86 protein-coding genes, 2 tRNA genes and 1 riboswitch (1 of these 89 running past the window's edge) are annotated in these 115,343 nt (G+C 37.2%); of the genes, 46 read left to right on the top strand and 42 right to left on the bottom strand.

Annotated features, from left to right (window positions below; translation table 11 throughout):
* The 4 genes in view from H4J39_RS15360 to H4J39_RS15345 are tightly spaced (at most 4 nt apart) and all read left to right on the top strand, a layout consistent with a single transcriptional unit that may run on beyond the window.
* A protein-coding gene (locus tag H4J39_RS15360) for an XrtA system polysaccharide chain length determinant (protein ID WP_182229269.1) crosses the window boundary here: on the top strand, positions 1 to 664 show its 3' end. It extends 935 nt beyond the left edge of the window; only the last 664 of its 1,599 coding nucleotides appear in the window; its start codon lies beyond the left edge, outside the window; its stop codon occupies positions 662 to 664.
* On the top strand, positions 661 to 1,524 hold the full coding sequence (locus tag H4J39_RS15355; protein WP_182229268.1) for an XrtA-associated tyrosine autokinase: 864 nt from the start codon (positions 661 to 663) through the stop codon (positions 1,522 to 1,524). Before H4J39_RS15360 ends, H4J39_RS15355 begins: the two co-directional genes overlap by 4 nt.
* Entirely contained in the window at positions 1,490 to 3,088 is a 1,599-nt protein-coding gene (locus H4J39_RS15350; RefSeq protein WP_182229267.1) for a TIGR03016 family PEP-CTERM system-associated outer membrane protein, read from the top strand. Before H4J39_RS15355 ends, H4J39_RS15350 begins: the two co-directional genes overlap by 35 nt.
* A 4-nt stretch (positions 3,089 to 3,092) precedes the next feature.
* On the top strand, positions 3,093 to 4,163 hold the full coding sequence (locus H4J39_RS15345) for an XrtA/PEP-CTERM system-associated ATPase (RefSeq protein WP_182229266.1): 1,071 nt from the start codon (positions 3,093 to 3,095) through the stop codon (positions 4,161 to 4,163).
* Between the two features lie 73 nt (positions 4,164 to 4,236).
* Here the strand turns inward: H4J39_RS15345 and prsR are convergent, their stop codons facing one another.
* From prsR to H4J39_RS15325, 4 genes are read right to left on the bottom strand one after another with little or no spacing between them, the layout of a single operon-like run.
* Positions 4,237 to 5,589, bottom strand: a complete 1,353-nt coding sequence (gene prsR / locus H4J39_RS15340; protein WP_182229265.1) for a PEP-CTERM-box response regulator transcription factor — start codon at positions 5,587 to 5,589, stop codon at positions 4,237 to 4,239.
* A gap of 44 nt (positions 5,590 to 5,633) precedes the next feature.
* Positions 5,634 to 7,670, bottom strand: a complete 2,037-nt coding sequence (gene prsK, locus H4J39_RS15335) for an XrtA/PEP-CTERM system histidine kinase PrsK (RefSeq protein ID WP_182229264.1) — start codon at positions 7,668 to 7,670, stop codon at positions 5,634 to 5,636.
* Between the two features lie 27 nt (positions 7,671 to 7,697).
* On the bottom strand, positions 7,698 to 10,748 hold the full coding sequence (locus tag H4J39_RS15330) for an efflux RND transporter permease subunit (protein WP_182229263.1): 3,051 nt from the start codon (positions 10,746 to 10,748) through the stop codon (positions 7,698 to 7,700).
* A 5-nt stretch (positions 10,749 to 10,753) separates the two neighbouring features.
* Positions 10,754 to 11,755, bottom strand: a complete 1,002-nt coding sequence (locus H4J39_RS15325; RefSeq protein ID WP_182229262.1) for an efflux RND transporter periplasmic adaptor subunit — start codon at positions 11,753 to 11,755, stop codon at positions 10,754 to 10,756.
* A gap of 205 nt (positions 11,756 to 11,960) precedes the next feature.
* Here H4J39_RS15325 and H4J39_RS15320 point away from each other — a divergent pair.
* A tRNA-Arg gene (locus H4J39_RS15320) sits at positions 11,961 to 12,037 on the top strand.
* Positions 12,038 to 12,052: 15 nt separating this feature from the next.
* On the opposite strand, the gene H4J39_RS15315 is transcribed toward H4J39_RS15320, so the two are convergent.
* The 3 genes from H4J39_RS15315 to H4J39_RS15305 form a co-directional block, all read right to left on the bottom strand.
* Positions 12,053 to 13,195 (bottom strand): lipopolysaccharide assembly protein LapB, encoded by a 1,143-nt coding sequence (locus H4J39_RS15315; RefSeq protein WP_182229261.1) that lies wholly within the window; start codon positions 13,193 to 13,195, stop codon positions 12,053 to 12,055.
* 347 nt (positions 13,196 to 13,542) lie between these two features.
* Entirely contained in the window at positions 13,543 to 14,010 is a 468-nt protein-coding gene (locus H4J39_RS15310) for a hypothetical protein (RefSeq protein WP_182229260.1), read from the bottom strand.
* Entirely contained in the window at positions 14,010 to 18,767 is a 4,758-nt protein-coding gene (locus H4J39_RS15305; RefSeq protein ID WP_182229259.1) for an RHS repeat domain-containing protein, read from the bottom strand. Before H4J39_RS15305 ends, H4J39_RS15310 begins: the two co-directional genes overlap by 1 nt.
* Before the next feature lie 200 nt (positions 18,768 to 18,967).
* Here H4J39_RS15305 and H4J39_RS15300 point away from each other — a divergent pair, with 200 nt between their 5' ends.
* Both H4J39_RS15300 and H4J39_RS15295 read left to right on the top strand, forming a co-directional pair.
* Positions 18,968 to 19,279 carry an NTP transferase domain-containing protein gene (locus tag H4J39_RS15300; RefSeq protein ID WP_182229258.1) on the top strand — a complete coding sequence of 104 codons (312 nt, stop codon included), beginning with the start codon at positions 18,968 to 18,970 and terminating at the stop codon, positions 19,277 to 19,279.
* Positions 19,280 to 19,396: 117 nt separating this feature from the next.
* Positions 19,397 to 19,891 (top strand): hypothetical protein, encoded by a 495-nt coding sequence (locus tag H4J39_RS15295; protein WP_182229257.1) that lies wholly within the window; start codon positions 19,397 to 19,399, stop codon positions 19,889 to 19,891.
* On the opposite strand, the gene H4J39_RS15290 is transcribed toward H4J39_RS15295, so the two are convergent.
* From H4J39_RS15290 to H4J39_RS15275, 4 genes are all read right to left on the bottom strand, one after another.
* The gene (locus tag H4J39_RS15290; RefSeq protein ID WP_182229256.1) at positions 19,880 to 20,824 is read right to left on the bottom strand and encodes a phosphotransferase; all 945 of its coding nucleotides are present in this window, start codon (positions 20,822 to 20,824) and stop codon (positions 19,880 to 19,882) included. The two genes, H4J39_RS15295 and H4J39_RS15290, sit on opposite strands and share 12 nt — an antisense overlap.
* Before the next feature lie 16 nt (positions 20,825 to 20,840).
* Positions 20,841 to 21,512: a nicotinamide riboside transporter PnuC gene (gene pnuC, locus H4J39_RS15285; RefSeq protein ID WP_182229255.1), complete on the bottom strand. Its 672-nt coding sequence runs from the start codon at positions 21,510 to 21,512 to the stop codon at positions 20,841 to 20,843.
* The gene (locus tag H4J39_RS15280; RefSeq protein WP_182229254.1) at positions 21,512 to 21,778 is read right to left on the bottom strand and encodes a hypothetical protein; all 267 of its coding nucleotides are present in this window, start codon (positions 21,776 to 21,778) and stop codon (positions 21,512 to 21,514) included. The genes pnuC and H4J39_RS15280 overlap by 1 nt, the downstream gene beginning before the upstream one ends.
* A gap of 230 nt (positions 21,779 to 22,008) precedes the next feature.
* Positions 22,009 to 24,159: a TonB-dependent receptor gene (locus H4J39_RS15275; RefSeq protein WP_182229253.1), complete on the bottom strand. Its 2,151-nt coding sequence runs from the start codon at positions 24,157 to 24,159 to the stop codon at positions 22,009 to 22,011.
* Between the two features lie 89 nt (positions 24,160 to 24,248).
* Positions 24,249 to 24,367, bottom strand: a riboswitch (TPP riboswitch).
* A 118-nt stretch (positions 24,368 to 24,485) separates the two neighbouring features.
* On the opposite strand from H4J39_RS15275, the gene H4J39_RS15270 reads away from it, so the two are divergent.
* Genes H4J39_RS15270 through H4J39_RS15260 form a run of 3 tightly spaced genes read left to right on the top strand, consistent with a single transcriptional unit; the run spans position 24,486 to position 27,963 of the window.
* A complete protein-coding gene (locus H4J39_RS15270) occupies positions 24,486 to 25,136 on the top strand; it encodes a single-stranded DNA-binding protein (protein ID WP_182229252.1) in 651 nt (216 codons plus the stop codon).
* A gap of 46 nt (positions 25,137 to 25,182) precedes the next feature.
* On the top strand, positions 25,183 to 27,294 hold the full coding sequence (locus H4J39_RS15265) for an SHOCT domain-containing protein (RefSeq protein WP_182229251.1): 2,112 nt from the start codon (positions 25,183 to 25,185) through the stop codon (positions 27,292 to 27,294).
* The gene (locus H4J39_RS15260) at positions 27,295 to 27,963 is read left to right on the top strand and encodes a TVP38/TMEM64 family protein (RefSeq protein ID WP_182229250.1); all 669 of its coding nucleotides are present in this window, start codon (positions 27,295 to 27,297) and stop codon (positions 27,961 to 27,963) included.
* Positions 27,964 to 27,992: 29 nt separating this feature from the next.
* Here the strand turns inward: H4J39_RS15260 and H4J39_RS15255 are convergent, their stop codons facing one another.
* From H4J39_RS15255 to ccoG, 3 genes are read right to left on the bottom strand one after another with little or no spacing between them, the layout of a single operon-like run.
* Positions 27,993 to 28,625, bottom strand: a complete 633-nt coding sequence (locus H4J39_RS15255; RefSeq protein ID WP_182229249.1) for a thiol:disulfide interchange protein DsbA/DsbL — start codon at positions 28,623 to 28,625, stop codon at positions 27,993 to 27,995.
* 48 nt (positions 28,626 to 28,673) lie between these two features.
* Positions 28,674 to 29,651 carry a serine/threonine protein kinase gene (locus H4J39_RS15250; RefSeq protein ID WP_182229248.1) on the bottom strand — a complete coding sequence of 326 codons (978 nt, stop codon included), beginning with the start codon at positions 29,649 to 29,651 and terminating at the stop codon, positions 28,674 to 28,676.
* Positions 29,651 to 31,084: a cytochrome c oxidase accessory protein CcoG gene (gene ccoG, locus H4J39_RS15245; RefSeq protein WP_182229247.1), complete on the bottom strand. Its 1,434-nt coding sequence runs from the start codon at positions 31,082 to 31,084 to the stop codon at positions 29,651 to 29,653. The genes H4J39_RS15250 and ccoG overlap by 1 nt, the downstream gene beginning before the upstream one ends.
* A 134-nt stretch (positions 31,085 to 31,218) precedes the next feature.
* Here ccoG and H4J39_RS15240 point away from each other — a divergent pair, with 134 nt between their 5' ends.
* On the top strand, positions 31,219 to 31,575 hold the full coding sequence (locus tag H4J39_RS15240; RefSeq protein WP_182229246.1) for a hypothetical protein: 357 nt from the start codon (positions 31,219 to 31,221) through the stop codon (positions 31,573 to 31,575).
* Positions 31,576 to 31,663: 88 nt separating this feature from the next.
* On the opposite strand, the gene H4J39_RS15235 is transcribed toward H4J39_RS15240, so the two are convergent.
* Positions 31,664 to 33,025 carry a formimidoylglutamate deiminase gene (locus H4J39_RS15235; RefSeq protein WP_220462225.1) on the bottom strand — a complete coding sequence of 454 codons (1,362 nt, stop codon included), beginning with the start codon at positions 33,023 to 33,025 and terminating at the stop codon, positions 31,664 to 31,666.
* A gap of 14 nt (positions 33,026 to 33,039) precedes the next feature.
* Positions 33,040 to 33,831 (bottom strand): N-formylglutamate deformylase, encoded by a 792-nt coding sequence (hutG, locus tag H4J39_RS15230; protein WP_182229244.1) that lies wholly within the window; start codon positions 33,829 to 33,831, stop codon positions 33,040 to 33,042.
* A gap of 354 nt (positions 33,832 to 34,185) precedes the next feature.
* Here hutG and H4J39_RS15225 point away from each other — a divergent pair, with 354 nt between their 5' ends.
* The 3 genes from H4J39_RS15225 to H4J39_RS15215 all read left to right on the top strand — a co-directional run bounded on the left by H4J39_RS15225 (position 34,186) and on the right by H4J39_RS15215 (position 40,093).
* Positions 34,186 to 37,452, top strand: a complete 3,267-nt coding sequence (locus H4J39_RS15225; RefSeq protein WP_182229243.1) for an ATP-binding protein — start codon at positions 34,186 to 34,188, stop codon at positions 37,450 to 37,452.
* A 141-nt stretch (positions 37,453 to 37,593) separates the two neighbouring features.
* The gene (locus H4J39_RS15220; protein WP_182229242.1) at positions 37,594 to 38,322 is read left to right on the top strand and encodes a glutathione peroxidase; all 729 of its coding nucleotides are present in this window, start codon (positions 37,594 to 37,596) and stop codon (positions 38,320 to 38,322) included.
* Positions 38,323 to 38,431: 109 nt separating this feature from the next.
* Positions 38,432 to 40,093: a methyl-accepting chemotaxis protein gene (locus tag H4J39_RS15215; RefSeq protein ID WP_310649767.1), complete on the top strand. Its 1,662-nt coding sequence runs from the start codon at positions 38,432 to 38,434 to the stop codon at positions 40,091 to 40,093.
* 46 nt (positions 40,094 to 40,139) lie between these two features.
* Here H4J39_RS15215 and H4J39_RS15210 read toward each other — a convergent pair whose 3' ends face one another.
* On the bottom strand, positions 40,140 to 42,020 hold the full coding sequence (locus tag H4J39_RS15210) for a methyl-accepting chemotaxis protein (protein ID WP_182229240.1): 1,881 nt from the start codon (positions 42,018 to 42,020) through the stop codon (positions 40,140 to 40,142).
* Between the two features lie 160 nt (positions 42,021 to 42,180).
* Here H4J39_RS15210 and H4J39_RS15205 point away from each other — a divergent pair, with 160 nt between their 5' ends.
* The 7 genes from H4J39_RS15205 to hemN all read left to right on the top strand — a co-directional run bounded on the left by H4J39_RS15205 (position 42,181) and on the right by hemN (position 49,391).
* Entirely contained in the window at positions 42,181 to 42,435 is a 255-nt protein-coding gene (locus tag H4J39_RS15205) for a VF530 family DNA-binding protein (protein ID WP_182229239.1), read from the top strand.
* A gap of 112 nt (positions 42,436 to 42,547) precedes the next feature.
* Positions 42,548 to 43,408 carry a formyltetrahydrofolate deformylase gene (gene purU / locus H4J39_RS15200; RefSeq protein WP_182229238.1) on the top strand — a complete coding sequence of 287 codons (861 nt, stop codon included), beginning with the start codon at positions 42,548 to 42,550 and terminating at the stop codon, positions 43,406 to 43,408.
* Between the two features lie 160 nt (positions 43,409 to 43,568).
* On the top strand, positions 43,569 to 45,386 hold the full coding sequence (locus H4J39_RS15195; protein WP_182229237.1) for a M61 family metallopeptidase: 1,818 nt from the start codon (positions 43,569 to 43,571) through the stop codon (positions 45,384 to 45,386).
* Between the two features lie 126 nt (positions 45,387 to 45,512).
* Entirely contained in the window at positions 45,513 to 46,043 is a 531-nt protein-coding gene (locus H4J39_RS15190) for a VOC family protein (protein ID WP_182180450.1), read from the top strand.
* A gap of 783 nt (positions 46,044 to 46,826) precedes the next feature.
* Positions 46,827 to 47,411: a Der GTPase-activating protein YihI gene (yihI, locus tag H4J39_RS15185; RefSeq protein ID WP_182229236.1), complete on the top strand. Its 585-nt coding sequence runs from the start codon at positions 46,827 to 46,829 to the stop codon at positions 47,409 to 47,411.
* 9 nt (positions 47,412 to 47,420) lie between these two features.
* Positions 47,421 to 47,912 carry a DUF2489 domain-containing protein gene (locus H4J39_RS15180; protein ID WP_182229235.1) on the top strand — a complete coding sequence of 164 codons (492 nt, stop codon included), beginning with the start codon at positions 47,421 to 47,423 and terminating at the stop codon, positions 47,910 to 47,912.
* A gap of 108 nt (positions 47,913 to 48,020) precedes the next feature.
* The gene (gene hemN, locus H4J39_RS15175) at positions 48,021 to 49,391 is read left to right on the top strand and encodes an oxygen-independent coproporphyrinogen III oxidase (protein ID WP_182229234.1); all 1,371 of its coding nucleotides are present in this window, start codon (positions 48,021 to 48,023) and stop codon (positions 49,389 to 49,391) included.
* 40 nt (positions 49,392 to 49,431) lie between these two features.
* Here hemN and H4J39_RS15170 read toward each other — a convergent pair whose 3' ends face one another.
* The gene (locus H4J39_RS15170) at positions 49,432 to 49,989 is read right to left on the bottom strand and encodes a DUF1285 domain-containing protein (protein WP_182229233.1); all 558 of its coding nucleotides are present in this window, start codon (positions 49,987 to 49,989) and stop codon (positions 49,432 to 49,434) included.
* Between the two features lie 235 nt (positions 49,990 to 50,224).
* On the opposite strand from H4J39_RS15170, the gene H4J39_RS15165 reads away from it, so the two are divergent.
* Positions 50,225 to 50,300 (top strand) — tRNA-His (locus H4J39_RS15165).
* A gap of 54 nt (positions 50,301 to 50,354) precedes the next feature.
* Here the strand turns inward: H4J39_RS15165 and H4J39_RS15160 are convergent.
* The gene (locus H4J39_RS15160) at positions 50,355 to 51,257 is read right to left on the bottom strand and encodes a hypothetical protein (RefSeq protein WP_182229232.1); all 903 of its coding nucleotides are present in this window, start codon (positions 51,255 to 51,257) and stop codon (positions 50,355 to 50,357) included.
* Between the two features lie 203 nt (positions 51,258 to 51,460).
* Here H4J39_RS15160 and H4J39_RS15155 point away from each other — a divergent pair, with 203 nt between their 5' ends.
* Together H4J39_RS15155 and H4J39_RS15150 are read left to right on the top strand one after the other, a co-directional pair.
* On the top strand, positions 51,461 to 54,385 hold the full coding sequence (locus H4J39_RS15155; protein ID WP_182229231.1) for a TonB-dependent receptor: 2,925 nt from the start codon (positions 51,461 to 51,463) through the stop codon (positions 54,383 to 54,385).
* 138 nt (positions 54,386 to 54,523) lie between these two features.
* Positions 54,524 to 55,027: a MarR family winged helix-turn-helix transcriptional regulator gene (locus H4J39_RS15150; protein WP_182229230.1), complete on the top strand. Its 504-nt coding sequence runs from the start codon at positions 54,524 to 54,526 to the stop codon at positions 55,025 to 55,027.
* 32 nt (positions 55,028 to 55,059) lie between these two features.
* On the opposite strand, the gene H4J39_RS15145 is transcribed toward H4J39_RS15150, so the two are convergent.
* Positions 55,060 to 57,015: a choline BCCT transporter BetT gene (locus H4J39_RS15145; protein WP_182229229.1), complete on the bottom strand. Its 1,956-nt coding sequence runs from the start codon at positions 57,013 to 57,015 to the stop codon at positions 55,060 to 55,062.
* Between the two features lie 243 nt (positions 57,016 to 57,258).
* Here H4J39_RS15145 and H4J39_RS15140 point away from each other — a divergent pair, with 243 nt between their 5' ends.
* From H4J39_RS15140 to H4J39_RS15105, 8 genes are all read left to right on the top strand, one after another.
* Positions 57,259 to 59,913 (top strand): TonB-dependent receptor, encoded by a 2,655-nt coding sequence (locus tag H4J39_RS15140; RefSeq protein WP_182229228.1) that lies wholly within the window; start codon positions 57,259 to 57,261, stop codon positions 59,911 to 59,913.
* A 131-nt stretch (positions 59,914 to 60,044) separates the two neighbouring features.
* Positions 60,045 to 62,051 (top strand): tetratricopeptide repeat-containing sulfotransferase family protein, encoded by a 2,007-nt coding sequence (locus H4J39_RS15135; protein WP_182229227.1) that lies wholly within the window; start codon positions 60,045 to 60,047, stop codon positions 62,049 to 62,051.
* Positions 62,052 to 62,289: 238 nt separating this feature from the next.
* Entirely contained in the window at positions 62,290 to 63,345 is a 1,056-nt protein-coding gene (locus tag H4J39_RS15130; protein WP_259368857.1) for a GGDEF domain-containing protein, read from the top strand.
* A 203-nt stretch (positions 63,346 to 63,548) separates the two neighbouring features.
* A complete protein-coding gene (locus tag H4J39_RS15125) occupies positions 63,549 to 64,016 on the top strand; it encodes a (2Fe-2S)-binding protein (RefSeq protein ID WP_182229226.1) in 468 nt (155 codons plus the stop codon).
* A 1-nt stretch (position 64,017) separates the two neighbouring features.
* A complete protein-coding gene (locus H4J39_RS15120) occupies positions 64,018 to 66,195 on the top strand; it encodes a xanthine dehydrogenase family protein molybdopterin-binding subunit (RefSeq protein WP_182229225.1) in 2,178 nt (725 codons plus the stop codon).
* A gap of 90 nt (positions 66,196 to 66,285) precedes the next feature.
* Positions 66,286 to 67,359 carry an XdhC family protein gene (locus tag H4J39_RS15115; RefSeq protein WP_182229224.1) on the top strand — a complete coding sequence of 358 codons (1,074 nt, stop codon included), beginning with the start codon at positions 66,286 to 66,288 and terminating at the stop codon, positions 67,357 to 67,359.
* Positions 67,352 to 67,984 (top strand): NTP transferase domain-containing protein, encoded by a 633-nt coding sequence (locus H4J39_RS15110; RefSeq protein ID WP_182229223.1) that lies wholly within the window; start codon positions 67,352 to 67,354, stop codon positions 67,982 to 67,984. Before H4J39_RS15115 ends, H4J39_RS15110 begins: the two co-directional genes overlap by 8 nt.
* Positions 67,985 to 68,035: 51 nt before the next feature.
* Positions 68,036 to 68,779 carry a S9 family peptidase gene (locus H4J39_RS15105; RefSeq protein ID WP_182229222.1) on the top strand — a complete coding sequence of 248 codons (744 nt, stop codon included), beginning with the start codon at positions 68,036 to 68,038 and terminating at the stop codon, positions 68,777 to 68,779.
* A 71-nt stretch (positions 68,780 to 68,850) separates the two neighbouring features.
* Here H4J39_RS15105 and H4J39_RS15100 read toward each other — a convergent pair whose 3' ends face one another.
* A complete protein-coding gene (locus tag H4J39_RS15100; protein WP_182229352.1) occupies positions 68,851 to 69,258 on the bottom strand; it encodes a GFA family protein in 408 nt (135 codons plus the stop codon).
* Positions 69,259 to 69,534: 276 nt separating this feature from the next.
* Here H4J39_RS15100 and H4J39_RS15095 point away from each other — a divergent pair, with 276 nt between their 5' ends.
* From H4J39_RS15095 to H4J39_RS15085, 3 genes are all read left to right on the top strand, one after another.
* Positions 69,535 to 71,868 carry a fatty acid cis/trans isomerase gene (locus tag H4J39_RS15095; RefSeq protein WP_182229221.1) on the top strand — a complete coding sequence of 778 codons (2,334 nt, stop codon included), beginning with the start codon at positions 69,535 to 69,537 and terminating at the stop codon, positions 71,866 to 71,868.
* A gap of 535 nt (positions 71,869 to 72,403) precedes the next feature.
* Positions 72,404 to 73,852 carry a response regulator gene (locus tag H4J39_RS15090; protein ID WP_182229220.1) on the top strand — a complete coding sequence of 483 codons (1,449 nt, stop codon included), beginning with the start codon at positions 72,404 to 72,406 and terminating at the stop codon, positions 73,850 to 73,852.
* A gap of 126 nt (positions 73,853 to 73,978) precedes the next feature.
* A complete protein-coding gene (locus H4J39_RS15085) occupies positions 73,979 to 74,497 on the top strand; it encodes a type II secretion system protein (RefSeq protein WP_182229219.1) in 519 nt (172 codons plus the stop codon).
* A 65-nt stretch (positions 74,498 to 74,562) separates the two neighbouring features.
* On the opposite strand, the gene H4J39_RS15080 is transcribed toward H4J39_RS15085, so the two are convergent.
* From H4J39_RS15080 to H4J39_RS15070, 3 genes are all read right to left on the bottom strand, one after another.
* Positions 74,563 to 75,204 (bottom strand): hypothetical protein, encoded by a 642-nt coding sequence (locus H4J39_RS15080; protein WP_182229218.1) that lies wholly within the window; start codon positions 75,202 to 75,204, stop codon positions 74,563 to 74,565.
* 3 nt (positions 75,205 to 75,207) lie between these two features.
* Complete coding sequence (locus tag H4J39_RS15075; protein ID WP_182229217.1) at positions 75,208 to 75,696, bottom strand: RNA polymerase sigma factor; 489 nt, start codon at positions 75,694 to 75,696, stop codon at positions 75,208 to 75,210.
* Between the two features lie 302 nt (positions 75,697 to 75,998).
* Positions 75,999 to 76,484, bottom strand: coding sequence for an NYN domain-containing protein (locus H4J39_RS15070; RefSeq protein WP_182229216.1), 486 nt, complete (start codon positions 76,482 to 76,484; stop codon positions 75,999 to 76,001).
* Between the two features lie 124 nt (positions 76,485 to 76,608).
* Between H4J39_RS15070 and plsB the strand changes: the two genes are divergently transcribed.
* Positions 76,609 to 79,050 carry a glycerol-3-phosphate 1-O-acyltransferase PlsB gene (gene plsB, locus H4J39_RS15065; protein ID WP_182229215.1) on the top strand — a complete coding sequence of 814 codons (2,442 nt, stop codon included), beginning with the start codon at positions 76,609 to 76,611 and terminating at the stop codon, positions 79,048 to 79,050.
* Between the two features lie 94 nt (positions 79,051 to 79,144).
* On the opposite strand, the gene ubiA is transcribed toward plsB, so the two are convergent.
* Positions 79,145 to 80,008 carry a 4-hydroxybenzoate octaprenyltransferase gene (gene ubiA / locus H4J39_RS15060; protein ID WP_182229214.1) on the bottom strand — a complete coding sequence of 288 codons (864 nt, stop codon included), beginning with the start codon at positions 80,006 to 80,008 and terminating at the stop codon, positions 79,145 to 79,147.
* A gap of 145 nt (positions 80,009 to 80,153) precedes the next feature.
* Positions 80,154 to 80,756 (bottom strand): chorismate lyase, encoded by a 603-nt coding sequence (locus H4J39_RS15055; RefSeq protein ID WP_182229213.1) that lies wholly within the window; start codon positions 80,754 to 80,756, stop codon positions 80,154 to 80,156.
* 237 nt (positions 80,757 to 80,993) lie between these two features.
* Here H4J39_RS15055 and H4J39_RS15050 point away from each other — a divergent pair, with 237 nt between their 5' ends.
* Positions 80,994 to 81,386, top strand: a complete 393-nt coding sequence (locus H4J39_RS15050) for a flagellar basal body-associated FliL family protein (RefSeq protein ID WP_182180397.1) — start codon at positions 80,994 to 80,996, stop codon at positions 81,384 to 81,386.
* Positions 81,387 to 81,438: 52 nt separating this feature from the next.
* Here H4J39_RS15050 and glpG read toward each other — a convergent pair whose 3' ends face one another.
* The gene (glpG, locus tag H4J39_RS15045; protein ID WP_220462224.1) at positions 81,439 to 82,311 is read right to left on the bottom strand and encodes a rhomboid family intramembrane serine protease GlpG; all 873 of its coding nucleotides are present in this window, start codon (positions 82,309 to 82,311) and stop codon (positions 81,439 to 81,441) included.
* A gap of 13 nt (positions 82,312 to 82,324) precedes the next feature.
* Positions 82,325 to 82,654, bottom strand: a complete 330-nt coding sequence (glpE, locus tag H4J39_RS15040) for a thiosulfate sulfurtransferase GlpE (RefSeq protein ID WP_404842695.1) — start codon at positions 82,652 to 82,654, stop codon at positions 82,325 to 82,327.
* Between the two features lie 219 nt (positions 82,655 to 82,873).
* On the opposite strand from glpE, the gene H4J39_RS15035 reads away from it, so the two are divergent.
* Positions 82,874 to 83,485 (top strand): DUF952 domain-containing protein, encoded by a 612-nt coding sequence (locus H4J39_RS15035; RefSeq protein WP_182229212.1) that lies wholly within the window; start codon positions 82,874 to 82,876, stop codon positions 83,483 to 83,485.
* Positions 83,486 to 83,625: 140 nt separating this feature from the next.
* On the opposite strand, the gene H4J39_RS15030 is transcribed toward H4J39_RS15035, so the two are convergent.
* Positions 83,626 to 84,813 (bottom strand): amino acid aminotransferase, encoded by a 1,188-nt coding sequence (locus H4J39_RS15030; RefSeq protein WP_182229211.1) that lies wholly within the window; start codon positions 84,811 to 84,813, stop codon positions 83,626 to 83,628.
* Positions 84,814 to 85,069: 256 nt separating this feature from the next.
* The gene (locus tag H4J39_RS15025; RefSeq protein WP_182229210.1) at positions 85,070 to 85,780 is read right to left on the bottom strand and encodes a DUF445 domain-containing protein; all 711 of its coding nucleotides are present in this window, start codon (positions 85,778 to 85,780) and stop codon (positions 85,070 to 85,072) included.
* Between the two features lie 115 nt (positions 85,781 to 85,895).
* Here H4J39_RS15025 and H4J39_RS15020 point away from each other — a divergent pair, with 115 nt between their 5' ends.
* Positions 85,896 to 86,753 carry a peptidylprolyl isomerase gene (locus tag H4J39_RS15020; RefSeq protein ID WP_182229209.1) on the top strand — a complete coding sequence of 286 codons (858 nt, stop codon included), beginning with the start codon at positions 85,896 to 85,898 and terminating at the stop codon, positions 86,751 to 86,753.
* Positions 86,754 to 86,941: 188 nt separating this feature from the next.
* Here the strand turns inward: H4J39_RS15020 and H4J39_RS15015 are convergent, their stop codons facing one another.
* Positions 86,942 to 88,477 carry a PAS domain-containing methyl-accepting chemotaxis protein gene (locus tag H4J39_RS15015; RefSeq protein WP_182229208.1) on the bottom strand — a complete coding sequence of 512 codons (1,536 nt, stop codon included), beginning with the start codon at positions 88,475 to 88,477 and terminating at the stop codon, positions 86,942 to 86,944.
* Positions 88,478 to 88,692: 215 nt separating this feature from the next.
* On the opposite strand from H4J39_RS15015, the gene H4J39_RS15010 reads away from it, so the two are divergent.
* Positions 88,693 to 89,271, top strand: coding sequence for a response regulator (locus H4J39_RS15010; protein WP_182229207.1), 579 nt, complete (start codon positions 88,693 to 88,695; stop codon positions 89,269 to 89,271).
* Between the two features lie 24 nt (positions 89,272 to 89,295).
* Here H4J39_RS15010 and greB read toward each other — a convergent pair whose 3' ends face one another.
* Together greB and H4J39_RS15000 are read right to left on the bottom strand one after the other, a co-directional pair.
* Positions 89,296 to 89,769, bottom strand: coding sequence for a transcription elongation factor GreB (greB, locus tag H4J39_RS15005; RefSeq protein ID WP_182229206.1), 474 nt, complete (start codon positions 89,767 to 89,769; stop codon positions 89,296 to 89,298).
* Between the two features lie 223 nt (positions 89,770 to 89,992).
* Complete coding sequence (locus H4J39_RS15000; RefSeq protein WP_259368856.1) at positions 89,993 to 92,842, bottom strand: pitrilysin family protein; 2,850 nt, start codon at positions 92,840 to 92,842, stop codon at positions 89,993 to 89,995.
* 210 nt (positions 92,843 to 93,052) lie between these two features.
* On the opposite strand from H4J39_RS15000, the gene H4J39_RS14995 reads away from it, so the two are divergent.
* Both H4J39_RS14995 and H4J39_RS14990 read left to right on the top strand, forming a co-directional pair.
* Positions 93,053 to 93,919: an SPFH domain-containing protein gene (locus H4J39_RS14995; RefSeq protein ID WP_182229205.1), complete on the top strand. Its 867-nt coding sequence runs from the start codon at positions 93,053 to 93,055 to the stop codon at positions 93,917 to 93,919.
* A 22-nt stretch (positions 93,920 to 93,941) separates the two neighbouring features.
* Positions 93,942 to 94,124: a hypothetical protein gene (locus H4J39_RS14990; RefSeq protein WP_220460066.1), complete on the top strand. Its 183-nt coding sequence runs from the start codon at positions 93,942 to 93,944 to the stop codon at positions 94,122 to 94,124.
* 242 nt (positions 94,125 to 94,366) lie between these two features.
* Here H4J39_RS14990 and polA read toward each other — a convergent pair whose 3' ends face one another.
* Positions 94,367 to 97,120: a DNA polymerase I gene (gene polA, locus H4J39_RS14985; protein WP_182229204.1), complete on the bottom strand. Its 2,754-nt coding sequence runs from the start codon at positions 97,118 to 97,120 to the stop codon at positions 94,367 to 94,369.
* An 827-nt stretch (positions 97,121 to 97,947) separates the two neighbouring features.
* Here polA and H4J39_RS14980 point away from each other — a divergent pair.
* Positions 97,948 to 99,975 (top strand): methyl-accepting chemotaxis protein, encoded by a 2,028-nt coding sequence (locus tag H4J39_RS14980; RefSeq protein ID WP_182229203.1) that lies wholly within the window; start codon positions 97,948 to 97,950, stop codon positions 99,973 to 99,975.
* Positions 99,976 to 100,066: 91 nt separating this feature from the next.
* Here the strand turns inward: H4J39_RS14980 and gorA are convergent, their stop codons facing one another.
* Together gorA and H4J39_RS14970 are read right to left on the bottom strand one after the other, a co-directional pair.
* Positions 100,067 to 101,422: a glutathione-disulfide reductase gene (gorA, locus tag H4J39_RS14975; RefSeq protein WP_182229202.1), complete on the bottom strand. Its 1,356-nt coding sequence runs from the start codon at positions 101,420 to 101,422 to the stop codon at positions 100,067 to 100,069.
* 69 nt (positions 101,423 to 101,491) lie between these two features.
* Entirely contained in the window at positions 101,492 to 106,018 is a 4,527-nt protein-coding gene (locus tag H4J39_RS14970; RefSeq protein ID WP_182229201.1) for an EAL domain-containing protein, read from the bottom strand.
* 322 nt (positions 106,019 to 106,340) lie between these two features.
* On the opposite strand from H4J39_RS14970, the gene prlC reads away from it, so the two are divergent.
* Positions 106,341 to 108,386, top strand: coding sequence for an oligopeptidase A (gene prlC, locus H4J39_RS14965; protein WP_182229200.1), 2,046 nt, complete (start codon positions 106,341 to 106,343; stop codon positions 108,384 to 108,386).
* Between the two features lie 47 nt (positions 108,387 to 108,433).
* Here prlC and H4J39_RS14960 read toward each other — a convergent pair whose 3' ends face one another.
* The 3 genes from H4J39_RS14960 to H4J39_RS14950 are packed head-to-tail and all read right to left on the bottom strand — an operon-like array spanning position 108,434 to position 109,366.
* Positions 108,434 to 108,688 (bottom strand): S24/S26 family peptidase, encoded by a 255-nt coding sequence (locus H4J39_RS14960; RefSeq protein WP_182229199.1) that lies wholly within the window; start codon positions 108,686 to 108,688, stop codon positions 108,434 to 108,436.
* 41 nt (positions 108,689 to 108,729) lie between these two features.
* Positions 108,730 to 108,897, bottom strand: coding sequence for a hypothetical protein (locus H4J39_RS14955; protein WP_182229198.1), 168 nt, complete (start codon positions 108,895 to 108,897; stop codon positions 108,730 to 108,732).
* Positions 108,898 to 108,937: 40 nt separating this feature from the next.
* Positions 108,938 to 109,366, bottom strand: a complete 429-nt coding sequence (locus H4J39_RS14950; RefSeq protein WP_182229197.1) for a hypothetical protein — start codon at positions 109,364 to 109,366, stop codon at positions 108,938 to 108,940.
* 256 nt (positions 109,367 to 109,622) lie between these two features.
* Here H4J39_RS14950 and H4J39_RS14945 point away from each other — a divergent pair, with 256 nt between their 5' ends.
* Positions 109,623 to 110,336: a DNA-3-methyladenine glycosylase I gene (locus tag H4J39_RS14945; RefSeq protein WP_182229196.1), complete on the top strand. Its 714-nt coding sequence runs from the start codon at positions 109,623 to 109,625 to the stop codon at positions 110,334 to 110,336.
* Positions 110,336 to 111,130 (top strand): class I SAM-dependent methyltransferase, encoded by a 795-nt coding sequence (locus H4J39_RS14940; protein WP_182229195.1) that lies wholly within the window; start codon positions 110,336 to 110,338, stop codon positions 111,128 to 111,130. Before H4J39_RS14945 ends, H4J39_RS14940 begins: the two co-directional genes overlap by 1 nt.
* A gap of 328 nt (positions 111,131 to 111,458) precedes the next feature.
* On the opposite strand, the gene H4J39_RS14935 is transcribed toward H4J39_RS14940, so the two are convergent.
* The 3 genes from H4J39_RS14935 to H4J39_RS14925 all read right to left on the bottom strand — a co-directional run.
* Positions 111,459 to 113,072, bottom strand: coding sequence for a cyclic peptide export ABC transporter (locus H4J39_RS14935; protein ID WP_182229194.1), 1,614 nt, complete (start codon positions 113,070 to 113,072; stop codon positions 111,459 to 111,461).
* A 45-nt stretch (positions 113,073 to 113,117) separates the two neighbouring features.
* Positions 113,118 to 114,158 (bottom strand): TauD/TfdA family dioxygenase, encoded by a 1,041-nt coding sequence (locus H4J39_RS14930; RefSeq protein WP_259368855.1) that lies wholly within the window; start codon positions 114,156 to 114,158, stop codon positions 113,118 to 113,120.
* Between the two features lie 42 nt (positions 114,159 to 114,200).
* A partial coding sequence (locus H4J39_RS14925; RefSeq protein ID WP_182229193.1) for a thioesterase domain-containing protein occupies positions 114,201 to 115,343 on the bottom strand: 1,143 nt, incomplete at its 5' end.

Here is a 115,343-nt window from a genome sequence, read left to right as displayed (position 1 = left end):
GTCAAACAGTAATGACGCGGGTAGTGAGTATGCGCCAATTAGCCAAAACCCCGTAATTCAAGATATTCAAATTCAAGTTAATCAGCTTGAAGGTCAAGTTGCTTCAATGGAAGTAAGAGCCAATAACTACAGAAATACGGTTAAAGAACTGGAAAACAAAATTCATACTTTGCCTGAAATTGAAGCCGAATTAGTGGCGCTCAATCGTGGTTATGATATTACTAAAAAGCAATATGAAGACTTGCTGGAACGTAAAGAAAAAGCACAAATAGGTCAGTCTGCTAATGAAACGACTAGTAAAATAAATTTCAAGGTTATTGACCCTCCTCGTGCACCTTTACAACCCGCGGGTCCCAAACGATTCCTGTTTTATGTGGTTGTTACCTTTTTAGGCGTTGGCGTTGGTTTGGGGTTATCTTTTTTATTCAGTCAAATAAACCCTGTTGTGACTTCAAGTAGCCAAGTTGCTCGCGCAACCGGCATTCCTATCTTTGGTATTGTTTCAGCTACTGAAAATTTAGGTCTACAAAGTAAAGACAAACGTAAAACGATTCTATTTTTTGTATCTAATAGCTTGTTGATTTTAATATTAGGCTTTTTCATTGCCTATTCGCTATTTCCAGACGCAATACAGGCGCCAATACATAGGATTTTTAATTTATGAGTACTATAGAGAAAGCACTCGCAAAGCAAAAAATGGCTCAACAACAAAATGCATCGTCGGTTACCGAAGAGATCATTGTTGATACATCGCCCAAAATAAACAAAGCTGCAGAAAACTACGGTAATAATGAGGTTTTGATACTCGATAAACAAGATCTTGAAAACCGGGGTTTTCTCATTGATAACGGCACAAGAAAAAGCATTAAAGATGAGTTTCGTCAAATTAAACGTAAACTATTAAATAATGCTTTCGGGGCTAGTGCTAAAACGCTCAACAATAGTAACTTGGTGATGGTGAGCAGCTCTAAACCTAATGAAGGTAAAACCTTTATTTCAATCAACCTCGCGTTAAGTATCGCTTTAGAGCAAGATAAAACGGTACTATTGATTGATGCTGATGTTTTGCGCCCAAGCATAAATAGAGAATTAGGTTTTAAACAGGTTCCTGGTTTGATTGAATATTTACTGGGTCAAAAAAACGACATTTCAGAAATAATGTACAGCACCAATATTGATAAGCTTAAAGTTATTCCTGCTGGCGAACCACATCATCTTTCTAATGAGCTATTAGCCAGTGACCGAATGGAGTCTTTAGCTAAAGAATTAGCAGAGCGATACCCAGACAGAATTGTCATTTTTGATTGTCCTCCTTTAATTGGTGTTACTGAAACTTTAGTCTTAGCGAACTTAATGGGCCAAGCTTTAGTGGTGGTTGAAGAATCAAAAACACTGTTAGCTGACATTGAAAAAGCAACAGAAAATCTCAATGAAGATTTAGCACTAGGTTTAGTGTTAAATAAAGCAATCAGATCTCACAAGGATATGTATGGCTATTACGGTTATGGATACGGCACTAAATAAAAAAGTATTAGCCACAGCAATATTTGCCATTTTATCTGCAAGTATATCTGCAGGGGAATGGCAATTTCAGCCACAGCTAATTCTTGATGAAACCTATTCAGATAATGTTAATTTGACGAGTAATGATAAAACATCAAGTTTGGTCAGCCAGCCAGGTCTTGAGTTAAGTACACTCTTTTCATCAAAGAAATTAACCTTCAACTTTGATTCAAAAAGTATCTATGCTCTATACAGCCATGACCATGATACCGATGATGACTTTCATACCTTAGACAGCTCTTTACGCCTAAAGTTAGGGCCTAAAGGCTTAGTATTTATGACGAGTGCTACGATAACGAATCAAACAAGAAACTCTTCCCGTAATGCACTTGCTGATATTGTTTCTGGTGATACCACTCGAGTTGAGAATTATTCCGGTGGTTTAGCCTATTCAGTTAACAATAGTGCTTTCATTATAAATACTGGCATTCTATACCAAACAACTAAAACACAAGACGGCATAGGCGAGCGAGAAGGTTATGCGGCCAACTTTATGACGAATAATGGCTCTTCTGCCCGTAATATTTACTGGGATGGAACAGCTGAGTATGCTGACTATAGTAATCAAGGTCGAGACGGCCAGCTATTTAAAGGTGAAGTGAAAGTAGGCTTGATTACCAACTACAATATTACTCCTTTTCTACGTTACTATGATGAAACCAATGAAGGTGATCTTGCTAATAACAGTTCATTACTTGAATCAGACTCTTACGGTGGTGGTTTACGTTGGCTAATAACCCCTAGGCTAGTGCTAGACCTCTCTTATAATACACCTACAGGTACTCAATTAGATCTCGACGGTAATGAACAAGAAGACTATACAGCAGCCAGCATTCTCTGGGAGCCTACTCAAAGAACAAAATTAAAAGTTGATTATGGTCAGCGATTTTATGGTGAAAGTTATGGCCTTGATTTCACTCATAAGAACAAGCGTTTAACCAATAGCATTACTTATGTTGAAGAGGTTAGAACATTTACTCGTAATAATTATGAAAGCGTTGCTTTAGGTACATTCTTGTGTCCTGAAAGTGCGATTTCTGACGCGTCGGCCTGTTTTGTTAACAATGATGATAATATTAATGTTGACGATTATCAGTTGGTAAATTTAACTGACTTTGTTTTGGTCGAAGATATTGGTTTATCATTAAACAAAGAATTGAAGTGGTTGTCGGAATTAGCATTGCCACGAACTACCTTCAATATTTCAATCTCTAGCTTAACCCGTGAAAATTTAAATACACGTGTTGAAAATGAAGATCAAGGTGCCTCATTTTCAGTTAAACGTAAAGTCAGTGGTAAATCAAATATAAAGCTAGCCCTTGAATATACCGATACCCATTTTTTACTTGGACAAGATAATGAACGCCAAGATCGCTACCGACGTTATAGCCTTGAATACGACAAATCGCTAAACAGTAAACTCTCCATTAAATTAGGTGTAAGTCACCTTAACCGTAGTTCAACTACCCAATCGTTCAATTATGAGGAAGACAGAGTCTACTTCAATTTCAGTAAAGGTTTTTAGCAGTATGTACGAAAATTATTATGGTTTTAAAGAACGTCCTTTTCAGTTAAGTCCCGATCCACGTTTCTTTTTCGCATCAAGTAATCACCAAAGAGCGATGTCTTATTTACAATATGGTTTAGACCAAGGTGAAGGTTTTATCGTAGTAACGGGTCCTATTGGTACGGGTAAAACGACCATCGCTCGTAACCTGCTTAATAATATTGCTGACGATTCAATTATTGCCGCTCAACTTGTTACCACAAAACTTGACCCGCAAGAATTACTTGAACTTGTTGCCTTTGAATTTAAAATTTCGGTTAAAGGTAAAAGTAAAGCTGAGCTATTACAGTCAATTGAACAGTTTCTTATTGATTTGAATCGCCAAGGTAAGCGCGCTTTGTTGATTGTTGATGAAGCACAAAATTTACCAATAGAAACGGTTGAAGAACTTCGCATGTTATCTAACTTTCAACTTGATAATAAGCCATTGATACAAAGCTTTCTTCTCGGACAAGAAGAACTTAAAGATATTATTCAAGCGCCTAATATGGAGCAATTTCGTCAACGTATTATTGCTTCAGCACATTTAAAGCCACTGACAAGTGAAGAAGTAAAAGAGTATATTAACCATAGATTACATCAAGCGGGTTGTAATAAAGAAACTCTTTTTTCGGATGATGGCTTCGCTATTATTCATGAAAAAACCTTAGGTGTGCCCAGAAAAATCAATATTTTTGTTGACCGCTTATTACTCTTCGGCTTTTTAGAAGAGCTAACCTGTATTGATGTTGATGCTATTAATGAAGTTGCCCTAGAAATGCAGGTAGAGCTAACAGGTTCACTGCACAAAACTCAATTAATGAGTAACGAACCCACCCAAGCAAACGCGCAACTTATTGTAAATTCAACTGAGAATGTTGAAAACATGAAAGAAATATTAAGAGAAGTCGAAGATATATTAGAGTCATCAATTAAGCAAAAAATTAAAATGGCTCGCTATGTTGATAAACTGCTTAAGCAAAAAAGCCGTTTGTATGCAGAAGCTAATATCGACTTAACGGCTAACAAAGGTACTGAACAAGATAAAGGTTAATAAATTTAAGTAAAATAGAAGGTTTTGCTACGGCCAAAACCTTCTACGTATTTTCTACTTACCTGCCAACACCCTAAGTTTCATTAATGGTTAGACCATATTTTTCAATTAATGAATATAAAGTAGGTCGAGTTACACCGAGTAATTCTGCTGCTTTTGACATATTTCCTTCGGCTAGCGCATAAGCTTTTTGAATAGCGAGTGATTCAGCTTTTTCACGTACAGAACGTAAGTTCAAAGATAATTCAAATTCAGTATTAGTGTGGTCAAAAAAGCCTAAGTCAAACGCCGTTACTTGTGTACCTGTAGTCATAATTACCGAACTTTTAACTTTGTTCTGAAGTTCACGAATATTACCTGGCCACTTATGCGCTTTAATTGCACTTAAACCGTCTTCTGAAAAGCTTTTTACATTACGTTTATACTCAAGTGCGTACATCTGTAAAAAATACTGGGCAAGTATCAATACATCTTCATCTCGGTCGCGTAAAGGTGGAATATTTAAGGTGATTTCACTAACGCGGTAAAATAAGTCTTCACGGAAAGTTTTATCTTTAACCATTTGTTCTAAGTTTTGATTGGTTGCACAAACCACTCGAACATCTACATTGATTTCTTGTCGTCCACCAAGGCGCTCAATCGTTTTTTCTTGGAGAAATCGTAATAGTTTTGCTTGTAAACTAAAGGGCATGTCTCCAATTTCATCTAAAAATAAAGTGCCACCTTCTGCACATTCTATTTTTCCTTTGGTTGCACGGTGTGCTCCTGTGAAGGCACCTTTTTCGAAACCAAATAACTCACTTTCTAATAGATTTTCAGGAATTGAGGCACAATTAATCGCAACAAAAGGCTTTTTACTGCGGTCGCTGGCAATATGAACAGCATTAGCGGTAACTTCTTTACCGGTACCGCTTTCCCCTAACAGTAATGCTGTTATTTGTGTTGGCGCAATACGTTTGACCATCATGCGTAAACGGTCAATCGCTTCACTGTTACCGATAATGCCAATATCGCTACCCGCAACTTCGCGCAATTTTCGATTTTCTTCTTCGATAGCGGCGACACTAAAGGCGCGCGCAATGATGACATTGATAACGTCAGGGTCTATCGGTTTTTGGTAAAAGTCGTATGCCCCCGCTGAAATCGCTTTTAATGCATTTGTGCGATCGTCATTGCCAGTAATAACAATAACTTTTGTATGAGGCGCTATCGTTAGAATTTCTTGAAGTGCCGCTAAACCTTCAGTAGCATTAGCTTCATCAGGCGGCAAGCCTAAATCAAGCGTGACAACCTTGGGTTCATGGCGACGTACTGCCGCAATAGCACTATCGCGGTCTGAAGCTAATACAGCTTCATAATCTGATAAGCTCCATTTGAGTTGTTTTTGTATTCCTTTATCATCATCAATGATCAGTAACTTTTCCATACTGCTAAAACCCTTTTCTTATCACAACGTTAGCTTTCAATAATTCACTCATAAACAGGGTTTATGGGTAGGTCAATAATAAATGTAGTCCCTTTCCCTTCAATACTTTCAACCTTAATAAGCCCTGCAATACCCTCAATAAACTGCTTCGCTTCAAAAACACCAATACCCATACCCGCATTACCTTTGGTGGTATCAAAAGGCTTAAACAGTCGGTTATTAATAAAATGCTTCGACATACCACAACCGTTATCTGAAATTTTTATTCCTATATGGTTGTCTTGCTGAGTAAGCTGTACTTTAACCCAACCTTGCTTATTTGTCGCTTCTTGTGCATTTTGTATCAAGTGGTTGAGTACTGAATGAAATGTTTCGCTATGAATGGCCATTTCACAGCTATTAATTTTTTCAAATGTCACAAGCGGTAAACTAATATTTCGCTGCTCTACTACACTGCTAATCAACTTTGCCATATCAACTAACTGGCTTTCAGACTGCGCCATTTGTTTATTGCGTAATTGCGATAAAACTTTTGATAAGCGCTCAGTGGCTGACTCAACCGTTTCAAAAACATCAGCAATAAACTCTGGGTTATCACGGTGCTTTTTAGCGTTAGTGCTGATTAAGGCTAACTGTGCTTGCACATTTTTCAAATCATGTACTAAAAAAGCGGACATACGATTAAAAGCGTCAAATTGTTTCGATTCGGCGAGTTTATCGTTAGCTTCATGTAAGGATATAAAGTTTCCTAGTTGTTTTGATATCGCAAAAAGTAAATCTCTGTCTTCCCAATTTAATTGCTTAACTTCGTTTTTACCTGCTAAAAAGAACATGCCATAAAAAGCTTTACCAATAAAAATAGGTACAACAATTCTTATATTATTTGCATCAATTAGCGGTAAATTTAACGACAGGTTAGGATAAATAGTTGGGGTATGCTTATATTCGTCAATATCAATGATCCAACCTTGCTGCTGACAAAAAGTGCTGCATTGGATTAGTTGGTCATTGAAAGAATCATCAAAAGTAATATTCTCACAGTATTGCACGCTAAATCGTTGATCAGTCACTTTTTTTAGAATAGCGCCGCCATGAGCATCAACTTTAGACATCATAATTTGTGTCGCCATTTGATAATAGCTTTCTGCGTTAGTGGTTTCTATTTTGCCAATTAAATTTAACCATTCATCTCGGTATTCGTACTTATTGGCAAAAAAGTTTTTCGCGATAAATACCTTTAGTTTTCGGCGTAAAGATTCTGTGATCAATAAAGCGACAAGCACCAAGCTACCAAGCATTAGAAAACCAATACTAACGACACTTCCCCACTCACCACCGATGTAATTAATGACATAACCTGCCAGTGCCATAACCAGTAAATAAATACCCGCAATCATCAACATCGAGCTATAAAAAACCACATGTCGAGACACAAAAATGCGCACAGAGCCATTACGAATTCGACGTGTGCTGATGAGCAATAACGGAACAATTATTAGAGAAATATAGCCTCGGCTGAACCAAAAATTAAAATCGACACCATCAACCATGGTCGCTTGCGCATATAAAATGAAGTCAAAAATAGCCACACTCGCCAACGCAATAACCATAGGCCAAATAGCCCAACGCACTTGCGAATTTGCACTGCGATAAAGTTGTTCAAGCAGTACTAAGCTCCATAAATTGAGCACAATAAAAAGGAGAAATATATATTCGTAAGAATAGTTGAGTAGAGAGCTGGTTAACCAACACACCAACATTAACATCCCCCAAATACTCACGTATTGACGAATATAATAATTAGCGATAATAGCTTTAAAGGAGCGATGTTCTGTATTGCAAAGTACAATTAATAACGACCAACAGGCTATTTTAAAAGCATCAGCAAACATTGCCCACTGCAAACTAAAACCGAGTTTGATTTGCAATGCTGCCACAACATTTGCAATAACCGTTACCAGCGTAGAAATTAGCACCCAGCGAGCAAGAGTTGTATTGTTGCGCGCTGCAAAAATAAGTAATGCAAAAACAAAATAAGCGGCGCTAGCTAACGAATAACCGAAGAGTCCTAATGAGTCCATAATATAAACTTCTTATTGAGTTTTTGTTTAATTGTTTTGTTGTACTTTTTCTTTAGTAAATATTTGCGTTAATACCGGTACCAGTAAAAAACTAGCAATCGCTGACACACATAACCCAGAAATAATAACCGTACCTAGCGGTTGCCATAAACCGCCACCAAAAAGTGTTAATGGCAATAAGCCACCAATGGTTGTTAACGTTGTTAATAATATTGGCGTAAAGCGGGTGGCACTTGCATCGAGTATTGCTTGCTGTAAATTATTTGATTCAGCCATATTACGGTTCGTTGTATCGATCAATATGATGGCGTTATTCACCACAATACCGAACAAACTAATTAAGCCGATAAACGCCATCATCGAGAATGACTGCCCGGTAATATAGAGACCTATTACTGAACCCGCTATCGCAAAAGGGATAGAAGTAAATATAATTAATGGCTGTAAAAATGACTTAAACTGTAATACCAGTACCGCAAAAATACCAATCGCCGTAACTAACATTATTTGCGCAAGGCCCGAAAAATTCTCTTGTCTTGATTCTTCTTCACCCCCTAATGTATAGCTAACGCCCTTGGGCATTTTATATTGTGCTAAATAGTTAATAACCTTTGTGGTCATTTCACTCACCGTATGACTTTTATCAACATCGGCAGAAACCTTCGCCATGCGTAACTTTTGATAATGGTAAAACTCAGTACGGCCTTTTTGCAATTTGGTGGTAATAAATTGATTGAGTGGAATAGCTTCGCCTAAACGGTTAGTAACATTAATATCTTCTAAGCCGTCGATATCAGGATTTTTACGGCGAACAACAATAGGATAATTTTCACCGTTATCATCGTTAAAACGACCGACTGCGGTACCAGAAAGGATTGTCTGCAGAGTTGTATCGAGCGTATTAATATCGATATTAGTTAAACCTGCTTTTTCATAATTTATATCAAGCAATAGCTCTGTATTAGCAATTCCGATAGGGTTATCAATATTAATAATGCCTTCAGTACTTGCCATCATCGTTGAAAGGTCGTTAGCAACCTGTTCTAGGTCGGTAAGTGACTCGCCCATTAATCGTACACTAATGGGTAAATCGGTGACCGGACCTTGAGTAAATTCACTGACGGTAATTTTAGCTTGTTGCCATTGCCCAAACTCCTCACGAAGCTCGGTAACAAAACGAGAGACTCTTTCTGCATCGTATTCATGCAAAACCACAATCACCTGACCGTATGTTGCCACACCTCGTTTAGGTATTTGATTATAGTAAATACGAGGGTTTGCATTACCGACATTTAAAGCAACTTTATCGACTAACGCATTTTTTTCAATGACCTCAGTCATTTGTTGCATAACTTGATCGGTAAAAGCTAGCGATGAGTTTGGTGGTGTTTCAACATCAAGCATGATCATCGGCTTTTCTGCTTTAGGAAACAGACTGACGCCTACTTTGCCAAACAATGACAACATGCCGACCAAACAAAGTACTGCGATGGCGATAACGATCCAGCGAGAAAGTATGAGTCGAGCAAGCCATTTTGCATAAACACGCTCTGCAAAGATATTGACGTAATGCTGTAGTGTTTTTATTTTTGACTTACTTGGTGCTGTATTCTTGGCAAAAAATCGACTTGCTAATAATGGCGTTAATGTAAGCGCAATTAATAGAGAAGCTAACAAGACTAAAACAACCGTAACCGGCATTGAACGAACAAAGTCACCGGTATTACTTGCTAACATTAGCATGGGTAAAAACGCTAACATTGTAGTGACTGTTCCACTGGTTATTGCCCAACCAACTTTTGCGGTACCTGATGCTGCGGCTTCGGCCAGATTCACTGCTGTTTTTTTCTCTCGGTGAATGCTTTCAGTAACCACTATGGCATTATCAACAAGCAAACCTAATGCGATAATCAACCCAACAATTGACATTTGTTGTAAGCCAAAGCCACTAAAATCTAACCAACCAATAGCGACTAAAAACGACAATGGGATAACAGCAATGACAACTAAAGATTCACGCAATCCTAAAAACACCAAAGACAGCAAACCAACCAAGACAAGACCTTGCCAAAGGTTGTCAAAAAAGCCGTTTACTCTCAATTCAACACTGTCTGCTTGCTTGAATAAAACATCAACTTTTATGTTGCTGGGTAAACTTTCTGTAAAGCGCGAAATTTCATTATCAATACTTTCAGTTAAACCAAAAATATTCGTATTAGGTCGTTGCTCTATCGTAAGAAATATAACGGGTTTATTATCATAATAAGCTAAATAGTTAGGTTCTAATCCTGAAAATTCAACAGTAGCGACATCTTTTAAACGCAAGACAAAGCTGTCATCAGAACGAATAACGGTTTCACCTAATTGAGCCAACTGTTCAAAGTTACCACTGGCTTTTACATTAAAGCGCCTTGAACTTGCATCAACGTAACCGGGTGTAATATTTTTTGCGCGTCCTTGCAAAATAAAATTAATATCGGTAACCGATAAGCCGTAATGTTTTAACAGCGCTAAATTTACGTCAATTGCGACAATTTGCTGAGGGTATCCCCAAACATCGGCTTTGCGAACATCGTTAATCGCTTCCAGACGCTTTTCTAACTGCTTAGCGTAAAACTCCATTGATTTATAGTCTGTAGGCTCACTCCAAAGTGCAAGTTGCATAATAGCAACACTCGTAGGCGTGGCTTTTAACACAAGTAAGTCGTGAACGCCTTCAGGTAAGGTAGGTTTTACCGTTGAAACCGCTTGTTTTACTTTGTTATAAGAAGCCTCAGGGTCTGTACCGTAGAGAAAAGTAATTTCAATGCGAGCACCACCATTTTTTACTTGAGATTCAATTTTCTGAATATTTTCAATATCTGAAAACTCTTCTTCAAGTGGGTTAACCACTAAAGTTTCAATGTCTGTTGGCGAGGCTCCAGGGTAAATCACTTCAATTAACGTAATAGGCATGTCAAATTGAGGGTCTTCTGAGCGTGGCATTTGAAAATAAGAAACAATACCGACTAGCACCAATAATACGACTATCGTCAAAGTAAATTGGGCGTTCTTTATGGCGAGTTTAGGTAAAAGCATAGTGGCTATTTACCTAATTTAATATGTTGCCAGCCACTGGTAACTATTTGTATAGGCTGATCGTCAACTGACGCAAACAAATATAAGAATTGATTGTCTAAACGATAAATATCGTAGTGCTGATAAGTGAGTTCTTGATCGTTTTTCGTAATAACAATAGCTTGACCATTGTCGTCAACAGAAATTAAGGCAGAAATAGGTAAACGGTAAACAAAATTGTCACTGGTAAAATCGATCGTGATTTCGGCAATTTGTCCTGCGACAATACCACTTTTTAACGTAAGGTTTGGTAGTAAGACTTCAATAATAAACATATTACCGTCAGTGTTAGCAATAGCCGGTATTTTACTAACTTCACCAATAACAACACCTAACGCTTGTAAGCTAACATTTACTTTTTGACCTAAACGAACCTGGCTTACTTCACTACCCGTTAATGCAACTTTTACTACCCAGTTTTTATCCAGCGCCGCTATTTTTAGTATTTCATGCCCGGGTGACTGTAACTCGCCTAATTCAGTATAACGATTTAAGACCACCCCAGAAAATGGTGCTATGACTTGCGCTTTTTCGAAATTATAAAAGGCAATTTGATATGCCGCTCTCGTTGTTTCAACTTGGGTGAGTGCAATATCAAGATCTTGTTCTGAATTCAATGCATTTTCAAGCAACTTTTTCTGACGGTTAACTTCACGTTTTGCTTGTAGTAGTTGTGCAAACGTCGCATTTTTATTTTGAAGTAATTCTGTAGTGTCTAAAGAAGCAAGCAACTGATCTTTTTCAAAATACTGCCCTTCATCAACGGATAGTTCGGTTAAATAGCCGCTACTTTTGAAAGATAAATTCAACGTTCGTTTAAAATCGAGTTTCCCCGTTCGTTTGATCGTATCTGCGTAAGGCTCAACAATGACTTGTTCGAGATCGTAACTTTGCGACAATACTGAAAATGATGCAGAAATGATTATTCCTGCGATTAAAAACCTAACAAAACTATTCCATGATTTCATATGCAATTCTATAACGCGTTAAATTAACTAATTTTATTATAGCCAATACTTTAGGGGTGTTGCTAAATAAAGTACATCTTTTTCCATTATTTTTGCTCTGCTTGATTCAGATTTATAAAATTCGCACATCAACTGAAAATAAAGACGACAAAGCTAGACAATTTTCACGATTAATTATAGTATTTGCCGCGCTTAGAACAGCAAACCACCCGTAGCTCAGCTGGATAGAGTTCACGCCTCCGAAGCGTGAGGTCACAGGTTCAAATCCTGTCGGGTGGACCACTTTTTATTCAAGTATCAAGCAGCACTTAAAATAGATAGTTTCATTTTATATAACTGTTGTTCTTCTTTTTTGTAGCTCCACTTCAACGCATTTTCCAACATCTTTTTAGCCAATTTCATCTCACTTCTTTTAAAGTATATTTTAGCTAAACCTATGTAAGCTTCTTTTAGATAAGGCGCATTTTTTAAGGCTTTTTTGAAATAAATTTCAGCTTGTTCACTATCTTTATGTGATTTATAGGCTTGTTCGAGCCAAACATATGGATTTGGGTTTTCCAAAGTATTCAATTTTTTTTGATAAAAATCGACTTCCGCCATTCTATTTTCTGTTAACAATAAAATCATATAATTACGTATTATAGGAATGTTTTTTTCATCCAAAGATATACCTAATTGATATAATTTTTCAGAGGTTAACTTATCATTTTCAGTTTTATGCAATAAAGCCATAAAGTTAAGGGCTTCAACGCTCGACGGTAAAATTCTCAACGCCTCTTTTCCATAGACAAAAGCTAAATCTGGTTTGTTATGTATAAGGGCATCGCCAGCAATATTTCGATAGTACATAGACAAAAATTTATTAAAGGAGAATTCTGGTCCTTTTTCACTGTTTTTCACTGGGAAATAATCAATCACGATGCCTGGTTTAGTCAGATATATCAGACCTTTTTCTGGAACAAAGCTAGGATCATAGATAATAGTTTGCACATGTGAAGACGATGATAAAAACTGATTGTTTTTTTGGAAAATAGGCGCCGAAGTCACTTCACGATAAGAGGTTTTCAACCCCACTAGTCTAGTTAAAGCCGTCGTCAGAATAGATAAGCTTAAGCAATTCCCTTTTTTTTCACTTAAAGACTTTTGAGCAACATTGGTTTCACCGTAAAAGGTAAAGTTATTTTTAAAGCGTTGCAGATAAGTCGCTAAGGCAACATGCGGCTCAAGCCCTTCCTTTTTAAGCTTGTTATACTCTTCAAAAAAATCAGCTTCTTGTTCCTTGGAAAGAGAGAAAATATCTTGTTCACTTATGACCGCCTCCGTAAACGTGAATAAACTGTTATTTAGCGGAATATCAATCTTTGCTTCAGGGTCGACGATAGTGTTAGAACAGGCACTTAATAGCGAGATAAATAAAATAATAGCGGTGAGTTTTAACATAACAATTCCTTTGCTCCATTCGTTTGACAGACTTTATCTCCATCAAAGTATACGATTAGTTGAACTGTGTCATTAAACCTAGCTTATCAGTCTGCTATTTTATTAAAGCTAAGATGCGAATAAGCCTTTAATGTTTTGCTCATTATCTGATTAAGTATCAGATGAAAATGGTATTTAGGAGAAATATTTCAGTCCATTCAATTTAAAACCAATAAAAAGCCTCGCAAGTGCGAGGCTGATTTTCAATCCCTTTGTCTTCAAAAGCAGCCAAAAATAAAGCCCCTTGTGAACACTTCATAAGGAGCTTAATATTTAATGTTAAGACTTTATCTTACCTTAACGTTAATTTATTCTTCTTCGAATATTTGGCACATTTTTATCAAATTACCTTCGGGGACCCTTAACTCAGAAAAGTCAGCAACAAGTCCTAACTTTCGATATAAAACCATATATCTAATTAGTTTCTCTGATTGAATTAAATTCTCATATATTTCACATTTATTATCAGTTTCATATAGTTTATTTATAGCTTTTTTCTGCACAGCTTTTTCTATAGTAAAACTTAAATCAGAATATTTAGTAATCATAATATCATTATCGAAATCACTAATATTTTTTAATGAATATCTATTATTTCTAAATAGCGAAATCGCATAATCTGAATTTAATTTAATCATAGTTTTTTCATAGGTAATTGAATCACCGTTTTTAATTTTATATATATAAAATTGGCGAGTACTACTTTCTATTGAAAAGTAAAAGACTAACCACAAACATGAGCCAAAAATTAAAAATTTCAATATTTTATTTTTCATTATTTACTCGTTTTAGATTTTACAGCTTTTTCAACAATTGTTTTAGTCGAATTGATAACAGGGGCTATAAGCTCCACCCCTTTCCCCGGAATCGCTGTAGTAGAAATGGGTGCTGCTGCTGTTGCAAACTCTCCTGTCTGCTCCAAGCTCTCTGCATCAGCTTCGACTGCACTATCAAATGTCTCTGTCATTTTGTCAAAAGTACCATCTGCACCTTTTGAATTAACATAATCAGCTAAAGCCCCCTGAGATTCTATTTTAGCATCTACATTGTCTGCTGTTTCTTGCACTGGAAGTTCATCTACAGCGTCATTTACAGTTAAAACAATAGCGACAACTATAATTATAGTAGCAATAACCTCCAGATTTTCACCGCTCGGATCGGTGAACTTATATGGATTATTATTGACATATAAATATCGATTAAACGACATAACTGGGTTTGAATCCGTGTATCCGATAGGATCATTCGAATAAAACCGACCTATGACTGGATCATAGTATCGTGCCTGCATATAACTTAACCCTAAGTCAGTATCAAACTTATGCCCTGTATAACCAATTTCATTTTTTGTCCCACCCCAGTCTTGGCCAAAAGGCTTATAGCGATGTTGTGAAACCATGTTGCCTAACCTATTTGATTTCGCCGCTGTACTGCCTAGCAAGTCACTGTGAATATAAGTAACTACACTGGCTTTTTGTTGTGCGACGAGTTGGCTCCCTAAATAGTAATTCTCTTGTGATACACCATTAATATTCTCAAAAACAAGTTGCCCCGATGATGTATAAAAAGAATAACGCGTGCCAGTGCTATCTATTGCTTTAACCCGGCGATTATGGCCATCATATCGATAGCTGTTCCCATTACCATAGGTCATTTGATTTGCTAAATTATAACTAAACGATTTATTACCATTACTGGTCACATTGCCTCTACTATCATAAGCCATATTATAGTTGACAGAGCCTGAGGTGCTGGACAATTTTTTATCACTCCCGTAGTAATAGTTAATATAGGAACCGTCAAACCTAAACGTAGTAATATTGCCCATATTATCGTAGTTCATATCACCAATAACGTTCCATGAACCTACTGGTCCAGGACCCGGATAAGGTGGTGTAGGAGGTGGATAATCCCCCCCAATAGCAATGCTGGTTGCCGGTACTGATTCAGCTTGAAATTGTGTCTCTGAACCACCAGATGATATAACATATTTCTTCGTAGTATCTAAACGGTCTAGCGCATCATAGGTAAACTTTAAATCATGTGAGGTGTTCTGTAGATCGTTCCAGCGCGTAATATTGAAGTTTCCATCATAGCTATATTGGTTATTAACAAGAGAGCTACCACCACATGAAGTACGCTGAATATTAGGTACACCAAAACTTTTTAAAGTTTGTATTGTTAAACAACTATTGCCATGGGTCATATTCTTTAATTGCCCATTTTCAAAATAATCAATGTTACTGGCATAACTCCCTACCGACTGCGCTTGACCTAATGCGTTAGGAGAATAATAAATAGTTCTTCCACTCGGGTAAGTGGTACTATTTTTGTTAGCCTCAGCATTATATTGGTGGGTTAGTGTCCATATATAGCCATCAAAAACTAATGACTCTGATGTCATCAAATTCAAATCATTGTAGTGATAATTATGTGTTGCACCATTAAAACTCAATGATTTCAAATTACCGTTCTTATCATAAAAGTATGCTTTATTTGCCGTTGAGTCACCAAAACTGACCAGACTTAATGCTCCCAAATTATTGTAGCTATACGTTGTTTTTTCACCTATTGAAACCGAAGTGTCACAAGCTGTTAAACTGCTTGAAACTGAGTTTCCTTGAGCTGACCACACAGTGTTACCGACTGCATCAATACTAACAGCAGTATTACCTATGTCAGGTCTAACTGTTTTACATAAGTTGTGATAATAGTCGTAAACTCTATGCTCGGTAATTCCTCCTTGGGTGATACTTTTAAGGTTCCCATATAAACTGTAAGTCATAATAGTGTTCGCAAGATTATTGGGGGTCACAATACTAATGGGCTCTTGCTGACTTGGGCTACCGTAGGCTTTATAAGTTGTGGTGGTGAGCAAATTACGATTATCTGTCACCGACACTTTACTATTGGGTGCATAGCTATAACGAACACCGTTACCACCAAGTGTATTATTTACTGACTTGGTTATTCTCCCTAAACCATCGTAGGTTATATTAGTGCCATATGTTGTTGTTATAGATCTTTTGGGTTGAGATTGGAATGTTTTTTTCCCATAGGCGTTGTAAGTATTTCTTGTGTAAACAATGGTTGATGAATCACGTTTATCACGTACTTTTGTCAGTACTGGGCGAAGCAGGCCATTATAATAGACTTTACTTTCAAAGTTGCCCTTAGTAGTCGTTTTTATCAGCATACCATTATGCACAAATGAAGATTCTTCACTTCCATGAGCACTATTATAAGAAATAGTTGTATTGTTCCATTGAGCACTTGCAGGGTTTATAAGCGTTTTACGCCCTAAGTTATCATGACCATAGTTGATGACATTACCATTAAAGTCTGTTGTTTGCTTTATCCAGCCATTGCTATCAACGGTTCTATAGCCGTATTGGCTTGTGGTTGAAGTACTTTGTGGTGTTCTGATTGTACGAGGGATACCACGATAATAATCGCTCGCTTCAGACCAACGATTACTTGCATTTAAACGGGTGAGTTTAGGTAGGCCCGCGTTTGTACCACTGGTGTGATAACTTTCATTTCGTTTAACCCAGCGACCCAAGCGATAGCTATGATATGGCTTTGATTTATATCCCCCACTTGCCGAGTGATAGGTTTGCTGTGAAACCAATTCATTCCCTACATAATTATTATCACTACTCACGTAGGTTGTGGTGGGTAAGTTTAATAAGTAGTTCGTTGTGTCATGGTAATAGGCTTGTTTTGTATAGCGCTTATTGTTATTAAAATTATTGTATTCATAGGTCTTTCTAGCAACGCCATAATCATTGTGCTCAGAAAAAACTTTATAATATCTTTTGTTTACACTGCCTTGATGTAGCTCAATTGTTTTTTTCGTCATCAGTGCTCTATGAGTGATAGGCGCAACATTAACATTCTCAACTAAACTATCACCTACAAATGGTCCTTGCTGATACGTATTAACCACTCGTTTTAATACGCTCGTTGCGTTAGTATCATAATATTCAGTGACCACAAGCTTACCATCAAGCACACTCGTGTAATCTCTATTGTGGTAGTACATAGTTTTCGAACCATCCGGTGCTAATACTGTCGTTCTCTTATAATCTATATTGTTAATATAATCAGCAGGATAAGGATAAGGAATTCTGAAGTTTGAGCCTGAAGAAGCCTCATTTGCATAATAACCTAAGTTTTCAGAGTAACTATAAGACCAATTTGATATGGGTAAACCCGGTCCTGAAATTGTTTTGGTAGTCAATGCCATTGATTGATGACACTTTTTTGTATAATAAATATTTTTATATGCGTTATACAGTTTATGAACCTTCGTCTTGCCCCGTAATCTTGCCTCAACAGTGAACGTGCCCTTAACACCATTAGGATGAGTGATCGAAACAGTTTGAGGGTATCGAGATGGAATGCTACATCGGGTTTCTAGCCTTTTGTAATGATTAAATGCAGAAAAATTGAAACGCCATTCACTATTATCAGGCCTTCTTACTGAGGCCAACGTTTTTACATCTCCACCTTGATAGCTGTAAAACCACTGACGCCCATTAGCATTAACACTGGTAATTAGTCGATTATTAGGCGAGGCTAAATCATAACGTAAAGTAATAAGACGGCCGTCACTCGATGATATTTGATTAAGTACTTTATAAGTATTAGGCCCAGCTTGAACATTACCATAATGATAATTAACCGTATTATTAAACCTATCTTGAATTTTGCTAACATACAGATATATATTTTTAACACCGATACTTCCTGAGCCATTTGTTAAAATGCGATCAGTCTCTATCACTTTTACGTTAAACGTATAAGTTAACCCATTTGGTGACTGTACAATATACATCTCTCCCGCACCAAGCGTATTGGGTGCACAAGTAACTCGCCAATTAGATTTTGTTTTTTTCGGATGAGTTCCACCTACATACAGTAACTGCTCAGAAACCATGCCTGGAACATGTAAATGCTCACCATCAAAATATTCAGAGCCAAGAAAAACGCCACCACTCGCAACCATTTGCGTTACCTCTGGTTCACCACTACATTCTTGTCCTCGACCCCAAGTTCCTAACATTTTATGGCCAATAATGACCTTAGTACGAATGTGTGGAATATCTAATGCCCAATCACCAAAACCACCTTTTGCCCAAAAACTAAAAGCGCTATCTTTAAATTGACGAGAAATTGAAACAGGAATGTTGTTATTACCAGGAAGAGATACGTCTGTATAAGTGAAACTAAGAGCACCAGTATTTAAGTCTATCTGCTCCCCCAATAAACCTGTTGTTTCTGGAGTAATGGAATCTTTGGCATTTAAACCAAACTGGATAAATTCATTTGACGAAGGTGATGAATCACCTTCGCCTGTATCAGGAATAAGATTGACATGTTGATTGTCTAAAGTGGTACCTGATGATTTAGTTATGACTTCTTTTTTTTGTGTGTTTATATCTACTTTTTTTATTACTTCTGCAGATAGAGCTTCAACACTCGCGAGCAGTGAACTTGCAATGATGATCAATTTAAATATTTTACACATTTTAAAAGTCCCTTTATACGTAATTAAAAACAAATGATACTTTTCATTAACATTAGTTTAACATTTTGTTTTCGTCAAATAAGATCATAAGTCAAAACCGACAACACTTACCCACAGTTAGCCTCAAGGGATTAGCCATTAAGTATTTTTAATAGTAAGTTAGCCCATAGTCGTCAGTTAAGTTAAATGGGTATTAGTTAATGACAACATTGGTTATTTTAGCGGCGGGCTTAGGCTCGCGATTTGGTGGTAATAAGCAGTTAGCTAAATTTAGCCCTGCCAATTTGACTTTAATGGAGTGCAATATTTGTCATGCGGTAGACGCAGGATTTACAAAAGTTATTTTTATTATTCGGGCAGATTTACGTGCTTTATTTTCTCAACAGGTATTGCCCCGGCTTGTTGGTAAAATAGAAATAGAATTTATTGAGCAAAACTTAAGTGATTTACCTGCAGGAATTTCTCTCCCTGAAAATAGAGAAAAACCCCTCGGGACTGCGCATGCAATTTGATGTTGTCGTAAGAGTATTAACAGTAATTTTGCAGTAATCAATGCTGATGATTACTATGGAAAAAATGCTTTTAAATTACTCCTAACAAAAAGCACTGATTTTCCTGAGCCTTATTTAATGGTGGCTTTTCAATTAGACAAAACCCTTTCTGAATTTGGTGGTGTTAATCGTGGATTTTGCCAGTTTGACTCTCATAATTTACTATTAAGTATTGATGAATGTCATGACATTAAGCGTGTTGTGAGTGATGATGAACAAAAAATTACCGGCCAATTTAATCATTTAAGTACAAGAAGTGAACTTCAGCCAAACAGTCTAACATCAATGAATTGTTGGCGTTTTACCACAGATATATTTTCAGCGATAGAGGTTTATATTAGTAAAGCTGTCACTGACAACAACAAAGAGAGTACGACTGCAAATGTTAATCGTTTTGAATGCTACTTACCAGCCGTTGTTATGCAACAAATAGCGCAAGAGAACAAAAAAGTTAAGCTGCTAACCTCGACAGATAACTGGTTTGGCTTAACCTTTCCTGAAGATACAGCTTTAGTTGAAAAGAACATAGCTAACCTTCATCAAGAAAAAGCCTTTGCTACGCTAGTTAGCTAAAAGCTGGTTAAGTAAAGGTACAACCTTCTCTTGAGTTAATGCTAATTGGTCAAAAAGTACAAATTGTTGGCGAGCCTTTACGATGAAAATTTGGCAATGATTACTGTTAATCATTGCCTCTATATACCACAAACCATTGATCAAATAACAACAAGCGAGATAGGCAACTACTTTTTCTTTATCGATAACAACATCAGCACATTGCTGATAGCTTTGAATAGCAATATCAACATCGGTCAGCATTAACCCATTAATCGCAATAAACATCGCAATATCGTATTCAGCTTCAGCTAAACAACTACATTCAAAATCGACTAGCCATGTATGATCCAGCGGACTTTCAGGGTTAAACGAGTCGCTTAAGCGAATGTTTTCATCATTTACATCACCATGACATAGCACCAAGCGATTATTTTTTGATTGAGATGGCGTTATCTTGCCGATAATTTTATTCAAAACAGTCCGCTGAGTTGGAGTGATTGCTTTGTTTATGGTTTGGCTTAACATTAGCGGTTCAATCGCTAATGTTGGATGATTTAGGGGCAATTTTAATTGATGTGTTTTGGCCATCAAGTTCATCGCAATGATAATTTTGTTGATGGGTAAACGGGTAAAGTTTTCAGCAAAGTAATGAGCGAGTGAATCGCCCACGATAAACTGACACACCAACCATAAGGGTGAATGATAAATTATTGCCGGTGCCAAACCAGCTTCGGCTGCCAGCAAGTTACTCGCAATTTCAGCCATGGCGGTTTCTTTATGGTTAGCGAGCGATTTAACAAAATAATCTGTTTCAATAGAATTTACAGTAGAAATAACGCTAAAGCACTCATGACTTTCACCGCCAGCCAACGGCGTAATTTTATACTGGCCCTTGGCAAAACAAGGTAAGGCTTTAATTTCTTGAGAAATATTGTCAATGCTTTGATTCATTAACGTTGTCACCTAACTATTCTGTCGCAGACGCAATATTACCATTTGATTGATGATTATTTTTTTGGTATTTACCCAACCACATCACATAACCAACAATCGCAATGACCACATATAAACAAAATAACACAACCGTTGGTTGTAAGTCTTTTTCGATGTAAAGATAAATAGAGACAAGATCAATTACTATCCAGTAGAGCCAATTTTCTAATACTTTTTTAGTCACTAAATAGGTAGCGAATACAGCAAAAACTGTAGTAGCAGAATCTAGATAAGGAAAATCTGTTGGTGTGTAGTTGTCCATTAACCAACCAATAGCCAAAGAACAGGCTGTTAGTAATAATATAATTTTAGTGTGAAAAATTAATGGCCAGCTTTGAATCTCAAGCGTCGATGAATGTGCATTGCGGTTAACGCCATGATTGGCAGACGGCGAAATTTTACGCCAGCAATACCATCCAAAAATAGCCATTACGAGATAATAAACCTGAAGTACCGCATCCATCCATAAATAGACATCATAAAAAATAACGGTATAAATAACAGTACTGACTAACGCAGCAGGCCAGCACCAAATATTTTCTTTTGCTGCAAGTACGACATAAAACAAAGCAGAAATAACCGCTAAGAGTTCCCACAAGGGTAAACCATAAAAATAATTAAGAGTGCTTTGTAGCGAATCAATCATTAGCTTTCAGCTTCTACTTCTGAACGATCACCACCAATAAACTTACAAACAAACACCGCCGCATTTAAAGTTTGATGAACATGTTTAATTTCTGCCATAACATGGCGAGTCGCTAAATCGTAATCACCAAAAACTTGTGTGCTCATACCGTTAGTGATCACATTTAAACCATCGACATTACGTAGACGCTTTATAAATGCCCAAATCTCAGTTTTAAACTGCTCTTCTGCTAGTGGATACAAACTAATTTCTATCGATATTTTCATATTATTTCCTAATGGTATGCCACTTTTTTACAGTGAACAAAAACTGCGTGATCCTAAACAAAAACCGTCATCCTGAACCAGAAACCCGTCATCCTGAAGTTGTTTCAGGATCTCATTACTTTAAGTCTCGAATACAGATACTGAAATAAATTCAGCATGACGGCATATTACTTCAACATGGTGGCATATCAATTCAGGATGACCGCGTATTAGCTGAGGAGCGCTTAGCTTTAAAAGTTATAATCAAACGTTAAACCAAATACCGCGGGTTCACCAAACTGATAATAAGCTTTATCGGCATAACCATCGCGTGGGTCATTACCAAAGTAAAAACCACGCGTTTGGTATTCTTTATCAAGTATATTACGCGCCCATAATTTCACTTGCCAATTTTGTGCTAAATAACGAATTGATCCCTGTAACAATGCCACCGAGTCAGATTTTTCATCATGACTGTCAGAAAAATAGAACTCGTCTTTACCATCTACAGCTAAGTTGAATTGCCATTGGTCATTAATAAAGTAGTTCAATCCAAAGTTAAATTGATGGTTTGGCGCATGTGCTTGATCGCGACCTGTTTCTCTATCACCATTTTTATAAACATAGCCACTAAATTCAGTATCAAGTAAACCTAAGCCACCATATATCTCTAGGTTGTCTGTAACATTCCAGGCGGCTTCAATTTCAATACCTTGGTTATAACCTTGCGCGGCATTGTCCCAGTAACTAATAAACTCTGAACTACCATCTTGGCGTTCTTTAAGGTGGTAACTACTTATTTGAATATCGTCTCTGTCCATATAAAAAACAGCGGCACGTACATAAGCACTATCATCAAAAAAGTTTGCCTTATAGCCTAGCTCATAATTCCACAAATATTCAGGCTCAAAGCTACGTAGGTCTTCAGATAATGTACCACTTGAATTAACGCTACCAGCTTTGTAACCACGGTTAGCTGAGGCATACATCATAGAACTTTCATCAACTTGGTAAGAGAGTACGACTTTACCACCGACCATATTATCGTCAGGCGAGTTATCAATCGCGTCGGAATTATTATAGTCACTGCTACGACGTTCAATTCGTAAACCCGTAGTTAGTCTAAATTTTTCATTTAACTGCGTATCAAATTGTGTAAAAACAGCAAAAGTGTCAGCGTTATAGCTTGATGAAAAGTCACTGGCTAAATAAGTGTATTGGCGCTGCAGGTCTTCTTCTTCTTGTTTGACGTAAATACCGGCAACCCACGAAGTTGTATTCGCAAAAATATTAGCATCAGGTTGAGAAACAAAGCGAAGTTCAGCGGTACTGTTCTTTTTGTCACGTAGGTAATGATCTGTTGAAGAATAACCATCCACTTCAGCTAAACAACCCGTTGGTGTAATACAAGGATCAGGATTATAAATACCGTTGTCCCAATCATCAGCGATCCATTCATATTCACCATAAGCCCAATCTTCATCATAACCATAGGCTAAGTCCGAATTTGCATGACTAAGAGTAGACACCACATCAAACCCTTTGATGCCTGAATAGGTAAATTTTGCACTCATTGCTATAGTTTCTTGCTGATCAAAACCAGGCTGGTTTGAAAAAGACGTTCTGTTGTTGTCGAGTGAAAACGCGTCGTAGCCATTGTCAAAATCAAAGTACAGCACAGCTAAATCAATCGTTAAATGTTCACTTGCTGTAATCGCTAACTTGCCACGTAAAGATGTTTCATCACGATTATTGGTATCGTCTTTTTCTAGATAAGTATTTTCAATAAAGCCGTCACTTTTATATTGCTCCGCTGAAAAACGGTAATTTACTTTTTCACTGGCAGGACCAGAAAGTACAAGCCCTGCGCCGACACTATTATAGTTACCTGCACTAAAGCGTACGGCTGATTCAAACTCATCGCTTGGTGCATTAGTCGACATATAAACCAAACCAGCTAACGCTGTGGCGCCAAACCGGGTGCCTTGTGGGCCACGAAACAATTCTACTTGTGCAATATCAAACGTAGAAGCAATACTGCCTATGCCTGAGAAATCAATATCGTCAACAACTAAACCGACCGAAGCATTAATAGGTTCTTGAAATTGGCTACGCTCGCCAATACCCCTAATTTGATAGTAGCGGGCGCGTTGAGAGCCACTTGAATAATTGACATTAGCAATTCCGCCAACAAGTTCTTCTAAATTTTGGGCATTACGAAGTGCAATGTCCTCTTGAGTCAAAATAGATAAAGACGAAGGCGTATTTTGAACATTGATTTCGCGATAATCACCCTTTACGGTGATTTTTTCGAGTACGTCTGTGTCATCAGTTGCATAAGCAACAGGTAAATTTAGGGAAAGTGCTAAGGCAATGGCTAAAGGAGATTTTATTAGGTTCATACAGCGCTCTTTTTTTGGCATGCAAGCAAAAGAGAGCAATACAACAATACAACGCAAGTAAGCACTTACATTAAGTGTTTACGACAAGTATTTAAAGTATTAACCATTCCTACGCCGGCATTATCCGTTTCAGGTATTAAGGGTAAAAATTCTCAGCAATATAGAAGCGTATTAACAACCACTTTATATTGCACCCCTTGGTTTGTTCGGCATACTAACAATTTTTTTACCAATGTACAGGAAATTGTCATTATTCATGACCATGTATTTGCTTAATATGATGATTTTCAGTAAATTAGCATTATAGTTTTTTTTATTAAATTGCCATGACAAATCATCTAAGCCAAAATCATTTATGTTCAGTAACCTTATTAGGTAATTTAGTTGCTAAACCTGACATTCGTTATCAAGCAAACCCTGTAGTTGCCGTAGCTGAACTCGTCTTGGCGACTCATAGTAAATGGTTTGATAAAGCCAGCAATCAATTTAAAGAATGGACGAGTTACCATACAGTTAAAGTGATTGGCGATATTGTTGATCGTTCGCTATGTCACTCACAAAAAGGCGATGTTATTTTAGTGCAAGGCTATTTACTCAATAGTAAAAAAGCTAATCGTGAAATATTACACGCCACTTATGCACAAACATTCGCTAAAGGTTACGCACAATCAATTAACCAAGTGCATATGAGTGGGGAAATTAGCAGTGAAATTAATTTAGTACTCACCGAGAATAATAAAGAGTTAGTTGCGCTTAACTTAACGGTAAATAATTTAGTGTATTCCCCTATAACTCAGCAAACCCAAAATATCTCTATCGAACGTTCAGTGCATATCTGGGGTAAACAAGCGCATTATATTAAAGATAAAGCAGAGCTCGGTGACCAGCTAGTTGTTGATGGCAGATTAAGCTACCTTAACGATAGTAAAAAATCACAGTTTATTGATTCTCACCAAGTCGTTTTATTGAAACATTAACATTCATTCACTATAATTTTTATAAATATGGGATTGTTGACGCGATATGGAAATTCTTTCTTATATAAAAAAGATAGTTAAGCCTGCACTTTCAACGGTACTCGTTATTTACTGTTTATTAAATGTATTAACAACCGTTGCAGAAGAATATAATCTTGAGATTTTAGCGAAATTACCCACACTTAGTACGAAAAATAAAATAACATTAACTCCATTACCCCATGGAAGAAAAGATAAAAATCAATATTTACTTGCAGATGAAAAGGGCGAGTTATCTTTACTCAGCGGTGCCAAATTACTTTCTTTATCTCGCTTACCCTTAAGCAACCAAAATAACCTAGCACAAGTAAAGTTAACCGCTTTCACCTTACATCCAAGCTTTTCGTTAGCAGATAAACCCGGTTACCAAACCTTTTTTACAGCTCATATTGAACCCAAGAAAACAAATAATAATGTTGCACGCTTAACTCTGTTAGAGGATCCAGTAACATTGCCATTTGACGCGGTGGTCACCCAATGGCAATACGATAGTTCAGCCCCTGTGCCTATAGACAAAAAGCAACGCAGAGAAGTCATCAGAATTGCGGTTCCTAGCCTTACCCATCATATCCAGAAAATTGCTTTTAATCCTTATAATAAAGTATGGCACGAAGACTACGGCTTAATGCATATTGCCCTATCAGACAGTGTACAAAAAAAATCGAATGCTAATACAAGCACTTTATATTCTGGTGTTGTTTTACGTATTAACCCTACAAAATTTGGTCTCAGAAATTATAGAACGCCAAGCAGTAACCCTTTCATGAAAACAAATAGTATTAACAATGAGATTTTTATTTTAGGGGCTCAAAATATCAATTCTTTTTCGTGGTCGAAGCAACATTATGGCGCATTGCTCATAGAACATACCTACGAGGGTGTTCACCAAGTCGCTGTTGCAGAAAAAGGGGCTGATTGGCGAGATTCTTATCAAAAGAAACTCGTTTTTACACTTAAGCCTAACCAATGGGGCAATGAAAGTATTTTTCCATATTATGGCAGATCGCTAAAAAACTCTGTTGGCAATATTTTATACCTTGCTAATAATGCAAAGAATTGGCAACTTGCTCAATTTAATACCACGATAAAAAATGGTGAGATTAAGGAAGAATTTTCGGGACAAGCTATTGGGTCTTTTAACAAAGATGAGCTTTCCCCAGCAAATAAAGTTTCACTGCTCTTAGATCATGCCGGCGAACCTTTACTACTAGATTATGCCAACAAGCGATTATTATCCATTCAACCGAGTACATTGGTAATTGATAAAGACAGTAATATTGAGGCCAGAGTTGAACAAGAAGAGCATGATGAGCAAGCAGACACAGTAAACAGTAATGCTTACGGCAATCTCTTATTAATATTATTTATCTCAGTAGTAGCCGTGGTATTTTATCGATTACGACCGAAAAGCAATGCTGTAAAAGCGAAATTAAGCAGTCAGTTTGCTCGGTTTGAATTAGATAGCTCGCAAACGACCCTATTATTTTACAAACGTCATCAGTCTGAAGTAGATAGCCAACTTGCTATTGCTGACATTGTTAAGAGTGAAATTTCTATTAATGATAATATTGTCAGTACCATCAATAAAGATAATGACCATGGCTACAACGAACAGCGAGAAAACCAATTACGCCTCAATTTCACAAAAGCTCATCAACATAAACTTATTAATGATGAAATCCGAGAGGTTCAGCTTTACCTGACAGATTTAAACACTAAAGAATATGTCATCTGTTTATATCTACGCAAGGGCAACCATCGTCTAACTAAGGCAAAATACTTTGACACTTTAGAGTCATTGATTGATTGGAGTTGGTTTATCGCGAAACAATTAAACCCGCAGGCGACACAAAAGCGTAAAATAAAAGCGGCTGTATTTGAGCCTCCCATAATAAAGGCATTGGTAAAAGTAGAACAACATCGCGTTATTAACAAAGAAATAGAATCGGTTAAAGAACATAAATCAGCAGAAGAATTACACAATATCACTATCCATGACTCTGAATTAATTAATAGTTTAGATAGGCTTGCCGACTTAAAACAAAAAGGCTTTCTCAATGAAGAAGAGTTTAGTTTAGCTAAAGCTAAGATCTTATCAGACATCACAGATAATAAATAAATGCTAAACAGACGCACTAAAACACTATTTTTGATCACAACATTGATAGGTATTGCCATTCTTTTTAGTGTGCTTTTTTCTTTAGATGCACTGCAAAGTAACAACCTACAACCTCTAATTGATCAATTCATTCCTCAAGGACCACTGGGGGCACTGACCTTATTAACCGTATTAGCCTTACTCACCAGCATAGGTTTACCTCGGCAAGTTGCGGCTTTTTCTTGTGGCTATATATTGGGTATCTTTTATGGTGCGCTAGTCGCTACTTTAGCGGCAACACTCGGTTGTATATTAACGTTATTGGTCGCAAAAACTTTTTTTAGACAAAGAGTGCTAGACACCTACCCTGAAAAACTTAACCGCGTATCTGTTTTCTTTTCAACGCACACTTTTAGCAAAGCATTAATTATTCGTTTACTGCCAGCGGGCTCTAACTTTTTAACTAACATACTAGCAGGCATTGCCAACATAAAAGTCATCCCTTATGTTACAGGGACTTGCGTTGGCTTTATCCCACAAATGTTAATATTTTCATTACTGGGTGCAGGTATTAAAGTGGGTCAAAATCAACAAATATTATTGAGTTTATGCTTACTCGTTGTCGCGTTAATTTTTGGCTATTTACTTTATAAAAAAGAAAAAACAGCCAAAAAAAAAGGAGCTGTTTAGCTCCTAATTATCACACTAATATCGATTAGTTAATCAAGGGTAAGTAAATGCTTAACTAAATTATTGTAGTCGGCTTCAAAATTTTCTTTGTCTAAACCGGCATTATCAATTTTATAACGACCATTAACAATAACCGCAGGAACGCCAGTTAAACCGCCACTTTTCGCATAATAGTCTTGTTTTTTCTTCATTTGTTTAACTTTGCTGTTCACACCAAAGCTTTTCATTAATTTATCAAATTTCTCGCCGTCAGCGCCATTTAATACAAAAACATTACGAATATCTTTTTCAGAGGTAAAAACAGCACGTTGTACATGAATATAATTAAAAAGTGCACCCATGAGCTTTCTTTCCATACCTAGCTCTTCAGCAACGACTACCGCTTTACTTAACATTTGCTGCATCACCGGTGAAGCACCACGTAAGAAATCCACATGATTAAATTCGAAGTTAACTCCTGCTGGTAATTGTTTTTTTACGCTAGCCATAAAAGGTTCAAAACGAAAACAATGCGGGCAATAAAATGAAAAGAATTCACGCACTTCAGGTTTTTTCGTCACTTGTTCGCTAACAACGGTATAGTGCGTACCTTCTTGATAATTTGCTGCAGATGCCATTAATGGCAACAAGAGCATGACAAATAAACTTAATAATTTTTTCATTTAATCTTTTTCCTCTATGATAAATTTTGCACTTTTTATTATTAATAATTATGCAGGTAATAAACTTAATGGGGGCTGTTGAAGCGCAGACACTTGCTCTTTAAGCATCAGAATTTGCTGTTCCCAATATTTATCCGTATTAAACCATGGAAAGTTATGTGGGAACGCTGGATCTTGCCAACGCTTACATAACCAGGCCATATAATTAACAACTCGCATGGTACGTAATGATTCTATCAAAATAAGTTGCTTGGGTTCAAATGAATAAAACTCTTCGTACCCAGATAGCATCGTATCAAGCTGTAACAATCGCTGTTGGCGGTCGCCAGAAAGCATCATCCATAAGTCTTGAATCGCTGGCCCCATGCGACAATCATCTAAATCGACAAAGTGTGGGCCATTGTCCGTCCACAAAATATTACCCGCATGACAATCACCATGCAAACGTATTTCGTTACTGGGTTGATATTGCTCGGCGGCTATATCAACAACTTGCTCTAAAATAGTAAAAAAAGCTTTGCTCAAGTAATGGGGGACGAAACCAGAATCTTTTATGATATCTGTTGCCTGAAAAAGCATTTCTTGCTTATTAAAAGTTGGGCGATGCTTAAAACGTTTTGTTGCCGCGACTGCATGAATGCGTCCTAAAAATCGTCCCATCCATTCAAGCTGATCTAAATTGTCAACTTCAAATATACGACCACCACGGCAAGGGTAGATAGCAAAATTGAAGCCTTCATAAGAGAAAAGTGACTCCCCTCCAATTTTTAATGGCGCCACTAACGGTAATTCTTGCTTGGCTAATTCAAAAGCAAAACTATGTTCTTCTCTTAGTTCAGCTTCGGTCCAGCGTTGTGGCCGATAAAATTTAGTAACATATTTTTTCTTATCATCATCATGAAATTGATACACACGATTTTCATAACTATTTAAGGCAAGCAAGCCACTATCAACAAAGAGGCCTGTGCTTTCCAGGCCATCTAAAATTAAGTCGGGTGACAGTGTAGTAAAATCAAATACAGACATTAGCGTTTATTAAAAAACCTACTTTCGTGTTCTAGAGAAACGTCATCTTCCTCTGAAACCAGTTCAATAACAAATGAAATATCGGTCATGTACTCTTTTAATTCATAAGGGTCAACAGAAAGGCTCATCGGCAAGGTATAGACACCCGCAGCTTTTACCATAACTTCTTGTTCGCCATGCCATTTAGTATTTGCAATACCTTTTACTGACAAGCGATAAACGTTGTCGGTTTGTGATTTGTTTAATATTTTTAAGGTGTAAACATTTTCTATGTCACCGTTAAATTTTTCTTTAGCTAACTCATTTCTGTCACGAATAATATCCATGGTAACAGGGACTCTATTAACAATTTCTAAAACAAGTAAGCTAGTCATCACTGTTAAAACAATTGCATATCCTACTAATTTTGAACGGATAAAGTGAACTTTTTTGCCTTGTAATTCATGTTCGGTGGTGTAACGTATTAGCCCTTTCGGGTAATTCATTTTTTCCATAACATCGTCACAGGCATCGATACACGCGCCACAGTTAATACATTCATACTGTAAGCCGTTACGAATATCTATACCTGTTGGACAAACCTGCACACAAAGGTTGCAATCAATACAATCACCGATGTCTAACGATGCGTGCTCTATCTTGCGAGAGCGCGCGCCACGGTCTTCACCACGATTAAAGTCATATGAAACTGTTAAGGTATCTTTATCAAACATCGCTGATTGAAAACGCGCATAAGGACACATATGTAAACACATGATTTCTCGCATCCAACCAGCATTTCCATAGGTACAAAAGGTAAAAAACCACACAACCGCGGCTAAAGTAAACGAGGCCTGAAAAGTGAAAAAATCAATAAAAACTTCATCTACTGGTGCAAAATAACCCGCAAAGGTTAATGCTGTTAACAGAGAGAAAAATAGCCAGCAGGTGTGCTTCAATGCTTTGCGCCAGAATTTGTCAAAATCAAGTTCACGGCTATCGAGTTTTTTACGTTGATTAGCGGTACCTTCAATTTTTTCTTCAAACCAGATAAAAATAAAGGTCCAAACGGTTTGAGGACATAGGTACCCACACCAGACACGCCCTAAAAAGGTGGTGATGAAAAACAATAAAAAGGCACTAAGAATACAAAGCCAAGCGAGTAGTGTTAAGTCTTGCGGCCATAACGTTAACCCCCACAAAGTAAAACGTTGCTCGGAAATATCAAATAAAATGGCTTGATGATCGTTATATTGTAACCAAGGCAGTAACGCAAAAAGGGCTAAAAAAACAAAGTTCATTCTTTGCCTAAGCAATTGAAAGACACCACTAACCTTACGCACATAAATTTGGTCACGTGGCTGGTAGGTTTCTACCTTATTAGGTTGATGTATCTGAATGTTTTTAACGGGAATTTGTACCGATGTTTTTTTGTTCTTGTCTTCTGATTTCACGATAAATCCTTGATATACGAGAGCACCGAGATTATAACGATATTTAGCGAACAATACGTTATAAAATAATTTAAATTAGTGAATAAGCCAAAAATTGATTATTCTTATATAACCATTCAATTATATGAAAATTTATGAAAAATTTATTGATCTTAATCGTTGCAACTGCATTATTTTTACACTTTTACCCACAACCAGAGCTAGAAGACTGGTTTACAGAAAAGAAAACAATGATTATCGATAGATTTTCAGAAGCGACTGATACGAGTGTGAGATTAAAAGCAGATAAAATTTATACCGATTTAAAAAGCGAACTTGCTGGCTTTAGCAGTGAAGAACAGGTTTTTTTAAAAAAAATAACCACCGATAGAAAATCAGTAAAAGCATTTTTTATCGACTACTGTAACGCTAATCAGCAAAGCCCTCATCTTCATCATGAAAATCAAAAGAAAGTTTGCCAAACTATTTCGCGTTATAGTTCGCTGCTATAAACCCATAAAGCAATTATTATTTATTGACGGGAAAACCGCGCTACCGAGAAACTAAAACAAATATCGATTCTCAATAGCTCTATGTGTACTAAGCAGAAAGGCTTGCTAACAACCTAGAAAATGCTTGTTCTGATTTTTGCTCTAAGTGATGTGCTCCCGCTTTAATCACCCAGTGGCCATTCACCATAACGTCGTCAACCATGTTCTGCTGGCTCGCAAAGATCATACTGTCTAATAAATGTTGGTCATGATGTGCAAATAAAGCCACTTTTTTTGCGTTAAGTACCAGCAAATCAGCTTGTTTCCCTACCGCCAATTCCCCCGTATTACTGTTGGTACTTTGCGCGCCGCCTAACGCTGCTTTTTGCCACAAATTACGACCCACTGAGGGTTCATTTTCTGTTGCCAAAATGGCACGTTGCTGTTTAATTAATCGTTGAGCATATTCTAGCCAGCGCAATTCTTCCACGGGATTAACTGAAATATGGCTATCAGATCCTATCGCTAAGGTGCCTTGTTCAGCTAAAAATTCAGTGGTAGGAAAAATACCATCCCCCAAATTTGCTTCAGTGGTTGGGCAAATCCCTGCAATAGCTTTACTGGCAATAATACCTTGGCGTTCTTGCTCGTTGATATGCGTGGCATGAATTAAGCACCATTGTTGGTCTAATGATGCATTATTTAATAACCATTCCACCGGACGTTGACCATAATGTGCTAAACAATCGTCCACTTCTTTTTGCTGCTCAGCAATATGAATATGCACAGGGGCTTTATTGTCTAAACCTCGTACATGTTTTACCGCTCGTTCTAACGAAGGCTTGTCAACCGCTCTTAACGAATGTGGTGCAATGCCAACATTGGTATTTTGATACTCAGCACTTAAGGTAAAGCAATCACTGACCAGTTGATTGAACTGTTCAACTGAATTAATAAAACGTTTTTGCCCATCAGTTGCGGGTAATGGGCCAAAGCCACTAAACCGATAAAGTACAGGTAATAACGTTAAGCCAATCCCCGATTGTTGACTCGCCTTAAAAATAGCTTTTGCCATTTCTGCAAGTTCGTTGTGGTTATCACCATTTATTTGATGATGTAAATAATGAAACTCGGCTACTCGGGTATATCCCATTTTAAGCATTTCAATGTAGAGCTGGGTGGCAATTATTTCGGCATCATCTACGGTTAGTTGGTCAATAAATTTGTACATAACGTTACGCCATGTCCAGAAACTATCTTGACCTTCGCTACCCTGCTCACTAAAGCCTGCAAAAGCACGCTGAAAGGCATGAGAATGACAATTAACCATACCGGGAATAACAACACCTATTTTTTCAGCGCCATCAATATACCCCGATGCGATTGCCGTGATCACCCCGTTTTCTATTGTCAGTGTTTGTTGTGTTTTCCAACCGCTGCTGAGTAAAATACGTTCTGCAAATAACTTCATCAATAATACCTGTGCTAATTTTTTTGTTGCGAAAATTCAATCAATGTTTTTACTAATTGCTCAAGCTTAGGAATAACGTCATTTGCCAACGCTTCGTTATATTCAGGGCTAGGCTCACTCATATAAGTACGTTGCGATAATTCTAGCTGCACCGCATGAATGTTATTTTCTGGCTGACCATATTCACGGGTAATAAATCCCCCTTTAAACCGCCCGTTAGTGACCATTGAGTAAGGTGAATAATCAAGTTTTTGCAGTGCCATTATTAATTCAGGCGCGCAACTCGTACCATCAGCCGTGCCAAAATTAAAATCGGGTAATTGCCCTTCAAAAAATCGAGGCACTTTTGATAAAATAGAATGTGCTTCAAGTAAAACAGCTTGACCAAATTTTGTTTGAATATCAGTTAATGTCGTTTTCAAGGCTTGATGATAGGGCTGCCAATACGTACTTATTCGATGAGATATTTCAGCTTTATTAGGTGTTTGTCCATCAAGATAAAGTGGTTCAAGATCAAAAGAAGTGGTCGGACAAAGTTCAGTGCTATTAGCTCCTGGATACAAATCAACACCTTTAGGGTCTCGATTAAGGTCAATAACATAACGGCTATACTTTGGCATAATAATATAAGCACCTAGCGCTTGAGCAAAAGCATAAAGTTTGTCTTTATGCCAGTCTGTATCAGCCACTTTTTTACCTTGCTCTGTCATTTTATCAGCAATGTCGCTAGGTAAATTTTCACCATTATGTGGCATACTAATAAGTAACGGAATACGACCTTTTATCAACGTATAGGTGTCAGACATTTTAACCCTTTAATTGTATATACAACTTGTGCAGACTAATTTATCATGCTGTTGCTATCGCAAGCAAATTTATTGTTCTATGCGGGTAGCGAGAAAGAGCCTTTACGGCTTTAATTATCGTACCTTTTAATAAATTTTCCCGTCATTAGCTCATTGTACTATCCCTATTATTTACACATAAAAGTATAACCTTGATTAAATTTTAAGATAACGATAGTGACTTATAACGTATATTTTTTCAGGCGGTTTCTCGTTAATATTGCTAAATAGATTTGCTGGTTAGCGACTTATAGCATAGAGTGTATTTTATAAAAATTAACTTTTACTCTCTCATGTAGACCTAAAAATCAAACAATGAATGATGACACTATAAGTAACTTACAGCGCATTTTTAGGTACCCAATTTGTTGGCTTAAACGTACTTTATTTTGCAGTATTTTATTAATCACATGCGGTGTTTATGCAGAACAATCACCCAATAGAAACAATTCCCCTCTTAAGATAGCCCTACCCGACAGATCATCAATTAATGAAGCCTCTGGAGAAAAATTCCAACTACTCGTCAATTTTCTCAAAGAGTACTGGCAAATTTGGGCGATAGATAATCAACGTGAAATTTCGTTTAGCTATATGTCAACAGATAAGGCTTATGAATCGCTAGCAAATAATAGTATCGATATTATTGCCATGACCCGATACCAAAAAGAGCAGTCGAACATATTTTTCAGTATTCCTTACGCTAAGTGGAAACAAAGAGTTTTCCGTCGCATCCAAAGTAATAAAAGTGATGGTATGCAAATCGGGATATATTCCAAAGAGCAATCAACGCTGGGTTTTCTTAGCGAACATATCGATCGTTATTATTATCAAGATATTGACAAATTACTGGGTAATTATCAAAAGTATGATGCTTTATATTCAACAGAACCTTGGTTACTTAATGAAAAATTAAACGAATATAATATCAGTGGTGCTTTTCATATAACGAAGGATGAAGTCCCTGAAATTTACTTTCGTTTTGCGGTCAACAAAAACGATAGAATGCTAATGCATGAAATTAACAATAGCATTCGCTCGGTGAGTCAACAGCAAGCTGAGTTATGGAGTAATAAATATTTAGAATTAAATCAAGGAGATATATCCTTAACGTTTGGTCGTTATTTCACTCATTTATCTTTTGCTGAAAAAGATTTTATTATTGACCATAATCAACTCTATTTTTCTGTTCTTGCCAATGGTTTTCCTCCCTACATTATTACTAAAAACTTTAATCATATTACTGAGAGAGGTTTTACTATTGATTTATTTAATATTTCAACAGCGCGAACGGGGATTGTCTACAAACCGGTTTATTTAAATAATATAGAACAAGTTTTCGCCTATTTAGAACAACAAAAAATCAATGTGCTTCCCCTCGTGGAACAGAATAAAGAAAGAAAAGAAAAACTACACTTTTCAACACCTTACCTGAAGGCCAACTATAGTATGGTGTACCGTCATAATGACACTATAATAGACGGAATAAGTGGCATTGCTAACCAGAAGATTGCCGTGGTCAATGACTTTAATGTCACAAAATTAATAAAAGAAAAACTACCTTTTGCCAATATTAATTATTTCGACTCGATGATCGAGGCTATTTCTTCGGTATCATTGGGCGAGTCTGATGTATTTATAGGAGGGTCACTGATCTCCTCCTATTTAATTAAAGAAAATCGCTTATCAAATTTAACAAGCCAACCCTTAATAAAATTTAACGATAGTGCTCAATTCTCTTTTGCAAGTAAGCTTGGCCATGATGAGGTTATCAGCTTACTCAATCGCACCGTCAAAAGTATCTCTGCAACAGACTATGAGCGACTTTATGCTAAATGGAGTCAGTCAGCTTTCCATAATAATAATGCCGATAAGCAAATTGCTAATGCTTATCGGAACGTCAGTTATTTATTTGCGGCGATTATGCTTTTTGGTCTCATTATTTTTTGGATTTATTACCGTCAACTCAGGCTAAGAAAACTTGCACAAGAAAAAATTGAACATGCCTTGGCGATTGCTGAATCAGCAAAAACAGAAGCAGAAAAATCAGCTCAAGCCAAAATAACTTTTCTTGCTCGTATGAGTCACGAAATTAGAACCCCGATGAACGGCGTTTTAGGCATGGCAGAAGCGCTCGCGTTTACCTCTTTAAATAAAGAACAGAGTGATTTACTTGAAACGTTGCAAGGTTCAGCAACCAATTTATTAGCTTTATTAAATGACGTACTCGACTTTTCAAAAATGGACGCAGGTAAGCTTACTTTAGAGTCTGTACCCGTAAATTTTCATTTACTGTGTAAAAATATTATTAGTGGCTTTAATCACATAGAACAATATAAAGCGCTAGATATTAACTTACAAATAGACAGTAAAATAACCCATTGCTATTTGACCGACCCTACTCGTTTCACACAAGTGCTTAATAACTTGCTCAGTAATGCCGTTAAATTCACCGAAAAAGGACAAATTGACCTAATTGTCTCTTTACTTAAAAGTGAGATCATTAATAACAACACCTATGACACGCTTTATTTTGATGTTAAAGATACTGGTATGGGAATAGCAGCAAACAAACTAAACTTTTTATTTACCCCTTTTATTCAAGCCGATGATGACATCACGCGAAAGTATGGTGGTACCGGGTTAGGGTTAAGTATTTGCCAAGAAATAATTACCGCTATGGGCAGCGAAATTAAAATTGACTCAACTATTAAGCAAGGTAGCTCCTTCCATTTTACTTTAAAATTAAAGCAATCAAATTTAGAGAGTACAACTGATAACCGCCGTAGCAATACTCGTTTAGTTAATGCTGCTGACGATGATCGCTTTAAAGGCCTCCGTATACTTATTGCTGAAGATAACTTAGTCAATGTTAAAGTGCTCAGTGCCCAACTTGAACGACTAAATATTAAGGCTGATATTGCTTACGACGGTAAGGAAGCTTTAGATTTACATGAAAAAGAAGCTTATGACATTATAATTTCTGACTGTCACATGCCTAATATTGATGGCTTTGAACTTGCTCAAACACTGACGAAAAATATTCAAAACCGTCCTCTTTGGCTAATTGCCGTTACTGCTGATGCGTTAAGTGGTGCGGCAGAAAAGTGCAGCGCTGCCGGGTTTGATGACTACATGGCGAAGCCTTGCCCACAAGAAGAGATCACGAATAAACTTAACAATGCCTATCGGCAGTTATTGAAAAGACAGCAGAAACAGAAATTAACGCAACAGAATTTCACCCTCTTTGACTTAGATATGCTACTAAAAAATAATGAACACGATATTGAGTTGAGTAAAAATGTTGGCCAACTTTTTATTGCCTCTTGGCAAAAAGAAAAACAACAATGGTTAAGTGCAATCCAAAAACCTGATCATAAATATATACAGGCACTTGCTCATAAACTAAAGGGGAGTACTCGATACTTTGCCCATAATGAAATATCCAAAACAATAAATAATATCAGTAAACAAGCAAAAGCAGAAAGTAGTGACGATATAAAAGTATCTGCTACACAGCTTTGTTTGCAACTAGATATTCTTACTGAAGAAATTAGTTGCTGGTTATTATCGGCATCGCGATAAGCCTGTTATTAATAATGTAAATTATTTATTATCAATCGCTTTAATCAATCGTTATAAGTTATTTATATCACTTTATTAAATTAATTTATTCAACCATACTAGCCCAACTGTAACGATTCAAATCAATCAAAGAGAGTGACTATGTTTACGAATAAAGAAACACAACAAGTGCCAAATACTACTTTTCCCATCATTACTCCTGACGGTTGGGCAAGTCGTAATAGTGACGATATTTTTGCCAATAAAACGGTTATTGTTTTTTCATTACCGGGTGCTTTTACACCCACCTGTTCATCTTCACATTTACCAAGATACAATGAACTTGCGAAAAAATTCGCCGCTAATGGCGTTGATGAAATTATTTGTATGTCTGTTAATGATACTTTTGTAATGAATGCTTGGGCGCAAGATAAAGATGCCGACAATATTAGCTTTATTCCTGATGGAAACGGTGACTTTACCGAAGCGATGGGCTTATTGGTTGATAAAAAAGAAATTGGTTTTGGTAAGCGCAGCTGGCGTTACTCGATGTTAGTAAAAAATGGCATTATAGAAAAAATGTTCATTGAGCCTAACTTACCTGGCGACCCATTTGAAGTGTCTGATGCCGATACCATGCTTGGTTACATTAATCCTGATGCTGTTCAATCTCAAGAAATAACGATATTTAGCAAGCCAGACTGTCCATTTTGTAAAAAAGCGAAAGCATTATTAACCAGCAAAGGCCTAAAGTTTGAAGAATTAGTCGTCGGTAATGATGTAAATACCTCCATGTTTCGTGCAATTACAAACGCTGATACCGTACCACAAGTTTTTATTGATGGTAAGAATATTGGTGGTAGTGAAGATTTAGACGCTTATTTTGGTTAATTCAAACTGACATTTTCCTTAAGACTCTATGCCGATTGAAGTTAATTCATCGGCATTTTTATTTTATCGCCTAGGTTTTTTTGATAATACCTCCTATTCTTAGTTTTAAATTAATAAAGAATATGAGGACTCTATGCAACTATTGCGTCAATTAACCATAAAATCTCGTCTGAGCTTAATCATCAGCGCTCTAGTCATCGGACTAGCAATTCTTAGTAGTGTCAGTTTATATAACGTTTATCATACGCTTTACACACAACAGCAAGAAAAAGTACAACAAGAAGTTGAAGGTGCTGTTAGCATTCTTGAGCATTTTCATCAATTACAGTTGTCGGGTAAAATCACAGAAAAACAAGCTCAGGAACAAGCAATATCAATATTAACAAGCTTTCGTTATGACAATAATAACTATGTTTGGCTAAACGATTTACAACCTAATATGATCATGCATCCTTTCAAACCACAATTAAATAATAAACCTGTTGGGCAAGTAAAAGATCCTGATGGTACGCCGTTGTTTCTTAATATGGTTGATATTGTTAAAGAAAAAGGCCAAGGCTTTGTACCTTATAAGTGGCCTAAACCGGGCTTAGAAAAACCAGTTGATAAAATTTCTTTTGTGCAGCTTTTTACGCCTTGGAATTGGATAGTTGGCTCAGGTGTTTATATTGATAACATTGATACCATTTATGCTGAGCAACGTAACCTCTTACTGCTAGTGTCGTTTTTGTTGGCCGTTGCTATGGGGTTCATTGTATATGTTATTGGCAAAAGTATTTTGGTTCCCGCACAGGCCGCCTCTGATCTCATGAAAAATATTGCAGAAGGTGACGGCGACCTTACCAAACGATTAGACAATAAAGGTAATGATGAAATATCAGGTTTATCACATTACTTTAATTTATTTACTGATAAAATGCGCTTGTCCTTATTAGAAATATCAACCCGAACAAACCACGTCATGCAAAGTGCAGAATTACTCTCTGAAACGAGTCAAAGTAATAATGATTTTGTACAGATGCAAAGCGACAATACCACGCAAGTTGCTGCAGCAATGGAGCAAATGACAGCGAATATTCGAGAAGTCAGTAGCAATGCTGAAGCCGCAGAAAAAGCCGCTGAACAGGCAAGAGAAAATACCATCTCAAGTAAGCAAATTGTTTCCACCACCATTTCTCAAATCACAGGGTTATCAGAAGATATTGATAAAGTGAGTGATGTGATCACCCATTTAGCTGAAGAGTCTCAGAATATTGGTGCGGTACTCGATGTCATTCGAGGTATTGCTGAACAAACCAATTTATTAGCATTGAATGCGGCCATTGAAGCAGCAAGAGCGGGAGAGCAAGGTCGTGGTTTTGCCGTGGTTGCTGATGAAGTAAGAACTTTAGCCAGCAGAACAGGACAAAGTACTGATGAAATTCAACAAATGATTCAAAAACTACAAGCGGGAGCTAACCAAGCAGTTTCAGCCGTAAAGATTAGTCAGCAAACGTCCAGTGCAACCGTAGAGGGCGCTGAAAAAGCAGATGCCTCTTTAAATGAAATCGACCGATTGATGGATACCATTGTAGACATGAACTCACAAATTGCACGAGCCACTGAACAACAATCAAGTGCCGCCGATGAAGTGAATTTACGGATTAGTGACTTAGCAGGAATGACGAGTGAGTCGGTTACAACGACAGAAAAATTGGCTTTAGCAAGCGTCGATTTGAAAAAAAATAGTGAGGAAGTCACTGAGATTATTAGCCACTTTAAATTACAGTAGTCTCGTTAAGAATACGGCTAGACCACATTAAGTCTAGCCGTATTTTTTACACTTTAAATTTACCGACAAGGTCATTCAAGCCCGTAAACTCTTGTTGTAAGCTGTCACAAGCTTGTTGTGTTTGCTGTAAGTTCTGTACGCCTTGCTGATTTAAGTCCATCAGTTTTAAGATATCTTCATCAATAGAGCGAATCACGTTAACTTGTTGCTGAGTCGCTTGTGTTACTGCATGATTTTCGTTGTCGACCTGTTGTAAAGTATGAATAATCAATTGCATTTTTTCATCAGCAATAGTCGCTTTTTCGACACTATTAGTACTATTTCTTTGGCTTTCTTCCATAGAAGTAACAACCGCATTGGTGCCCGTTTCCAGATTATTAATCAGAGTTTCAATTTCAAGCGCTGCTTCTTGAGTGCGCTGTGCTAACTCTCTGACTTCATCAGAAACAACAGCAAAACCTCGACCAGCTTCTCCAGCTCGAGCCGCTTCAATAGCCGCATTTAGCGCAAGTAAATTAGTTTGAGAACTAACGCCTTTTATCACATCTAAAATACTCGCTATATTTTTAGTTTCACTACTGAGCTTCTCAATTTCATCGCTTGACTGAGTCATTATTTTTGATAAATGCCCAATAGATTGAATGTTGTCGTTGAGTGCCGCTAGCCCTTCATTCGACTGTGCTCGCATTCCTGATGTTAAATCTGATGCAGTAACGGCATTGGTAGAAATTTCTTGTGACGAATGGTTAAGTTCGGTTACCGCTGTCGAGACACTCTCGCCACGATTAAGCTGTTGGTCTGCCATATCGATACCCACTTGCGAGCTTTTCCGCACTTGGTCAATCTGCCGCTCTAAGTTGGCAGCAGATTCTTTAACTTTTTTCATCGAATGATGCATCGTCTCAATAATGCCATTAAAGTTTTGTGATAACTCTCCGAACTCATCTTGGCTATCCACCAATATACGTTCGGTTAAATCGCCATCGCCTCGAGAAATACCTTTTATAGCCAGGTTTAAAGTATGAATTGGCTTCATTAAATAACTAAATAATAGATGCAAAAGAATGATTGTTGCTAAAAGGCTAACAATAACGACAACAATTGCTATGTTTCTAGAATTAACCATGGGTTGATAAGCTTTTTCGCTATCTAGTACAACACCCACATACCAATCAACCGATTCGATACCTTTAATGGGAATAAAGGAAACAATGGTCTTGTTATTAATTTCATTTAAGTCACTCAGAAATGGCGGTGTTTGCCCCAATAACTCACTAACATCTTTATCGACATATTTATCATCAGGATGACTTAATATTTTCCCTTTTGAAGTCATTAAATAGGCGTAGCCTAAATCAAGAAAGTCAATTTCATTCAAAATAGATGAAATCTCATCTAGAAAAATATCCCCTCCTGCGGCTCCGACAAACTGATTATCTTTTAAAATAGGGGCAACTGCGGTTAATACTTTTTGATCCGTCGTCGCATCAATGTAAGTTTCAGTAAAAGAAGACTTACGCCCTTCTTTTGCTAATAAATACCAAGGGCGCTGACGAATATCAAAACCTTCAGGAAGTTTTATCGTGAGATCATCAAGAATAAATTTACCAGTACTGGCGAGTCCGACAAAAGTATTTTTCATCTTCCCCGCTTTTACCGCTTGTTGAACACCATGGAAAATTTCTTCATCATCATTAATATCGGTTATATTTAGCGCCACTGCATCGATTATTTGTAAGCGGTTCGTTAACCAATTAGCAATATTTCCAGAGACAGAACGTCCTATTTCATCAATCGCATTATTAAGGTTTTTTTGGGTATTATCTTTCAAAAAGATATAATTAATTGATGTGGATGCTGACAGGGCTATTAATAATAATACGGTAGTAGCAATAATTATTTTGTGGGAAAATTTTAATATAAACACTCACTAACTCTCTTACTTCATCATTCAATCTTATTACGTTACCATATCACTCCAAAAAGCTAGAGCCAACTTCCTGTTACATTTAATTTTTGAAAGCAACTTCAAAATTAATCTGATAAAATAGTTTTATATTTTTATTGATAATATTCTACTTACCTTTATGGACAATCAACCTTTCAACCCTCTTCACGGCATCACCTTAAAAGCGCTTGTTACCGAACTCGTTGAATATTTTGGTTACCCTGCCCTTAGCCAACAAATAAAAATAAAATGCTTTACCGAAGATCCAAGCATTAATTCAACCTTAAAATTTTTACGTAAAACACCTTGGGCCCGTGAAAAAGTTGAAGCACTTTTTATTAAGAATTTTCATAAAGTTCATCAGCCTAATTCTGGTGAAAAGAGCGACCAATAATTTCGCCCACTATTTAGATTTAATAAAAATTTAACTTATAGCGCAATAAACTAATTGCTTGCTGAGAAACCTGTCACACTGGCTCCATATTCATTATTTTTTGGAGTCAGGGATGAAACCCATTAATCACTATATTTTAACTTGGCAATGCCCTGATACCTCAGGCGTATTAGCTAAAGTTTCTCAAAGCCTTTATCAACATGGCGCTTTTATTACAGAAACCTCCCAGTACAGCGATCCCTATACCGCCACCTTTTTTTCGCGTATCGCATTTGACGACAGAAACTTAACAGTTTCAATTGTGCAATTCCGCGAAGCAATAGCCGAATTAGCCCTGCCACTGGCGATGAATTTTCAATTAAGAGCGCGTGATAATTTTCCTAATGTTGTTATAGCGGTTTCTAAAGACGATCATTGCTTGGTGTCTTTGCTAACAAAAGTTAAGGCCGGTGTTTTACCCATCAATGTAGCGGCTGTTATTTCTAATCATCAAGACTGCGAAGCTTTGGTCAATTGGCATAACATTCCTTTTCACCATTTACCGATTACCGCGTCGACAAAAGAGCAACAAGAAAGCCAATTACAAGAATTATTAACCTGTTATAAAACAGATTTATTAGTGCTTGCGCGATACATGCAAATTTTATCCAATAATTTTTGTCAACAATGGCAAGGTCGAGCCATTAATATTCATCATTCTTTTTTACCCAGTTTTAAAGGGGCAAAACCTTATCATCAAGCTCACCAACGTGGAGTAAAGGTTATTGGCGCCACAGCACATTATATAACAAGTGATTTAGATGAAGGCCCAATCATTGTTCAAGAAGTCAAAGCAATTAATCATAGCCTGACCATAGAGCAAATGGTTCATAGCGGCCACGACATCGAAGCAACAGCGTTGTCTCATGCCGTTAGAATGCACGCCGAGCAGCGTGTGTGCTTAAATCAAGGTAAAACAGTGATTTTACTGTAAACCTCATTTTCACCCAGCTCTTAAGTAACTTTATTTAACGCATTAGTTCAAGAAGGTGTGTCGGTTCATCGCACTATATTCAGTGGTGCTTTGCTGTTTTCATTCTATATATCTGCTACATTAAGGCATAACCTTTTGCCTTAATTAGTTGTTTTTCTCCATGATCCACTACCAGATATTTCCTGAAAATTTAAATAGTCATTTATTCTCCGTTGAGCTTTCTTTTAGCACAAAAATTGGCAAAAATTATCATTTGTCTCTACCCGCTTGGTTACCTGGCAGCTATATGATCCGTGATTTTGCTAAAAATATCATTGAGATTAGTGCTCATAATAGCGAGCAAGACATTTGTTCAAATATAAAAGATATACCGCTAAATAAAACCGACAAACAAACGTGGCAATTTACCGCGACGAGCACTAGCACAACAGTAAGTTATCAAGTATTCGCATTTGATTTATCAGTACGCACGGCTTATTTAGATAGTGAGCGAGGTTTTTTTAATGGCAGCTCTACGTTTTTACAAGTACAAGAGTTACCAAATGAGCGCTGTCAGTTAAGTATTTTATTACCACCGAAATTAACCAAAGACCAATCTGCTCGGTTAAGTAATTGGCAAGTTGCCACAGGCTTAACACGCACTAAAGACACTGAAAAATACCAATTTGGTGTTTATATTGCTGAAGATTATCAAGAGCTAATTGACTGCCCTGTCGCTATTGGTAACTTTGATGCTTTCGAATTTGTTGTCGAAGGTGTTATTCATCACTTAGTCTTTACTAGCCAACATTTTGGTGATCGAGAGCGCTTAAAAGTAGATATTGCTAAGCTTTGTCAGCATCATATTAATTTGTTTAAAGAAGCCCCTTTTAAAGAATACTGGTTTATTACTCATTTATTAGGTAGCGGATTTGGGGGGCTTGAACATAAAAATTCAACTATTTTACAAGCCAGTCGTTTCGATTTACCAAACCCTAATAAACCTGATGAAACAACAGAGAATTATCAAACATTTTTAAGCTTGTGTTCACACGAATACTTTCATGCTTGGAATATTTGTCGAATTAAGCCCAAAGAATTTAGACCTTACAATTTGCAACAGGAAGTTCACACGACACAACTGTGGGCATATGAAGGGATCACTTCTTATTATGATGATTTTTCATTATTTCGTACCGGATTAATCAGCTTTGAAGACTATCTGAAACAACTTTCAAAAACAGCTACACGTGTTTATCGGGGTCAAGGTGAACTCAAACAAAGTGTCACTGCTTCAAGTTACGATACTTGGACTAAGTTTTATCAACAGGGGCCTGATGCAGTTAATAATATTGTGAGTTACTACACTAAAGGGTCTTTAATTGCGCTTTGGTTGGATTTAACTATTCGTGAAAAATCAGCAGGTGTCCATAGTTTAGACACGTTAATGCGTGAATTATGGATACATTTTGGCAGAACCCAAATGGGTACCTGCGAAGAAGACTTTATTAATATTGCAAATATCCTATGTAATGAAGATATTACCTCATCTTTTCATGACTTACTCTACAATGCTCAACGCGTTAACTTAGCCCCCTTACTTAAACAAGTAGGTATTGCATTTACCGCACAAAAATTCAAACACCTTAATAGTTTAGAGACGACGGGAAATGATGTGTATTCACCTTACATTGGTGCTCAATATAAAGCATTGCCATTAGGAGTAAAAATCACTCAAGTTATAGAAAAATCGCCTGCGGCTCAGGCAGGCTTAGCGGTAAATGACATTTTGATCTCTGTCAATAATATACAAGTTAGTGAAAAATCATTACAACAACTTGCTGAGCATTTGCCAGAAAATACTCAGGTAACTTGCCACTATTTTCGTGATGATCAATTAATAACCAATGAGATTGTGTTTATTGATTCTCCTTTAGCCGCCATTGCTATTACTGAAGTCGACAATGCGCTCAGCAAAAAATGGCGCTGTATAAATTAACTGTAAATTTTTTGCCACAAAAACAGCAAAAATAGTTATTCATTAAAAAACAGAAAACTAGTAACAAAAGTTACCTTGTGTAAAAATTGTCTTATTGTTTAAAAAATAGAAGACTAGGAATTTAAAATGATCAAAATGAAACGAATTCACCACGTCGCTTATCGTTGTGCTGATGCAAAAGTAACCGTTGATTGGTACAAAGAACATTTAAACATGGAGCTAACTGTAGCGATTGCTGAAAATGAAGTGCCATCGACAAAAGCACCCGACCCTTATATGCATATATTTTTAGATGCTGGTATGGGTAACGTGTTAGCTTTTTTTGAAATCCCTAACTCTCCAGCTATGGGGCGAGATGAAAATACCCCTACTTGGGTTCAACATATAGCGTTAGAAGTGGAAGATATTGATGCTTTAGTATCAGCCAAAGCAGAGCTCCAAGCCAAGGGGGTTGATGTGCTAGGTCCAGTAAACCACGGTGTATTTAAATCTATTTATTTCTTTGACCCAAGTGGCCATCGATTAGAATTGGCTGCAAATACCGGTTCAATTGAACAAATGACAGAACTTAAAAAAGTTGCTCCTTTAATGATTTCAGAATGGGCAGAAACCAAAGTAGCACCAAAACATGCTGCTTGGTTACACGAGCTAGATTAGTTTTCCCCTGTCTTAATCGTACTATAGACAAACTAAGTTGAATTTTTTATTCTGCTTAGTTTTTCCTTTCGTATTCTCTTATCTAAAATCCCTCACACCATAAAGATATAAAGCCGTATATAACACTATATTTTTACTTATTTGTCAGGTTGCCCAGCCATTAAACGAAGAATTTCGTATATAAAGCCAACAAAAATACGTACTACATACATGACTAAATTTGTAAGACATAAGCCATAAACAATAACTATTCTTACCATTCATTAACTTCCATAGACATTAATAGCAATAAAAAACAATGAATTAAGATTTTTTAATTAATAAGATGTAAATAAACATGTATTTATAACTTGCGGCTTTTACAAACTAAGGTAGAGTATTGCTCAGCTACTTTGTAGCCAAATAACAATATGGATTGAACTGCATGGAAAGCATTTAACCTTCTCTTAGTAGAAAGTTACCTTTATAAAAATACGGATGATTAAGTTACTATCAGGATGATTGTTGATATTTAGGTCTATACGACCCATACGGACAGCCAAATAAAGTGTCATGATGACCAATAAAAAAATAAATTAAGTATTTAACGCAACATAAAAAATAATAATACGTTAGAGCTTAAATGGAATTGCTAATAGGTTAGGATAACCACTTAAAATTTACGAAAACGATGACTTGTTCATCGTTTTTTTATGCCTGAAGATTAATCATGAAAAACGCTATCGCTGTTTGCCACAATATAACGTAAAATACAACGATTGAATTTACAAACGAAATTATTTTATGTCTCGTAACAAAAAATCTAGAAAACAAGGCACTGGCTCTATTGGCGCAGTAAAAGATGATAAGAAAAAAGCCATAGTTCCTGTTGATAGAAAACCAAAGAAAAAAACAGGCAAGCAAGCAGGTAATCGCCAGAAAGAAGCCTTTGATGCAGGTAAAGAATCTCAAACACCAGCAGAAAATAAAGATCCACGTATTGGTAGTAAAAAACTGATTGATCTGGGCGTTCCTGTCAAAGCAGCGACACAACCTTTTAAAGCCAAAAATAAAGTGAAAGCTGATATTTCTCCTATCGCGGCTATTCGTGTTGTTGAACCCGACACCTCTTTAGAGCAAGAGCTATTCGCTATTGAAGAAGATACGCGTTTACAAAGTATTCTTGCGCAACAAGATGAAGATATCTCACTAAGTAATGAAGACGTTGATTACTTCAACGAAAAAATGGAACGTCATCAGCAATTACGTGAATTACTTGGCTTAGAAGATGATGATGAAGATGAATCACCGGTAACAACAAATAAAGCAAAATCTGGAGATGATCTTTGGGACAAATTTGACAATAGCGATCTTTCAGAATTCGAATAAGGTTTTATTATGTTTTCAAGCCCTTGGTTTTATGCAATTGTTGGTGGAGTAATAGTTATTGCTGCACTTGTTTTTTATGCAGTGAAATTATTAACTCAACTAAAAAAGCAAACGGTTAAACTAAAACAGGCAGAGCAAGATAGAAAAGTAGCGCTAGCAAAGCACGATAGTAAAATCCTCAGTAGTGTGGTTATTATTGCTCACGCAATGAAGGAAGAGCAATGTGACATCGCTGAAGGCTGTTGGCGTTTAAGTGTATTGCTTGATTCTTTAAAACTAAGTGAAGGTTTGTCTAAAGAATTCCCTGCTATATTTGAACTTTATAATAAAATCAAGCATATGCCAATTCTTGATGCGAGAAAGAAACTTGCAAAAAATGAGCGTATGAAACTTGATTTTGAACGTATGAAGGCAGAAACCAATTTATCTGCAAAGATAAAAATTGATGTTATTTCATTGCATCAATATGCCCAAGAACGTATCAGTATGCTAACAAGCTAACTTTTATTACTAAATAAATAAAACTTTGTTGCGCTCGATCAATACCCTTAATGTTTGCATTGTTAAACTGTGATTTAGAATATAAGTCATCGCTAATTCGGTAACACAATGCAAGCAACTCAATTTTTCGACCCCCTATTACTGTCAAAATATAATACCAGTGGCCCTAGATATACCTCTTATCCTACGGCATTAGAATTTCACGAAGCGTTTTCTGAACAAGATTTTATTCAAGCAGTAAAAGATTCGCCAAACCGTGAGTTGTCTTTGTATGTTCATATTCCTTTTTGCCATAGTCTTTGCTACTACTGTGGCTGTAATAAAGTGATTACTCGTCACCGCGACAAAGCCGATACCTACCTCACATTTTTAGCTGAAGAAATTAATTCACGCGCTGAACTTTTTACTGACTACACGGTGAAACAACTTCATTGGGGTGGCGGTACACCAAGCTTTTTAACACATAGCCAAATAACAAAATTAGTTTCGTTATTAAAAGAAAAGTTCACCTTTGCTGAACATGTAGAGATGAGTATTGAAATTGATCCTCGTGAAATTGAAATGAACCTTGCAGATCACCTTTTTGACTTAGGCTTTAATCGTTTAAGTATCGGTGTACAAGACATTGACAAAAAAGTACAAGAAACCATTAACCGTGTGCAATCAACCACGTTTATTAGTGATTTTATTGCTCATGCAAAGCAGGTGGGGTTCAATTCAATTAATATCGACTTAATCTATGGTTTACCGCATCAAACCATAGAAACCTTTACCAAAACGCTTAATAAAGCCCATGAAATGAATGTTGACCGTATTTCATTATTTAGCTATGCACACTTACCAAGCCGCTTTGCTGCCCAACGTAAATTACGTGACGAATGGTTACCAAGCACGCAAGAAAAGTTTGCTTTAATGAAACTGGCAATCGAAAAGCTTTGTGGATTCGGTTACGACTTTATTGGTATGGATCACTTTGCTAAATCTAATGATGAACTTTCTATTGCACAAAAAGAAGGTTCACTACACCGTAACTTCCAAGGATATACGACAAAGGGTGGTTGTGATTTGCTCGGCTTAGGAGTTTCTTCCATTAGTAATATTGGTAATTCTTTCAGCCAAAATGTCAAAGAATTACAGGCCTATTATAAAGCAATTGATATCAATAAAAATGCACAAGTCAAAGGCGTTAGCTTATCTCCAGATGACCTAATTCGTGGCGAAGTTATTCGTGAATTAATGTGTAATTTGTATCTTGATAAAAAACTAATTAACAAAAAGTACAACATCGATTTTGCTAAGTATTTTGCTGAAGACCTCCCCCTACTTAATACTTTCATCCAAGATGGTTTGGTTGAAAATACCGCTGATTTTATTAAAGTCGATCAAAAAGCGCGTTTGCTCATCCGTATCATCTGTATGAGTTTTGATGCATATATGAAAAAACACGTGAACCAGCAACGCTTTTCGCGGGTAATTTAATCATAGCTTGCTTACTTTTATAAACTAAGAAGGCAAGGGATTAATCAATTTTTCCTAAACTGAATTGCTGCCCTGCACTAGAAAACCTTAATTCAGTGCCCTTTTCTGCGCTGACTTCCTGTGCTAAGTCCGCCCATTGGTAGTAAACATTACGGTGTACTTTTGCCAATAAATTACGACGTACTAAAACATATAACTCACCATTAGCATTTATCGTTAATGGGTGAGTTTCATCAAGCACGAATTCATCATCGACATTAGTACTAACTGTCATGATTGATTTTTTATCATCTTGCCAAGCCCATTGTGTTAAAACAAAAGGTGCATCTTCAACGGTAATTTTGACCTTCTCAACTGGCGTGACTAAAAAATACTCATCACCTTCACTCCCTACTTCTTTTAACAAAACCGAAGCGAAGAGTTTAACTAACGATAAGCGTTTGAATATTGTGCCACCATAAAACCAGTCACCATTACTCTTAACTTGTAAATCGATTTCACCACAATACGGGGGATTCCACGACTCTATTGGGGGAAGATTTTTAGCTTTACCTTCAGTTAACTTATTTAACTGCTCAGAAATTTTTTCTAATGACATTTATACCACCAAACCATCCGTTGGATAGTTATTATAAAACCTTAAGTAAAAATACAGCAGGTGTAGACATTAGTAAAACCCCTTAAACAATTAACAGCATAACTAAAGGGAAATAGAGTTAATAAATAGTTGTGAAGATAAAAGAGTTAAAAACTAATATTTTTCTTGTCAATCTACGCATAAATGCCATATACTCTCCGCGCCTTACCACAAGGCGTTCTAAGTAAGTTCAGTGGTGGCTATAGCTCAGTTGGTAGAGCCCCGGATTGTGATTCCGGTTGTCGAGGGTTCAAGTCCCTTTAGCCACCCCATTTCTACCCTTGAAAAATAATTAAGCGCCCCATCAGTTCAATAACCAAGCTGTATCAATGACTCTCTTTATTAAATTTGATTTTGATAGAATTTTTTATTTTTTGAGGTATCCAATATTTAGCTGAAATATTATGAAAGTCAGCATCTAAATAGGGATTTTGAATTAAATAAATATTTTTTTCTTCGAAGTTATTTAAAAGATTTAGTGCCTGCTTTATGTCAGGGTGATTATCAAAGGTTTTCATAAAACTGTTATTTTCATAAGATTTTTCTAAGCCGTTAAATAATATTTCATGGAGGTCTTTTCTGTTTTTGTTCACATAAAAAAACAAATCTGCATGATAATAAACCATCAAATTTCTATAAATTGAAGATTCAGGCCGACTCTTTTCTCTTTTGCTTATATCACCAACAATAGAGCGTTGAATTGCATTGAACCTTTGCCCCTCCAGCATAAGCCAAGCTCTACCGCTAGCTGACTTCATAATATTAAAATTGTTGTAATTAAAAATATCATTTTTCAATTTGGCAGTATTGCTTCCTATCATTAAATTTTCTTTAAACTCTTTTAACGTTGATAAGGAAGCAAGGTTTTCTAGTTGTTCATTGTTTACCATAAAATAACGATATCCTAATAGTCCTCTCGTTAGAGGAATATCAACCCTTAAAAATCGAGCAGAATATTCTAAGTTAGCCCCCCCACTGAAAACATCGCATTGGCTTTTTTCTAATTCAAAATTAAGCAGCTGTCTAGGTCTTGTTAGTTTTTCTGGATATTGGTTGAGCGAATAAGTATGACCATTATCTTTCATGGCATTTAAAAACTGGAGAAAAGTGTATTTATCTTGAGTGTCTCTTTTGAAACCACAATAGCTGATATGCTCTGCAAATACCGTATTGGTATTAAAGATGAAAATAAAAAATAAAAATTTAAATACGTGATTTTTTATTTTCATAAGTATTAATAAAAGTAATCAAAAGTGGCAAGAATAACTTTAATAATAAGTGATTAAATTTAAATAACAAATTTTTACACCTTATCGATTTACTTTTCTTATAGCGAATTAGGGTTATTGTATTTTTTCTCTTTATTTGTCTATGATATTAATCATGTGTTCTGATTATATTTATAGCAAAATATCACCTTAAAGAGATAAAAATGATAAGAAAATGTAGTAAGACATTTTCATACAATAAATTCATTAAAACATTATTTTTCGTTGGAATTAGTCCTTCACTCCTCATCTTGGACGCTATTCAAGCGGCTGAAAATACGCTAATAAAAAACAATGAAATTGAAGTTATTGAGGTCATTGGGTTAAGAACATCGATTAATAGTTCTATTGAATCGAAAAGAAATGCTGATCGCGTGATGGATACTATTTTTGCTACTAATATTGGTAAGTTACCCGATAACAATTTAGCTGAAGCTATACAGCGAGTTACTGGTGTTCAAATCACCCGTAAAAATGGTGTTGGTGCTAAAGTATCAATTCGTGGTATGCCACCATTTTTTTCGCGCGTAACAATAAACGGTCAATCTGTTACTCCTCCAAGTAATGAAGATAGAGTCTCTGGTGGTTTTGGGCTTAGTATGTTTAATTCAAGTCTAGCGAGTCAAATACAAGTCATAAAATCTCCAACCGCTGATATGGAAGAAGGTGGGTTAGGAGGCACTGTAAATATTATAACCCGTAGAGGATTTGATTTTGATAAGCCCACGGGGAATGTTCAAGTAGGATCAACATTTGAGGAATTAGCAGATGAGCAAAGCGCTAATACTTCTTTTTTCTTTGCAAACCCTGTTAATAATCAGTTCGCTTTTACCATTAATTTTTCTCTCTCTGAATTAGTAAACCGTAAAGATTATGTCGATATAAATCGCTGGCAACTTTATGATGTGGGTGTTGAAAATGACGCTTTTGCTCCTTTTAGATCGCGGATACGCCATCAAGAAAAAAATACTGAAACAATTAATTTAGCTAGTTCAATTCAATATCGTCCTAATGAAGGTATTGAGCTTTATACCGACATCACGTTTAGTGAAAGCACCGACGACTCTATAGCTCGAGATATTTCATTTGATTTTAAGGATGCAAAGGGAAATTTTAGTGATATTACCATTACCAAACATCCCGGTTCATCGTTCGGTACAGTAACGTCATTTTTAACTAATTATTCAGAAAGTGGTGTTGCACTTAAATTAGAAGAAAAGTTTTTTGATGTTAAATCTAGTGTATTAACCATAACACAAGGAATGAACTGGACGATTGATGATAACTGGTTGCTTGAAGCTGCTATTTCTTATAGTAAAGGCGATCAAACATATATTAATGATGCAACTAAAATTCAAATTGATAAAAAAACCAAAGTTGATTTTAACGATGGCGAAGGTAAGCGTTTCCCTATTTTTGGTTTAGATGTTCGTCCAGATTCCGAGATTAACTCCGGTGCAGATGAAGCATTTGGTTTAATGGGTGATATGAACATATTTAATCAATTTAATGCTTGGTCATGGGCTGAATCAGGTCAAGAGGGGTGTTATGGCAAGCCTATTTTTTGCGATATTACTGATGGCGCTAATGACTATGAAGAGAATAAAGAATTATCAATACAACTTGATTTAAACCGAACTATTGAGTTTGGAGACATTGAAAAAATAAAATTTGGCGGCCGCTATCGTAAGCGTTCCCGCACCCTTGAAGTTTATCGGGATACATTATTAATTGATGGTGAAGAATATAATAGCCGTTCAAATGAAGCTAGGGCTTTGCTACCTAATATAAATGATGTTAGCCAACGATTTTATGAGACCGTAGGGGGAGAATCCCCTTTTTACTCAAGCTATGCTCAACTACAAAATTTTGTCTGGTATGACGGTAAAGCTTTTGTTGATATTGCTAAAAAACACGACTTAAATCGTAAAGGTGAGGTTGCGGGTTTTGATTGGCGTAAAACTGAGGAAAAGGTTCTTGGAATATACGTTATGGCGAATGCACAAGGAGAATTAGGAAATTATACCTATAAAGCTAATTTTGGTGTGCGTGTAGTGAACACTGATATAGATGGATTAGGTTATGGTGGTCTTGGTGGTGAAGAGGTAAGCGATATTAATCAATTAACCTCATTAAAAAGTAGTAATCAATATTGGGATGTTTTACCCAGTGTTAATATTTCGATAAATATAACAGAAAAGCTTATTTTTCGTAGTGCTGCCGCTAAAGTAATGACACGTCCAGAACCCTCAGAAGCCTCATATTTCGCGAAAGGCCCTGCAAACATTGATGATTTAAGCTATTTAATTGCAGAAGGGGATGAAATTACTTTTCGTTATGGTAACCCAGATTTAGATCCCTATAGAGCATGGCAATTTGATATGGGACTAGAATTTTATGCAGAAAGTGGCGGTTTAATAAATATAGGGCTCTTTCACAAAGATATTGAAAGTTTCATTGTAGAACAAAATATTGTTGAATGTAATGAGATGGATAAAGAAGGATTTCTGCCTGTAGAGGTCACTAATATCAATGGTTATTGCGGTATTAGCTTACTTATAGATGGCAATGAAGAAAGCTTTAAGGTTACCGCTCAACAAGGAGGGAATGGTGACGGTGCTTCTATTACTGGGGTTGAAATAGGCATTCAACAATCCTTTACATTTTTAAACGGCATATGGCAAAATTTTGGTGTCCAAGCAAATTACACTTATATTGATAGCTCAAGTGAGTTAATTGAAAAATCTACCGGTGACGATCTTCCCTTTGAAGGTGTATCAGAAAATTCATACAACGTTATAGGATTCTATGATGATGGTATTTTGCAAGCTAGAGTTGCTTATAACTATCGCAGCGAGTATATCTCAGTAGCTTATGAAGCTAGTTCATTAAGCTCGGTAAGTGTTGAGGGACGCGGGCAGTTAGATGCTTCAATAAGTTATAACCTTACCCCTGATTTTGTTATCAACTTAAGTGGACAAAATTTGACAAATGAATCCCTCCGAGAATTTCAAGGTGAAAAAATACGCTTACGTTCATATCAAGAATTTGGTGCTCGATATATGCTAAATGCGAGCTATAAGTTTTAATATGGTTATAGTTATTTCTGCAATTTTATAACGAATACCCATTAAAATAAGGTAATAATAGCTGTTTTAGTAATTTGTCTAGGTGTTGCTGATATTTTTGATTAAACTAAAAGTAATTAAAGTAAAAAGTACACTGTAATGGAAAAACATCAACAACTATTAATTGCCTTAAGGAAAGTCATCCGGGCAATAGATTTGCATTCAAAACATCTTAGCAAGACCTCTGGATTAACAAGCCCACAATTATTAATTATGCTAGAAATAGATAAAGCGTCTGGCGTTAATTCAAGTCAAGTCGCTAAAAGTGTTAACTTGAGTGCAGCTACTGTTACCAATATTTTAGATAGGTTAGAAAATAAAGGTCTTATATCAAGAGTACGTAATACGCAAGACAAACGAAAAGTCAGTTTATATTTAACAGAAGATGGTAAAGCACTTTTGCTCAATGCGCCTCAAGCACTGCAAGAGCATTTCATTGAGAATTTTGCTAACTTGGCGCAATGGGAGCAATCACAACTGCTTTCTTCCATGGAAAGACTCGCCGGAATGATGGACGCAAATGAAATAGATGCAGCACCATTATTAGAATTAAATGCGATGAGTGCCAGCAGTATTAGTAAAGCTGACACCCCTAATAAGTAAAAATAGCTCAGGTTATCCTGAGCTATTTATCGTTAACGTAACAAATGTAAAAAATGCAAATGCTTGTGGTATTGATCAATAATATTATTGATCACTGCCGTTTTCGACCAACCCATAATGTCATAGTCTTGCCCGCCTTCGCCCAAGTGAACTTCAGCACGATAGTAACTTTGCTCATCTTCAGCTTCATTGGCTTCAATAACATAGTCAGGTTGAGAGTACTTACGAGCTAACACCCGATACACAAACTCTTGTGCTTCGCCATGGTCCACAATTAACGTTAATCCATTGTCATGTAAAATCTGAACATTGATTTGATTTGCTTGCAGCTCTTTAGCGACAGAATCAAATGCTGGAACAACTGTCTGCTTAACAAACTTACTGACATTAGTTTTATTTGGGAAATCAACAACGTTCTTTAGTCGTATTTGCCAACTATCACTATTGTCATTACTCGAGTGGGGTAGCCCTGTTATTAACTGACTATCCTGCTTAAAAGCCTCGACCCTTAACGATTTAATCAAACCAGCAATAGCGAGTAATAATACGAGAGTAAAGGGTAACGCACTGGCAATAGTCATGGTTTGAAGTGCATTCAGTCCCCCTGCCAACAGCAATATCGCCGCCACTATACCAATACCAACCGCCCAATAAACACGTTGCCACAACGGTGTATCATTCTTGCCATGCGAGCAAAGCATATCAACCACCATAGCTCCAGAATCACAAGAGGTGACAAAAAATATTATAATCATCAGCACACTAAAAAATGAAAGCACTGAAGATAGTGGGAAGTTTTCAAGAAAAACAAAAAGTGCGACTGATGAGTCTTTACTCACCATTTCACCTAACCCAACGATCCCTTGGTTATAAACTAAATCAATGGCACTATTACCAAAAATAGTCATCCAAAACAAAGTAAATACCGTCGGTATTAGCATAACCCCTATAATGAATTCTCTGATCGTACGGCCACGAGAAATTCGGGCAATAAATAAACCAACAAAAGGAGCCCAAGCCAGCCACCAGCCCCAGTAAAATATCGTCCAACCACCTATCCAATCTGTCTTTTTATAAGCAAATAAATTAAAGGTGTTATGCACAATATCAGCCAAATAGTCGCCAATATTTTGTAAATAAGCTTGTAATAAAAACACTGTTGGACCGAGCACAAAAATTAACAGCAACAAAATAACAGCTAAAATCATATTTGTTTCAGAGAGTATTTTAATACCCTTATCTAACCCCGTAGCAACTGATATAACCGCCAGTGAAGTAATACCGCACATAATGATGATTTGATTAGTAAGCGATACCTCAATACCGAACAAGTAACTAAAGCCAGCGTTAACCTGTGATGCCCCTAAACCAAGAGAGGTAGCGACACCAAAAACGGTACTGACGACAGCAAAAACATCAACCAAATGCCCTGGCCATTGGTAAATTCTGTCACCAATTAAAGGATATAGAGCAGACCGTAAAGTTAGGGGTAAATTGTGTCGATAACTAAAATACGCTAATACTAGGGCAACAATGGCATAAATAGCCCACGCATGAAGTCCCCAATGAAAAAACGTCATTTTCATTGCTTCTTGAACGGCTGCAACCGTACCGGTTTCAGCCGTTGGTGGCGACAAATAGTGCATTAGGGGTTCTGCTACACCAAAGAACATCAAGCCAATGCCCATTCCTGCAGCAAAGAGCATAGAAAGCCAAGAAACTAACGAATAATCAGGTGTTGAATGATCAGGGCCTAAACGAATATCACCGTAGCGAGATACTCCTAAAAAAATAACAAAAAAGAAGATAAAAGCAACCGTTAGCACATAGAACCAGCTGCCATTTTCAATGATGCTCGCTTGAATAAGTGTAAATAAACTTTGCGCTTGTTTAGGCAGCGTAGCCGTATAAAGTAACAGCGCAATTATAATAGCTGAAGCACTACCAAATACCTTTTTATTTAATTGACTCTTGACCGATGTAGGCAAATTATTCCCCTGGATTTAATTCGTATTGATATTATATATACTTAAGAGATTCAGTATACAACATAACTAATTCACAAGAGAAATAAACACCCTTATGGACAAAAAACCTGTCTGTGAAGATACAAGCATTTGTAAAAATTATCTATAAGTCCTATTTTTTGTTAAGCTATGCAAGAATAAATTTAGTTCGAACTCTAATAATATCAACTCAAAACATAATTAACCTACTAAGGGATAATCAATATGAAATTCACTAAGTTGCATTATGCGGTCTTAACGGCCATAGCAGCATCAGGCTCTCTCTATGCCGAAGAAGTAAAAGAAAAAGCAAAAGCAAAGATAGAAGTCATTGAAGTTACTGCAACTAAACGCACTGAATCCATTCAAGATGTTCCTGTTACCGTCACCGCATTAACCGGTGATAGTTTAGAGAAACTTGGTGTGTCAAATTTTGATGAGTATGTAGAATTTCTACCCAATGTTGTTTTTCAGGGCACTGGCCCTGGACAAAATGAAATATATATTCGTGGTGCAGCTACTGCGCAAACTAATATTTCTGTTTCGTCAGTGCAAGCTTTACAGCCCTCTGTTGCTTTTTATTTAGATGAACAGCCGGTATCAATGCAAGGTCGTAATTTAGATGTTTACGCGACCGATGTTGAACGTATAGAAGTTTTGCCTGGGCCACAAGGTACGCTTTTTGGTGCCAGTTCTCAATCAGGTACCGTGCGTTTAATCACTAAAAAGCCAACCCACGATGGTTTTTCTGCCGGTTTTGATACCAGCCTAAGCTCAACTAAAGGTGGGGATATAAGTAATTCTGTTGAAGCTTATTTCAATATGTCTTTAACTGACTCTCTTGCGGTACGTGTTGCTACTTATAATGACTTCCAAGGCGGTTGGATAGATAATATACGCAATGTTCCCGGTCAAGGTGGCTATAACGGTAGTGCGGTAGTTATTGATAGAATTTCTGCTGATTTTGCTAAATTAGCAGATCCTGAAAATACGCCTGTAACTGCGCCACAAAACGATGCTTTAGTCGAAGACGATTTTAACACCGCCAACTATGCGGGTGCACGTTTTGGTGTCTCTTACTTGATTAATGACGAATGGAACCTTTTAGTGCAGCACACTCAGCAGTCGCTTGATACTGAAGGTGTGTTTTCTTATGATCCAAACCTTGAAGGCCAGACATCAACAAATCGATTTGTACCAGAAAATAACAATGATGATTTTGGTTTAACTACGTGGACATTAGAAGGACGCCTTGAACAACTTGATATTGTTTATACCGGTGGTTATCTAGACAGAGACATTAATTCAACGATTGATTACACCGGTTATACCAATGGTGGTCAATTCTCTGCTTATTATGTTTGTAACTATGCAAGTACACCTGAAGCACAAGAGTGTCTTGACCCAACTAAGTATTACAAAGAACAAACCGACACCTCTCGTACCACCCACGAACTTCGATTCAATACTCCGGCTGACAATGCCTGGCGTGTAACGGCTGGTGTTTTTTATGATACGCAAGAAGTATCATCAGTGGGTCAATTTAAAATAGCCAATACCGAACTTTTTTCTGATTTAAAAAGAACACTTGTTGGTAGTGAAGGTATTAACAGTAATGGTGGACCTTTCCCTGCTGAAGTGAGCTTTGTTAATGATGTTACCCACACGATAGATCAAGTCGCGGTATTTGGTCAGTTTGCTTATGACATAACCGACACCGTTACCGCAAGCTTTGGTGCGCGTTGGTATCAAATTGATGATATTTATAAAGGGTCTACAACAACCGCTGATGTTAGTGGTCGATTACGCGCCTTTGGTGATGGTAGTCCAGAAGCCTTTACAGAAGAGTTATTTGGAAGTGATGCTCTAGCGATACAAGAGTCGATTGCTAACGGTGAACTCGACACTAGCTTACTTGATAGTGACGGTACGCTAACAGTAGATGATACCATTATCAAAGCCTCTGTTGATTGGAAAGTAACTGACGATGTAATGGTCTTTGCTTCGTATTCAGAAGGTTTTAGACCGCCGGTGACTAACCGTGTAGGTGGTGGTGCTGCTGCTAACCAAGAAGGCGCTTTTGAAGGTTTCCGCATACCCGTATACTCAACGACAGATAGTTTAGATAACGTTGAAGTTGGTTTTAAATCTACCTTGTTTGACCAATCATTGCGTTTTAATGCGACAGCTTATTATTCAAAAATATCTGATCTACAAACCTCACGCTATGACCCAACCAATATCAGCTTCTTAGTATTTACTGATAACGTAGGTGATGCTGAAATCAAAGGTATTGATGGTGACTTTAGTTGGGTTGTTACTGACAACTTGGTTATTTCTGGCGCATTTAGCATAATTGATACTGAGTTAACATCGGTTAATGATGTACTTGATGGTATTGCACCAAGTGTGGGTAGTAGATTACCTTATTCAGCTAAATTTTCAGGTAACCTACAAGCACAATATTACTATAATATTTCTGGTGATCTAACGGGTTATATTAACGGTTCAATCAGTTATACCGGTGAAAGACTCGCGGGTATGGCAATGGACGCTTATATGGTCGAAGATGCGACTAATTTAGTTTATGGCACAGGCTCAGGTTTAAGTATTCAAAAAGAAGCTGATGTTTATAAAGGTGTTAACTATCAAGACAGTAACGGGGAAACCTTTGCGGGTGGTCGTTACATCCAAGATAGTTACATTTTAGCCAACTTAAGCTTTGGTGTGACTAACGACGAATGGAAAGCAGAATTGTTTATCGATAATTTAACCGATAAAAATGCTATTCTATACGTTGATACTCAACAATATACGCCAAAAGTTGTTTCTAACAGACCTCGTACCATTGGCTTTAGATTCTCGTATGATTTTTATTAAGTGTTAACTCAACACTAGCATCTAAATAAAAACCTAATAAAGCCGCTTGAACTTTGTATCAAGCGGTTTTTTATTGGTAAAGTACCCTATCAAAACAATATCACTTGTTAACCTGTCTTGGAGCAAAGCCGTTGAACAAAACACCCCTTACCCCAATTGAAACACAATTAAAGTCGATTCAACACTTGATCCAAACGGCAAAATTTAACGATGCGATTGCACAATGTAAAACACTACAACAAGTCACTGAACAACACCATCACATTGAATTATGGTATTTAATGGCGATTGCCCAGCGCTATACCAAAGCGCTTACTCAGGCATTAAGTAGTATAAGTACGTTACTTGAACTTGATGATTCACACAGCCGTGCAAATCAAGAACAAGGTTATATCCATCTTGCCTTAAACAATACTAAGCAAGCTAAATTATCCTTTGAAAAAGCCGTGCAACTTAATCCAAGTTTAGTGGGAAGCTGGCATGAGTTGATTCAACTTTACCGACAAAACGGTCAACAAGAACAAGTACAAAAGGCAGCTAACCATCTCGAAAGATTAAAAAAACTGCCACCGGCTTTATTGGCAGTTACAGAGTTAATGTATGAAGGGAAATTATTAAAAGCTGAGCAAATTTGTCGACATTTTTTACAAAACAATAAACGTCATGTCGATGGCATGTGCCTACTTGCTGAAATAGGTATGGAACTTAAAGTTTATGACGATGCTGAATTTTTACTAGCGAGCGCACTTGAGTTAGCCCCTAATCATATTCATGCTCGCTCTCAATATCTCAACCTCCTTATCCGTTTAGGTAAATATAAAGCCGCAGAGCAACAGGTTGAAACGTTACTCGTTGAACAATCTGAGAATCTTAGTTATAAAGTCGCCAAGGCCAACACCTTAATGGGCTTAGGTAAAATAGAACAAGCCATTACTTTATTTGAACAAGCCATCGCACAGGATGACAAAATTCCTGGTTTCTATTTACAACTCGGTCATGCACTTAAAGCACAAGGCGATATCAAAAAAGCGGTCACGGCTTACCAAAAAGCTTATCAATTAAACCCCAGCTACGGTGATGCATTTTGGAGTTTAGCCAATACTAAAACCTACCGTTTTAGTGATGATGAAATCGCCAGCATGCAATTTCAGCGAGCAGATATAACTTTAGCGTTAGCGGATAAAGTTCAACTACACTTTGCTACAGGTAAAGCCTTTGAAGATAGAGAAGACTATCAACAAGCCTTTCAGGCTTATCAACAAGGCAATGAATTACAACATACCAACAGTGGTTTTGACATCAGAAAAATAGAGCAGCAAGTCGCTGAACAAATAAAATACTGCACAACCGAATTATTTGAAAATCGCGGTAATTTAGGACTCAAATCACCTGATCCTATCTTTATCGTCGGTTTGCCAAGAGCAGGATCAACACTACTTGAGCAAATACTGGCCTCACATAGCCAAGTTGATGGCACCATGGAACTACACAATATTTTAGGTTTAGCTTCAAGATTGCGAGGGCGTGAAAATAATAAAGATAATCTGCAAGATAATAAAGAAAGCCAATACCCCAAAAATTTAGCTGAAATAAACTCAGGTTATTTCAAGCGCTTTGGGCAACAGTTTATCGATGAAACACGTGTATACCGTGAGCAAGCACCACTTTTTATTGACAAAATGCCTAACAACTTTTTACACATAGGTTTGATTAAATTAATACTGCCAAACGCGAAAATTATTGACGCAAGACGCCAACCAATGGCTTGCTGCTTTAGTGGTTTTAAGCAATTATTTGCCGAAGGACAAGATTTTAGTTACAACCTTGAAGACATTGGACGTTATTACCAAGCTTATTTAAAATTAATGGCCCATTGGGACCAGGTATTACCTGACTTCGTATTAACCGTTAATCATGAAGATGTGGTTGATGACTTAGAAAAGCAGGTCAGAAGAATACTTGATTTTTGTGGCTTACCCTTCGAACAGTCATGTATTGATTTTCATAAAACCAAGCGCACCATTAAAACTCCAAGTTCTGAGCAAGTTCGTCAACCCATCTATAAAAGCGCTACCGAACAATGGCGATACTTTGAGCCCTACCTAGGCCCGTTAAAAAAAGTATTAAACATTAACTAAACTGATTGTTCATAAAGTCGTTATTTTTTACCGAGGTTTGTATCTACTTGCTTTAACATTCATTATGGAATCAGTGACCAATAAAATAAAATGGTTATGCAAACTTAAAGGTTAAACAAGAGTATAAGTTGTTTAACCTCGGTTAATAAGTGAAAAATTGAGAGTTCTCAACTAATCTATTAACTGTTAGAATCAATAAGTGAATAGCCCCATTAAATCAGCAAAATAAGGAACGTTTTTGCGAGAGCAATCTAAAATAAGTCGTGTTAATGACAAAGAACTCCAACAATCTAATGTCATTTCATTATTTGCATTGGTGGGTATGTCTATTACTGCCCTCATGGGATTTATTGGCTTATTGAACAAAAATTTTGCTTTAGCCATCTCTTTATTTTTCGCGAGTTTTATTTATTTTATTGGTTATTACGCCTATAAAAAATTTAATAATTTAAGATTAAGTTCCGCAATTGTTCTCTATTCACTTTATATATTAATGTTTTATCTTGTATACACCGGTGGTGTTGAAAACACAGGACCTTTATGGATATTTATTGTTGCACCTGTTTCAGTATTCGTTCATGGGTTAAAACGTGGGCTCATTGATATTGCATTTTTTGTCGCTACTACCAGTATTATTATGTTTATACCCACAGACCTAATTGCCCATGCTGCCTACAGTACTGAATTTAAATTACGTTTATTATACTCTTTTTTAACTGTGACTTTTCTTTCTGCTTTGTATGAGCATTCCAGAGAAAATTCTTATAAACAAGTATTAGAGCTCAGCGAAAAATATCAAAAACTCGCACATTTAGACCCCTTGACTCAGTTATCTAATCGTCGTGATGCCCTCTATATTTTGAAACGAGAACAAGCGCGTATCATGCGTACTAAAGAGCCATTATCTATAATATTATGTGATGTCGATTATTTTAAGAAAGTAAATGACCAGTTCGGGCACAATGCTGGTGATGCCGTATTAATAGAGCTTGGAGAAATATTCACTGATAGTATCAGAGAGCAAGATTGTGTTGCTCGTTGGGGTGGTGAAGAGTTTTTATTTATTCTGCCTCAAACTGAAGCCAAAAGTGCCAACATTTTTGCAGAAAAAATCCAAGAAAAATTGCACAGTCATTTAGTCAGTTATCAAAATAACAAAATCAATGTCAAAGTCAGTATGGGAATAGAGCAATTCAAGGATAATCAAACCATAGATGAAGCCATCAACAATGCTGACAAGCATCTCTATCAAGCAAAAAACTTGGGCAGAAATCAAATATTTCCAAAGTTTTAACCCTCAGGCCTTTTGGCGACCCCATGACTTTCTTATAGTAATCAGCAATAGTTACACATAATTCCCAAACTAAAGCCTTTTTTACGCTTATCTCTAGAGCAACCTACCCTTGGTCGTAAATATTTGATTGTTTACCGATTTTACTTTTGTGTAATACAAAATATAAGGCTAATCTATGATCACACAAAAATAGGATAGCACTTATGACACAGTCAATAATTATCAACGGAAAAGAGCATGCAATTGATGTAGATGGCAATATGCCATTACTTTGGTTTCTTCGCGACCATCTAGAGTTCACTGGTACCAAATTTGGCTGTGGTAGTGGCTTGTGTGGCGCTTGTACGGTTCATGTTAACGGACAAGCTATTCGCTCATGCATTACTCCCGTTAGTACATTAGTTGACAAAAAAATAACCACCATTGAAGGGCTATCTGAAAACGGAGATCATCCTCTACAAAAAGCCTGGTTGAATAACAATGTTCCCCAATGTGGATATTGCCAAGCCGGCCAAATAATGAATGCTGCGAGCTTATTAGCGGTTAACGCAGCACCAAGCAGTGAAGAAATTGACACGGCAATGCAAGGTAATATCTGTCGTTGTGGCACCTATCAACGTATTAAAAAAGCTATTGTTGAAGCCGCTGACACGTTAAGTAAGGAGGTTTAGTATGACTATTTCTAATGTAAGTCGTCGTGATTTTTTAAAAACTGCCGGTCTAGCGACCAGTGGGTTAGTGATCAGCGTAGCTTTACCGATGAATGCTTTAGCCGAAAAAGGCATTATGAAAGAGAGTGCTGAAGAGATTAACGCTTTTATTCAGATTGCTGATAATGGCGATACTATTATCTATTGTGGACGATGTGAAATGGGACAAGGCATAAGTACCGCTTTGCCTTCTGCCGTAGCTGATGAAATGGAAGCCGACTGGCAGCGTGTTACGGTTAAGCAAGGCGACGCCGACGAAAAATATGGCCCTCAAGCCACAGGGGGATCAGCAAGTATCCGCGTAATGTTCCAACCTATGCGTGAGGCAGGCGCTACAGCAAAAGCAATGTTAATAGCCGCTGCGGCAAAAGTCTGGAAAACCTCCCCTGATAACTGTTTTGCACAAGCGCATTTTGTTATCAATAAAACCAACCAACAAAAATTAGGTTACGGTGAACTAGCGAGCATTGCTGCTAATATGCCTGTTCCTGAAAAGCCTACACTGAAAAAGAAAGCTGACTTTAAATATATTGGCACAGCACTCCCTCGACATGATCAAGATGAGGTGGTTGTTGGCAAACGTATTTATGGTGTCGACACTAAACTACCCGGTTTAAAATATGCGGCCATTGTTCATTGTCCTGTTTTAGGCGGTGCACTAAAAAGTCTTGATAAAACAGCAGCACTTAAAATGAAAGGTGTTAGCGACGTTGTCGAAATTCCACGTTTTGATATTCCCTTTGGCTCCATTGGTGGTGTCGCGGTAGTTGCTAATAATAGCTGGACAGCACAACAAGCGGTAAAGCAGTTAAAAATAGAATGGAGTTTAGGCGAAAATGCTATTTACGATACTAAAGAATATAAGCAGCAACTTGTCAAAAATGTTGAAAAGCCCGCAACCTTAGCATCAGAACGTGGTGATATTGAAAAAGCGTTTAGCGCAGCAAAACATAAAATGTCAGCAACTTATACCGGCGGCCACCTTTCACATGCACCGATGGAGCCTAATGCCAGTGTTGTATGGGTACAAAAAGATTCGTGTGAAGTGTGGGCATCAACACAAAGTCCGGCAGATATTCAAAAAGTTTTAGGGCAATACCTCGAACGTGATCCAAAAGATATCATTGTTCATGTGGCAATGGCAGGTGGCGCTTTTGGCCGTAAGTTTAAGTGTGATTATGTACATGAAGCCGCGGTTATTTCACAAAAAACGGGCAGCCCTATTCAACTTACGTGGACACGTGAAGAAGATATGCGTACCGGTTATTATCACTCGATAAACGCTCAACACATTGAAGCTTCAATGGACGAGAATGGAAACGTTACTGGCTGGTTGCACCGTGCGGCGTTCCCTTCAATATCAACGTTATTTGATCCCTCTCTCGTTAGAACACCAGCGAATAGTTTGGATGATATTACCAATCATTTATTTGGTGTCGAAAACTGCCGCGTTGAGTCTGGCGATGCGAAAGCACACACACGTATTGGTTGGTATCGTGCGGTTTACGCTATTTTCTATGGCTTTGCTTTTAGCACTTTTGCCGATGAACTGGCTTATAAAGCTGGTAAAGATCCGTTATCTTTTGTCAATCAACTGCTTGACAACAATAAGAACAAAGAACAAACAGCACAAGTCAAACGAGCAAAAGATATTTTGGCCATTGCTGCTGATAAGTCAGGTTGGAAAAATCGTGATAAATTACCCGAAGGACAAGGTATTGGTTTAGCTGTACATTATAGCTTTCAAAGCTTTGTGGCTATGGCTGTGCATGTTGAAGTTAACGGAGACGATATTAAAGTATTGAATGTAGACTGCGCCATAGATTGTGGGCAAGTCCTTAACCTTGATGGCGCGACAGCACAAATGGAAGGTGCGGTTGTAATGGGCATGTCGTTAGCATTAAGTACTGAAATCACCTTTAGAGGTGGCGCGGTTGTTAACTCTAATTTTCATGACTATCCAGTTATGCGTATTACCGACATGCCAAATGTTCGCGTTCATATACCTGACTCAGATGAAAGTCCAACAGGATTAGGCGAACCAGGTGTAGCTCCTTTTGCTCCAGCACTAAGTAATGCCGTGTTTGCCGCTTCAGGTAAGCGCTATAGAGATTTACCTTTTAAACCCATGTCAGTGTAAAGCATCAATGAGAGCTGTAGTTTTAATAACGCTAGGTTGTTGTAATCGTATTGATCAGCAGCATACATTGCTCATTAGGAGATTTTCCCTATGAGCAATCATTTGTCGCACATATTGGCACAATGGTACCCAAACCGTGATAACGCTGATTGGGTGCTAGCGACCATTTACCAAACTGAAGGTCCTTGCTATCGAAAACCAGGCGCTATGATGTTGTTTAGTAGTCAAGGTCATCAGTTAGGTATGCTAAGTGGCGGATGTTTAGAGTCAGACATTGGCGTAAATGCGCGAAAGGTGATGCAAACAGGTAAACCAATGTTAGTTTGTTACGATGGTTCAGATGAAGATGATTTATCATTTCATCTTGGCATTGGCTGCGGCGGCACTATTTATATTATGTTGCAGCAGATAAGTGTTCATAATAACTACTTGTCATTAACTCAAGCATACGAGGCGCTTCAGCATCGTATTTCAGGCTATTTTTATCAAAGCATTGTGACTAAAGAAACGGATGGGCAAGCTTATTTCGAACCTGCAAAAGTAAGCGATATCGCTGAAAAAGCTTCACTCATTCTCTCACCATTAAGTAATAATAATGTTGATACTGACTGGTTAGCAACGCCGATTGTACCAGAGCCTCACCTGCTTGTTGTCGGCGGAGGTATTGATGCACGGCCTCTAGTAAATATGGCTGAACAATTAGGTTGGAAAGTGTCATTGTGGGATCCACGCCCTGCCAATGCTCGCAAAGAGTACTTTTCCAATGTAGATCATATTATAAAAGGCGGGGCTAATGTCCTTGCCACTTTTGTTGCAGAAAAAGATGTTAATGCTGCAATATTGATGAGCCATAATATCTCGATTGACGCACAAGCGTTAAAAGCTTTAGCACAAACCACTATTCAATATTTAGCTTTACTAGGCCCTGATAATAGAAAACAACAAGTTATCACCCAAGCAGAAATTAACGAGCAGTCTTTATCATTTAACTTCGCTGGGCCTGCCGGTCTTGAGATCGGTGGAACTTTGCCAGAGAGTATTGCACTTTCGATACTTGCTGAGTGCCATGCCAGTCTATTCAGTAAAAGAGCTCAATCAATTAGCGATGTACTAGAAAAAAAGGTACTAGAGCACAACCCCCTAGAAAAAAGTCACGATGAATAACCCAGAATATAATTTAAAAATCATTCTGCTAGCGGCGGGTAAAAGCCAGCGATTTAATGGCATCAAGTTATTAGCAAAAATACAACAGCAAGATACTTCTATCACGTTAATCGAGCATGCTTTACATCAAATATCTGGGGCGCTTAATACACTGAATATAAGCCAGAAAAACATTCGTGTTGCAACAGGCCTTTATCACTCACAGTTAAGCGCTTTGTTTAATGACCCCAATGTCTTAGACTATTGCGAAGATGCTCACTTGGGCTTAGGGCATACTATTGCACAGTCTGTTCGGCACATCCTCAATAATGATCAAAGTACGAGCCATATAATGATCGCGCTTGCTGATCAAGTTGCCTTAAGTGTCGACAACTATATCGCTTTAATCGAAGAGTCTGTAGTTTCACCAACTAAATTAGTTTGCGCGAAAGCAGGGCAAGAGTTAATGCCTCCCGCTATTTTTACCTCAGCTTATTTCTCTGAATTAACCCATTTAAAAGGTGATAAAGGTGCTAAGCCTCTTCTCCACAAAAATAAAGAAAACCTGAAAACAGTCAGTATTCCTCATGCCGAAAAAGATATAGACACGCGGCAAGATCTCGACAACTGGCATAATGATAAATAAACACCCTACTATTTAAAAAATAAGCCGTTAACCACACTAACAGGACAATTTATGCACGCTTTTATAAAAATAATATCCGCTGCGTTATTAACACTTACCGCATCCAGTCAGGCCAATGATCTTACTTTAATAACCGACCAAGGTTTTGAATTAAAAGCGAGTTACTACCAAAGTAATCAAACAAGTGATCGCGCGGTATTGTTACTACATCAATGTAATTACAACAGAACCATGTATAACGACATAGGGCAGCAATTAGCCGATAAAGGTATTCATGCTTTAAGTCTAGATTTCAGGGGATATGGTGAAAGCGCTAAGGGTGAATTCACGCCAGAAACATTTGAAGCCTTATCAAAAGAAGAACAAGGCGCCGCTTGGCAAAAATTGGTTGCATATTGGCCTAGCGATGTTCAACTCGCTTATGATCATTTGAAAAATAACATGTTAGACAAAGGCATAATCGGTATAGTTGGCGCAAGTTGCGGGGGTTATCAAGCCATTACTTTAGCGGAAAAAAATCCCATAAGTGTGATGGGATTTTTCTCATCAGGCCAATCCGAAGAAAACATAGCTCGTTATACAAAAACTTTAGCTAACAAACCGACGCTTATTATTGCTTCAGAAAAAGATATCAGTACATATGAGAGTGCACAAAAACTATTTAGCGCTTCGACAAGTATGGGTAGTAAGTTTATTGCTTACAAAGGCACCGCTCATGGTTACCCATTACTTGACAGTGATACCGAACTAGCCAGTTATATGGTGAGCTGGTTAGATAGCCACTTAGTCAAGTAGCTCAATAAGCACTAAACCTCTTGAATCTGCTCGCAGTAGGCTTGCTTATTCGAACATGTCGATAGGCGACTTTATTGACGGTTAGGCTCAAAATTATCATACCTAGGTAGTTTTTCATCAAGGTCTTCCCAGTTTGCTTTTGAGGTAATAAAGTTATGGGAGACAGGCCTTGCTGAAATATCAGAGTCTAGTATACCTAAACGAAGTCGCAGCCTTGTTGGGTCTTGATCATTTGAGCTAAAAACAGGTGATCCACAGCGAGTACAAAAATGCCGAACTCGCCCGGGTTTAAATGAGAAGGTCGTTAAACAATCATCACCTGAGGTGATCTCAAAGTCAGCGGTATTAATAAAACCATTGGTCGCATAAGCCGTACCACTATTTTTTCGACACAATGAACAATGACAGTGAATAATATCGCTTATTTCACCCGTAATTTTAATGCTTACCGCCCCACATAGACACTGCCCAAAATACATATAATTGACGACTCCGTTGTTTATTTTTAGCGCAAGTAATAACCACTCTAACGCTTGGTAATTGTGAAAAATCCCAGCCATTAAATTATGGCTATTATCATTGAGAAACAAGTGACAAGCAATATAGGTAAACGGTGTTAATAAAGCGGTACTCGTTGTGTTTTATTGATAGATAAAGAACATCGAGTAAAAAAGCACTTACTCTTAAGTTCTATTTAGATTAAAATTGCCCGCTTAAGCAGCAACTAACTGCACGTTTTATTGTTTAGGGTTTTCATGCGTTTTTCAAAATTAATACTACTTTTCATCTTCATTTCTGGTTGTGCAACGATCACTTATATTGAACTTGATGACCGTTATGGTTTTTCAAACCCAATTAATCGCGCCAATACTGCTGGTATAACACCACGACAAAGTGAGCTTTTCCATCAACAAGTGCGTCCAATTTTAGAGAATCGCTGTATTGTTTGTCATGGCTGTTACGACGCGCCTTGTCAATTAAAAATGGAATCGATAGCCGGTATTGAACGAGGAGCAAATAAAACCATCGTTTATGACGGAGCACGTTTACAAGCGATCCCTTTAACCAATATTCAAGGTAATCCTAAAACAATTGACCAATGGCGAAGCGATGAATTTTATCCCGTTTTAAATGAACGCCAGCAATCACCACAAGCAAACTTAGCCAGCAGTCTGATGTTTCAAATGTTGCAGCTAAAACGAAATAATCCATTACCTGATGACGTGATTTTATCTAAAGCATTTGATGTTAGCCTTAATCGCCAGCAGGAATGCCCAACCATAGATGAATTTAAACATTACCAAGAGAATAACCCTTTAGGTGGAATGCCTTACGCTTTACCAAACTTACCTGACCATGAATATCAACAATTAACACAATGGTTAGCTAAAGGCGCAAAAATGCCGACAGCCATTGCGCCAACCAAAACAGAACTTGTTATGGTTGAACAATGGGAGGCTTTTTTAAATGGTGACTCAAAAAAAGAACAACTTGTTGCCCGATATCTTTATGAACATTTATATCTAGCTAATTTATATTTTGATGCGACACAACAAAGCTTTTTTAATCTCGTTCGTTCAAAAACACCACCCACACAAGCCCTACAAACTATTACGACACGCCGTCCGTTTGAAGACCCTGAAGTTGACCGTGTTTATTATCGTTTACAGAAAAAACAAGCAACCGTTTTAGCCAAGCGACACATGCCCTATCGTTTTGATTCTGCCAAGCTCACTCGTTATAAAGCGTTATTTTTTGGCCAGGATTACACCGTAGATAAACTTCCAGGATACAAAATTAAAAACGCATCAAATCCATTTATTACCTTTCAAGCCTTGCCACTGGAATCTCGTTATCGCTTTTTGCTTGATGAAGCACAATTCTCAATTATGAATTTTATCAAAGGTCCTGTTTGTCGAGGTCAAATTGCTCTCAACGTTATTGAAGACCAATTCTGGGTAGCCTTTGAAAATCCAAATAACATTGATATGTTTGGTATCAACAAATTTTTAGTTGAACACAGCAAGTTATTACAATTTCCTGCAGCAACCAGCAGTAGCGTATTATCAATTTTAGATTGGCGTGAGTATGCAAGCCGACAAAAAGAATACGTTTCAGCAAAAAAAGCGTTTATAGAAAGCCTTGATCTTCGCTCAGCCAATATTGATCTGGATTTAATTTGGAGTGGTGATAATAACCCTAACGCTGCACTGACTATTTTTCGTCATTTTGACAGCGCCTCTGTCGTTAAGGGATTTGTCGGGCAGCCGCCCAAATCTGCTTGGGTTATTGGTTATCCATTACTTGAGCGCATACACTACTTATTAGTGGCAGGATTTGATGTTTATGGTGATGTCGGTCACCAATTAAAAACACGCTTATATATGGACTTTTTGCGAATGGAAGGCGAATCAGCCTTTTTGATGTTACTGCCAAAGAAAGTGCGAAAAGATACGCATAACCTATGGTATAGGGAAACAAATTCAGATGTTAATGACTATAATTTTTTGGCTAATTTCGCTGAACTGCCAGATTCTGGTATTAAATTTAAGACTCCTGAACCCCAGCAAGAGTTATATCAATTATTGAAAGATCACACCGCGACAACACACCTGAATAATTATCAATTAACTTCATCGGTTAATGACTATAAATTTAAACGATTGGAAAATTTAACGGGTGAAAGTGTCTCTCTGCTTCCAGAAGTTAGCTTTGTGGTGGTAAATGATGCAAACACAAGCCAAGTCTTTACCTTATTGAGAAATTCAGCTCACAGTAATGTTGCTCATTTGTTTTCAGAGAAGAAACGCCGATTATATAAAGAAGATACACTTACCGTAGCCAAAGGCGCTATTGGTACTTATCCAAAAGCATTTTTTAATATTCGCCCAGAAGAAGTTGCTGAATTTATCGTAGCTATTGAAAATATGAAAACAAAAAGTGATTACTTTGATTTAAAAACTCGTTATGCGGTGAGAAGAACGAATAAAGACTTTTGGAAATTTTCGGATAAATTACACCAACAACTCAAAAATGAGCAAGGTATTGAGTTTGGTTTGTTAGATTACAATCGTTTAGAAAATAAATAATTGTACTGAAAAAAAAGCAAAAAAAAGGCGTTTCTTGAAACCAAGAAACGCTTTATAAAAACATAACACTAAGGGAAATAAACTCTCGTATATTAAGAGCGCCACTTTTCCAATAAGTTCAAATTAATATCAATAATTTTATCTTTCTATTCTAAGGTAAACTCAAAAATAATTTCATCATCTGCTTCACGGTGTATTCCTGCCAGGTAATGTCAATTTGACCATACTTTTTTAGCTAGAATATCAGCTCACGACTTCTATTCTAGCGTACTGATGTTTAATACCTTACGGTGAAATACTATAAGCCAGCTTAACCAAGTCTGATTGTTCGCACTCATCGAACCAATAGAATATTTTGATTATTCCCAAAATATCTCTTTAAATCGTCAATAATGAAACAAACTTTTTAGGAGACACTAGTAAATCTCACAAAAACTTGATCACTTACTGTTCTAAATAGAAAAATATAGTATAGTTATTGAGCACTAATAGCTTTTTTATCTACCAAAGGGCTTATCTATTACAGGGAGCGGTTATGATGAATTCAAATATATTCTTAGTAAACTTACCAGAGCATGTCAGTAAAAGTTTGCTGCCAGCATTGGAGAGTGAGCTTTTAGGAAATATCCAATTCATCACGACTGATAATGTAACCCAACCACTAAATACCCCAATAAAAAACACCGATTATCTCATCTTTTATATTGAAAAAATCGATGAAGAAAGTATCGCTCAACTTGAATTAAAGCAAAATGTACCGACGTTATTAATCACCCATAATTTAAATTTTGAAATGGAAAGAACAGCCAAAGCGCACTTCATTGATATGGTTGTTAGTGAAAATAATAGCCAGCTAACGGCCCTTATTTATGGCTTTATCAGACAACACGATATTTATCGCTTTCAGCATGCGTTAGTCGTCGATGACTCCAGAGTCGATAGTCGCATTGTTGCCAACATATTAAGCAGCGAGTTTATTCGCAACGATATTGAGCTTAACAGCGAAAAAGTAATCGAGCGTTTAACGTTAACACCTTCTATAAATATGCTGATACTTGATTATGAAATGCCATGTAAAGATGGTTGCCAATTGATGCAGGAAATCAAAGAGACATTTTTAGAACGACCATTTATTTTTATTGGCCTAACCGGTAGTAGAAATGGTGCTATAAAATTCCTAACTAATGGTGCTGATGATGTATTTATTAAGCCTTTTGATAATGAACTCTTTACTTTAACCCTTAGAAAGCTGATTTTTAATGTCCACAAAATAAATAAAGACAAACGTACCTTAAGTGACTATAAAAAAATTGTTAATAACCTTTCTAAGGAAATATCTGATCCTATCTACGTTTTAACAACGGTTAATGATTGTTTATTAGACAAAAAAGTCAATAAAGAGCAATACAATACCTTTAAAGAACTCAGCCTGATGTGCAAAGAGAAGTTAACTCATACCTTTGATAGTCTATTAAGTTACTTTGCTGTTTCTAGTTACATGCAAAGTTCCGTATTAAAGTCATACTCATTACAATCGATGATATCAACACAGCTATATCTAGAATCAAGCCGAGATAAACTGCACAACATTATAGTGAATAAATCGCTTGACGAAGATATCAAAAATTTATCCGTTCCTGAGCAAATTGGTCAAGTTATAAACCAATTAACCCATGATGCCGTATTGCGCTCTCATAACGGAGGAGAACTTAACATAAGGCTTTATTCACAAAATGATGATATTGTTTTTGAAGTTGAGCATGCTTCACTTTCCTCTTCAAATACAGAAAAAACCAATACAACTTCTACCATAGTAGCCCTCCCTGAAAATTTACTCCAAGCTGAATCTTTAAATCAATTACTTTGTCAAAAAATCATCAATGAATACGACGGCTCTTTAGGCGTTCATCATAAAAGTGCTGGAGATGTACATTTTTTTAAAGTCCCTAAGAAATCATTTTTTTCAAGAAGTGCAAACTATTAATGTAGGCAATCTCTAAAATAGTTTGTTTTTTGTCATAATATCGTTAAAGTATAACACTTCCAATATAACTTAACATTTACGTAAGTATCGTTTAAAAACAATATGTAAGTCATTCGTGTGCAGTCAATGAATAGTAGTAAAGGTTTCACTTTAATTGAATTAGTTGTAGTCATCGTAATATTAGGCATATTGTCTGCGACGGCATTACCCAAATTTATTAACTTGTCAAAAGATGCAAAGATAGCAGTACTGACCCAACTTAGTGTGAGCGCAAAGGCGGCAAATCGTTTGATCTTTTTAAAGTCAAAAATGCCAAGCTATGTCACATTCCCTGTGACAGGCCGAGTTGATTTAGTCGACATAGATATAGATCGCAATGGCGTTATTGACCTCTCTGGTGTGGATTTAAGGTTATTACACTCTTACATTGATAATCATGAAATCTACAAACAAGTTGATGTTTCAGAGCAATTTAAACTCTCTGGTGGCAAGGTCTTTGAAGAACAAGGCGTAAACTTTGTCTATATTGGTTATGATGCTAATAGTAACAATCAAGTCAGTGACGACAACTGCTACTTTAGATATACCCAAGCACAATCTGAAACGATAGGTCCAAAATACGATGTTATTGATGATGGTTGCTAATCAAAGATGAATTGAAACGTCAGCAATATTTAGCAAGGTACTGCACTTCTCGTCAGCTTTTAACGTTACTTTCTTAATTCTTCCATATCTGCAATAAGTTCTGCTAACTTTTTAAATTGACGTCCGTAAACAATATTGAGATCCCAGCGATAAATAGCTTCTGCAGAGCGCGCAAAGATCAGCGTAACTATCACTACAGCAACAACCAAATAATAAGGTTGGCCTAAAATGATAATATCAGTTGGCAGCACCTCAACTAACAACGAAATCAACTTTCCACCAGCTTGACTGACAATCCCTTGTACCGCCATCCCTAAGAAAAACAGCGGATAAAAAACTTTGTAATAACCAGAATACGTTTCAATTGAACTTTCAAGCCAACAATTAAAATTCATAAGGTAATCATAACTACTTTGCCCCTTAGACAAATTAACCGATTTTTTAAGTTCCATTTTAGCAATGATGATCAATGGAATAAGTAAGCAGAATATATATATACCTAAAAATGGCGCCCCAATAAAGCTCATCATAATAAGCATAATTAAACTGCCAGCGATGACAGCCTTTATATTGATATCAAACATATCTTTGAATTTATCAACAATATTTTGTGATTTTCGGTTGTATAAATCATTAATTTTAGGGGCTGTTAAGCACGCCTCGTTAACAAATCCTTCTTTCCACATGGCTTCTATTGATTTTGTCATGGGTTAATCCTTCTGATTAATAAGTTTGTTGAGCCTGTCTTTTATTCTCTTAATGCGAACACCGATATTATTGGAATTACTGCCAATAATGTCGGCTATCTCCTTGTACGTTTTTTCTTCGAGATAAAGTAAAATAACGGCTCGGTCAGTTTCAGATAAATGCTTGATAGCGTTGTATAATTCGTTAATCTCATCATTAACAAAAGCTTTACTATCATCTATCGCTTCATCGGGTAAAGCGTCAGAAACAATCTGTTTGTCGCCATTTTTTCTTCGCTTGAGATAAGTTAGACACACATTGAGTGAGATACGATAAATCCATGTTGACCATTCACTGTCTTGATTGAAATTATCTTTACTACGCCAAATTTGAAAGCAAACCTCTTGATAGTAATCTTCAAAATCTTCTTGAGTGTTCGTGTAAGCTCGGCAAATTTTAATAATAATTCCAGCAAAGGGCAATATAGATAGCTGGTAAAAGTCACTTCCCATTAAAATCCTTTCTCTGTTGATTTGTTATACTTGGTTAGTGGTCCGGCGTAAGCATTTATTACACCTAAGCCCAAAATATTTTATTAGATGATTTATTAGTGCTTTAATTAGCTACAAGTACCCTACTGATAAAATAGGTTTTATATAAGTATGCTATTAAATAAATCATTAAGTAAGCAGTAGGAGCCGTTTAAAAAAGTCTGTCCGTGATGCCCTGGTTATTGAAGAGGCTATTATTTATATAAAAAGTAAGCGCTAATAATGAACGGCCTACCTCGCTTTAATTCTATCTATAACCGTTTCTACAATAACAACCAATCGTCAATTGGAAAAAAATCATCCGCTGCATTAATTAATGAATTAGCCGTCAAAGCAGACACCCCATAAACCTGTGTCTTAACACCATAACGCTCTTTAACTCTTTTAAGCAGCAAATCAAAATCGCCATCTCCCGATAATAAAATCACCGTGTCAACATGGTCGGCATGTTCCAGAACATCAATCGTAATTCCTACGTCCCAGTCACCTTTTGCTGAGCCGTCTCTGCGCTGAATAAAAGGCTTAAGCTTCACTTCAAAACCAATGTGTTTTAACGCTTTTTGAAATTTATGTTGAGCATCATCACTGCGTTGGATAGCATAGGCATTAGCAATGACAATATCGCCTTGTTCATTAATTTGTTGCCAAAATTTACGGTAGTTAAACTGCCTTTGAAAACTATCACGGGTGGTATAATAAATATTTTGTATATCGACAAAGATAGCTATTCTGTTAAGTTCTGTGATCATTTAAGTACTCGATGATGAAATATATGAGTTATAGCCGTCAATACGACAAACTAGATGCAACATGCTACAATAAACTTACCATTAAAAACACGCCTAAAAGTATAATAATCCAGAGAAAAATACGATGTCAGCTATACGTTTACTATTCTATTTCTTATTACGTTTCCCTATAAAATTCCTCGTACGCAGCAAGATTATGCCTGACAACTATTTAGCGTCAGAAGAAGTAAAACTTGAGCAACCCCAGTTTTATGTTATTCGTCATCAATCGGCCAGTGATATTCTCGCATTACGAAAAGCATGTAAAAGCCTAAAGCTCCCTGATCCCCTCAGCCCGGTAACCATTAACGAGCAAAATTTTTCGCGCTTACTGTGTTTAGAAAAGCCCACGCCGCTATTTCGTTGGCGAAAAGCCGGTCATACCGAAGCGATTACTCAAGGGTTTGAATTATTAAAACAACACAGCATAAACGAAGCATTAGATGCCCAATTGATCCCCGCTCATGTTATTTGGGGACGTACTCCAACCAAAGAACATAACAATGCCAATATTGGCACAGTGTTAGCAGATCAAGAGTCGCCTTCTTGGTTACGTAAATTTTTCATTGTTTTATTCTTAGGCCGTAATTCTATTGTACGTTTTAGTGAAGCGATTTCTTTTCGTTTAATGGCAGACAAGCATGGAACAACTCAAGCGAGCGCACAAAAGTTAATGCGTATTGCTCGTTTTCATTTTTACCGCCAAACTATTGCAACAACCGGCCCAAGGTTGATGCATCGCCAACAAATGTTTGCCACACTATTGGCTAACCCTTCAATAAAACGCCTGATTCGTGATGAAGCAAAAAGCAAAGCGACAAGTGAAGATGAAATAAAGAAACAAGCTCTCGCCATTATGGATGAAATTGCCGGTGATTACCGCGACTCCATGGTTCGCCTAGGTGCGCGTATATTAAATTGGTTATGGAATCGCTTGTACAGTGGCATTAACATCAATAATGCAAAAGTGCTAAGAGATCTTGCTCAAGAAGGGCATGAAATTATTTATGTACCTTGTCACCGTAGTCATATGGACTATTTACTGTTGACCTATGTCATTTTTCAAGAAGGCTTAGTTACCCCAAGAATTGCAGCTGGTATTAATTTAAATTTTTGGCCCGCTGGTCCTATCTTCCGAAAAGCGGGTGCATTTTTCATCCGCCGTAGCTTCAAAGGTAACCGCTTATATTCAACAATTTTCCGCGAATATTTAGGCTTATTATTTGAACGTGGCTATTCGGTAAAATACTACACTGAAGGGGGACGGAGTAGAACAGGACGTTTATTGACACCTAAAACAGGTATGCTCGCGATGACCATACAAAGTTTACTGCGTGGCATTGACCGCCCGTTAACCTTAGTGCCAGTTTATTTAGGTTACGAACATGTTATGGAAGTAGGTACATACCACAAAGAATTAAGTGGTAGCCAGAAGAAAAATGAGTCTATCTTTGGGGTTATTAAAGCCATTAAAAACTTACGAAACTACGGTAAAGGGTTTGTAAATTTTGGTGAACCGATTAATATTAACCAGTTCTTAAATAAACAGGTACCTAACTGGAAAGAAGATATTGACCTTATAGATCCCCAAAAACCAGCCTGGTTAACACCCAGCGTTAATATTCTAGCGGATCAAGTGATGATGCATATTAATCAAAGTGCTGCGATTAACGGAACCGCCCTTGTTGCTCTTATCTTGCATGCTTGTAAAAATAAAGCGCTCGCTAAAACAGAATTGATCAGTCAGCTCGATCTATTTTTAAACTTACAGCGCAGCGCACCTTATAGTAACCAACTAACTATCCCCAGCGAAAACGGCCAGCAACTCCTTGACGAAGTTATCTCACTTAATAAAGTGACCGTTAATCAAGACAGTTACGGCGACATTATTTCATTGTCTGAAACAGCAACGTTAGAAATGCGCTACTACCGTAATAATATTTTACATAGCTATATATTGCCTGCACTTATTTGCCGTTTGCTAGAGCGCCACAGTAAAATTAATAAAGAGACTTTATTAACGCAAGTTCAGCGTATTATCAGCTTAGTGAAAATAGATTTGTTTTTATGGCAAGACGAAGACGAGGTTGTTCAACAAACAGAACAAATATTAAATTTTTTATATGCCCAAGGTCTTATTACACAAAGCAAAGCAGGGTTTTATAGTGTTGTACACGATATTGAACTTAACCGTAATATTCGACTAATTGGTGAGTGTATTAACGAAACTGTCCAGCGATTTACTATTATTTGTTCATTGATCAGTCGATTGTCACCCATAAATAAAAATGATCTCGAAGACAAAGTTGTTGCTATTGCTCAGCGATTATCGGTATTAAATGATATTAACGCTCCTGAATTTGTTGATAAAAAAGCACAAGGGATTTTAATTAAAGCCATGATTGAACAAGGCTACATTAATAAAGATGAAAACGATAAACTTATTGATAGTAGTACATTGGGATTACTGAAAACATCGGTAACTCAGTTAATAGACATTGAAGTCTTACAAAGTATTATTCGTTAACAATAGTATAAAAAGACGTGGTCTTCTGTCATCCTTAATAAACATTAAGATGACAGAATACACAACACAACTGAGTATTTAATTTACCCCTTTGCTACAAATACTCTATTGATATGCCAATAAAAACGACTAATCCGACGTAATGATTATTCAAAAAAGCTTGAAAGCATTTATCACGCTCTCTATTCACAATTAAAATTTGTTGGTAACAGAAAAATCCTGCTGCGACTATAAGGCTTACTTGGAAGGGCCAACCAAAGGCGAGTATTTCACCCACACTCATTAACAACGCCAATGTGGCTAACTGAAGAAATAAAATAATGCGTTTGTCGTGCTGACCAAATAAAATAGCGGTGGATTTAACACCTATTTTTAAATCGTCATCGCGGTCTACCATCGCATACATTGTATCGTAAGCCACCGTCCATAATAGGTTAGCACTAAAAAGTAGCCAAGCAACAGTGGGTATTTCTCCCATACCTTCAGCGAACGCCATGATCATTCCCCAGCTAAACGCAGCACCGAGAACGACCTGAGGCAATTGGGTATAGCGTTTCATAAAAGGATAGCTTGCTGCGAGTAGCACTGCGACAGCCGAAAGCTGAATGGTGTACCAACTTAGCGTTAAAACCAAACCAAGCGCAATACCGATGAGTAAACCAAAGAGCGATAACGCATCATTAGGTGTCAGCAAACCTGTAACCAACGGCCGATTCTGAGTACGCTTTACTTGTCCGTCTACTTTTCGATCAGCCCAGTCATTAATAACACAGCCAGCACTGCGCATTACAAAAACCCCCAAGGTAAACACAACTAACCAATGTAATGTTGGAAAACCATCGCCAGCAATCCATAATGCCCAATAAGTTGGCCATAACAGTAAATAAGTGCCGATGGGTTTATCAGCACGAGTTATTTTTACAATACCCTGCCACTTATCTGCAACCAAGCTAGTCATGTTTTTTCCTATGATTTAAGTAAATGAGCACAACGATATCATTGACACAAAAAGCGATTAAGCAAAAATAAATAAGTGACCATAAAAGGTTTATCAGCACGAGTTATTTTTACAATACCCTGCCACTTGTCTGCAACCAAGCTAGTCATATTTGTTCCTGTGATTCTTTTATTTCTTGTGGTTTATTAGATTGGTATGCGAAGGCATTTGGCAAAAATATTTCAGCAACCATTAAAGGCTTACTGTGTAACATAAACGTTGAACGACGACCCCAAAGCAGGCTTTGAGTTGGTAATCCAAGTTGTTGAGCGAGTTTAGCCACAGCACTGTCTGGTGAAAAAGCTGAAATTTCAATACATTTACGATATAAATCTTGTTTGCTAAAGAGTACTTGCCCTAACGACTGGTTACCCAAGTGCGCTAATTGCTGTTCTTCACCGGTTAAACTTTTCAAGGGTAATAAACTACGCGCAAAGACTTGGGGCATGTCATCGCAATACAACAAAACCTCACGCACTAATACTTGCTCACCAACGCTAATATCAGCTGTTGATTCATCTTCTGAGCATAATTGAATTTCTTGTCCCAAAACTTCAACACGAAACTGTTGGCAGCATTGACTTAATCGAGCCGTTAACGAGCTTGGGTCGAGTAACCAGCTTAATAAAGTATCATTAAGTGAAACACCTAAAGGAGACTGCCATGTAGTATTGATCGTAATGGGGAATAATGGATGCGATTGGCTCATAACAACTAATTAATAACTATTTTTATTAAACAATAACCTGCACATCATATCAGTATTGTTTTGTTTTGTTTATGCCACAGGTAATTTAGAAGCATATAAAGTGAGTTTTAATTGGTGGTTGATAAGTACTTTGAGTACTAAAAAAAATAAAGCGAATAAATTTGCTAATAAAAGCTAAAGATTCATTGTATTATAGTCGATAGTATTTTCAATTCTCCAGTTAATTAGAGCGGCAAAATGAAAAAAACCTTATTAATATTCGCGACATTATTGTCATTCTCTTTGCCTTTATCTTCAGTTAAAGCAGCAGATTATGCTTATTTTGGCTTTGAACCCGCTATTATCACTAACTATGTAGCCGTCAAAAAGAAGCTAGGATACGTTCGTCTCACCGTTGAATTGATGATTGAAGATTCTTCAAACTATGAAACGGTAGAGCATCACGCCCCATTACTACGCGATGCAATTATTACTATTATTGGCCAACAGCCTGAAGCGAAAGTAAAATCGATTAATGGTCGCCATGAAATTCAGCGTTTATGTGAAGAAAAAGTGAAAAACCTTTTAACGATAGAGACAGGTAAGCCATTAATTAAAAAGTTACTTTTCACTCAGTGGTTAGACAACTAAAATAAAACACGCCGTAGATCTGTAAAGTTGACCTACGGTTTCCATTGCGTAATTAACGTCGTTTCATCAATAAAATATTTACTGCTGCGAGTAAACACCCACTAACTAAACCTAATAAATGCGCTGTATTTGCCATATTAATTGGGAGAAGATCTGCGTATCCCAGTAAAAGCCAAAAAAGTAAAAAACCAATAATAGGTTTAGAAATCATTAAGCCTTTTTCAGGTGCAAGCCAGCCATACCACCAAACATAACCCACTAAGCCATAAACAACGCCCGACAGGCCACCAAAGTTAGGACCTGAAACCATAAACTGACCCAGATTAGAAACAAGAGCGGTGATCAAAAATAAATTAATGAGCGCTCCTTTACCTAAGACACGCTCTACACTGCCACCTAATTGCCACCACCACATGGTATTAAAGACAATATGCAACCATGAAAAATGAAACAGTGCTGGGCCTAATAACCGTAATGGCGAGTCGAAAAAGGCATCAAACGTTAACTCAGGGTAAAAATGTAATCGCTGAAAGATAGGCTGTGAAAAACCCAACAAACTCATCACAAAAACTAACCAACACAATGCAAAGACCGTTAAGGTTACCCCGCCCGCATGAGCAAGAAATTGCTGCTTAAAACTTGTGATTAATGACGGCGAATTATCCTGAACTTGCGCGAGTTCACCTGTTTGCCATGCGGCTTGCTGATATTTTTCTTGGTAAGGATTGTCAATAAATTCCGCAAACATTTCTTTTGCTTGATTGACCTTAGTCGCTGCGCAGTAAATAACAAAATCACTGTCATGCTTCTGTACTTTCGCCTCAATATCTAAACTGGTTAAGTAATTTGCAAACAACAAAGCAATATTATGCTGCTTAACTTGTACTAACGGGCTTAGATCATCAGTTGAATTAGATTCCGACATTATGCGCAACCATTTAGTGTTCTACATCTTGTGGAAAGCGTAACTGCCAATCAGTAAAACCACCATCAAGTGAATACACTTCAGTAAAGTCTTGGCTAATTAGAAAATCTGCAGCCTGTTGGCTAGAAATACCGTGATAACAACAAACAACAACGGGCGCATCTAAGTCAGCTTCACGAATGAAGTCAGCAAAGTTTTCATTACTCAAATGAATGGCGCCAGGAATATGGTTTGCTTGAAAAGAAGCAGCGTCACGAATATCGACAACAACGTGTGTTTTTTCACTTAAATTTTCGTGTAAAGTGGCAAGTTGCATATGTTTAAAATTTGTTTGTTCAGTCATTTTTTATTTCCCTAAAAATTTACGCCGTTAATGTAGCATAATTTTATATCTAGCCGTTACTATTCAAAACACAGGAAAGTACATATTGATTGGTCATGGATCTCACCCTATAAAAATATTCTTTGCTGTTTGCCATTTAAAGCTTGTGCACTTATCGGTAATATAGACGACTAATACGTTCATCACTCTCACTAAATGCAATGATACACAGGAAACCTCATGGGCTTTAAAATAGCAAACAATTCCATTCTACGTTCAGATGATTACACAGAATTAGTGCGCGGAAAAACCTATGCTTTTGAACGAAAAGGTCATCAACATCTCGCTGATGATGTGCCTGTCTGGTTAACAAATATTGATTGGACTGCTCGGGCAGAAATTAGCATTGTTAGTCAGTCTATTGAAAATAACAATATTAAAGGGATATTTCGTGTTGACTACCTCTATCAAAAAGATGAACAACAAACACTCACTAGCACTTTTATACGCATGTATGACGGGCTCAGTGATCACTACATTTACTTGTTATCTTCACAAGCTGAATATCAGCAAGCGCTAACCGAAGGTAAACTAATACGTGACTCATTAGTCAGTGAAGGCTTTATTCATGCGACGCCAAAAAGTCAATTAAACCGTCTTGCCAATAAGTATTATAAAGACAAAGTTCAACCACTTATTTTGATTGTTGATAAAAAATTAATTGTACCTGAAGTAAAGTGGGAGTCAGCAACTGGTGGTTTATACCCTCATATATATGGACCATTAAATATGAATGCTGTAACCGCAATTGAAGAAATATCACTTAATGAAGAGGGAAAATTTCAACTTTAGTTACTGAAAATAAAATAGAAAGACTTCTTTATTTACAATGCACTAAAACAAAAAAGCCAAAACATTTTCATGTTTTGGCTTTTAATATTTTATTGAGCGTTTAGCATATTGAAAACTTTAACGCTTACAAAATAAGGAACCTACAATACTTTCGCGATAGATTGTGCCAAGTAATCAACATTACTATTAGCAATACCTGCAATACTCATACGGCTTGAACCGACCATATAAATACTGTATTCGTCTTGTAGCTGTTGTACTTGCTCCGGAGTAATACCCAAGAATGAGAACATCCCCATTTGACGAGTAATAAAGCTAAAGTCGCGAGTAACACCGTTTTCTACTAATTTATCAACGAGTAATTGACGATTTCCATTAATACGGTCACGCATTACTTTTAATTCTGCATGCCACTGTGTACGTAGTTCATCAGAACTTAAAATCGTCTCAACTAATGCCGCGCCATGTGCAGGCGGCATAGAGTAAATAACACGAATAACATAAAGCAATACTGACTGAGCAACATCTACTGCGGCTGATGATTCACCAATAATAGTACAACCACCAATACGCTCACGGTATAAACCAAAGTTTTTAGAACATGAGCTACAGACAATCATTTCTTTGACGTTTTCAGCCATTAGACGTAGACCGTAAGCATCTTCATCTAAGCCAATACCAAAACCCTGGTAAGCCATATCAACTAGAGGTAAGAAGCCAACATCTTTAGCCACTTCAACCACTTGCTGCCATTGTTCATTGTTTAAGTCCATACCACTTGGATTATGACAACAGGCATGTAACAAAACAGCGTCATCACTGCTGACTTCTTTTAATGCCGCTAACATGCCATCAAAATCAAGTGTTTTGTTTTCATGGTCGTAATACGGGTAAGTTTTAACAGTTAAACCAGCTGCTTCGAATAAACCAGTATGGTTTGCCCACGTTGGGTTACTTACCCAAATGGTAGCGCCAGCTTTACACGATTTAATAAATTCAGCGGCAACACGTAATGCTCCAGTTCCACCAGGAGTAGAAACAGTGCGCGCTCTATTTTCGATAAGCACTTTATGATGACCGAAAATTAACTTGCTCATTTCTTCATTGAATACAGGAGAACCTGTCGGACCAATATATACTTTGGTATCTTCGTGATCGTTACGATATTTTTCAGCTGCTTTTACACAATCTAAAATAGCCGTATGACCCGCTTCATTTTTATAAACACCCACACCTAAATCAATTTTATGTGGGTTTGAGTCTTCACGATATTTAGCCAACAAGCCTAAAATAGGATCGGCAGGCAAAGCCTTTAAGCTACCAAACATGTCTCCGGTTACCTTATTCAATGACGGAATTTTCTTAATTGAACGATTTCGCTCAACAAGAGAAATAAATCCCTATGTTTAAAGCGCAAGCATAGCCCCAATAAGGTGAAAATTAAAGCGTTTAAACTAAAAAATTGCATCAACCAATAGCACAAAAGGGACTAAGGAATAACAAGGACAATTTTGTTGTTTATGGTAAAAAGTTTCGCAACGAATTCCGTACAGAGTTCGTTGCGGTAAAGTTGCGAATAAAATCTTAGAAATTATTAGTAACAGCGGCGATAAAGCCAATAACACCACCAAATATGCCACCCCAGACAACAAGCCAACCTAGGTGCTTACGGATCATCGCTTGGATAATTTCCTTTACAAGCTGTGGCGTAAGTTCATTTAATCTTTGGTCAATTATTTCACTCACTTTTTCACGCATGTCGGCCATAACACTTGGCTGCTCTAACTCATCTTTAAGGATATTATTAAACTCCTCACTTTGTGAAATTTTACCGACGGTAACTTTCATTTTTTCAATAAAGGGTTGTCGTAAAGGCTGCAACGCTTCACTACCTCCAACCATGGCTAACATACCGCCAAACGATGATTTCTCAATCACGTCAACTAAATCGTCAAAAGCGGGATTTAAGTCTATCTTTTCAATAACGGGGCTTAAATCTAAAGATGCGACACCACCCGAACCACCGGATAAGAATCGGTCAATATTTTCTTCAGTAAAAAACTGCTCCATCATTAGCTCTTTAATTGCCTTTTTAAAATCTTCAAAACGTGCAGGAATAACACCAGAACCATATAAAAACGGCACTTTTTCAAAAAGCATATGTATGGCAATCCAGTTGGTAAATGCACCCGACAAAGCAAATAAACCAATTGTAAAAAGTAAAGGTTGCTCGAAAAAATAACCTGCTAAAGTGGCAAGCAAGGCGATGATATTGGTCATAAAGCTTTTATTCACTGAGTACCTCAAAATTTACGTTAGTTTCTATCGCGCTATGTTAACAATTGCTTGGTTTTGCGCCAAGTCTTTTGCTGTATAGTGAGATGGAAATAATAAAAATTAAGGACACGTTATGAAAATCATCGTTATTTTAGCGATCAATATCTTACTTGCTAGTTTTACTGCGTTTGCAGACAACAACGACTTAGAAAATGAATGGCGGTCATTAGACGCAAAAAAAACAGTCTTATTAACGCTACCCCATGGAAAAGTAGTGATTGAGCTTGCTCCACAGTTTTCTCCTGCGCATGTTAAACAGTTTATAAAGCTCGTTAAATCAGGTCATTATAACGGCAATAAATTTTATCGTGTTATCGATGGTTTTGTCGCTCAAGGTGGGCCTGAAGATGGCAGCCCTGCAGACAAATCGGTACCGTTAATAAAGATGGAAGGTGATTTTACTACCGATAAAAATTGGCAGTTCACTAAAATTCAAGACAATGACCTATTCGCCGAACAAACCGGTTTTAAAGACGGTTTTTCTTTAGCACATAATCCCAGCGAGAAAAAAGCTTGGCTAACGCATTGTCCTGGTGTAATAGCGATGGCTCGTGGCAATGAAGCTGACTCAGCTTCAAGCCACTTTTATATTGTCAATGGTCAAGCTACACGTTACTTAGACCGTATTATGACCATATTTGGCCGGGTAGTTTATGGTATGAACAATATACAAGCGGTCACGAGAACATCGGTTATTGAAGGTGATATTCCTGTTAATAAAAAAGATTTTACGCCGATGATCAGTATGCAAATGATGAGTGATGTTCCCAAAGAGCAACAAATTTTACTACAGGTACAAAATACTGAGCACCCAGCCTATAGCGAGATGATAGTAAAGAGAAAGAAACGTGAAAATGCCTTTTTCTATAAAAAGCCACCGCCAGTTTTAGATGTTTGCCAAACGCCTGTTAACGTCCGCATACTGAAATAACACCGGTATATCAGCAGACTATTTGTTATCACTTAATATCGCAAAAGTAATAATATAACTTCAAGCTTTGCTTAAGTTTACGATAAAAAAATAAGGAGGGTGCCTATAAAGCCCCCTCCAATATTAACTACATTACATGCTCAAAATTGATTAAAGCACATCAATAGATGTGTAAAACCAGTTATTCTTTACCCATTAAAAGCTTGACCTAAAGCCCCCAGAGAATTTGCTCTTGTTTTAATATTTATTGTTTCGCTTTCTACAGTGTTAGCCTGATGCAGGTTATTTTGAGAAGCATCACTAATATTAATGATATTTCGACTAATTTCTTGAGAAACCATACTTTGCTCCTCTGATGCTGTAGATATTTGTATGGCTAAGTCTGAAATATCCGTAATTAACGAATAAACTTTATCAATAATATCATGAGCTTCAGTTGCTTTTTCAACACAGCTATCGGCCGATTCTTTGCCTTTTGTCATTGTTTTTACCCATGACAATAAGGTATTTTGCATTTCTGAGATCGACGTCTGTATTTGCTCTGTAGCAGCGTGGGTTCTACTTGATAATGCCCTAACTTCATCAGCTACAACTGAAAACCCTCTGCCATGCTCTCCGGCTCTTGCAGCTTCAATGGCAGCATTAAGTGCTAGTAAATTCGTTTGGTCTGCAATGCCTTGTATTTCATGCATAATACTACCAACTTTCTCTACTTCACTTGCTAATTCTGTTGCAGAAGATGCTGAATTTGCCACTTCTTCAGCTAATATATTTACTGTTTCCATGGTCGTGTGCATGGCCTTCGTCGCAATTTCACAATCGGTATGTGCCTGATTAACTTTCTGTGAAGTGAAAGTTGTATTCTGGGCAACCTCATCGATCGTAGCAACCATTTCTTCTACCGCAGTGGCAACTTGATGCAACTCAGCTGTTTCTTGCTCAACACCTTCTTTAGCTATTCTTGCCGCTTGTTCGAGATTACTCGCACCAAAGCTTAGTATTTGACTACTGTCTAAAATACGCCCTAAAATGGTTTTTATTTTTCCTTCTGCCATTTTTAAATGAAACTCAGCGATACCGTGAGATTTAGTCCCACAATAAATAAAACGTGAAAGACTGTCGTACTCATTAGTCAGGTTTTTAAAGTATTTGGGGGTATCTATAATTTCATCTTTATAAATGATAAAAGGTAATATTGGTAACAAGAACATCATATAGGGGTAATAAAAAGCACTTATTAACGTGGTGAGACTGACTAACCAATAAGCGACATTTTTAACTTTCGCGCTTTCATACCATTTATGTAACGACTTTCCTTCGTTCATGGCTTTATAAGACACAATAGCGTTTTGCTTGGTTTTATCATCCAAGCGTGTTCTCACTGATTGATAGCCAACTAGCTCTCCCGATTCAAAAATGGGTGTAATAAAAGCATCAACCCAATAATAACGGCCATCTTTGCAGCGGTTTTTAACAACACCACGCCAAGGTAAACGTGCTTCTAAATTTTTCCATAAATCTTTAAATGCATGGGACGGCATATCAGGATGCCTAACAATGTTATGATTATTTCCGACGAGTTCCTCAACAGAAAAGCCAGCAATTCTACAAAACTCAGGGTTAGCATATGTAATAACCCCTCTTTTATCTGTTGTAGAAATTAATTCGACACCACTTTCAAAATCAACTTCCTTATCAATAATTGATTGGTTTTTTCTGCTCATTATTACTTCCTACTATATGGATTTATGTTAATTACATATTAATTACAAAGATACTGTCAAGTATTCACAAACACGACAAAAACGACAATATCTTCGAAATATAGCTAACTTTATATTTAAATTCAATGAACGATAAGCTAAATTAATTACATAAATATTGACTAGATATTTACTGATATACGAACAATAGCTTAATTTATTAAAAGGTATATAGATTGAATATCATTGATAAGTCACTCCTTACGCCAGCAGAAGCTGCAAAGTTGCTACACGTTGCCCCCACCACTATTCGACATTGGGCTCAAATAGGTCGTCTACCCTTTATCGCAACTCCTGGTGGACATAGACGTTTTAGCAAAAAAGATATTCTGGCTTTAATGTCGCCATCTAAAGCAAACATAAAAACAGTATTCGCTATCTTGATTATTGAAGATGATAAGGACTTTGCAGATATGCTTGCTCAGTTTTTAGAAATGCTTTTTCCTAATATCAACATTAAAACAGCTTACAATCCTTTTGATGCCGGTGACCTTCTTAATACTTTTAAGCCTGATTTAGTGATGCTAGATTTAATGATGGCGGGTATCAATGGATTTTCAATTTGTCATCGCATTAAAAGCTCGCCTGCAACATCCAGTATCAATGTTATTGCTATGACAGGAGCATCTACAGAAGAAAATAAGAATAAAATTATTAAGTTAGGTGCTGAAATTTGCTTGGGGAAACCAATAGACTTTTCACTTTTAGAAAAGAAAATTCTACAATTTATCGAGCAAAAGAAGCTCACCCTCTAAATATTTGAACGCTACTTGTAAACGTTACTTGTACCAAATCTTTACAATATCAAAAACACGTTCGCCTTCAGGCGTTTGTACCACGACTTCATCATCAACCCTTTTTCCAATAAGCGCTCTCGCCATAGGAGAATCGAGGCTGATTTCACCTTTTTTCACATCCCACTCATCAGGGCCGACAATGCGATAAGTCACTTCTTTATCGTCTTCATTGATAAGCGTTACCCAAGCCCCAAAATACACTTTTCCTTCTTGCTTAGGGTCATAATAAACAATGGTTAAGTCTTCGGTACGTTTAACTAAAAAACGTACACGCCGATCAATTTCGCGTAAGCGTCGCTTACCATAAATATACTCAGCGTTTTCACTTCTGTCACCTTGTGCGGCAGCTTCAGAGACTGATTTGGTAATAAGAGGACGTTCTTCCTTCCACAAATATTTCAGTTCTTTATCTAAGCGATCCCACCCTTGACGGGTAATGTAATTACTTCGTTTCATATTTTTAAACACTAGTAAGCAGAGCTTTTATTGTGACAGGATTAAACTAAACTGACTATAACCTATGCCGATTTTAGACATAAAAAAACCTTAACTTTCTAAAAAGTTAAGGTTTTTGTTCGTTAATTTTTATCTAATCTATTCTTTATAAATCTAGGGATAAATCATTGTACCCCCTTCAGCTTTACACTCTAGTGATCACTGGAGAATAAACTAAACGTTATTAGATTTCATAATCAACGACTTCATAACCTAATGCTTCAAGTTGTGGTTTTAATGTTTTAGCATCACCAACAACAACCATTAACATATCAGCTAAGTTTAGGTGCTTTTTCGCTAGTGCATTAATTTCTTCTGCACTGATCATTTTAACAATGTCAGCACGTTCTTTAACAAAGCTTGGCGTCAAATCATGTTCTAAAATTTGTGCTAAGAAACCTAATTTTGCACGTGGTGTTTCATATTCCAAAGCATCTTGTTGGTTAATAGCATTACGCATAAAACTGAGTTCTTCAGCGGTAATACCTTCAGCTTGATACCCCTTTATTTCGTTAACAAACTCAACAATTGATTTATCAGTGACATCGGCACGAACTTCAGCTGAAGCGGTAAAAGTACCAGAAAACTTGTCTGCGCTAAAGCCTGAACGAGCACCATAGGTATAACCTTTATCTTCACGAAGATTTAAGTTAATACGGCTATTAAAAGCACCGCCTAATGGAAAGTTCATTAAGTATGACTTGTAATACTCACCGGTAATATCTTGTGTGATAGAACGTTTACCGATACGAATGGCTGATTGTGCTGCGCCTTCTTTATTAACTAAATAAATAACGCCTGTTTTTGTTGTCGGTTTAGCTAGCGATAATACTAAGCTTTTTCCTTTTCCTTGCCATGCTGAAAACACATTAAGTGATTTAACTAACGCTTTTTCTTTAAGGTCTGATACGACAATTAACTGACTATTAGCCGGTTTAACTTGCTGTTGATAAAAAGCTTTAACATCAGCCAACATCACATTATTGATGCTTTGCTCTGAACCTTGGCTTGAAGTAGCCGCAATGTTATCAGCTTGCAGTAATTGACGATAAGCGGTTGATGCTAAGTAACCTGCATCTTTCTTACTGTTAATTGCGCCCTGAATAGCATTACTCTTATTACGAGCGAATTCTGCATCAAGAAATGCTGGGTGCATAAGTTTTTCGTTAACTAACGCCATTGTTGCATCAAGATTTTTTGTTAACGTACTCACATTAACATTAAGGTATTGAGTACCTGCATAGATAGCTATTGAGCTACCTAATTTTTGCAGCTCATTACTCATGTCTTCTGCACTACGTTTAGTGGTCGATTCGTTCAATACACTTGCCAATAAAGAAACAACACCCGCTTTCTCTTTATCAGCGTAGTAATGACCCGCAGGAATTTTTAACAAGAGTGATGTCGTTGGCGTTTCAATGCTTTGCGTACCCAGTACTTTAATACCATTAGCTAATGTTTTGTTCCACATTGTCGGTACAGATACCGCTTTATTAGCACTTGATATCGGCATTTTACTTCGGTCAAAATCATCTTGAGCTTTACGCACGACTAAACTGTCTGCTGAAGTTTTTGATGCTTCACCTTGACTACGTGGTGCTGGAGTGAAATTATCTTTCGCTGCAATTAAATCAAGTTTACCTTTTGGCACGATACTCATAATCACACCATGTTGATCTTTAATGTACTTTTTAAAGACACGCATAACATCAGCTTTAGTGACATTGGCATAACGAGCAAGATCTTGTTCGATATAGTTTGGATCGCCTTTAAATGTTTGGTTAGCAGCAAGTGTACTTACTTTACCAGCAACACTTTGCAGACCAAAAATGAAGCTTGCTTCCATACTTGCTTTAACTTTCGCTAAATCATCGTCTTGAACACCACGCTCTTCAAATTCGACTAAACTGTCGCGAATAACTTTTTCAATATCGGCTAAAGTCTTGCCTGATGCCGGATGTGGTAAAGCTAACAAGGTAAATGTACAGGCTAATTCTGCACACGGATGACCTACAGAAGCTTGAACAGCAAGTTGATTTTTAACTAAATTTTTATAAAGCAGTGAAGTTTTACCACCACCTAAAATACTTGATAAAACATCAAGCGGCGCTTCATCTTCATGGCGAACAGAAACTGTTGGGTAAGACATATAAACTAAAGGTAAGTGAACATTGTCTTCCATTGAAATATAACGATCTTCGTTTAGGCTAAATGTAGGTTTTTCAGGCATGCTCGTTTCAGGGCCACGAGGTATTGAACCAAAGTATTGCTCGACAAGCGCAAGTGTTGCCATAGCATCAATATCACCACCAATGGTTAATGTTGCATTATTAGGACCATACCATTTTAAGAAAAAAGCTTTTAAATCGTTAACATTTACACGATTTAAATCATCCATAAAACCAATGACTGGCCATGAATATGGATGACCTGCTGGGTATAGTGTTTCTGAAACACGTTCATTTAATTGCCCATATGGTCGGTTATCAACACGTTGACCACGCTCATTTTTTACTGTTTCGCGTTGCACTTCAAATTTTTCTTGTGTAACCGCATCAACTAAAAACCCCATACGGTCAGACTCTAACCACAACATTTTTTCTAATTGGTTAGCAGGAACCGTTTGAAAATAATTCGTACGATCACTATTGGTTGTACCATTCAAGGTACCACCAGCTTCGGTAATTATTTTAAAGTGTTGCTCATCAGCTACGTTTTCAGAGCCTTGAAACATCATATGTTCAAAAAAATGTGCAAAACCTGATTTACCTAATTCTTCACGACCTGAACCTACATGGTAGGTCATATCGACATGAACTAATGGGTCAGAAGCATCTTGATGAAGGATCACTGTCAAACCATTGCTTAGTGTATATTTTTGATAAGGAATAACGGTTTTACCCGCTTCTGCCTTTACTTGCTCAACAAAACTAACACCTGCTGGTAATGTTGCTTCAGCCATCGTCGTTGTTGGGGTGGTTTGTTCACAGGCTGCTAAACAAGTTAATAGCAGTGGGATGCTCCATTTTTTCAATTTATGCTCCTTAGTGGATTTTTCCTAGCACTGAGAATCAGCGCCAATAGTTACGTACAATATATTATTTGCTTAGTTCCTTTGCCAATGATATTTCATTTTAGTAATACTTTGTTACTTCTTTGTTAACCCTTCACGCTTTGAACACTTGAAAAAAATCAATAGTGATATCATAATGATATCACTTGTTAAAATCCTACTGAGAATACCATGATTACAGAAAAAGAAATCAAAGCTCCTAATGGCATTATGTTTATTTTTGTTTTACTGGCATCACAGATCGGTGCTTTTACTTTCTTAGTTAGTAACATAATAAATAAGAATGTCACTCTTGCTATTATTGGTTTGCTGGTCACTCTTGCTATTTTCATTTGCTGGTTTGGCTTTTTCATGGTCAATCCCAAAGAAGCTCGAGTGATGCAGCTATTTGGTAAGTACGCGGGTACCGTTCATGATTCAGGCTTACGCTGGGCTAACCCTTTTTACACAAAAATGCGGGTCTCTTTACGTGTCAGAAACTTTGAAAGTAGTAAACTTAAGGTGAATGACAAAAATGGTAATCCCATTGAGATTGCAGCGGTTATTGTCTGGGAAGTAACAGATACAGCCGAAGCTGTCTTTCAGGTTGATGATTATGAAGATTTTGTTTCTATTCAAAGTGAGTCAGCATTACGTAATTTAGCCACCAGTTATGCTTATGACCATCACGAAGATGACGATATTTCTTTACGAAGCGATCCTACTCAAATTTCTGCTGCTTTAAAAGTTGAAGTGCAAGATAGATTAGAAAAAGCAGGTGTAACGGTAATTGAGTCTCGTATTAGTCATTTGGCCTATGCGCCAGAAATAGCAAATGCCATGTTAAGGCGCCAACAAGCAATGGCAATTATTGCTGCACGTAGAACCATCGTTGAAGGTGCAGTAGGTATGGTTGAAATGGCTTTAACGAAATTAGAAGAGCGTCAGATTGTCGAGCTTGATGCAGAGAGAAAAGCAGCGATGGTCAGTAACTTATTAGTCGTTTTATGTAGTGATGAAGCCGCTCAACCGATAGTAAATACCGGAAGCTTATATTAATAGTCAATAAAGTGAGAATATTGTGGCAAAAAAAGCATACCCGCTGCGTATTAATGAAGAAATACTATCTGCCATGCAACGTTGGTCTGATGATGAATTACGGAGTTTAAACGCGCAAATAGAGTACGTACTGCGTGATGCCTTGCGAAAGTCAGGCCGAAGTAAGCCCAAAGTGGTGGAGCCCATTATTGATCCACAAAGCTAACATTTTTAAATATACTGAAATATAATTACATAGTGTAATTTCACTATATTTTAGGTAAAAAAATACCGATGACAAAGTCATCGGTTGATTAGCTATGAGGAGAGCTAGAATATACAAATTATTACAACAAGCGTTCACTAGGGAACAACTACATTATAGAGTGATTATTCTACTTCTGTAAAGTAAATTATGTAATTAGATTACATTTTAGTTTTTAAATTACAAAAAAGTAATTTACACGTTTAATGCGCCTGCTCCCAGTTATCACCCATACCTGCTTCAGCAATTAGCGGTACTTTTAATTCGACAGCTCCATTCATAATTTCAACAAGCTTCGCAGTGGTTTCATCAACGATATCTTGATGAATTTCAAACACTAATTCATCGTGAACTTGCATTGTCATTTTAATACGTGGATCATTCTGCGCTTGTATCCATTCATCTACTGCTAACATCGCTTTTTTAATAATATCTGCTGCGGTGCCTTGCATTGGCGCGTTAATAGCGGCACGTTCAGCCCCTTTTCTGCGCATCGCATTCTTCGCTTTAATATCGGGTAGATACAAACGACGCCCAAAGCATGTTTCAACAAAGCCTTGTTCTGCCGCTTGCTGACGCGTGTCTTCCATGTAAGCCATAACATTAGGATAGCGTTGAAAATATTTATCCATATATTCTTGGGCACGATGACGAGGTACATCAAGTTGTTTTGCTAAACCAAAAGCAGACATACCATAAATCAAACCAAAATTTACCGCTTTAGCACTACGGCGCTGATCAACAGTAACGTCAGCTAAATCAACATCAAATATTTCAGCTGCTGTCGCTTTGTGTACGTCACGTCCTTCAGAAAAAGCAGCCACTAAACCTGGATCATCTGATAAATGCGCCATAATACGTAGCTCTATTTGAGAATAATCTATCGCAACAATTTTATGATTTTCAGGTGCAATAAAAGCCAAACGAATTTTACGGCCTTCTTCGCTACGAATAGGAATGTTTTGTAAATTTGGATCGGTCGAAGATAACCGCCCCGTCGCTGCAACAGCTTGTTGATAAGAGGTGTGCACTCGTCCTGACTTACACACTAACAATGGTAATTTGTCGGTGTAGGTGGATTTAAGTTTACTCAATCCTCTATTTTCTAATATAACTTTAGGTAAAGCGTAATCAAGCGCGAGTTCTTGTAACACTTCTTCTGCTGTCGAAGGCGCACCTTTTGGCGTTTTCTTTATAACCGGAATTTTTAATTCTTCAAACAGTATTTTTTGCAATTGTTTCGGTGATGACAGATTAAAGACTTGCCCGGCAATATCATGTGCTTCAATTTCTAATGCTTGTAAACGCATGCCAAGCGCATGACTTTGTTCATTCAACAGATCAGAGTCTATTAAGACACCGTGTTGTTCCATACGCGCTAAAACAGGTAGTAATGGCATTTCAATATCAGTAAATACAGATAACTGGTCTTTATGCTTTGCCAATTTAGAAAAAATAGCTTGGTGCAAGCGTAAAGTGATATCGGCATCTTCAGCAGCATAAGGTCCCGCTTTATCAATTTCTATTTGATTAAAGGTTAATTTTTTAACACCTTTACCAGTAATGTCTTCAAAACTGATCGTTTTATAGCCTAAATATTTAGTCGCTAACGCGTCCATATTATGGCGAGTCGCAACACTATTTAAACAATAAGATTCAATCATGGTATCAAAAGTAATACCCTGCATTTCAATATCGTAATGTGAAAGTACATTGGCATCATACTTTAAGTTCTGACCAACCTTTGCTTGGCTTTTATCTTCTAAGAGGGGTTTTAGTTGTGCCAACACCCAATCACGATCGAGTTGCTGTGGTGCACCAAGGTAATCGTGCATCAAGGGCACATAAGCGGCTGTGCCTACTTCAATAGAAAAGGATAAACCAACGAGCTCTGCTTTCATATAATCAACACTGGTTGTTTCAGTATCAAAAGCAAATAGATCCGCATCTTTTAATTTAGCTAACCATGAAGTAAAATCAGCTTCATTGAAAATAATTTGATAATCAGTTTCAATAGTAGCTGCTACAGGTATATCTTCTTCAATAATTTCACTGCTTGAACTCTCTGATACAACCGAACTAGCTGAATTGCCTTTTTGCAAATCAGCTAATAATCGGCGCAGTTCATATTTAGTATAAAGTTCGGTGAGTTTTTCAATATTAGCTTCACCTGGCTTTAATTGCTCTGCTGTTTGCTCAAGTGCTACATCAAGCTTGATCGTCGCTAATTCATAAGAAAGCGGTAAAAATTCAAGCGCTTCACGGAGATTTTCACCAATTTTACCTTTTACTTTATCTGCATTAGCAATGACATTTTCTAAGTTTTCATGCTCGAGCAACCATTTAACTGCGGTTTTAGGGCCACATTTATTAACCCCTGGGATATTATCAACCTTATCGCCCATTAGCGCTAAGTAGTCAATAATTTGATCTGGGCGAACGCCAAATTTTTCGATGACACCCGCGACATCCATCTTCATGTCAGTCATGGTATTAATAAGCGTGACATGCTTGTCAACTAACTGCGCCATGTCTTTATCGCCCGTTGAAATAACGGTATCGATACCTGCTTTACTCGCTTGCTCTGCTAATGTGCCAATAACATCATCGGCTTCAACACCGTCAATAACTAATAGCGGTAAACCCATTGCTTCAACAATTTCATGTATTGGCGCAATTTGAGTACGAAGGTCATCAGGCATTGATGGACGGTTAGCTTTATATTCAGGATACATATCATTACGAAAGGTCTTCCCTTTTGCATCAAATATCACAATAACATTGCCATTTGGATAGGCTTTTTTCAGGCTATTTAGCATATTTAGGACACCGGTAATCGCACCGGTAGGTTGTCCATCTTTTGTCGATAAAGCTTGTAAATATGGCACATGATAAGCACGAAATAAGTACGAAGATCCATCTACTAAAATGAGTGGCGATAAAGCAGAATTTGTCATGGTGGTATGTGACTAGAAGTGAAATTTGGCTAAGGATGCCATACTCGGTACATTCTCTCCACTTAATCTATAGAATTAGTCTCGAAAGATCATTGAAATTGTGGATAAGTATGTTGAAAACAACATGAAAAACCATAACAACCAAACGGCTGTTGCGGCATTTGTTTACATAGTAGATTGATTTTAATAGGAAAAGGTAATTGAAAATTCCTTTTTTACATATTTATTATTATTTTTATTTATGTGGATAAAAATTTATCCTGTACGTTTTCAGCATCTTATTAATTGTGTGTTTTTTGTGCTGTTTAAATAAACGATGTAAGAGAGTACCAGAATTTCTCCTCAATACCAGACAATTATTAAATTATTTTTAGTGAGATATTTACGCTTTAAATAACTAAAAAACATAAGCGAATAACAGTAAGACTTTGCGCGATTATCAAGGTGAAAATATGAAAATTAGTTTATCTAAAATTTTTAGATTTATACTCAAGCTACGCTAAAAAAGCTTGCTAAAAAAAACCCCCTAAATATATTTACAATATTTTCATTTTTCGTATTTCATAACCTAGACTGTGAAATTTTTTCTTATTTTAAATTTACCTGGTCAGACCTTTGTTGAGTAGATAACATTACAATGATATTGTTATCGCAAAGAAGAAAAGGATGCCTTTTTGACCAGTAGGTCGCCCTGTTATTATATTTAATTGATTTTTTGGTAACGCATTTTATTTGGACATTTTTAATAAAAGTACTTATCTGTATCACATTAAGTAAATAAAGGATTACACTCAAAGGATGAACAACCATATTAAAAGGCTTGATTAGTGCTGAATCTTACAATAAAACAAAAAATCATATTTGGCTTTACTACAATCGGACTATTATTATTAACCGCGAGTAGCTTCTTCTATTATTCATTAAATAAAATATCTGACGCGAATAATAATGTTGAAACATTGGCAGTTCCGGTGCAGAACCAAAGTGGAGCCTTGCAAGTCCAATTATTGAAGATGATGAAGCAAGCTGCGGTTGCTTATACACAGTCCGATACTGATGAGCTAAAAGAAAGCTTAAAACAATTTGGTCTACTCCAAGAAAATTACCAACAAACAGTGCAGTTATTAAGCCTAAAAGTAACAGATCAAGCAAAAATGCAATTAGCCCTTAAGCAGGCGCAAATGCAATATCTGCAGTACACCACATATATTGAAGCAATGTTTTTGGCGAAAATAGAACACCAGCAAGCAACAGTAAGCTTTCAAAGTGACTTTGAGGCCTTTGAAAATGCACGGTATCAAGCAAGCACGCAAATGCTTGATTTAGAAATAATTGAAGCAACAGGACAAGAAAAATTACTCGATGAAGTAATAGGAACCGGTACGCGTATTGATGATTCTCTTTATACTTTAGGCAATACCATGTCTGGCCTTAATCGCATTGAATTAACTGAATTAGTGACTAAGCATCAAGAGGATATGGTTTTTTTAGTCAATAATATAGCGACTAATTTTACTTATTTAGTAAATCAAGCCGAACCCCTTAAGGCAGATGATGTGCTAGAAAATTTCAGAAAAAACTTTACGGTTATACAACAATCACTCGATAAACCTGGCCGCTTATACCAGTTACAATTACAAACAATAGACTTAAAGCATCAAGCCAAAGAAGCTTACTTGGCAGCCACAAAATCTTATAACCTAACCTATGCCAAACTTGATGAACTAGTACTGCTCGCCAATAAACGTTTTGTTCACTTTCAAAATAATGCGCAAGAAGAAATTCAAACGGGTAAAACATTGGCAATAGTTTTGGCCTTAATTTTTATTGTTATGGCGAGCTTTATTTCTTATATCACCACTAAAGCGATGATTGGACCTTTACGAGCAGTCAACAAAGCACTCGCTCTAATTGCCAGCGGTAATCTATCAAAACGCATGGAGAAACGCAGTGATGATGAATTTGGCGTACTTATTACTAATATTAATAAGTTGTCAGATGATCTTACTCACTTGCTCAATACGATTAATGAAGACGCACACTCGCTTGATGAATCTGCGGGGCTCACCAACAAACAAAGCCAATTTATTTCAGCATCTGCCACTCAACAAATAACCCGAATAGATAATGCCAAACAGCTCGCCGAACAAATGTTTGCCAGTTCAAATAGGGTAAAAGATGAAGCAGACATTACCGCAAGCCACGTCACTGAAGCCTCAAAACGTAGCCAAGACATTAATAATATTGCTAATGATAATAGCCACCGTATTAAAAAACTATCCACTCGATTAAGTGAGTCTGTTGAAGTAATGGACTTACTTAGCCAGCATAGTCGCAGCATTGGTAGCATTTTAGATACAATTGGGGGCATTGCTGAGCAAACAAACTTACTGGCCTTAAATGCCGCTATTGAAGCCGCTCGAGCAGGAGAACAAGGTCGTGGGTTTTCAGTAGTCGCAGATGAAGTAAGATCACTAGCTTCTCGTACTCAAGCATCAACGGCTGAAATACAAGTGATGATTAATAATTTACAAAAAGACACGTCTATTGCGGTTAAGGCTATTTCTGAAGGTCAAACACAAGCCAGTGAGTGTGTTGACCAAAGTCAGCAATTGAGCCATGCCATTAACCAAATTGAAGAAACGCTCAAAGCTATTGACTCAATGAGTAAAAGCATAACAACGGCGGCAGAGGAACAGTTGGTTTATAGTGAACAAATAGAGCAAACAATGAATGACACAGCCGATGCAGCAAGTAAAAATGCAAATGAAGCCAGCAATATGCACAAAAGAAGTGAAGATGTGAGTAACCTGGCTCATTCGCTGACAAGCTCGGTAGAACGGTTTACACTTTAAACGAGTAGATATTTACGACAAGAGTGCAGTTTTATAGAGCGTCATCATGAGATAATCTCAGATGACGCTAATATTAATTGCAGCGGGTCAATTAATTCATCGTAACAAATTCTTCTGCACTCGTTGGATGTATCGCGATAGTATTATCAAAGTCTGCTTTCGTCGCACCCATTTTCATGGCAACTGCAAACCCTTGCAACAACTCGTCACTACCAAAGCCAATACTGTGAATGCCAACAATTTTTTCTTCTTTACCCACACAAATAAGTTTCATACGCGTAGGATCACGATAATCTTCAGTCATCGCCTGATATAGAGCAGTGAACTGTGAATTGTAAACCTTAACCTCTTCTACTCCGTATTCGGCAAGCGCTTCTTTTTCTGATAGGCCAACCGTACCAATAACTGGGTGACTAAACACAACCGTGGCAATATTTGAATAATCTAAATGCTCGTCAGGTTTATTGTTAAATAAACGCTCACATAATCGACGGCCAGCAGCAACCGCTACAGGTGTTAATTGAGCACGGCCGGTGTTATCACCTACCGCATATATCCCCTTAACATTTGTATTTTGGTATTTATCAGTAGAAATAAAACCACGGCCATTCATTTCTACACCAGCAGCCTCTAAGTTAATATTATCTGTAGCAGGCTCTCGGCCTATTGCCCAAATTAACGCATCAACTGGCCCTACCGATTGACCGTTTTCTAAATGTACAGTCAGTTGCCCGTTGTCATGTTTTTCAACACGCGTTGGAATACTGTGGGTATGAAGTGTTGGGCCATGTTTCGCCATTTGCTCAACTAACGTATCACTCAGCATATCGTCAAAACCACGTAGTGGTTTTTCTTTACGTACTAATAAATGTGACGTGGTACCTAAAGCATGAAATACGCCAGCAAGCTCTACCGCAATATAACCTGCCCCCACAACCGCAACACTTTTAGGTTGCTCTGTTAATGCGAAAAAGCCGTCAGAATCGATGCCGTACTCTGCACCTTCAATACTTGGAATGCTCGGACGACCACCTGTGGCAATAACAATATGGTCAGCTGTAATGTGCTCACCATTGACTTCTACGGTATTTTTATTAATAAATTTGGCAAAACCATCAATGACAGTAACACCGTTACTCGCAAAACCGCGTGCATAAGCCGCATGAATACGTTCTATATAAGCTTCTCTGTTTTTTACTAACGTTCCCCAATCAAAACCTTGTAACGGCGCTTTAAAGCCATAATCAGCAGAGTAATGCAGTGCATCGGCAATTTGTCCTGCGTACCACATGGCTTTTTTAGGTACACAACCCACATTTACACACGTACCACCAATTTGCTTCGCTTCAATTACCGCTGCTTTTTTACCGTGTTTTGCTGCGCGATTTGCAGAAGCAATACCGCCACTTCCTGCACCAATAGCAAGAAAGTCAAAATGTTGAGTCATGTTTTTATTCCTAGAAAAAGAGTATTAATAATATATGCGGCTAAACCTACCGTTATTCAAGCCGCTTATCTATTCTGGTTTGTTAACTTTTATGCCAATGGCATCAGCTTGCAAATATTGTTCTATTTTGCCACTTTCGACAGCCTTGCTATACAAATAGCCTTGAATGAGATGACAGTGTTTCTCGCCTAAAAATTTCAGCTGTATTTCATTTTCTACACCTTCAGCAATGCAGACCATTTTTAGATTTTTGGCCAACACTAAAGTAGCCGCTACAATGGCTTCATCAGCAGAGTTAATACCGATCCCCGAAACAAAGCTCCGGTCAATTTTTAAAATTTTCAAAGGTAATTTTTTTAAGTAAGATAATGATGAGTAACCCGTACCAAAATCATCTAAGGCGAGTACAACACCTAATTTATCAAGCGCTTTCATTGTAGATATGGCTTTGTCTGGATCAGAAATAAGCATACTTTCAGTAACTTCAAACTTAAGCGCTTCAGCGGGTAAATTATGTGTTTGTAAAATATCTTTCAAATAAGGAATTAAATTGTCTTCAAGGAAATGCTGAACAGACAGATTAATCGATAAGTACATATTAGGACGAATAGCTCGCCATTTTTTCAAATCGATGACACCGCGTAAGATAGCGGCTTCGGTCATAAGGATGATCAACCCGAGGTCTTCTGAAAGTGGAATAAACTCATCAGGTGGAATAAGTTTATCACCGCTTTGCCAACGTAATAATAATTCTGCACCTATCGCCTTACCTTGGTATGAATCAACAATTGGTTGGTAGTGATTAACAAACTCACTGTTTTCAAAAGCGAGCTTAAGTGTAGATTCTGCATATAAACGTTCGCTTGCTTCAACATTCATACGGGGTGTATAAAATTGAAAGGTATTACGACCCAGTTGCTTAGAATGATACATAGCGACATCGGCGTGACGAAGTAATTCATCACTATCTTTGGCGTCTTCGGGGAAAAGAGCAATGCCGATGCTAGCACCCACGCTAACGGTATTGCCGTTTAATGTTACCGGTTCACCAATCGCTGTAATAACTTTCTGTGCAATGCGACCCAGTTGGCCATGACCGCGAAACGACTCTAAAAGCACAACAAACTCGTCACCGCCAATACGAGCAATCGTATCATCAACTCTCAGTACTGCTTTTAAGCGCTTAGTAACTTCTTGTAAGAGTAAATCGCCACAATCATGCCCTAATGAATCGTTAACTTGCTTAAACCTGTCTAGGTCAATAAAAAACAAAGCAATCGACTCTGACATACGGGCAGAATAATCCATCGCATGCTTTATTCTGTCGAGCAATAATGAACGATTAGGTAAATCAGTTAAATAATCATAATTTGCTAAATAACGAAGCTCTTTTTCCGCATGTTTTTGCGCGGAAATATCAGTAAAAATACAAACAAAATAAATGCTATTCGTTGATTCATTGAGGCTCGCACTCACGGTTAAAATAACATGATACTCTTCGCCAGCTTTCGTTTTGATTAGCTCTTCACCTCGCCAATCATCACCAGCCTTTAAATGAGAAAATAACGTTTGGTAAAAACTAAAGCGATCGTTTGTTAATCCAAATAATTTCGCATCAAAAGCGAACTCTTCATCTTGCCAAGCAAAAACCTCACGCAAAGATTCATTCGCGATTACCCGGCTAAAGTTGTCACTAATAATTAAGACCCAATCTTTAGTTTTCTTAAAGGCCTCACCATAAAAGTGAGCACGTTCGGCGTCGGCTAACGACTGGGTAATATTTGTATATGCCCCAGTAATTCTGGTTGGTTTACCTTTAATGTCAGTTGCCACAATTTTTCCAAGGTCTTTAAACCACAACCACTGACCATTGGATTTTTTCATTCGGTAACTACATGAAAAGCTAGTCTTAATATCAGCTGCAGCCAAAAATTGTAACCATCGTGAATGAAACAATTCACGTTCACCTTTGTGAATTAACGACAAATGCTTCTTAAAGCTATAAGAATATTTAAGGTCGCTATAACCTAATTCTTCAGAGGCGCGTTTAGCGAACATTAAGTTATCATCGCTTTGCCAATCCCATACTTCACTATTACTACCCGTTAGTGCCAGCTGCAGTCTATTTTCTCGGTATTTTACCTCTTCATGTGCGGCAAGTAATAAGCGCGTATTTTGTTGGCGTTTTGCATACCACAGCATAAATACAATCAACAAGAGCACAACATAAACTAAGTAAGCTAGCGGCGAAGACCAAGGAGCATATTGCACCACAAAGTTAATAACAAAAGCTTCAGAATATTTTTTAGTTTCAGCTGATTGAATACGCACTACCAGCGAATGCTCTCCTGAAGGTAAGCTCGGAAAAGTAATGTGATTTTCAGTGGTTAATGGATAACTTATATTATCAGCACCATGTAACTTATATTCAAACAGGAAGTTATTCGTGTTGTTGAATGTTAATGGCGAGAAATCAATACGAATACCCACATCATCATAATTTAATTGAACGGTATCATCATTACTCAACACAAAAGGTAAAGCTAAATCACGTGATAAAACATTAATATTAGTAGCATAAACATTCAGCTGATCTTCATAATTTTTCTTCTTTAAGCTGAGGGGGTTAAAAATACTTAAGCCATTCATCGCACCGTAAGCAAAATTGTGATTATCCATTTCATAGAAAGCGCCACCATTAAACTCTCTGCCGATTAATCCGTCACTTATACCGAAGTTACGAATATGGTGTGTTTCAATATCAATCATATAAATGCCATTATGACTGGCATACCAAAGGTCACCTTCTGGGTCTGCCAATAAACCATAGATATTATTGCCGACAATAGAATTACCTTTGTGGTAAAAGTATTTTTTTTCGTACGTTTTACTGTCTAAACCAACAAGCCCTTTGCCTGAAAAACTAAGCCAAAGCATGCCTTTTTTATCAAAGGCTAAGCTTTCTATAAAGGTCCACTCTGTTTCTTTAATATTAAGATCTTGATATACAAGTGTATTTGTGCGATTTCCTAGGTCAAAAAACCATAGTGAATTATTGGTAGCAAAAAGCATTTTGTCACTATTAGGTAAATAGCCTAGAATATTGAAGATTTTGTCTTCTGCTATTTTTTCGCTCATCTCATCAAGCGGGTCAATAATTCCCGTTGCCAGATAAATACGATTGACACCTTTTTCCGTAATACTCCACAATGTATTATATCGATCATAAAAGAAAGAATACTGCTCTAACGCAAGGAGTTCTTTCACTTTATCGTCGTACGGAATATCAATGAGTTTTTTACTTTCTATATCAAATAACACCACGCCTTTTGCAGTAGAAATCCATAAACGTTGCTGTAAATCTTCATAGATACCATGTATATAGCTAATATTAAAAGTGCTTTTTGGGTTGTTTGTTGTTAAATAGTGCAATATTTTTTTGTTACGCGTATCAAGTAAATTAAGCCCATTTCTTGTACCCACCCATAGCTGTTCAGGATCGCTACGTAGTGCAGTAATAAACCAAATAACATTGTCTGTCAGACTCTTTGCATTGTCTTTTTTGTAACCGTAATTACTGATTAAGCTCCGCTTAGGATCCCACTTATACAGACCCGTTGCCCTAGAACCTAACCAAAAAGAACCTCGTTTGTCTTTCAAAATAGAAATAACATCATTGCTTTTAATATGGTCAAAAAATTCATTAAATGAGAAAAGAAATTCGGTGGTGTCGGTGGTGGTATTAATGACTGATAATCCTAAGTGACTGCCTTGGTATAAATTATCGCCATCAGCATAAAGCTGCCAACTTGACACTGCATCAGTGATCACTTTATAGGCAGGCAATTGAAAATCGCCTGCTAAATAATTATTCACTTTATTAACGGCTAAGCTATAAACACCATGGTCTGTCCCTAAATAAAGATCATTGGTTGCACTAATATTCAGGTTGTACACTTTATTTGCACCAACAGCACTAAAGCTGTCTGAACTAATTTCAGTGGACGTAACGGCAGGTAACTTTTTCCATGCTTTAGTTTCAATATTCAGCGCAAAAACACCAACACGTGTCGCAATATATAAGATGTTTTGGTGTAACAATATTTCGAAAATATTATTAACCGCAGTAAGCTCATTTGATAAATCTAATAGACGCGTACTTTTTTGAGATATTTTGTTATACACGATGATAGTTTTTGCACTGGCAATAAAAAAGTCATTATTGTTGCCCTCGACCATATCCGCTATATAATAATTTTTATTTATCGGGTCTGTTTCTAGAATTTTTTGGTAGGTATCTATTTTTTTGTTGTAGGTATATAACCCTTTATCAACGATGTTGAACCAAAGTAGCTTGTCTTTATCTTGAATAATTCGGTACGTTTCATAATTGTCAAAATCATTATCCGGCCCAGGTAAACTGCGAAAATTATAACCGTCATACATATTCAAGCCACTTTCAGTACCAACCCAAATAAAACCTTCATCATCTTGAAAAATAGTTTTAACCGAGCCTTGAGACAAGCCATGCTCAACTGACAAGTTTTCTAAATATAAATTATTCACCTCTGCTTGTGCAGTATTTGTGAAAAGCATAGCGCACAGTAAAAAAAGTGAACATAAGAAATTCACAGCAAAAAAACGAAACATAACACCTCGAGAAACTCATGACGAAGACAAATCATATATTTTTAGTATAAGTAAAATACAATTAAAATAAATATTTATCCGAACTAAAATGGTAAATAAAGAGCATAATTAACAATAACAAACACCGTATTAACATAGACAGTAGCATTTATTTTTTTAAGGTGGTCAATTTTAAGTAAAATAGATTGAAAACAAAAAGCGCTACACCTTGAATCTTTCCTATTAAGGTCTTACATCTACATCATCATTTAATAAAGAAGACCGCATTATGAGCAATCCATTATTAACAGTTTCAGATTTACCTCAGTTTTCTCAAATAAAGCCTGAACATATAAAGCCTGCTGTTGAGCATGCGATAGCAGAATGCAAAAAAGTGATTGCAGCAGTGCTTGAAGAAAAAACATTTACCTGGGCTAATTTAATCATGCCTACCGATGAAGCTGACGATACGTTAAGTAAGCTGTGGTCGCCGGTATCCCACATGAATTCGGTTGTTAATAGTGACAAATTACGTGAGGCATACGAATCATGTTTACCACTTTTATCTGAATACGGTACTTTTGTGGGTCAACACCAAGGGTTATATCAAGCCTATCAGCAACTCGCTGCTAGCGACGAATATCAGCAATTGAACATAGCTCAAAAGAAAGTGGTTGATAATGCGTTGCGTGATTTTAAATTGTCAGGTATTGCCTTAAATGATGAAAACAAAAAACGGTACGGTGAAATTGTTACCCGCTTATCAGAATTAAGTTCTACTTTTGGCAATAACCTACTTGATGCCACACACGCTTATAGCGTTAATATTACTGATAAAAGCGAACTTTCTGGCTTACCTGATAGTGCTATTGAAGCAGCGACGGAATTGGCAAAAGAACAAGAAAAGCAAGGTTGGTTGTTCACCTTAGACATTCCAAGTTATTTACCCGTTATGATGTATTCTAGTAATGCAAAATTACGCGAACAGCTCTATCGTGGCTTTGTTAGTCGCGCCTCAGACCAAGGTCCTAACGCTGGCGAATTTGACAACAGTGACATCATGAACGAATTGTTAAAACTACGTCATGAATTAGCACAGTTATTGGGTTTCAATAATTTTGCTGAAAAATCTATTGCCACAAAAATGGCCTCATCAACCGATGAAGTCTTAGGCTTCTTAGAAAATCTTGCCATAAAATCAAAGGCACAAGGCCAGCAAGATTTAAATGAAGTTAAAGCATTCGCGAAAACAGAATTTAATCAAACAGACTTACAAGCTTGGGATCTGCCTTACTACAGTGAAAAATTAAAGCAAAGCCGTTACGCTATTTCAGACGAAGAATGTCGCCCTTACTTTCCAGAAAACAAAGTGGTGTCTGGCTTATTTGAAGTTGTTAAACGTTTATTTGGATTACAGATCAATGAAATAGCTAACATTGATACTTGGCACAAAGATGTGAAGTTTTTTGAAGTATTCGACAGTAATAATAATTTACGTGGTCGCTTTTATTTAGATCTATACGCTCGTGCCCATAAGCGTGGTGGCGCATGGATGGACGATTGTAAAAGTCGTCGTGAATTAATAAACGGTGACATTCAATACCCTGTTGCTTACCTCACGTGTAACTTCAATAAGCCTATTGGTAATAAACCTGCCCTATTCACTCATGACGAAGTGGTGACTTTATTCCACGAATTTGGTCATGGTATTCACCATATGCTGACACAAATTAACACGAGCGGTGTTTCAGGTATCGATGGTGTTCCTTGGGATGCAGTAGAATTACCGAGCCAATTTTTAGAAAACTGGTGCTGGCAACCAGAGGCATTAGCTTTTATTTCAGGTCACTATGAAACAGGTGAACCACTGCCACAAGAAATGCTTGATAAAATGCTAGCGGCAAAAAATTATCAATCGGCGATGCAAATGTTACGTCAATTAGAATTCAGTATTTTTGATTTCAAAATGCATAGAGATTATCAACCTGAACAAGAAAATACCGCCTATATTCAGCAGACTTTAAATAAAGTTCGTGAAGAATACTCGGTAGTGAAAGCGGCTGACTTTAATCGCTTTCAACACAGTTTTGGCCATATTTTTGGAGGTGGTTACTCTGCAGGTTACTACAGCTACAAATGGGCAGAAGTATTATCAGCTGACGCCTTTAGCCGTTTTGAAGAAGAAGGGATTTTTAATGCACAAGTAGGTAAAGACTTTCTCACTAATATATTAGAAAAAGGTGGTTCACAAGAACCGAGTGTATTATTTAAAGCTTTCCGTGGTCGTGAGCCTAAAATCGATGCCTTACTTCGCCACTGTGGTATTGAAGGATAAATAACGCCGTCAGTTAACGTAAAACACTGAGCGTATTTAAAGAGAATTCACTTTTTAAATACACTCAGTACTCGCCCTATAATTTGGCTTCGGCTCACCGGACCAAACTGCTCAACAGCAAGACTCGATAAGTTTTCACCTTTACACCAAATAAAGCCATTGCCATCAATTAATGCGACCGTTTTTATGATCACCCCATATTGACGATGATGAACTAATATTGTTTGTTCTGGTTTTATCTGTAGGTACTTCCACCAGTGGCACACCAACACATAGCTATATTGAGGGATGCGCGGAAACATACTATGTCCGGTGACTTTCCAAATTTTAAAGCCTAAAAACGTCATGTATTTAATGTAGAGCGCGCTAAATTTGGCGAATAAGTACATTGAACCACAAAGGTTGTTTCTACTAAGAGTGGCTCATAACTTTGAGAAGAAATACCACAATGCGCCACCACAGTGGCGAAATTGACTTTATTATCTAATTTTTTAATTAAGTGATATAGCATAGTGCCCCCCTAATTTACCTATTTTATAGCAGACATTCCGTTAATGGACGGTCCCTTGGTTTTCATCAAGTTGCGCTTTAAATTCTTTCAATCCTTTTTGACACTCTTTACAAATTGAATATTTTCGTGAAAACAAGAGTACGGGCATAAAAGTCAATTGTAGTGCTTTTAATGCGATAAGTTGCATGTCGTCGCATTGTTGACTATTTTGACTCAGTGCTAACATACGATGATGTGGGATCAACAAGTATTCTAACGAAACTTGGGGGTTACCCCTTGTTTCATAGAGCACAGCTAAGTTATGACAAGTCCCTATCCATGCCATGAGTAGTTCAATATTCATGGCATCCACTGCCCATAAATTATCAAGATATGAAGCCGCTTCTTTATAACAATATTCCGCTTGTACCCATTTTTTATTATCAAAAAATTCATTACCGTCACTCAATAAACGTTGCCATTGCCGCATAGTTTTTCCTTCTCCGTGTAAATAAGTTTAAACTGAATTAACTAGTACTTCTGGTGGTGAACCACCAGCCAAACTTAATGATAATCATTCTCAATTAGATCTTCAAGGAGTATTTTAGGCTGTCCCCTATTATTTTATCATCTGAAAAATAAAGTAGCCTCAATGGGGGGGTAACGGTAACTTGCTTTCCACCTTTTACTTTCACTGTGTTAATATTTTCCCCCATAAAAGTAATCGCAACTTAAATAGAAAATTTATGTCTTTAGAAAAATTCGACTCTCTATACCAACGCGCCGCAGAACGTAAAGGCGGTGCTGCTGTGCTAAACCTATTACTAGGTGATACTCAACAAGATAATTTAGTCGCCAAACTAGGTGACGATAGAATTTTGTCAGCCTTTACTAAAAAAATTTTTCAGAGTGGTTTTGTTTGGCGGGTGGTCGAAAATAAATGGCCAAACTTTGAAGAAATGTTTTTTAATTTTGATCTGACAAAAATACTTATGATGCCCGAAGAAATGCAAGAGCGTAAAGCAGCCGATGCTCGAATTATTCGTAATTTCAACAAAGTAAAAACTATTCAAGCGAACGCACACATGATGTTTGATGAAATACATAGCGATAATAGCCCACACCATAGTTTTGCTGAGTTTATTGCGGCATGGCCAAGTAATAACATGATTGGTTTATGGGATTACTTGAAAAAAAATGGTCAACGCTTAGGCGGTAATACTGGGCCGTATGCTTTACGTGCTATTGGTAAAGACACCTTTTTATTAACCCGTGACATTGAAGCTTATTTTCGTGCGAAAAAAATAATTGACGGTGGGCTGCAAAGTAAAAAAAGCTTAGCCGCTATTCAAGCCGCTTTCAATCAATGGCAAAGTGAGTGCGACTTATCACTGAGTCAACTCAGCCGCTTAGTTGCCTATGCAACCGGCGATAACAATGTTCAAGTAGAGTTTGATTAATGGATATATCTACAATAGCCGTAGGTTACGTTGATAAAACCGATGTTGATTTAGCTAAAAAAATTGCTAAAAAATGGCAGCTAGCCTATATAGGCCACAGCGCTTCAGCCACTACACACCCTCAATTACTGTTTTTACTACAGGTAAATTTTCAGCAGCTGGAACTGATCAAACTTGATGAACCCAAACTCGGTGGTATTAAAGTTGATTTTGTTGATGGAGCCGTTGCCCATCGACGAAAATTTGGTGGTGGACGCGGCCAAGACATTGCTAAAGCGATTGGACTAAAACATGGTTTTACCCCACATGTACTAGACGCTACCGCAGGCTTAGGAAGAGATTCTTTTGTATTGGCTACCTTAGGTTGTACAGTAACCATGAAAGAGCGCATGCCCATTGTTGCAGCATTACTAGAAAATGGTCTTGAACGCGCTAAGTTAAATAATGAAGTCAGTGATATTGCCAATCGGATGTCACTTGTTCATGCTGCCACAATTGAAGAATTGGAATTCACCCAACAGCCCGATGTCATTTATCTTGACCCGATGTACCCTCATCGAGAAAAGTCGGCCGCAGTGAAAAAAGAAATGCGCGTATTCCAATCACTTGTCGGTGAAGACTTAGATGCAGATGATTTACTTGAACCAGCATTGAAGTTAGCTAAATATCGCGTTGTGGTTAAGCGCCCAAGTTATGCGCCACCCTTAAATAACAAAACGCCTTCAACCAGTATAAAAATGAAGAAGAATCGTTTTGATGTTTATGTTAATCAGGCTATTCCTAAAAACAATTAACCTAGTATCCCGAGTTTAAACAGTCGTTATCGCTAAACCCATACCTTGTCAAATTAAACTCATACTATGTCAATATGTTCGGTTTATGAAAGTTTATTACAAGGTAGATTTACGTGTATATAAGGAATTTACGAAAGTCTTCTGCAAATAAGAATATTTTTAAGCTTGCCAGCACTAAATTAAATGACATAGTCATGTGTGAAAGCTCAATGTAGTGGTCAAGTAAAATTGGCCACAGATTTGTATTCAATCGCAAATAAAAAATGCCAGTCTCTATGGCTGGCATTTTTATTTAAAACGGTATTTGTGCTGTTATTTACCCTATGATTTAAGCCGTCTGGCTATGCACCACTGGAATTTCTTGCATCTCTCCAAGGTCAAATTTTAAGCGACGGTCGGCACAATCAAAATATTTGTCATCATGTGTCACCGCGATAATGGTTTTGCCTTTGGCTTTTAACCAAGGAATGATTTGGGTATAGAAAACATGACGGAAGTGAGGGTCTTGGTCAGCAGCCCACTCATCTAAAACATAAATATCTTTATCTTCGAGAATAGCTGATATCAAGGCCAGGCGTTTTCGTTGCCCCATAGAAAAATCAACATACTTGTAGCCGTATTGATCACATTCAACTTTATCTTGTAAATCAAAGCGTTCAAGCAAAGTTTGTACGGCTTCATTGTCAGCTTCTTTACCGTTCTCGTTGAGAAGGGTTTTGTACAAGTAAAAGTCAGGCAGTACAATCGCCATTTTTGCAACATACTGTTTGATGTTGCCTTCATTCAAAACCATATCATTTACCGATATTTGGCCTGATGTTGGCTTGTACAGTCCCAAGAGCACATGTAAAAAAGTAGATTTTCCGCTACCATTGCCACCGGTAATAAAGATGACTTCACCTTTATTGATTTGCAAATTAACTGGGCTAACCACAAATTGGTTATCTGTTTGGGCGTATTGAAAACCTATATCTTTAAAATTAATACTCTGCCAATCTGTGTTTAGTTTGCTTGAGTCGACAACCTTGTCGTTTGGATTATTTACCGCTATGTCCAAGCTTTCGATTTTTTGCAATGATACTTTAGCGCGAATAATTGATTGCCATAGCCCCATTACGTAGCCGAATGGACCCGCGAGATAAGTCAGAATAAGTACATAACTCATGACCAAATGCGAAGTTTGCATAAATTGGCTGGTTGCTACTACTACACCCAGTACCAGGAAAATCAGAGACTGGCTAATATTGCGGTTAATATCCCAAGAAAAACCATATCGACGCTCACTTTCTTTTAGCTTTTCAAGCTGAACATCTAGGTTGTTTTCAACATAGTGCTGCTTTCTTGCTGCATTGAGTGATAGTTGTTTAGCCCCTTCTAACATCCCTTTATAACCTTCAAACATATCATCTTGATTAGCACGCATCAGGCTGGCATTTTTACCTATTTTTTTCATAATCGAGCTGGTAAAAAAGGCCGAGATTATTATCGTTGATATCAATACCGCAAAGACAAAAGGTGACAGATAAAATAAATAACCAAAACAAGCTACCAGTAAAATCACGTTGTAAATGAACGCCGGCATCTCTGCTAATGCGCTAGAAATGGCATTTACATCATTTGTTAACACATTATATAGCTTTGAACGACCCGCTTTCTCAAGTGTCATAAAGTCTGACTGCAATATACGATCGACTAATGACTTCCTAACTTCTTTGATTGATTTTGAGGTAAAGAAAGATAACGCATAACTCGTTAGCATCGAGCTACATAATAAAAATAGCCATAAACCGCCATATAAAGCGGCGGTTATTTTGGTAAAACCTTGTTCACCAGAATTACCTATCAAATGAAACAAGCTTAAAGAAGCCAGTGCACTTAGCATACTTAGGCTACCAGAAATCAGCATGATCCCTTTGAACTTTTTAATGAAAAAAAACAACATGGAATTTACTCCAAATAAAAATTTTAATTGCCGTAAATAATGCGACTATGAATGTGAAACGGGCTCGCCCATTGATACCAGTACTCGACGTTCGCCTTTAAATGGATCACGTCCGTGTGAAATAAGCATATTGTCCATTAACAACAAGTCGCCTTTTTGCCATGGAAAGGCCACAGTGGCTTTTTCGTAGGCTTGATTGATATGAGTAATAACATCATCTGGAATAACGGTTCCATTACCGTAAAGCGTATTGTAGGTTAATGCATTTTCGCCAAACTGAGAAACCAACTCTTTACGGATAATGGGACACAGGCTAGATGGGTGCCAAAATGCAGCATGATTAAACCAAACTGATTCGTTAGTGTGAATATGTGAATGAATAGCAGGCCTTATTTGGCGAGTGCGTATCTGCTGCTCACTGAGGATTTCCAGTTCGATATCGGATTCTTTACAGTAAGTTTTTACTTGTTCAATATCATCAGTGTTAAAGGCTTTTTGCCAGGTAGGACCTAAGCCATTTCCATAGTTGCGAACCAACATCCAGCCCAGGCGCTCGAACTTTTCACGTATATTCTTATCTATGAAGTTATATACCTGCCTAACGTCGGTGATGGGAGTCGCACCGCCTTCTGTTGCTGCTATCATGCAACAAAATGCAATTTTCATTGGCCAGCGTTTTACGTATGACAATTCATTGTGCTGGGCAATACTCAACTCATTTGGAAACTCAGTTGAGGTGTAAGTGCCTTTGCCTAAATCGGTTCTGGGTGTTGCTCCTTCCATATATTGGGCTAAGGTTGGAATAAACTCAGCAGCTGCGCGTCTGAAGTCTTCTTCGTTTTCAATATCAAAACCTCTTAACAATAAAGCGCCATGGTTATTAAGGTGATAAGTAACATCAGAGGAATTCTCTTCGAGCCATGTGGTCGGATTTGAGCTTGCCTGTTGCGCTTCTATCAGTAATGGGAAGATATTGTCTTTAAACATAGGTCTAATCGATACAAGATCTTCACTGACGGTTAAATTTCTGCTTAATAATTGTGGTAGCTCGGGCGCTGTATTATAAGTTTGTGCTTGTTCAGTCATGGTATATTCCTTAAGTTATAGAATTAGTTGTAATCAAAGTTATTAAGCAAAAGTGAAACTGCTTGGCGTATAAAACATGTCTTGTAATTGACTGGCGAGCTGATGACTAAAACTTGCTCCTACGATACTAAAGTGATCGCTTCCAGCTATTCGTGCTGTCGTTAGTTGTTTAATGTGTCTGTGCCAATGGGCTACCTGTGTATTATTGCCAGCCGCAATCAACAAACCTTGGCCAGTGCTAGGCTGCATTTTGTGTTGGTGAAATAACTGGTCATTATGAGTTAAAATGGCTAAATGCTTGGCCAAGTCATGCTCTTCTATGTCTTCAGGTAAGCGTTGCTGTGTTACACCTATTTCCTTAAGTAGTTGTAAAGCCTGATCAATAGTTAAATCATGCAAGCTGTCAAGCTGTAGGGTCGATAGATCAATAGCCATCTCTTCAGCCATCATGGTGATTAAAACGAGTTGCTCAGTAAAGTTGAGGTCATGAGGTGTTGGATATGAATCTATTAGTGCAATATTTATCTGCTGGTCACCCAATAATATCGCTTGTCTTTGCATTTCTTGCGCAATCACCCCACCCATAGACCACCCAATTACGTGTAGTTGGCCCATTGGAGTAAGTTGACGTGCTAGGCAAAGGTAGTGACTTGATAATTCCTCTAGGCTTGGGTGACGCATATTTGTGCTTTGAAATGCATATACCGGGATTCGGCTGTCAATGTTTTGTAGTAACTCTCGATAACAAAAAACCTGACCACCAAGCGGGTGAACAAAAAATATCGGAGCAAATTCGGCATCACCCGTGCGCAGTTTAACCAAGGTTTGCTCAGTGAGCGATAAAACCGATTGTGAGAGTGATAGTGGGGATTTACTTTTATCATTTTCTGGACTGGTTAAAACTTGGCCAGTTAATGGCAGTTCAGAGGCTTGTTCTAGGCAGTTTGCCATGAGGTGTATCGTTGGGGCATCAAATACTTGGGCGATACTAAATTGTTGCTGTAAACGTCGAGTAATGTTTGAGACTAATTTGATAGCCAATAGTGAATGGCCACCCATATCAAAGAAGTTGGCATCGACGCTAATATTGTCTTGTCCTAATAACTCACTCCAGATGGCTTGTACGGCTAACTCCATTTTCGTTTCTGGTGGCAGATATCTAGTGGTGTCGGTGCTTACATCGAT

Origin of the sequence: Colwellia sp. Bg11-12, from assembly GCF_014076955.1 — a bacterium.
In the GTDB taxonomy this organism is placed as follows: Bacteria; Pseudomonadota; Gammaproteobacteria; order Enterobacterales; family Alteromonadaceae; genus Colwellia_A.
This window is presented reverse-complemented; position numbering and strand designations above follow the sequence as displayed.

Bases quoted from the DNA above. Each gene is read 5' to 3' on its own strand.
- H4J39_RS15355 (WP_182229268.1), top strand. From the start codon at position 661: ATGAGTACTATAGAGAAAGCACTCGCAAAGCAAAAAATGGCTCAACAA.
- H4J39_RS15350 (WP_182229267.1), top strand. From the start codon at position 1,490: ATGGCTATTACGGTTATGGATACGGCACTAAATAAAAAAGTATTAGCC.
- H4J39_RS15345 (WP_182229266.1), top strand. From the start codon at position 3,093: ATGTACGAAAATTATTATGGTTTTAAAGAACGTCCTTTTCAGTTAAGT.
- prsR (WP_182229265.1), bottom strand. From the start codon at position 5,589: ATGGAAAAGTTACTGATCATTGATGATGATAAAGGAATACAAAAACAA.
- prsK (WP_182229264.1), bottom strand. From the start codon at position 7,670: ATGGACTCATTAGGACTCTTCGGTTATTCGTTAGCTAGCGCCGCTTAT.
- H4J39_RS15330 (WP_182229263.1), bottom strand. From the start codon at position 10,748: ATGCTTTTACCTAAACTCGCCATAAAGAACGCCCAATTTACTTTGACG.
- H4J39_RS15325 (WP_182229262.1), bottom strand. From the start codon at position 11,755: ATGAAATCATGGAATAGTTTTGTTAGGTTTTTAATCGCAGGAATAATC.
- H4J39_RS15315 (WP_182229261.1), bottom strand. From the start codon at position 13,195: ATGTTAAAACTCACCGCTATTATTTTATTTATCTCGCTATTAAGTGCC.
- H4J39_RS15310 (WP_182229260.1), bottom strand. From the start codon at position 14,010: ATGAAAAATAAAATATTGAAATTTTTAATTTTTGGCTCATGTTTGTGG.
- H4J39_RS15305 (WP_182229259.1), bottom strand. From the start codon at position 18,767: ATGTGTAAAATATTTAAATTGATCATCATTGCAAGTTCACTGCTCGCG.
- H4J39_RS15300 (WP_182229258.1), top strand. From the start codon at position 18,968: ATGACAACATTGGTTATTTTAGCGGCGGGCTTAGGCTCGCGATTTGGT.
- H4J39_RS15295 (WP_182229257.1), top strand. From the start codon at position 19,397: ATGGTGGCTTTTCAATTAGACAAAACCCTTTCTGAATTTGGTGGTGTT.
- H4J39_RS15290 (WP_182229256.1), bottom strand. From the start codon at position 20,824: ATGAATCAAAGCATTGACAATATTTCTCAAGAAATTAAAGCCTTACCT.
- pnuC (WP_182229255.1), bottom strand. From the start codon at position 21,512: ATGATTGATTCGCTACAAAGCACTCTTAATTATTTTTATGGTTTACCC.
- H4J39_RS15280 (WP_182229254.1), bottom strand. From the start codon at position 21,778: ATGAAAATATCGATAGAAATTAGTTTGTATCCACTAGCAGAAGAGCAG.
- H4J39_RS15275 (WP_182229253.1), bottom strand. From the start codon at position 24,159: ATGAACCTAATAAAATCTCCTTTAGCCATTGCCTTAGCACTTTCCCTA.
- H4J39_RS15270 (WP_182229252.1), top strand. From the start codon at position 24,486: ATGACAAATCATCTAAGCCAAAATCATTTATGTTCAGTAACCTTATTA.
- H4J39_RS15265 (WP_182229251.1), top strand. From the start codon at position 25,183: ATGGAAATTCTTTCTTATATAAAAAAGATAGTTAAGCCTGCACTTTCA.
- H4J39_RS15260 (WP_182229250.1), top strand. From the start codon at position 27,295: ATGCTAAACAGACGCACTAAAACACTATTTTTGATCACAACATTGATA.
- H4J39_RS15255 (WP_182229249.1), bottom strand. From the start codon at position 28,625: ATGAAAAAATTATTAAGTTTATTTGTCATGCTCTTGTTGCCATTAATG.
- H4J39_RS15250 (WP_182229248.1), bottom strand. From the start codon at position 29,651: ATGTCTGTATTTGATTTTACTACACTGTCACCCGACTTAATTTTAGAT.
- H4J39_RS15240 (WP_182229246.1), top strand. From the start codon at position 31,219: ATGAAAAATTTATTGATCTTAATCGTTGCAACTGCATTATTTTTACAC.
- H4J39_RS15235 (WP_220462225.1), bottom strand. From the start codon at position 33,025: ATGAAGTTATTTGCAGAACGTATTTTACTCAGCAGCGGTTGGAAAACA.
- hutG (WP_182229244.1), bottom strand. From the start codon at position 33,831: ATGTCTGACACCTATACGTTGATAAAAGGTCGTATTCCGTTACTTATT.
- H4J39_RS15225 (WP_182229243.1), top strand. From the start codon at position 34,186: ATGAATGATGACACTATAAGTAACTTACAGCGCATTTTTAGGTACCCA.
- H4J39_RS15220 (WP_182229242.1), top strand. From the start codon at position 37,594: ATGTTTACGAATAAAGAAACACAACAAGTGCCAAATACTACTTTTCCC.
- H4J39_RS15205 (WP_182229239.1), top strand. From the start codon at position 42,181: ATGGACAATCAACCTTTCAACCCTCTTCACGGCATCACCTTAAAAGCG.
- purU (WP_182229238.1), top strand. From the start codon at position 42,548: ATGAAACCCATTAATCACTATATTTTAACTTGGCAATGCCCTGATACC.
- H4J39_RS15195 (WP_182229237.1), top strand. From the start codon at position 43,569: ATGATCCACTACCAGATATTTCCTGAAAATTTAAATAGTCATTTATTC.
- H4J39_RS15190 (WP_182180450.1), top strand. From the start codon at position 45,513: ATGATCAAAATGAAACGAATTCACCACGTCGCTTATCGTTGTGCTGAT.
- yihI (WP_182229236.1), top strand. From the start codon at position 46,827: ATGTCTCGTAACAAAAAATCTAGAAAACAAGGCACTGGCTCTATTGGC.
- H4J39_RS15180 (WP_182229235.1), top strand. From the start codon at position 47,421: ATGTTTTCAAGCCCTTGGTTTTATGCAATTGTTGGTGGAGTAATAGTT.
- hemN (WP_182229234.1), top strand. From the start codon at position 48,021: ATGCAAGCAACTCAATTTTTCGACCCCCTATTACTGTCAAAATATAAT.
- H4J39_RS15170 (WP_182229233.1), bottom strand. From the start codon at position 49,989: ATGTCATTAGAAAAAATTTCTGAGCAGTTAAATAAGTTAACTGAAGGT.
- H4J39_RS15160 (WP_182229232.1), bottom strand. From the start codon at position 51,257: ATGAAAATAAAAAATCACGTATTTAAATTTTTATTTTTTATTTTCATC.
- H4J39_RS15155 (WP_182229231.1), top strand. From the start codon at position 51,461: ATGATAAGAAAATGTAGTAAGACATTTTCATACAATAAATTCATTAAA.
- H4J39_RS15150 (WP_182229230.1), top strand. From the start codon at position 54,524: ATGGAAAAACATCAACAACTATTAATTGCCTTAAGGAAAGTCATCCGG.
- H4J39_RS15140 (WP_182229228.1), top strand. From the start codon at position 57,259: ATGAAATTCACTAAGTTGCATTATGCGGTCTTAACGGCCATAGCAGCA.
- H4J39_RS15125 (WP_182229226.1), top strand. From the start codon at position 63,549: ATGACACAGTCAATAATTATCAACGGAAAAGAGCATGCAATTGATGTA.
- H4J39_RS15120 (WP_182229225.1), top strand. From the start codon at position 64,018: ATGACTATTTCTAATGTAAGTCGTCGTGATTTTTTAAAAACTGCCGGT.
- H4J39_RS15115 (WP_182229224.1), top strand. From the start codon at position 66,286: ATGAGCAATCATTTGTCGCACATATTGGCACAATGGTACCCAAACCGT.
- H4J39_RS15110 (WP_182229223.1), top strand. From the start codon at position 67,352: ATGAATAACCCAGAATATAATTTAAAAATCATTCTGCTAGCGGCGGGT.
- H4J39_RS15105 (WP_182229222.1), top strand. From the start codon at position 68,036: ATGCACGCTTTTATAAAAATAATATCCGCTGCGTTATTAACACTTACC.
- H4J39_RS15100 (WP_182229352.1), bottom strand. From the start codon at position 69,258: ATGTATTTTGGGCAGTGTCTATGTGGGGCGGTAAGCATTAAAATTACG.
- H4J39_RS15095 (WP_182229221.1), top strand. From the start codon at position 69,535: ATGCGTTTTTCAAAATTAATACTACTTTTCATCTTCATTTCTGGTTGT.
- H4J39_RS15090 (WP_182229220.1), top strand. From the start codon at position 72,404: ATGATGAATTCAAATATATTCTTAGTAAACTTACCAGAGCATGTCAGT.
- H4J39_RS15085 (WP_182229219.1), top strand. From the start codon at position 73,979: ATGAATAGTAGTAAAGGTTTCACTTTAATTGAATTAGTTGTAGTCATC.
- H4J39_RS15080 (WP_182229218.1), bottom strand. From the start codon at position 75,204: ATGACAAAATCAATAGAAGCCATGTGGAAAGAAGGATTTGTTAACGAG.
- H4J39_RS15075 (WP_182229217.1), bottom strand. From the start codon at position 75,696: ATGGGAAGTGACTTTTACCAGCTATCTATATTGCCCTTTGCTGGAATT.
- H4J39_RS15070 (WP_182229216.1), bottom strand. From the start codon at position 76,484: ATGATCACAGAACTTAACAGAATAGCTATCTTTGTCGATATACAAAAT.
- plsB (WP_182229215.1), top strand. From the start codon at position 76,609: ATGTCAGCTATACGTTTACTATTCTATTTCTTATTACGTTTCCCTATA.
- ubiA (WP_182229214.1), bottom strand. From the start codon at position 80,008: ATGACTAGCTTGGTTGCAGATAAGTGGCAGGGTATTGTAAAAATAACT.
- H4J39_RS15055 (WP_182229213.1), bottom strand. From the start codon at position 80,756: ATGAGCCAATCGCATCCATTATTCCCCATTACGATCAATACTACATGG.
- H4J39_RS15050 (WP_182180397.1), top strand. From the start codon at position 80,994: ATGAAAAAAACCTTATTAATATTCGCGACATTATTGTCATTCTCTTTG.
- glpG (WP_220462224.1), bottom strand. From the start codon at position 82,311: ATGTCGGAATCTAATTCAACTGATGATCTAAGCCCGTTAGTACAAGTT.
- glpE (WP_404842695.1), bottom strand. From the start codon at position 82,654: ATGACTGAACAAACAAATTTTAAACATATGCAACTTGCCACTTTACAC.
- H4J39_RS15035 (WP_182229212.1), top strand. From the start codon at position 82,874: ATGGGCTTTAAAATAGCAAACAATTCCATTCTACGTTCAGATGATTAC.
- H4J39_RS15030 (WP_182229211.1), bottom strand. From the start codon at position 84,813: ATGTTTGGTAGCTTAAAGGCTTTGCCTGCCGATCCTATTTTAGGCTTG.
- H4J39_RS15020 (WP_182229209.1), top strand. From the start codon at position 85,896: ATGAAAATCATCGTTATTTTAGCGATCAATATCTTACTTGCTAGTTTT.
- H4J39_RS15015 (WP_182229208.1), bottom strand. From the start codon at position 88,477: ATGAGCAGAAAAAACCAATCAATTATTGATAAGGAAGTTGATTTTGAA.
- greB (WP_182229206.1), bottom strand. From the start codon at position 89,769: ATGAAACGAAGTAATTACATTACCCGTCAAGGGTGGGATCGCTTAGAT.
- H4J39_RS14995 (WP_182229205.1), top strand. From the start codon at position 93,053: ATGATTACAGAAAAAGAAATCAAAGCTCCTAATGGCATTATGTTTATT.
- polA (WP_182229204.1), bottom strand. From the start codon at position 97,120: ATGACAAATTCTGCTTTATCGCCACTCATTTTAGTAGATGGATCTTCG.
- gorA (WP_182229202.1), bottom strand. From the start codon at position 101,422: ATGACTCAACATTTTGACTTTCTTGCTATTGGTGCAGGAAGTGGCGGT.
- H4J39_RS14970 (WP_182229201.1), bottom strand. From the start codon at position 106,018: ATGCTTTTCACAAATACTGCACAAGCAGAGGTGAATAATTTATATTTA.
- prlC (WP_182229200.1), top strand. From the start codon at position 106,341: ATGAGCAATCCATTATTAACAGTTTCAGATTTACCTCAGTTTTCTCAA.
- H4J39_RS14960 (WP_182229199.1), bottom strand. From the start codon at position 108,688: ATGTTTCCGCGCATCCCTCAATATAGCTATGTGTTGGTGTGCCACTGG.
- H4J39_RS14955 (WP_182229198.1), bottom strand. From the start codon at position 108,897: ATGCTATATCACTTAATTAAAAAATTAGATAATAAAGTCAATTTCGCC.
- H4J39_RS14950 (WP_182229197.1), bottom strand. From the start codon at position 109,366: ATGCGGCAATGGCAACGTTTATTGAGTGACGGTAATGAATTTTTTGAT.
- H4J39_RS14945 (WP_182229196.1), top strand. From the start codon at position 109,623: ATGTCTTTAGAAAAATTCGACTCTCTATACCAACGCGCCGCAGAACGT.
- H4J39_RS14940 (WP_182229195.1), top strand. From the start codon at position 110,336: ATGGATATATCTACAATAGCCGTAGGTTACGTTGATAAAACCGATGTT.
- H4J39_RS14935 (WP_182229194.1), bottom strand. From the start codon at position 113,072: ATGTTGTTTTTTTTCATTAAAAAGTTCAAAGGGATCATGCTGATTTCT.
- H4J39_RS14930 (WP_259368855.1), bottom strand. From the start codon at position 114,158: ATGACTGAACAAGCACAAACTTATAATACAGCGCCCGAGCTACCACAA.